At 72.1% G+C, this 114,448-nt stretch carries 102 protein-coding genes, 1 tRNA gene and 3 pseudogenes (2 of these 106 only partly in view); 52 read left to right on the top strand and 54 right to left on the bottom strand.

The window, feature by feature from the left end:
- The 4 genes from SCK26_RS24195 to SCK26_RS24210 form a co-directional block, all read left to right on the top strand.
- A protein-coding gene (locus SCK26_RS24195) for an esterase-like activity of phytase family protein (RefSeq protein ID WP_318203419.1) crosses the window boundary here: on the top strand, positions 1 to 124 show its 3' end. Its footprint begins 902 nt before the window's first position; only the last 124 of its 1,026 coding nucleotides appear in the window; the start codon falls outside the window, past its left edge; its stop codon occupies positions 122 to 124.
- A gap of 540 nt (positions 125 to 664) precedes the next feature.
- Positions 665 to 4,384, top strand: coding sequence for an ABC transporter ATP-binding protein (locus SCK26_RS24200; protein ID WP_318203420.1), 3,720 nt, complete (start codon positions 665 to 667; stop codon positions 4,382 to 4,384).
- 110 nt (positions 4,385 to 4,494) lie between these two features.
- The gene (locus SCK26_RS24205; RefSeq protein ID WP_318206078.1) at positions 4,495 to 4,884 is read left to right on the top strand and encodes a hypothetical protein; all 390 of its coding nucleotides are present in this window, start codon (positions 4,495 to 4,497) and stop codon (positions 4,882 to 4,884) included.
- A 104-nt stretch (positions 4,885 to 4,988) separates the two neighbouring features.
- A complete protein-coding gene (locus tag SCK26_RS24210; RefSeq protein WP_318203421.1) occupies positions 4,989 to 6,404 on the top strand; it encodes a S28 family serine protease in 1,416 nt (471 codons plus the stop codon).
- Here the strand turns inward: SCK26_RS24210 and SCK26_RS24215 are convergent.
- Entirely contained in the window at positions 6,401 to 8,248 is a 1,848-nt protein-coding gene (locus SCK26_RS24215) for a glycoside hydrolase family 3 protein (protein WP_318203422.1), read from the bottom strand. The genes SCK26_RS24210 and SCK26_RS24215 overlap by 4 nt on opposite strands.
- Positions 8,249 to 8,433: 185 nt before the next feature.
- Between SCK26_RS24215 and aroA the strand changes: the two genes are divergently transcribed.
- Positions 8,434 to 9,669 (top strand): 3-phosphoshikimate 1-carboxyvinyltransferase, encoded by a 1,236-nt coding sequence (gene aroA, locus SCK26_RS24220; RefSeq protein WP_318203423.1) that lies wholly within the window; start codon positions 8,434 to 8,436, stop codon positions 9,667 to 9,669.
- A gap of 45 nt (positions 9,670 to 9,714) precedes the next feature.
- Here aroA and SCK26_RS24225 read toward each other — a convergent pair whose 3' ends face one another.
- From SCK26_RS24225 to SCK26_RS24235, 3 genes are all read right to left on the bottom strand, one after another.
- Positions 9,715 to 10,962 (bottom strand): MFS transporter, encoded by a 1,248-nt coding sequence (locus SCK26_RS24225; RefSeq protein WP_318203424.1) that lies wholly within the window; start codon positions 10,960 to 10,962, stop codon positions 9,715 to 9,717.
- A gap of 125 nt (positions 10,963 to 11,087) precedes the next feature.
- On the bottom strand, positions 11,088 to 11,888 hold the full coding sequence (locus SCK26_RS24230) for a sugar phosphate isomerase/epimerase family protein (protein ID WP_318203425.1): 801 nt from the start codon (positions 11,886 to 11,888) through the stop codon (positions 11,088 to 11,090).
- A 31-nt stretch (positions 11,889 to 11,919) separates the two neighbouring features.
- A complete protein-coding gene (locus tag SCK26_RS24235; protein ID WP_318203426.1) occupies positions 11,920 to 12,981 on the bottom strand; it encodes a LacI family DNA-binding transcriptional regulator in 1,062 nt (353 codons plus the stop codon).
- 214 nt (positions 12,982 to 13,195) lie between these two features.
- Between SCK26_RS24235 and SCK26_RS24240 the strand changes: the two genes are divergently transcribed.
- The 4 genes and pseudogenes from SCK26_RS24240 to SCK26_RS24255 form a co-directional block, all read left to right on the top strand.
- A complete protein-coding gene (locus SCK26_RS24240; RefSeq protein WP_318203427.1) occupies positions 13,196 to 14,347 on the top strand; it encodes a Gfo/Idh/MocA family oxidoreductase in 1,152 nt (383 codons plus the stop codon).
- Positions 14,344 to 15,495, top strand: coding sequence for a dihydrodipicolinate synthase family protein (locus tag SCK26_RS24245; RefSeq protein WP_318203428.1), 1,152 nt, complete (start codon positions 14,344 to 14,346; stop codon positions 15,493 to 15,495). Before SCK26_RS24240 ends, SCK26_RS24245 begins: the two co-directional genes overlap by 4 nt.
- Positions 15,492 to 16,325, top strand: coding sequence for a sugar phosphate isomerase/epimerase family protein (locus SCK26_RS24250; protein ID WP_318203429.1), 834 nt, complete (start codon positions 15,492 to 15,494; stop codon positions 16,323 to 16,325). The genes SCK26_RS24245 and SCK26_RS24250 overlap by 4 nt, the downstream gene beginning before the upstream one ends.
- 18 nt (positions 16,326 to 16,343) lie before the next feature.
- Positions 16,344 to 16,457, top strand: a pseudogene (locus SCK26_RS24255) (SDR family oxidoreductase); the annotation flags it as partial.
- Positions 16,458 to 16,517: 60 nt separating this feature from the next.
- Here SCK26_RS24255 and SCK26_RS24260 read toward each other — a convergent pair.
- Complete coding sequence (locus tag SCK26_RS24260; RefSeq protein WP_318203430.1) at positions 16,518 to 17,081, bottom strand: TetR family transcriptional regulator; 564 nt, start codon at positions 17,079 to 17,081, stop codon at positions 16,518 to 16,520.
- A gap of 114 nt (positions 17,082 to 17,195) precedes the next feature.
- Here SCK26_RS24260 and SCK26_RS24265 point away from each other — a divergent pair, with 114 nt between their 5' ends.
- Positions 17,196 to 18,107, top strand: a complete 912-nt coding sequence (locus SCK26_RS24265) for an SDR family oxidoreductase (protein ID WP_318203431.1) — start codon at positions 17,196 to 17,198, stop codon at positions 18,105 to 18,107.
- Positions 18,108 to 18,109: 2 nt separating this feature from the next.
- On the opposite strand, the gene SCK26_RS24270 is transcribed toward SCK26_RS24265, so the two are convergent.
- Both SCK26_RS24270 and SCK26_RS24275 read right to left on the bottom strand, forming a co-directional pair.
- On the bottom strand, positions 18,110 to 18,331 hold the full coding sequence (locus SCK26_RS24270; RefSeq protein WP_318203432.1) for a DUF397 domain-containing protein: 222 nt from the start codon (positions 18,329 to 18,331) through the stop codon (positions 18,110 to 18,112).
- Positions 18,318 to 19,142 carry a helix-turn-helix transcriptional regulator gene (locus SCK26_RS24275; protein ID WP_318203433.1) on the bottom strand — a complete coding sequence of 275 codons (825 nt, stop codon included), beginning with the start codon at positions 19,140 to 19,142 and terminating at the stop codon, positions 18,318 to 18,320. Before SCK26_RS24275 ends, SCK26_RS24270 begins: the two co-directional genes overlap by 14 nt.
- A gap of 328 nt (positions 19,143 to 19,470) precedes the next feature.
- Between SCK26_RS24275 and SCK26_RS24280 the strand changes: the two genes are divergently transcribed.
- The gene (locus tag SCK26_RS24280; protein WP_318203434.1) at positions 19,471 to 19,776 is read left to right on the top strand and encodes a hypothetical protein; all 306 of its coding nucleotides are present in this window, start codon (positions 19,471 to 19,473) and stop codon (positions 19,774 to 19,776) included.
- A 42-nt stretch (positions 19,777 to 19,818) separates the two neighbouring features.
- Positions 19,819 to 20,343: a GNAT family N-acetyltransferase gene (locus SCK26_RS24285; RefSeq protein ID WP_318206079.1), complete on the top strand. Its 525-nt coding sequence runs from the start codon at positions 19,819 to 19,821 to the stop codon at positions 20,341 to 20,343.
- Positions 20,344 to 20,399: 56 nt separating this feature from the next.
- Here the strand turns inward: SCK26_RS24285 and rbsD are convergent, their stop codons facing one another.
- The 5 genes from rbsD to SCK26_RS24310 all read right to left on the bottom strand — a co-directional run bounded on the left by rbsD (position 20,400) and on the right by SCK26_RS24310 (position 26,248).
- A complete protein-coding gene (rbsD, locus tag SCK26_RS24290) occupies positions 20,400 to 20,789 on the bottom strand; it encodes a D-ribose pyranase (RefSeq protein ID WP_318203435.1) in 390 nt (129 codons plus the stop codon).
- Positions 20,786 to 21,688: a ribokinase gene (locus SCK26_RS24295; protein WP_318203436.1), complete on the bottom strand. Its 903-nt coding sequence runs from the start codon at positions 21,686 to 21,688 to the stop codon at positions 20,786 to 20,788. The genes rbsD and SCK26_RS24295 overlap by 4 nt, the downstream gene beginning before the upstream one ends.
- 78 nt (positions 21,689 to 21,766) lie before the next feature.
- Positions 21,767 to 23,716: a substrate-binding domain-containing protein gene (locus SCK26_RS24300; RefSeq protein ID WP_318203437.1), complete on the bottom strand. Its 1,950-nt coding sequence runs from the start codon at positions 23,714 to 23,716 to the stop codon at positions 21,767 to 21,769.
- A complete protein-coding gene (locus tag SCK26_RS24305; RefSeq protein WP_318203438.1) occupies positions 23,706 to 25,226 on the bottom strand; it encodes a sugar ABC transporter ATP-binding protein in 1,521 nt (506 codons plus the stop codon). The genes SCK26_RS24300 and SCK26_RS24305 overlap by 11 nt, the downstream gene beginning before the upstream one ends.
- The gene (locus tag SCK26_RS24310) at positions 25,223 to 26,248 is read right to left on the bottom strand and encodes a LacI family DNA-binding transcriptional regulator (RefSeq protein ID WP_318203439.1); all 1,026 of its coding nucleotides are present in this window, start codon (positions 26,246 to 26,248) and stop codon (positions 25,223 to 25,225) included. Before SCK26_RS24310 ends, SCK26_RS24305 begins: the two co-directional genes overlap by 4 nt.
- Before the next feature lie 440 nt (positions 26,249 to 26,688).
- Between SCK26_RS24310 and SCK26_RS24315 the strand changes: the two genes are divergently transcribed.
- Positions 26,689 to 26,862 carry a hypothetical protein gene (locus SCK26_RS24315; RefSeq protein ID WP_318203440.1) on the top strand — a complete coding sequence of 58 codons (174 nt, stop codon included), beginning with the start codon at positions 26,689 to 26,691 and terminating at the stop codon, positions 26,860 to 26,862.
- Between the two features lie 13 nt (positions 26,863 to 26,875).
- Positions 26,876 to 27,652, top strand: a complete 777-nt coding sequence (locus tag SCK26_RS24320) for a DUF2637 domain-containing protein (RefSeq protein ID WP_318203441.1) — start codon at positions 26,876 to 26,878, stop codon at positions 27,650 to 27,652.
- Between the two features lie 237 nt (positions 27,653 to 27,889).
- Here SCK26_RS24320 and SCK26_RS24325 read toward each other — a convergent pair whose 3' ends face one another.
- From SCK26_RS24325 to SCK26_RS24340, 4 genes are all read right to left on the bottom strand, one after another.
- Positions 27,890 to 28,411, bottom strand: a complete 522-nt coding sequence (locus SCK26_RS24325) for a hypothetical protein (protein WP_318203442.1) — start codon at positions 28,409 to 28,411, stop codon at positions 27,890 to 27,892.
- Between the two features lie 110 nt (positions 28,412 to 28,521).
- Entirely contained in the window at positions 28,522 to 30,357 is a 1,836-nt protein-coding gene (locus SCK26_RS24330) for an alpha/beta hydrolase (protein WP_318203443.1), read from the bottom strand.
- A 9-nt stretch (positions 30,358 to 30,366) separates the two neighbouring features.
- Positions 30,367 to 30,807, bottom strand: coding sequence for a hypothetical protein (locus SCK26_RS24335; protein ID WP_318203444.1), 441 nt, complete (start codon positions 30,805 to 30,807; stop codon positions 30,367 to 30,369).
- 307 nt (positions 30,808 to 31,114) lie between these two features.
- Positions 31,115 to 31,885 (bottom strand): GAF domain-containing protein, encoded by a 771-nt coding sequence (locus SCK26_RS24340; RefSeq protein ID WP_318203445.1) that lies wholly within the window; start codon positions 31,883 to 31,885, stop codon positions 31,115 to 31,117.
- Positions 31,886 to 32,209: 324 nt separating this feature from the next.
- Between SCK26_RS24340 and SCK26_RS24345 the strand changes: the two genes are divergently transcribed.
- The 3 genes from SCK26_RS24345 (at position 32,210) to SCK26_RS24355 (ending at position 36,290) form a co-directional block, all read left to right on the top strand.
- Complete coding sequence (locus SCK26_RS24345; protein WP_318203446.1) at positions 32,210 to 32,449, top strand: hypothetical protein; 240 nt, start codon at positions 32,210 to 32,212, stop codon at positions 32,447 to 32,449.
- A 98-nt stretch (positions 32,450 to 32,547) separates the two neighbouring features.
- Positions 32,548 to 34,803 (top strand): ATP-dependent RecD-like DNA helicase, encoded by a 2,256-nt coding sequence (locus SCK26_RS24350; protein WP_318203447.1) that lies wholly within the window; start codon positions 32,548 to 32,550, stop codon positions 34,801 to 34,803.
- A gap of 197 nt (positions 34,804 to 35,000) precedes the next feature.
- Positions 35,001 to 36,290 carry a citrate synthase gene (locus SCK26_RS24355; RefSeq protein WP_181794441.1) on the top strand — a complete coding sequence of 430 codons (1,290 nt, stop codon included), beginning with the start codon at positions 35,001 to 35,003 and terminating at the stop codon, positions 36,288 to 36,290.
- Positions 36,291 to 36,969: 679 nt separating this feature from the next.
- Here SCK26_RS24355 and SCK26_RS24360 read toward each other — a convergent pair.
- Both SCK26_RS24360 and SCK26_RS24365 read right to left on the bottom strand, forming a co-directional pair.
- Positions 36,970 to 39,222, bottom strand: a complete 2,253-nt coding sequence (locus SCK26_RS24360) for a heavy metal translocating P-type ATPase (RefSeq protein WP_318203448.1) — start codon at positions 39,220 to 39,222, stop codon at positions 36,970 to 36,972.
- A gap of 86 nt (positions 39,223 to 39,308) precedes the next feature.
- Positions 39,309 to 39,548, bottom strand: a complete 240-nt coding sequence (locus tag SCK26_RS24365; protein ID WP_318203449.1) for a heavy-metal-associated domain-containing protein — start codon at positions 39,546 to 39,548, stop codon at positions 39,309 to 39,311.
- Positions 39,549 to 39,694: 146 nt separating this feature from the next.
- Here SCK26_RS24365 and SCK26_RS24370 point away from each other — a divergent pair, with 146 nt between their 5' ends.
- Positions 39,695 to 40,738: a zinc-dependent alcohol dehydrogenase family protein gene (locus tag SCK26_RS24370; protein WP_318203450.1), complete on the top strand. Its 1,044-nt coding sequence runs from the start codon at positions 39,695 to 39,697 to the stop codon at positions 40,736 to 40,738.
- Between the two features lie 12 nt (positions 40,739 to 40,750).
- On the opposite strand, the gene SCK26_RS24375 is transcribed toward SCK26_RS24370, so the two are convergent.
- Entirely contained in the window at positions 40,751 to 40,951 is a 201-nt protein-coding gene (locus SCK26_RS24375) for a helix-turn-helix transcriptional regulator (protein WP_318203451.1), read from the bottom strand.
- 330 nt (positions 40,952 to 41,281) lie between these two features.
- Here SCK26_RS24375 and iolC point away from each other — a divergent pair, with 330 nt between their 5' ends.
- From iolC to SCK26_RS24415, 8 genes are all read left to right on the top strand, one after another.
- The gene (gene iolC, locus SCK26_RS24380) at positions 41,282 to 42,232 is read left to right on the top strand and encodes a 5-dehydro-2-deoxygluconokinase (protein WP_318203452.1); all 951 of its coding nucleotides are present in this window, start codon (positions 41,282 to 41,284) and stop codon (positions 42,230 to 42,232) included.
- A 359-nt stretch (positions 42,233 to 42,591) separates the two neighbouring features.
- Positions 42,592 to 43,506, top strand: a complete 915-nt coding sequence (locus SCK26_RS24385; protein ID WP_412080777.1) for a deoxyribose-phosphate aldolase — start codon at positions 42,592 to 42,594, stop codon at positions 43,504 to 43,506.
- A gap of 7 nt (positions 43,507 to 43,513) precedes the next feature.
- On the top strand, positions 43,514 to 44,332 hold the full coding sequence (gene iolB / locus SCK26_RS24390) for a 5-deoxy-glucuronate isomerase (protein WP_318203454.1): 819 nt from the start codon (positions 43,514 to 43,516) through the stop codon (positions 44,330 to 44,332).
- Positions 44,329 to 46,209: a 3D-(3,5/4)-trihydroxycyclohexane-1,2-dione acylhydrolase (decyclizing) gene (iolD, locus tag SCK26_RS24395; protein WP_318203455.1), complete on the top strand. Its 1,881-nt coding sequence runs from the start codon at positions 44,329 to 44,331 to the stop codon at positions 46,207 to 46,209. The genes iolB and iolD overlap by 4 nt, the downstream gene beginning before the upstream one ends.
- 16 nt (positions 46,210 to 46,225) lie before the next feature.
- Positions 46,226 to 47,728, top strand: a complete 1,503-nt coding sequence (mmsA, locus tag SCK26_RS24400; RefSeq protein WP_318203456.1) for a CoA-acylating methylmalonate-semialdehyde dehydrogenase — start codon at positions 46,226 to 46,228, stop codon at positions 47,726 to 47,728.
- Positions 47,729 to 48,129: 401 nt separating this feature from the next.
- Positions 48,130 to 49,629 (top strand): APC family permease, encoded by a 1,500-nt coding sequence (locus tag SCK26_RS24405; RefSeq protein WP_318203457.1) that lies wholly within the window; start codon positions 48,130 to 48,132, stop codon positions 49,627 to 49,629.
- Between the two features lie 165 nt (positions 49,630 to 49,794).
- Positions 49,795 to 52,443: an alpha/beta fold hydrolase gene (locus SCK26_RS24410; RefSeq protein WP_318203458.1), complete on the top strand. Its 2,649-nt coding sequence runs from the start codon at positions 49,795 to 49,797 to the stop codon at positions 52,441 to 52,443.
- Positions 52,440 to 53,294 carry an ABC transporter permease gene (locus SCK26_RS24415; protein ID WP_318203459.1) on the top strand — a complete coding sequence of 285 codons (855 nt, stop codon included), beginning with the start codon at positions 52,440 to 52,442 and terminating at the stop codon, positions 53,292 to 53,294. Before SCK26_RS24410 ends, SCK26_RS24415 begins: the two co-directional genes overlap by 4 nt.
- A gap of 69 nt (positions 53,295 to 53,363) precedes the next feature.
- On the opposite strand, the gene SCK26_RS24420 is transcribed toward SCK26_RS24415, so the two are convergent.
- Positions 53,364 to 53,762: a rodlin gene (locus SCK26_RS24420; protein WP_318203460.1), complete on the bottom strand. Its 399-nt coding sequence runs from the start codon at positions 53,760 to 53,762 to the stop codon at positions 53,364 to 53,366.
- Positions 53,763 to 54,008: 246 nt separating this feature from the next.
- Here SCK26_RS24420 and SCK26_RS24425 point away from each other — a divergent pair, with 246 nt between their 5' ends.
- The 4 genes from SCK26_RS24425 (at position 54,009) to SCK26_RS24440 (ending at position 57,107) form a co-directional block, all read left to right on the top strand.
- Positions 54,009 to 54,401 (top strand): rodlin, encoded by a 393-nt coding sequence (locus tag SCK26_RS24425; RefSeq protein WP_318203461.1) that lies wholly within the window; start codon positions 54,009 to 54,011, stop codon positions 54,399 to 54,401.
- A gap of 239 nt (positions 54,402 to 54,640) precedes the next feature.
- Entirely contained in the window at positions 54,641 to 54,868 is a 228-nt protein-coding gene (locus tag SCK26_RS24430) for a chaplin (RefSeq protein WP_318203462.1), read from the top strand.
- A gap of 133 nt (positions 54,869 to 55,001) precedes the next feature.
- A complete protein-coding gene (locus SCK26_RS24435) occupies positions 55,002 to 55,802 on the top strand; it encodes a chaplin (RefSeq protein ID WP_318203463.1) in 801 nt (266 codons plus the stop codon).
- A 183-nt stretch (positions 55,803 to 55,985) separates the two neighbouring features.
- A complete protein-coding gene (locus SCK26_RS24440) occupies positions 55,986 to 57,107 on the top strand; it encodes a glycoside hydrolase family 26 protein (protein WP_318203464.1) in 1,122 nt (373 codons plus the stop codon).
- On the opposite strand, the gene SCK26_RS24445 is transcribed toward SCK26_RS24440, so the two are convergent.
- The 8 genes and pseudogenes from SCK26_RS24445 to SCK26_RS24480 all read right to left on the bottom strand — a co-directional run.
- The gene (locus SCK26_RS24445; RefSeq protein WP_318203465.1) at positions 57,104 to 58,237 is read right to left on the bottom strand and encodes a GNAT family N-acetyltransferase; all 1,134 of its coding nucleotides are present in this window, start codon (positions 58,235 to 58,237) and stop codon (positions 57,104 to 57,106) included. The two genes, SCK26_RS24440 and SCK26_RS24445, sit on opposite strands and share 4 nt — an antisense overlap.
- A complete protein-coding gene (locus tag SCK26_RS24450; protein ID WP_318203466.1) occupies positions 58,234 to 58,890 on the bottom strand; it encodes a lipopolysaccharide biosynthesis protein in 657 nt (218 codons plus the stop codon). The genes SCK26_RS24445 and SCK26_RS24450 overlap by 4 nt, the downstream gene beginning before the upstream one ends.
- Positions 58,887 to 60,044: a glycosyltransferase gene (locus SCK26_RS24455; protein WP_318203467.1), complete on the bottom strand. Its 1,158-nt coding sequence runs from the start codon at positions 60,042 to 60,044 to the stop codon at positions 58,887 to 58,889. Before SCK26_RS24455 ends, SCK26_RS24450 begins: the two co-directional genes overlap by 4 nt.
- Positions 60,041 to 60,784 (bottom strand): polysaccharide deacetylase family protein, encoded by a 744-nt coding sequence (locus tag SCK26_RS24460; protein WP_397956673.1) that lies wholly within the window; start codon positions 60,782 to 60,784, stop codon positions 60,041 to 60,043. The genes SCK26_RS24455 and SCK26_RS24460 overlap by 4 nt, the downstream gene beginning before the upstream one ends.
- Positions 60,768 to 62,498 (bottom strand): lipid II flippase MurJ, encoded by a 1,731-nt coding sequence (locus SCK26_RS24465; protein ID WP_318203468.1) that lies wholly within the window; start codon positions 62,496 to 62,498, stop codon positions 60,768 to 60,770. Before SCK26_RS24465 ends, SCK26_RS24460 begins: the two co-directional genes overlap by 17 nt.
- Positions 62,495 to 63,856 carry an O-antigen ligase family protein gene (locus SCK26_RS24470; protein ID WP_318203469.1) on the bottom strand — a complete coding sequence of 454 codons (1,362 nt, stop codon included), beginning with the start codon at positions 63,854 to 63,856 and terminating at the stop codon, positions 62,495 to 62,497. The genes SCK26_RS24465 and SCK26_RS24470 overlap by 4 nt, the downstream gene beginning before the upstream one ends.
- A gap of 3 nt (positions 63,857 to 63,859) precedes the next feature.
- Positions 63,860 to 65,279: pseudogene (locus SCK26_RS24475) on the bottom strand (exopolysaccharide biosynthesis polyprenyl glycosylphosphotransferase).
- Positions 65,280 to 65,527: 248 nt separating this feature from the next.
- A pseudogene (locus SCK26_RS24480) lies at positions 65,528 to 66,745 on the bottom strand (glycosyltransferase); the annotation flags it as partial.
- A 420-nt stretch (positions 66,746 to 67,165) separates the two neighbouring features.
- Here SCK26_RS24480 and SCK26_RS24485 point away from each other — a divergent pair.
- The 7 genes from SCK26_RS24485 (at position 67,166) to SCK26_RS24515 (ending at position 71,653) form a co-directional block, all read left to right on the top strand.
- Positions 67,166 to 67,405, top strand: a complete 240-nt coding sequence (locus tag SCK26_RS24485; protein ID WP_318203471.1) for a chaplin — start codon at positions 67,166 to 67,168, stop codon at positions 67,403 to 67,405.
- Positions 67,406 to 67,578: 173 nt separating this feature from the next.
- On the top strand, positions 67,579 to 68,385 hold the full coding sequence (locus tag SCK26_RS24490) for a hypothetical protein (RefSeq protein WP_318203472.1): 807 nt from the start codon (positions 67,579 to 67,581) through the stop codon (positions 68,383 to 68,385).
- A 133-nt stretch (positions 68,386 to 68,518) separates the two neighbouring features.
- Positions 68,519 to 68,803 (top strand): hypothetical protein, encoded by a 285-nt coding sequence (locus tag SCK26_RS24495; RefSeq protein ID WP_318203473.1) that lies wholly within the window; start codon positions 68,519 to 68,521, stop codon positions 68,801 to 68,803.
- A gap of 126 nt (positions 68,804 to 68,929) precedes the next feature.
- Positions 68,930 to 69,433, top strand: a complete 504-nt coding sequence (locus SCK26_RS24500) for a DUF5949 family protein (protein ID WP_318203474.1) — start codon at positions 68,930 to 68,932, stop codon at positions 69,431 to 69,433.
- 181 nt (positions 69,434 to 69,614) lie between these two features.
- Positions 69,615 to 70,118 carry a hypothetical protein gene (locus tag SCK26_RS24505; protein ID WP_318203475.1) on the top strand — a complete coding sequence of 168 codons (504 nt, stop codon included), beginning with the start codon at positions 69,615 to 69,617 and terminating at the stop codon, positions 70,116 to 70,118.
- A gap of 157 nt (positions 70,119 to 70,275) precedes the next feature.
- A complete protein-coding gene (locus SCK26_RS24510; protein ID WP_318203476.1) occupies positions 70,276 to 70,803 on the top strand; it encodes a tyrosinase family oxidase copper chaperone in 528 nt (175 codons plus the stop codon).
- Positions 70,787 to 71,653, top strand: a complete 867-nt coding sequence (locus SCK26_RS24515; protein WP_318203477.1) for a tyrosinase family protein — start codon at positions 70,787 to 70,789, stop codon at positions 71,651 to 71,653. Before SCK26_RS24510 ends, SCK26_RS24515 begins: the two co-directional genes overlap by 17 nt.
- Positions 71,654 to 71,728: 75 nt before the next feature.
- Here SCK26_RS24515 and SCK26_RS24520 read toward each other — a convergent pair whose 3' ends face one another.
- Together SCK26_RS24520 and SCK26_RS24525 are read right to left on the bottom strand one after the other, a co-directional pair.
- Positions 71,729 to 72,031, bottom strand: coding sequence for a chaplin (locus tag SCK26_RS24520; protein ID WP_318203478.1), 303 nt, complete (start codon positions 72,029 to 72,031; stop codon positions 71,729 to 71,731).
- Between the two features lie 266 nt (positions 72,032 to 72,297).
- The gene (locus SCK26_RS24525) at positions 72,298 to 73,257 is read right to left on the bottom strand and encodes a D-2-hydroxyacid dehydrogenase family protein (protein ID WP_318203479.1); all 960 of its coding nucleotides are present in this window, start codon (positions 73,255 to 73,257) and stop codon (positions 72,298 to 72,300) included.
- Between the two features lie 259 nt (positions 73,258 to 73,516).
- Between SCK26_RS24525 and SCK26_RS24530 the strand changes: the two genes are divergently transcribed.
- Positions 73,517 to 73,996, top strand: a complete 480-nt coding sequence (locus SCK26_RS24530; RefSeq protein ID WP_318203480.1) for a hypothetical protein — start codon at positions 73,517 to 73,519, stop codon at positions 73,994 to 73,996.
- A gap of 309 nt (positions 73,997 to 74,305) precedes the next feature.
- On the opposite strand, the gene SCK26_RS24535 is transcribed toward SCK26_RS24530, so the two are convergent.
- Positions 74,306 to 74,378: transfer RNA gene (locus SCK26_RS24535), tRNA-Arg, on the bottom strand.
- Between the two features lie 321 nt (positions 74,379 to 74,699).
- Between SCK26_RS24535 and SCK26_RS24540 the strand changes: the two genes are divergently transcribed.
- From SCK26_RS24540 to SCK26_RS24555, 4 genes are all read left to right on the top strand, one after another.
- Entirely contained in the window at positions 74,700 to 76,307 is a 1,608-nt protein-coding gene (locus SCK26_RS24540) for a dynamin family protein (protein WP_318203481.1), read from the top strand.
- 3 nt (positions 76,308 to 76,310) lie between these two features.
- Positions 76,311 to 78,887, top strand: a complete 2,577-nt coding sequence (locus SCK26_RS24545) for a GTPase (RefSeq protein ID WP_318203482.1) — start codon at positions 76,311 to 76,313, stop codon at positions 78,885 to 78,887.
- A 405-nt stretch (positions 78,888 to 79,292) separates the two neighbouring features.
- On the top strand, positions 79,293 to 79,769 hold the full coding sequence (locus SCK26_RS24550; RefSeq protein WP_318203483.1) for a single-stranded DNA-binding protein: 477 nt from the start codon (positions 79,293 to 79,295) through the stop codon (positions 79,767 to 79,769).
- Positions 79,770 to 80,179: 410 nt separating this feature from the next.
- The gene (locus tag SCK26_RS24555) at positions 80,180 to 81,508 is read left to right on the top strand and encodes a Cys-Gln thioester bond-forming surface protein (RefSeq protein ID WP_318206081.1); all 1,329 of its coding nucleotides are present in this window, start codon (positions 80,180 to 80,182) and stop codon (positions 81,506 to 81,508) included.
- Between the two features lie 249 nt (positions 81,509 to 81,757).
- Here the strand turns inward: SCK26_RS24555 and SCK26_RS24560 are convergent, their stop codons facing one another.
- The 5 genes from SCK26_RS24560 to SCK26_RS24580 all read right to left on the bottom strand — a co-directional run bounded on the left by SCK26_RS24560 (position 81,758) and on the right by SCK26_RS24580 (position 86,095).
- Positions 81,758 to 82,951 (bottom strand): cellulose-binding domain-containing protein, encoded by a 1,194-nt coding sequence (locus tag SCK26_RS24560; RefSeq protein ID WP_318203484.1) that lies wholly within the window; start codon positions 82,949 to 82,951, stop codon positions 81,758 to 81,760.
- A gap of 175 nt (positions 82,952 to 83,126) precedes the next feature.
- Complete coding sequence (locus SCK26_RS24565) at positions 83,127 to 83,801, bottom strand: lytic polysaccharide monooxygenase (protein WP_318203485.1); 675 nt, start codon at positions 83,799 to 83,801, stop codon at positions 83,127 to 83,129.
- A gap of 500 nt (positions 83,802 to 84,301) precedes the next feature.
- Entirely contained in the window at positions 84,302 to 84,844 is a 543-nt protein-coding gene (locus tag SCK26_RS24570) for a hypothetical protein (protein ID WP_318203486.1), read from the bottom strand.
- A gap of 173 nt (positions 84,845 to 85,017) precedes the next feature.
- Entirely contained in the window at positions 85,018 to 85,380 is a 363-nt protein-coding gene (locus SCK26_RS24575; protein ID WP_318203487.1) for a hypothetical protein, read from the bottom strand.
- A 358-nt stretch (positions 85,381 to 85,738) separates the two neighbouring features.
- Positions 85,739 to 86,095, bottom strand: a complete 357-nt coding sequence (locus SCK26_RS24580; RefSeq protein ID WP_318203488.1) for a hypothetical protein — start codon at positions 86,093 to 86,095, stop codon at positions 85,739 to 85,741.
- Between the two features lie 123 nt (positions 86,096 to 86,218).
- On the opposite strand from SCK26_RS24580, the gene SCK26_RS24585 reads away from it, so the two are divergent.
- Positions 86,219 to 87,643: a non-reducing end alpha-L-arabinofuranosidase family hydrolase gene (locus tag SCK26_RS24585; protein ID WP_318203489.1), complete on the top strand. Its 1,425-nt coding sequence runs from the start codon at positions 86,219 to 86,221 to the stop codon at positions 87,641 to 87,643.
- Positions 87,644 to 87,805: 162 nt separating this feature from the next.
- Here the strand turns inward: SCK26_RS24585 and SCK26_RS24590 are convergent, their stop codons facing one another.
- Complete coding sequence (locus SCK26_RS24590; protein ID WP_318203490.1) at positions 87,806 to 87,946, bottom strand: hypothetical protein; 141 nt, start codon at positions 87,944 to 87,946, stop codon at positions 87,806 to 87,808.
- Between the two features lie 141 nt (positions 87,947 to 88,087).
- Between SCK26_RS24590 and SCK26_RS24595 the strand changes: the two genes are divergently transcribed.
- The gene (locus SCK26_RS24595; RefSeq protein WP_318203491.1) at positions 88,088 to 90,742 is read left to right on the top strand and encodes an RICIN domain-containing protein; all 2,655 of its coding nucleotides are present in this window, start codon (positions 88,088 to 88,090) and stop codon (positions 90,740 to 90,742) included.
- Between the two features lie 431 nt (positions 90,743 to 91,173).
- Here SCK26_RS24595 and SCK26_RS24600 read toward each other — a convergent pair whose 3' ends face one another.
- The 10 genes from SCK26_RS24600 to SCK26_RS24645 all read right to left on the bottom strand — a co-directional run bounded on the left by SCK26_RS24600 (position 91,174) and on the right by SCK26_RS24645 (position 98,154).
- Positions 91,174 to 92,454 carry a site-specific integrase gene (locus SCK26_RS24600; protein WP_318203492.1) on the bottom strand — a complete coding sequence of 427 codons (1,281 nt, stop codon included), beginning with the start codon at positions 92,452 to 92,454 and terminating at the stop codon, positions 91,174 to 91,176.
- A complete protein-coding gene (locus SCK26_RS24605; RefSeq protein ID WP_318203493.1) occupies positions 92,454 to 92,687 on the bottom strand; it encodes a helix-turn-helix domain-containing protein in 234 nt (77 codons plus the stop codon). The genes SCK26_RS24600 and SCK26_RS24605 overlap by 1 nt, the downstream gene beginning before the upstream one ends.
- On the bottom strand, positions 92,680 to 93,960 hold the full coding sequence (locus SCK26_RS24610) for a replication initiator (RefSeq protein WP_412080865.1): 1,281 nt from the start codon (positions 93,958 to 93,960) through the stop codon (positions 92,680 to 92,682). The genes SCK26_RS24605 and SCK26_RS24610 overlap by 8 nt, the downstream gene beginning before the upstream one ends.
- 159 nt (positions 93,961 to 94,119) lie before the next feature.
- Positions 94,120 to 94,365 carry a SpdD protein gene (locus tag SCK26_RS24615; RefSeq protein WP_318203494.1) on the bottom strand — a complete coding sequence of 82 codons (246 nt, stop codon included), beginning with the start codon at positions 94,363 to 94,365 and terminating at the stop codon, positions 94,120 to 94,122.
- Positions 94,366 to 94,390: 25 nt separating this feature from the next.
- Entirely contained in the window at positions 94,391 to 94,585 is a 195-nt protein-coding gene (locus tag SCK26_RS24620) for a hypothetical protein (RefSeq protein ID WP_167513003.1), read from the bottom strand.
- A gap of 16 nt (positions 94,586 to 94,601) precedes the next feature.
- A complete protein-coding gene (locus SCK26_RS24625; protein ID WP_014673670.1) occupies positions 94,602 to 94,793 on the bottom strand; it encodes a mobile element transfer protein in 192 nt (63 codons plus the stop codon).
- 11 nt (positions 94,794 to 94,804) lie between these two features.
- Complete coding sequence (locus SCK26_RS24630) at positions 94,805 to 95,431, bottom strand: DUF2637 domain-containing protein (protein ID WP_318203495.1); 627 nt, start codon at positions 95,429 to 95,431, stop codon at positions 94,805 to 94,807.
- A gap of 34 nt (positions 95,432 to 95,465) precedes the next feature.
- Complete coding sequence (locus tag SCK26_RS24635; RefSeq protein WP_318203496.1) at positions 95,466 to 96,842, bottom strand: FtsK/SpoIIIE domain-containing protein; 1,377 nt, start codon at positions 96,840 to 96,842, stop codon at positions 95,466 to 95,468.
- Entirely contained in the window at positions 96,842 to 97,198 is a 357-nt protein-coding gene (locus SCK26_RS24640) for a hypothetical protein (RefSeq protein WP_318203497.1), read from the bottom strand. Before SCK26_RS24640 ends, SCK26_RS24635 begins: the two co-directional genes overlap by 1 nt.
- Before the next feature lie 167 nt (positions 97,199 to 97,365).
- The gene (locus SCK26_RS24645; protein ID WP_086696535.1) at positions 97,366 to 98,154 is read right to left on the bottom strand and encodes a GntR family transcriptional regulator; all 789 of its coding nucleotides are present in this window, start codon (positions 98,152 to 98,154) and stop codon (positions 97,366 to 97,368) included.
- A gap of 109 nt (positions 98,155 to 98,263) precedes the next feature.
- On the opposite strand from SCK26_RS24645, the gene SCK26_RS24650 reads away from it, so the two are divergent.
- From SCK26_RS24650 to SCK26_RS24660, 3 genes are read left to right on the top strand one after another with little or no spacing between them, the layout of a single operon-like run.
- Positions 98,264 to 98,671 (top strand): NUDIX hydrolase, encoded by a 408-nt coding sequence (locus SCK26_RS24650; RefSeq protein WP_318206083.1) that lies wholly within the window; start codon positions 98,264 to 98,266, stop codon positions 98,669 to 98,671.
- Between the two features lie 46 nt (positions 98,672 to 98,717).
- On the top strand, positions 98,718 to 99,146 hold the full coding sequence (locus tag SCK26_RS24655; RefSeq protein ID WP_318203498.1) for an ATP-binding protein: 429 nt from the start codon (positions 98,718 to 98,720) through the stop codon (positions 99,144 to 99,146).
- Positions 99,140 to 99,523 (top strand): hypothetical protein, encoded by a 384-nt coding sequence (locus SCK26_RS24660; protein ID WP_318203499.1) that lies wholly within the window; start codon positions 99,140 to 99,142, stop codon positions 99,521 to 99,523. The genes SCK26_RS24655 and SCK26_RS24660 overlap by 7 nt, the downstream gene beginning before the upstream one ends.
- 392 nt (positions 99,524 to 99,915) lie before the next feature.
- Here the strand turns inward: SCK26_RS24660 and SCK26_RS24665 are convergent, their stop codons facing one another.
- Positions 99,916 to 103,029, bottom strand: coding sequence for a DEAD/DEAH box helicase (locus SCK26_RS24665; RefSeq protein WP_318203500.1), 3,114 nt, complete (start codon positions 103,027 to 103,029; stop codon positions 99,916 to 99,918).
- Positions 103,026 to 103,826, bottom strand: a complete 801-nt coding sequence (locus SCK26_RS24670; protein WP_318203501.1) for a hypothetical protein — start codon at positions 103,824 to 103,826, stop codon at positions 103,026 to 103,028. Before SCK26_RS24670 ends, SCK26_RS24665 begins: the two co-directional genes overlap by 4 nt.
- A 340-nt stretch (positions 103,827 to 104,166) precedes the next feature.
- Here SCK26_RS24670 and SCK26_RS24675 point away from each other — a divergent pair, with 340 nt between their 5' ends.
- The 4 genes from SCK26_RS24675 to SCK26_RS24690 all read left to right on the top strand — a co-directional run bounded on the left by SCK26_RS24675 (position 104,167) and on the right by SCK26_RS24690 (position 108,114).
- Entirely contained in the window at positions 104,167 to 104,742 is a 576-nt protein-coding gene (locus SCK26_RS24675) for a hypothetical protein (protein ID WP_318203502.1), read from the top strand.
- 592 nt (positions 104,743 to 105,334) lie between these two features.
- Positions 105,335 to 106,999 carry an energy-dependent translational throttle protein EttA gene (gene ettA / locus SCK26_RS24680; protein WP_318203503.1) on the top strand — a complete coding sequence of 555 codons (1,665 nt, stop codon included), beginning with the start codon at positions 105,335 to 105,337 and terminating at the stop codon, positions 106,997 to 106,999.
- 6 nt (positions 107,000 to 107,005) lie between these two features.
- Positions 107,006 to 107,437 (top strand): thioesterase family protein, encoded by a 432-nt coding sequence (locus SCK26_RS24685; RefSeq protein WP_318203504.1) that lies wholly within the window; start codon positions 107,006 to 107,008, stop codon positions 107,435 to 107,437.
- Positions 107,434 to 108,114: a hypothetical protein gene (locus tag SCK26_RS24690; protein WP_318203505.1), complete on the top strand. Its 681-nt coding sequence runs from the start codon at positions 107,434 to 107,436 to the stop codon at positions 108,112 to 108,114. Before SCK26_RS24685 ends, SCK26_RS24690 begins: the two co-directional genes overlap by 4 nt.
- 22 nt (positions 108,115 to 108,136) lie before the next feature.
- Here SCK26_RS24690 and SCK26_RS24695 read toward each other — a convergent pair whose 3' ends face one another.
- A complete protein-coding gene (locus SCK26_RS24695; protein ID WP_318203506.1) occupies positions 108,137 to 108,541 on the bottom strand; it encodes a globin in 405 nt (134 codons plus the stop codon).
- An 85-nt stretch (positions 108,542 to 108,626) separates the two neighbouring features.
- On the opposite strand from SCK26_RS24695, the gene SCK26_RS24700 reads away from it, so the two are divergent.
- Positions 108,627 to 109,604: a methyltransferase domain-containing protein gene (locus SCK26_RS24700; protein WP_318203507.1), complete on the top strand. Its 978-nt coding sequence runs from the start codon at positions 108,627 to 108,629 to the stop codon at positions 109,602 to 109,604.
- Positions 109,605 to 109,610: 6 nt separating this feature from the next.
- On the opposite strand, the gene SCK26_RS24705 is transcribed toward SCK26_RS24700, so the two are convergent.
- The 4 genes from SCK26_RS24705 to SCK26_RS24720 all read right to left on the bottom strand — a co-directional run.
- Complete coding sequence (locus SCK26_RS24705) at positions 109,611 to 111,293, bottom strand: FHA domain-containing protein (protein WP_318203508.1); 1,683 nt, start codon at positions 111,291 to 111,293, stop codon at positions 109,611 to 109,613.
- 57 nt (positions 111,294 to 111,350) lie between these two features.
- Positions 111,351 to 112,670, bottom strand: coding sequence for a VWA domain-containing protein (locus tag SCK26_RS24710; RefSeq protein WP_318203509.1), 1,320 nt, complete (start codon positions 112,668 to 112,670; stop codon positions 111,351 to 111,353).
- 114 nt (positions 112,671 to 112,784) lie between these two features.
- Entirely contained in the window at positions 112,785 to 114,035 is a 1,251-nt protein-coding gene (locus SCK26_RS24715; RefSeq protein WP_318203510.1) for a PP2C family serine/threonine-protein phosphatase, read from the bottom strand.
- A 4-nt stretch (positions 114,036 to 114,039) separates the two neighbouring features.
- On the bottom strand, positions 114,040 to 114,448 hold the 3' end of the coding sequence (locus tag SCK26_RS24720; RefSeq protein WP_318203511.1) for a serine/threonine-protein kinase. It continues 2,069 nt past the right edge of the window; only the last 409 of its 2,478 coding nucleotides appear in the window; its start codon lies off the right edge, out of view; the stop codon is at positions 114,040 to 114,042.

Genomic DNA, 114,448 nt, shown 5'->3' on the forward strand with positions numbered 1-114,448 from the left:
CATAGAGGGCATGACGGTCACCGGCCGCGACGCCAAGGGCCGCCTGAAGGTCCTCCTGGTCAGCGACGACAACCAGAACCCGGCCCAGACGACCCGCTTCTACTACCTGCGGGTACGCACCTGACCAAGACCCCGTGACGCGGCGGACGGCGCCCGGCGGCCCGCGCCCGGCCGCGCTGCCCCGGACGGCACGGCCGTAGGCCGCCATCCAGTCTGGTCCGGCGCCTGATCGCGGCCCGGCGCCCAGTCCTGGCCCGGCGCCCAGTCGTGGCCCGGCGCCCGGTCGCGGGTCGTGCGCCCGGCCGAGGGCCGCCCGGACGGAGCGGCCGTCAGCCGCACTCCGGTCATGGTCCGGCACCCGGTCGCGGGGCGGCACCTGGTCGCGGGGCGGCACCTGGTCGCGGTCCGGCGCCCGGTCGTGGGCCGTCAGGCGGAGCGTCCGGGCCGTCAGGCGGAGCGTCCGGGCCGCCGTCCGCCGTGGCCGAGCACGGCCCGCGGAGCGGCGCGTCCGCCTCCGGGTGCGTGCCGGAGGCACCGGTCGGCGGCCCGCCCTCCGCTCCTCTCCCGCCCGCCGGCCGCCCGCGGAAATGTTGCGGAGGGATGAAATCCGCATCCAGCCGCGTTGGTGCCTTCCGGCAGAGCAGGACGAACGGAAGGCACCGGCGTGGCAGCGCAACGGGGATGGGCCGGGCGGCTCGCGGGATACGCCTGGCGGTATCCGAAGGACGTCGTCCTGGCCCTCGGCTCCTCCCTCGCCGGCATGGCGGTGATGGCCGTCGTCCCCCTGATCACCAAGGTGATCATCGACGACGTGATCGGCGACCACAGCCGCGCCATGGGCCCCTGGGCGGGCGCGCTCATCGGCGCCGCCGTCCTCGTCTACGTCCTCACCTACGTCCGCCGCTTCTACGGCGGCCGGCTCGCCCTGGACGTCCAGCACGACCTGCGCACCGCGATGTACGCCACGATCACCAAGCTGGACGGCCGCCGCCAGGACGAGCTGTCCACCGGGCAGGTCGTCGGCCGCGCCACCAGCGACCTCCAGCTGATCCAGGGCCTGCTGTTCATGCTCCCGATGACCATCGGGAACGTCCTGCTCTTCCTGATCTCGCTGGGGATCATGGCGTCGCTGTCGCTGCCGCTGACCCTGGTCGCCCTCGCCGTCGCCCCCGCCCTCGGCTGGATCGCCCGGCGCAGCCGCACCAAGCTCCATCCGGCCACCTGGTACGCGCAGGCGCAGGCCGCCGCCGTGGCCGGCGTGGTCGACGGCGCGGTCAGCGGTGTGCGCGTGGTGAAGGGCTTCGGGCAGGAGGAGCAGGAGACCAACAAGCTCCGCGAGGTCGGCCGCCGGCTGTTCGCGGGCCGGCTGCGCACGATCCGCCTGAACAGCCGGTACACCCCGGCGCTCCAGGCCGTCCCGGCGCTCGGCCAGGTCGCCATGCTGGCCCTCGGCGGCTGGCTCGCCGTCCACGGCCACATCACGCTCGGCACCTTCGTGGCCTTCTCCACCTACCTGGCCCAGCTCGTCGGCCCGGTCCGGATGCTCGCGATGGTGCTCACGGTCGGCCAGCAGGCCCGGGCCGGCACCGAACGCGTGCTGGAGCTGATCGACACCGAGCCGACGCTGGCGGACGGCACCAAGGAGCTGCCCGCCGACGCGCCCGCGACCGTCGAGTTCGACGACGTGACCTTCGGCTACGACGACAAGCGCCCGGTCCTCACGGGCATCAGCTTCGAGATCCGGCCCGGCGAGACCCTCGCCGTCGTCGGCTCCTCCGGCTCCGGCAAGTCCACCCTCTCGCTGCTGCTGCCGCGCTTCTACGACGTCCACCGGGGCGCCGTCCTGGTCGGCGGCCACGACGTGCGCGAACTGTCCCTGGACTCCCTGCGGGCCGCCATCGGACTCGTCCCCGAAGACTCGTTCCTCTTCTCCGACACCGTCCGGGCCAACATCGCCTACGGCCGCCCGGACGCCACCGACGAGGAGATCGAGGCAGCCGCCCGCGCCGCCCAGGCGGACCGTTTCATCGCCGAGCTGCCCGACGGCTACGCCACCAAGGTCGGCGAACACGGCCTGACCCTCTCCGGCGGCCAGCGCCAGCGCATCGCACTCGCCCGCGCCCTGCTCACCGACCCGCGGCTGCTGGTCCTGGACGACGCCACCTCGGCCGTCGACGCCCGCGTGGAGCACGAGATCCACGAGGCGCTGAAGCACGTGATGCGGGGCCGCACCACCCTGCTCATCGCCCACCGCCGCTCCACCCTGAACCTCGCCGACCGCATCGCCGTCCTGGACGGCGGCCGGCTCGCCGACATCGGCACCCACGACGAACTCCAGGAGCGCTCGGCCCTGTACCGCAGGCTGCTCACCGACCCGGACGAGCTGGGCGGTGTCTCCCCGGGCCGCGCCCGCCCGGCCGCGCCCGCCGACGACACCTCCGTCCGCGACGAGCTGGACGCCGAGTTCGACGCCGAGCGGGGTGTGACCCCCCGGCTGTGGACCGGCGACCGCGAGCCCAAGGACCAGGCGCTCGCCGGCACCCCGGCCACCCCGGAACTGCTCGCCCAGGTCGAGGCGCTGCCCCCGGCCACCGACACCCCGGACATCGACGAGGGCCGCGCGACGCTGCCCGAGGACTCCTACGGCCTGCGCCGCCTGCTGCGCGGCTTCTGGCCGCCGCTGCTGGTGAGCCTGGCCCTGGTCGCGGTGGACGCGGGCGCGGGCCTGCTGCTGCCGGTGCTGATCCGGCACGGCATCGACTCCGGCGTGACGCGGATGGCGATCGGCGCGGTCTGGGCGGCCTCCCTGCTCGCCCTGCTGACCGTCCTGGTGCAGTGGGCCGCGCAGATCGCCGAGACCCGGATGACCGGCCGCACCGGCGAACGCGTGCTCTACACCCTGCGGCTGAAGATCTTCGCGCAGCTCCAGCGGCTCGGCCTGGACTACTACGAGCGCGAGCTGACCGGCCGGATCATGACGAGGATGACCACGGACGTCGACGCGCTGTCGTCCTTCCTCCAGACGGGCCTGGTCACCGCGTTCGTCTCGGTCGTCACCTTCTTCGGCATCATGGTCGCCCTGCTGGTCCTCGACGTGCGGCTCGCGCTCGTCGTCTTCGCCACCCTGCCCCCGCTGGCCGTGGCCACCTTCTTCTTCCGCCGGGCCAGCGTGAAGGCGTACGAGCTGGCCCGCGAGCGGGTCTCGGGGGTCAACGCCGACCTCCAGGAGACGGTGGCCGGGCTGCGGATCGTGCAGGCGTTCCGGCGCGAGCGGGACGGCGGCCGGCGGTTCGCCGAGCGCAGCGACGGCTACCGGCGCGCCCGCGTGCGCGGCCAGCGGCTGATATCGGTGTACTTCCCGTTCGTCCAGCTGCTGTCCTCGGTCGCGGCGGCGTCCGTGCTGATCGCGGGCGCGCACCGGGTCCAGGCGGCCACCCTCACCACCGGCGCCCTGGTGGCCTACCTGCTCTACATCGACCTGTTCTTCGCGCCCGTCCAGCAGCTCTCCCAGGTCTTCGACGGCTACCAGCAGGCCACCGTCTCGCTGGGCCGCATCCAGGAGCTGCTGCGCGAGCCGACGTCCACCGAGACCGCCGACGCCCCGCTGGAGGTCCTGTCGCTGCGCGGCGACATCGCCTTCGAGGACGTGCGGTTCGCCTACGGCGACGAGGAGGAGGCGCTCACCGGCATCGACCTGAGGATCCCGGCCGGGCAGACGGTCGCCTTCGTCGGCGAGACGGGCGCGGGCAAGTCGACGCTGGTCAAGCTGGTCGCGCGGTTCTACGACCCGACCGGCGGGCGGGTCACGGCCGACGGCACGGACCTGCGCGACCTGGACCTCACCTCCTACCGGCACCGGCTCGGCGTGGTCCCGCAGGAGGCGTACCTCTTCCCGGGCACCGTCCGCGACGCCATCGCCTACGGCCGGCCCGACGCCACCGACGCCGAGGTGGAGGCGGCGGCCCGGGCGGTCGGCGCGCACGAGATGATCGCCGGGCTGCCGGGCGGCTATCTGCACGAGGTGGCCGAGCGCGGCCGGAACCTCTCGGCGGGCCAGCGCCAGCTGATCGCCCTCGCCCGCGCCGAACTCGTCGACCCGGACGTGCTGCTGCTGGACGAGGCCACGGCCGCTCTGGACCTGGCCACCGAGGCGCAGGTCAACCGGGCCACCGACCGGCTGGCGGGCCGTCGTACCACGCTGGTGGTGGCGCACCGGCTGACCACCGCGGCCCGTGCCGACCGGGTGGTGGTGATGGACCACGGCCGGGTCGCCGAGGACGGCACCCACGAGGAGCTGCTGGCCCGCGGCGGCCGGTACGCCGAGCTGTGGCGGACCTTCGTCGGCCGGCCGGAGCCGGAGGAACCGGTCGGCGCGGCCCGTTGAGGCCCCCCGCCGAAACGTTCCGCTGACGGTCGTGCAACCATCCGGCACACGTGTGCGTCCGTACATCAGTACGGAGACGGGGGAGTGTGACCGGGTACGGGGAGGACGAAGTGGACCGTGGTGCGATACGCCGGCGACTGGCGCTCGGTGCGGCCGTGCTGGCGGCGTCCGGGGCGCTCGCGCTGACGGCGACGGGGACCGCCGAGGCCGCGTCCGGCGGCTGCGCCGGACGCGAGGTGCGGACCCTGCCGTTCAAGACCGGGATCACCCACGTCTACAAGCGCGACGGCTACGTCTGCGCGGTGACCGTCACCCGCAAGCCCGGCCCGGCCCGGACCATGTCGGTCAGCGTGCAGGCGCGCGGCAACCGGCCGGTCGTCGACAAGGGCCGCTACACCCACCACGCCGGCCCGGTGACCGTGCACGCCGGACACCGCTGCGTGTGGATCAGGGGCGCGGTGGGCCGTTACTCCGTCAGCTCCGGCTGGATCCTGTGCTGAGCCGCTGACCGGCGGCGGACCGGCGGACAGCGGACGTCCTCTGGTGGGGCGGCACGCGCTGGGATAGTTTCCGGCGCACATCTGTCTCACAGGGGAGAGTGCGCATGCGCAAGGCGCTCGGATGGCTGCTGGCGCTCATCGTCCTCGTCGGCACACTGGGCACGACGGCCGGAGCGGCCACCGCCGCCGGAGACGAGCCCACCGACATCAAGGACCGGCTGCTGTCGATACCCGGCATGAGCCTGACCGAGGAGAAGCCGTACCCCGGCTACCGCTACTTCGTCCTGACCTACACCCAGCCGGTCGACCACCGCCACCCGGACCGGGGCACCTTCCAGCAGCGGATCACCGTGCTGCACAAGGACGTGAGCCGTCCCACGGTCTTCTACACCGGCGGCTACCACGTCTCCACCAACCCCTCGCGCCGCGAGCCCACCCAGATCGTGGACGGCAACCAGGTCTCCCTGGAGTACCGCTTCTTCAGCCCCTCCCGTCCCGACCCGGCCGACTGGTCCAAGCTCGACATCTGGCAGGCCGCGAGCGACCAGCACCGGGTGTTCCGGGCGCTGAAGGCCGTGTATCCGGCCAACTGGCTGGCCACCGGCGCCTCCAAGGGCGGCATGACGGCCACCTACTACGAGCGGTTCTACCCGGACGACATGGACGGCGTCGTCGCCTACGTCGCCCCGAACGACGTCGTGAACGACGAGGACTCCGCCTACGACCGCTTCTTCGCCCGCGTCGGCACCAAGGAGTGCCGGGACCGGCTCACCGCCGTCCAGCGCGAGGCCCTGGTGCGCCGCGAGCGGCTGGAGGAGAGGTACGCCGCGTACGCCGCCGGCAAGGGCCTCACCTTCGACACCGTCGGCGGCCTGGACCGGGCCTACGAGGCGGTGGTCCTGGACTACGCGTGGGGCTTCTGGCAGTACAGCCTGCTCAAGGACTGCGACACGGTCCCGGCGGACGCGGCCACGGCGAGCGACGACGCGCTGTGGACCTCGCTCGACACCATCTCCGGCTTCGACGCCTACACCGACCAGGGACTGGCCCCGTACACCCCGTACTACTACCAGGCCGGCACCCAGCTCGGCGCGCCCACCATCCACTTCCCCGCCATCGACCGGCACCTGATCCGCTACGGCTACCAGCCGCCCCGGAACTACGTCCCCCGCTCCATCCCGATGCGGTTCCGGCCGCAGGCGATGCGGGACGTGGACACCTGGGTCCGGCACCACGCCACGCACATGCTCTTCGTCTACGGCCAGAACGACCCGTGGGGCTCGGAGCGCTTCCGGGTCGGCGCGGGCGCCCGTGACTCCTACGTCCTCACCGCGCCCGGCATGAACCACGGCGCGAACGTGGCGGGGCTGGTGGCGGAGGAGAAGAGCCTCGCCACCGCCCGCATCCTGGCCTGGGCGGGCCTGCCGCGGGCCACCGTGGACCAGGCGAAGCCGCTGGCCCGCTACGACGCGCGGCTGGACGCCCGGGACATGGAGCGGGAGCCCGCGCTGCGGCCCTAGTACCGCAGCCCGTGCCCGACCGGGTACAGCACCCGCGCCGGGTCGTCCGCCCGCTGCACCGGCACCGGCAGCCGCCCGCGCGGTGCCACCCGGCCGGCCAGGACCCGTGCGGCGGCGCGCAGTTCGACGTCCGTCCAGCAGTACGTGGCCAGGCAGGCCCGGACGGCGGGCAGTTGCGCGATGTCGTAGGGGTTGCGGATCGCCACCACGGCCACCGGCCTGCCGGTGGCCAGCAGGCGGTCCACCAGAATCCGCTGGGAGCTGCCCGGCGTCACGTTGTAGGTGGCCACCACCACCGCGTCCGCGTCCCCGGCCGCCGCGACCGCCTTGTCGATGCTCGCCGCGGAGGGCGCGGTGCCGGTGGACAGGGCGGTGGCGGCGAAGCCCAGCTCGGTCAGGGCGGCGGCCAGCACACCGGTGGGCGGGCCGGTGGTGCCGGACGGGGAGGCCGGATCGGCGCCGACGACCAGCACCCGGTGTTCCCGGCGGCGGTCGAAGGGCAGCGTGCCGTCCTCGTTGACCAGCAGCGTGGTGGTGCGCTCGGCGATCCGGTCGGCGGCGGCCAGGTGGGCCCTGGTGCCCACCGTGCGGTCGATGCGGTCCGCGCGGGACCAGGGGTCGTCGAACAGTCCGTAGCGGGCCTTCAGCCGCAGGATGCGCAGGATCGATTCGTCGAGCCGGTCCTCGGTCAGTTCGCCCTCGCGTACCGCCGTCAGCACCGCGTTCCAGGCCACGTCCAGCGAGGGCGGGTTGAGCAGCTGGTCCACGCCGGCCTTCAGGGCGAGCACCACCACCCGGTCGTCGCCGTACTTGGCGCGCACGCCCTGCATGCCGAGGGAGTCGGTGATGACGACCCCGTCGTAGCCGAGTTCCTCGCGCAGGATGCCGGTCAGGACGGGCCGGGACAGGGTGGCCGGGTCGCCGGAGCCGTCCAGGGCCGGGAACTGGATGTGCCCGGTCATGACCGTGTCGACGCCGGCCCGGATCGCGGCCCGGAACGGCACGGCGTCCAGTCCCTCCCACAGCTCGCGGCTGTGCGTGATGACCGGGAAGCCGTAGTGGCTGTCGACGGCGGTGTCCCCGTGCCCCGGGAAGTGCTTGGCGCTCGTCGCGACCCCGGCCGACCGGTAGCCCCGCACCTCGGCGGCGACCAACGCGGCGACCGCGTCCGGGTCGGCGCCGAAGGAGCGCACCCCGATGACCGGGTTGGCCGGGTTGACGTTCACGTCGGCGTCGGGGGAGTAGTCCTGGTGGATGCCGAGCGCGCGCAGTTCGGTGCCGGAGATCCGGCCGAGCGTCCGGGCGTCGGAGCGGGAGCGGCCCGCGCCGATCGCCATCGCGCCGGGCAGCAGGGTGGCGGGCTTGCCGATCCGGCACACCGCACCGTGCTCCTGGTCGGTGGCGACGAGCACGGGCAGCCCGCGCGGCTGGTCCAGCGCGGCCCGCTGGATGCCGTCGGACAGGGCGGCGATCTGCCGCGGGTCGCGGGTGTTGTGCGCCCAGGTGAAGTAGATGATGCCGCCGACCCGGTACTTGGCGATCAGCTCGGCGGCGGTGCGGGCGCCCAGCTCCTTCAGGTTGGTGTCGATGTCGGCCTGGTCGGGGTCGGTGGCGGAGTGGCCGTAGACCCGCGTCACGAACAGCTGGCCGACCTTCTCCTGAAGCGTCATGCGGGAGATCAGGGCGCGCAGCCGGCGGTCGTCGGCGGCGTGCGCGGTGGCCGGGACCGTCAGCGCGGCGGTGAGGCCCGCGGTGGCGGCGAGGACGGCGCGCCGGGACGGCCGTACGGTGTCTCTTCGCGTGCTTCCCGGGCCGGTGTCGCTTCCCGTGCTGGTGTCGGGCACGTGCGCTCCTTCCAGAGGAGAACCGCTGAAGGAAACTTCCGAGGAGTCACGAATATCCGGGAAGTTTCTTTCCGTCAAGGGACTGCACAGTAACCAGGAAAGGGCCGCCGGCCGGGGATTCCCGGGGCGCGTCCAGCCTCTGGACGGACCGGGCCGCGCGCCGGACGAGCCGTCATCATGCGGCCATGCCCGCAGTCGAGATTCCCGGTTCCAAGTCCATCACCGCCCGCGCGCTCTTCCTCGCCGCCGCGGCCGACGGCGTCAGCACGCTGCTGCGGCCCCTGCGCTCCGACGACACCGAGGGCTTCGCCGAGGGCCTGACCCGGCTCGGCTACCGGGTCGGACGCGCTCCGCGGGCCTGGCGGATCGAGGGCCGCCCGCAGGGCCCCGCCGCCGCGGAGGCCGACGTCTACTGCCGTGACGGCGCCACCACCGCCCGCTTCCTGCCCACCCTGGCCGCCGCCGGCCACGGCACCTTCCGCTTCGACGCCTCCGCGCAGATGCGCCGCCGTCCCCTCGGCCCGCTCACCCGCGCCCTGCGCGACCTCGGCGTGGACCTGCGGCACGAGGACGCCGAGGGCCACCACCCGCTCACCGTCCGCGCCGCCGGCGTCGAGGGCGGCGAGGTCGTGCTGGACGCCGGCCAGTCCTCCCAGTACCTGACCGCGCTGCTGCTGCTCGGCCCGCTCACCCGCACCGGACTGCGGATCCGGGTCACCGGCCTGGTGTCCGCGCCGTACGTGGAGATCACCCTCGCGATGATGCGGGCGTTCGGCGTGGACGTGGTCCGGGACGGCCCGGTGTACGACGTGCCGCCCGGCGGCTACCGCGCCACCACCTACGCCGTCGAGCCGGACGCCTCCACCGCGAGCTACTTCTTCGCCGCCGCCGCGCTCACCCCGGGCCGCGAGATCACCGTGCCCGGCCTCGGCACCGGCGCCCTCCAGGGCGATCTGCGCTTCGTGGAGGTGCTGCGCCGGATGGGCGCCGAGGTGGAGACCACCGGGGACCGTACGACCGTGCGCGGCACCGGCGAGCTGCGCGGGCTCACGGTGAACATGCGGGACATCTCCGACACCATGCCGACGCTGGCCGCGATCGCGCCGTTCGCCTCCGGACCGGTGCGCATCGAGGACGTCGGCAACACCCGGGTGAAGGAGTGCGACCGCCTGGAGGCGTGCGCGGACAACCTGCGGCGGCTCGGCGCCGAGGTGGCCACCGGCGCGGACTGGATCGAGATCCGGCCCTGCGTCCCGGCGCCCGGAGTGGAGATCAGGACCTACGGCGACCACCGCATCGTGATGTCCTTCGCCGTGACCGGCCTGCGCACGCCCGGACTGACGTACGACGACCCCGGCTGCGTCCGCAAGACGTTCCCCGGTTTTCACGAGGCGTTCGCGGCGCTGCCCGCCGCCGGCTGACGGCGGCCGGTCACCGGTCGCGCGCGACCGCCGGCCCCGGACCGCTCACGGTGCGGCCGGCTCGGCGGCGGGTGCCTTCCGGTCGCGGAGTTCGGGAGTGGTCGTGGCGACTCCGGCGACCGCCAGCACGCACAGCACCCCGCCGGTCACCAGCGCGGTGGTGCCGGAGGTCCAGCCGGCGAGCAGGCCGCCGCGCACGTTGCCCAGGTTCGGGCCCGCCTGGCCGACGATCTGCTCCGCCGCGGTGACCCGGCCGAGCAGCGCGTCCGGGGTGCGGGTCTGCACGATCGTGGTCCGGGAGACCACCGCCGTGGCGTCCGCGGCACCGGCCAGCACCAGCAGCGCCAGGCCCAGCCAGGCGTTGGTGGACAGGCCGAACAGGACCAGCGCCGCGCCCCAGGCGGCGGACGCGCACAGCATCACCGGGCCGGGCCGGGCGAGCCGGGTCAGCGAGCCGGACAGCGCGGTCGCCGTGACCCCGCCCACCGCCAGCGCCGACAGGAACAGCCCGAGGGTGCGCGGGTCGTCGCCGAACCGTTCGGCGTTGACGAGCGGGAACAGGCTCACCGGGAACGACAGCACGGTGGCGGCCAGGTCGGTGATCAGCGCACCGCGCACCACCCGGTGCCCGGCCAGGAACCGCAGCCCGTCCAGCGCCCCGCGCAGCCCCGGCCGGGCGGGCGCGCCCTCGGGCGGCAGCGGCGGCAGCCCGAAGGCGCCGTAGAAGGCGAGGCCGAAGCTCAGGGCGTCCAGCAGATAGCAGACCCCTATGCCGAACCAGCCCAGCAGCACCCCGGCCAGCGCGGGCCCGGCCAGCATCATCGACTGCCAGGCGACCTGTTGCAGCGCGAGCCCCGCGGCCACCTGGTCCTTGGGCAGCAGGCGCGGCACGAACACGCCGGCGGCCGGGGCGCCGAGCGCGCCGAACGCGGACTGCACGGCGACCAGCAGCAGCACCACGGCCACCGGGACGTGTCCGGTGAAGCCCTGCACGGCGAGCGCGAGCGAGCAGACCGCCTGGCCGACGGTGGCCAGGAGGAACACCCGCCGCCGGTCGGCCCGGTCCGCCCAGGCCCCGGCGAACAGCCCGAACCCGGCCAGCGGCAGCGCCTGCGCGAGTCCCACGGCGCCGGTCCAGGCGGTGCTGTGGGTCCGGTCCCACACCTGGTACATGACCGTCACCATGGTCATGAACCCGCCGAGCACGGACACGGTCCGCCCGATCAGCAGCCGCCGGAAGACGGGCGAGGCGCGCAGCGGTCGTATGTCGAGGAGGGAGCGGGCGAGGCTCATGAACGGAGGCGGGCGCACGGCCCCGGCAGCGGTGTCACCGAGGGAGGTTAACCGCACCCCGCCGCACCCGCCAGCGAATATCCCCGCTCAGGCGGCCTCCCGCCGGCAACGCGCCAGGTCCCCGCTCAGGCGGCCTCTCCCAGCAGCCGCGCCAGGTACTCCCGCCCGTCGCCCAGCAGTCCCGCGAGCGGCGCGGCCGACTCGTGCCAGCGCTTCTCGTACTCCCAGCACAGCCAGCCGTCCCAGTCCCGCCGGGACAGCACGTCCACGCACTCGGCGAGCGGCAGCACTCCGGCGCCGAGCGGCACCGGCGTGCTGTCCTCGGCCGAGGCGACGTCCTTGACCTGGACATAGCCGAGGTGCGGAGCGAGGGCCGCGTAGCTGTCGGCCGGCTGCTCGCCGCCCAGCCAGGTGTGCAGCACGTCCCAGAGGGCGCCCACGTGCCGGTGCCCGACCGGGCCGAGGACGCGGATCGCCTCGGCGCCGGTGCGGTGCGAGTCGTGGGTCTCCAGCAGGATGCGCACGCCGAGCGCGGCCGCGTCCTCGGCGGCGGCACCGAGCCGCCGCGCGGCGATCGCGTCGGACTCCTCGCGGGGCCGCTCCGCGTCGGCGCCCGGGAAGACCCGGACGAAGGGCGCGCCGAGGTCGTGGGCCAGCCGCAGCAGCTCCCGGATCTCCGCCAGCACGGGCCCGTCCTCGCCCGGCGCGGCCACCCGGACGTACCCGGCCAGCCCCACCACCTCCACTCCGGCGCTCCGGAACAGCGCGGCCACCTCCGCGCGCTCGGCGGGACCGAGTCCCGGATGCACCGGTTCCTCCGGATGGGCCCGCAACTCGACCCCGTGATATCCGTGCGCGGTCGCGAGCGAGAGAACGTCCGGGAGGGGCAGCCCGGGGACACCGAGAGTGGAGAACGCCAGCTTCATGAGGTCGCCGCCTACCCGCTGACCACCGGTGTCATGCGCCGCCTCGGGAAGCCCGCGGCACTCCCGTGGACCCCCGCACCATCAACTCTCCCCGGATGGACGCGATCCCGCCGGGCGGGGCCTCCTCGCGGCCCATGGCGATGCGGCCCGCCCGGGCGCCCGCCTCCGACAGGGGCAGGCGGACCGTCGTCAGGGACGGGACCGCGTCGAGGCTGAACGGGAGGTCGTCGAAGCCGGCGACCGAGACGTCCTCGGGGACGCGCAGCCCGGACTCGCGCAGCGCGGCGCACGCGCCGAGCGCGACGGAGTCGTTCGCGGCCACGATCGCCGTCAGGGACGGGTCGCGGCGCAGCAGCTCCAGCGTGGCCTCGTAGCCGGACCGGCGGTCGTAGCGGCCGTACACCGTGCGGTGCGGGTCGTCCGCGACGTCCGCCGCCGCGAGCGCGGCACGGTGGCCCTCCAGGCGGTGCCGGGTGGTCGTACGGTCCCCGGGCCCGGCGATGTAGCCCAGCCGGCGGTGGCCGAGGCCGAGCAGATGGGCGGTCAGCGCGCGGGCGCCGCCCCGGTTGTCGAAGGTGAGCGCGATGGCGTCGGTGTCCGGCGCCGGCGGCCGCCCGCACAGCACCACCCGCGTCCCGGCGTCCGCCAGCTTCCGCAGCTTCGCCGCCACCGCCGCCGCGTGCGGCACGTCCTCCACGGCCCCGCCGGTCAGCACCACGGCCGCCGCCCGCTGCCGCTGGAGCAGCGTCAGATACGTCAGCTCGCGCTCGGCCGACCCGCCGGTGTTGCAGACGACCGCCAGCCGCTCCCCGCCCGCGCGCCCGCCCGGCCCGCCGATCTCGCCCTGTATCGCGCTCGCCATGATGCCGAAGAAGGGGTCGGCGATGTCGTTGACGAGGATGCCGACCAGGTCGGAGGTGGCCGCGGCGAGCGCGCTGGCCGGGCCGTTGAGGACGTAGTCGAGTTCGTCCACCGCCCGCAGCACCCGTTCCCGGGTAGCGGCGGCGACCGGGTAGTTGCCGTTCAGTACGCGCGACACCGTCGCGGGGGAGACCTGGGCGCGGGCCGCCACGTCCGCCAGGGTCACGGTCATCTCGTCGTCCTCCGGTCACGCGTCGTGTCGTACACCCTCGTGGACAGCCAGGACGGCGTCCTGGTTCCGACCCGACCTTAAGGCCACGGCACCCGGGTTGTTCGCCCGCTCGAACAACTCGGCGGGGAACACGGTCTTGTACGGACCACGTCCAGAGGCTAGCTTCTCATCCGATAGAAAGCGCTTGCTACACCGGCCCACGAAAGGGACTCACGTGACACGCAAGACGGTGCGAATCGCCATGAACGGCGTGACCGGGCGCATGGGCTACCGCCAGCACCTCGTCCGGTCCATCCTCGCCCTGCGCGACCAGGGCGGCCTCGATCTCGGCGACGGCACCGTGCTGTGGCCCGAGCCGATCCTGCTCGGCCGCCGTGAGCACGCCCTGCGGGAGATCGCCGGCCGGCACGGCCTCGACCACGTCTCCACCGACCTGGACGCCGTCCTCGCCGACCCGTCCGTCGACATCTACTTCGACTCCCAGGTCACCTCCGCCCGCGAGGAGGCCATCGCCAAGGCGATCGCGGCCGGGAAGCACGTCTACACCGAGAAGCCCACCGCCACCGGCCTGGACGGCGCGCTGCGGCTGGCCCGCCTCGCCCACGACAAGGGCATCCGGCACGGCGTCGTCCAGGACAAGATCTTCCTGCCGGGCCTGCTGAAGCTGAAGCGGCTCATCGACGGCGGCTTCTTCGGCCGCATCCTCTCCGTGCGCGGCGAGTTCGGCTACTGGGTCTTCGAGGGCGACTGGCAGCCCGCCCAGCGCCCCTCCTGGAACTACCGCGCCGAGGACGGCGGCGGCATCGTCGTCGACATGTTCCCGCACTGGGAGTACGTGCTGCACGAGCTGTTCGGCCGGGTGAAGTCCGTGCAGGCGCTGGCCACCACCCACATCCCGCAGCGCTGGGACGAACAGGGCAAGCCCTACGACGCCACCGCCGACGACGCCGCCTACGGCGTCTTCGAGCTGGAGGGCGGCGCCGTCGCCCAGATCAACTCCTCCTGGGCCGTGCGCGTCCACCGCGACGAACTGGTGGAGTTCCAGGTCGACGGCACGGAAGGCTCCGCCGTGGCCGGGCTGCGCACCTGCCGCGTCCAGCACCGCAGCGCCACGCCCAAGCCGGTGTGGAACCCGGACATCCCCGCCACCGAGGTCTTCCGCGACCAGTGGCAGGAGGTGCCCGACAACGCCGAGTTCGACAACGGCTTCAAGGCCCAGTGGGAGCTGTTCCTCAAGCACGTCTACGCCGACGCCCCCTACCACTGGGACCTGCTGGCCGGCGCCCGTGGCGTGCAGCTCGCCGAACTGGGTCTGAGGTCCTCCGCCGAGGGCCGCCGCATCGACGTCCCGGAGATCTCGCTATGACCCTCCACCTCCCCGCCGCCGACGGCACCCTGCGCGCCTACGAGCCCCGCACCGAGCCGCTCGCCTTCTCCGGCGGCACGCCTTTCACCTCCCGTACGGTCTTCTCGGCGGCTCATGTCGTCGCCGACCCGTTCGCCGACACCACGCCCGACTCGCCCGCCGCCGTCGACTGGGATGCCACCCTCGCCTTCCGCCGCCACCTGTGGTCCCACGGGCTCGGCGTCGCCGAGGCGATGGACACCGCCCAGCGCGGCATGGGCCTGGACTGGGCGGGCGCGGCCGAGCTGATCCGGCGCAGCGCGGCCGAGGCCCGCGCCGTCGGCGGCCGGATCGCCTGCGGCGTCGGCACCGACCAGCTCGCCGCCGGCAGCCTCGCCGAGATCCGCGCGGCCTACGAGGAACAGCTCGCCGTGGTCGAGGAGGCGGGCGCCCAGGCCATCGTCATGGCCTCCCGCGCCCTGGCCGCCGCCGCCCGCGGCCCCGAGGACTACCTGGAGATCTACGGCCACCTGCTGCGCCAGGCCGCCGAGCCGGTGATCCTGCACTGGCTCGGCCCGATGTTCGACCCGGCCCTGGAGGGCTACTGGGGCTCGTCCGACCTGGACGCGGCCACCGGCACCTTCCTGGAGGTCGTCGCCGCCCACCCGGACAAGGTCGACGGCGTCAAGATCTCCCTGCTGGACGCCGGCCGCGAGGTCGACCTGAGGCGGCGGCTGCCGCACGGCGTGCGCTGCTACACCGGCGACGACTTCAACTATCCCGAGCTGATCGCGGGCGACGAGCAGGGCTTCAGCCACGCCCTGCTCGGCGTCTTCGACCCGCTCGGCCCGCTGGCGGCGCAGGCGGTACGGGTCCTGGACACCGGTGACGTGCCGGGCTTCCGCGCCCTCCTCGATCCCACGGTGGAGCTGTCCCGGCACCTCTTCCGGCCTCCGACCCGCTTCTACAAGACCGGCGTGGTCCTCCTCGCCTGGCTCGCGGGCCACCAGGACCACTTCGCGATGGTCGGCGGCCTCCAGTCGGCCCGCTCCCTCCCGCACCTCGCCCGCGCCTACGAACTGGCCGACACCCTGGGCCTGTTCCCCGACCCCAAACTGGCCGAGGAACGCATGAGGATCCTGCTGTCGCTGTACGGAGTGACCCGATGAACCCCGCCCTCGCCCGCTTCTCCATCAACCAGATGACCGTGAAACAACTGTCGATCCCCGAACTGGTCGACGCCTGCGCCCGGCTGGGCATCACCCACGTGGGCCTGTGGCGGGAGCCGGTCCAGGCGTACGGCGTGGAGGCGACCGCCAAGCTGGTCCGCGACGCGGGCCTGACGGTGACGACGCTGTGCCGGGGCGGCTTCCTCACGGCGACCGACCCGGTCGAGCGGGCCGAGGCGCTGGGCGACAACCACGCGGCCGTCGAGGAGGCCGCCGCGCTCGGCACGGACACCCTGGTCCTGGTCTCCGGCGGCCTCCCGCTGTTCAGCAAGGACCTGCACGGCGCCCGCGAACGCATCGCCGACGCGCTGGCCGTCCTCGCGCCCTACGCGGCCGACCGCGGCGTACGCCTCGCCATCGAGCCCCTGCATCCCATGTACGCCGCCGACCGCTGCGTGGTCTCCACGCTCGCGCAGGCCCTGGACCTGGCGGAACGCTTCCCGGCGGACCAGGTGGGCGTCACCGTCGACACGTACCACATCTGGTGGGACGACCAGGCTCCCGCCCAGATCGCCCGCGCGGGCGCGGCGGGCCGCATCCACACCTTCCAGCTCGCCGACTGGACCACGCCGTTGCCCGCGGGCGTCCTCAACGGCCGGGGCCAGATCGGCGACGGCGCGATCGACATGCGCGAGTGGAAGGGCTACGTGGAGGCGGCCGGTTACACCGGTCCCATCGAAGTGGAGCTGTTCAACGAGGAGTTGTGGGCGAGGGACGGACGGGAGGTGCTGGCGGAGACGGCCGAACGCTTCCTCGCGCACGTGATCTGACGAGTGGCCTGACCGGCACGCCGCATGGGGCATCCCGACGAGATCGCCGCGGCGATCGCCTTCCTGGCGAGCCCCGCCGCGTCGTACGCCACGGGCGCGGTGCTGGACGCCCACGGCGGCTACAACGCCTGAACGGAACACCTGCCGCGCGCACCGGAGGACATCGCGCCTCCGGTGCGCGCGGCAGTGCTTCTATCCGGTCGCGGAAAGGGCGCGCAGGTCGTCGAAGGCTCGGACGAGATGCGCGTCCAGGCTCTGTGAGGGGTCGTCGATCCAGGCTCCGGCCGCCTGGTGGAAGGCGGCCCAGCCGGTGTGGGCCGCCAGGCCGGCCAGCCGGTCCGGGACTCCGCGCCGCCGCAGCGCCTCCGCCAGCGCTTCGGTGAGCGACGCGGCCTTGGCCAGGTCGCGTTCGCGGAGCGCCGGTGTCACCGCGATGATCTTCAGTCGCGGTTCGGCGAACGGGCGGTTGTCCTCCAGGGTCCGTCCGGCTTTCCGGAAGGCGCGGAGCAGTACGTCGAGCGGCCGCAGGCCGTCGGGTGCGCCGGCGACCTCGTGCGTCAGCGCGGCGCGGAGGTCGGCTTCTCCGTCGAAGAGCACCTCGCGCTTGTCCGGGAAGTGCCGGAAGAACGTGCGCTCGTTGACACCGGCCCGGGCGGCGATCTCGGCCGTGGTGGTCTGGTCGAACCCGCGTTCCCGGTACAGCTCCAGGGCCGCCTGCTGAAGGCGGCGGCGCGCTTCTGCTCCGCTCCGTGGCATTCCTCGAGGATACCGGAAGTGTCAGTTGCTGGCGCTTCTTGACGTCAGTCACTGACGCTACCTAGAGTCCAGCGGTAGATAGTGTCAGTCACTGGCGTTAAGCGGGAGGGTGTCATGCATGTCTTCGTCACCGGCGGTACCGGCCAGACCGGTCCAACGGTCGTCGCCGAACTCGTCGCGGCCGGCCACAAGGTCACCGGCCTGGCGCGCTCGGACGCCGCCGCCGCGCGGCTGGAATCACTGGGAGCCACACCGCACCACGGCTCGCTGGACGACCTCGACAGTCTGCGCAGCGGTGCCGCGGCCGCCGACGCCGTCCTACACATGGCCTACGGTGGTGACTTCTCCGACCTGGACGGCATGACGCGGCGCGACCGCACCGCGATCGAGACGCTCGGCCGGCCGCTGGAACACTCGGGCAAGCCGTTCGTCGTCACCTCCGGCACCCTGGTCATGCCCGCCGGCCGGGAGAGCACCGAGCTGGACGAGCCCGACACGGCCGGGATCGCGGCCTTCCGCATCGCCGGTGAACGAGCGTGCCTGGACTTCGCCGCCCGGGGCGTGCGCGCGAGCGTGGTCCGCCTCGCTCCGACCGTCCACGGTCCCGACGACCACGGGTTCATCCCCATGCTCATCGCCACCGCCCGGAAGACCGGCGTGTCGGCCTACGTCGGCGACGGCACCAACCGATGGCCCGCCGTACACCGGCTCGACGCGGCGGTCCTGTTCCGCCTCGCACTGGAGAAGGCGCCTGCGGGCAGCGTGCTGCACGGAGCGGCCGAAAGCGGCGTCACCCTGAAGAGCATCGCGGAGACGATCGCCCGGGGCCTGGACCTGCCCACGGCCTCGCTCACTCCGGCCGAGGCCGCCGGCCACTTCGTGAGCCCGTTCATGGCCACCGCCTACGGCTTCGACGGTCCCGTCTCCAGCGCTCACACGCGGGAACTGCTCGGCTGGACGCCCACCCACCCGACCCTGCTCCAGGACCTGGAGCACGGAGATTACCTGGCGGGCCCGGCGTCCTGACGTCAGCCCAGGCGGCCGTCCTTGACGGCGTTCACGAACGAGACCCAGCCGTTCGCCGAGAAGAGGACGGCGGGTCCGGCGACGGCTTTGCTGTCGCGGACGGGTACGTGAGCGTGGCCGCGGGCGACTTCGAGGCACTCACCCTGATCACCGCCGCTGTAGCTGGACTTGTACCAGCCGGTGAGGCTGGACGAGTCGGGGACGGTGTGCTCACTGCTGACCATGCGCATGTTCCTCTGCTGCCGCCCTGACGAGGGTCAGTGACTCCTGTTGCGACAACGCGTCGCTCAGGGCCAGAGCGTAGGCGGTCTGGCAGCCGCTCACCAGCGCGGGATCATCCATCAGGTTCCCGCTCTGGAAGCCCTCTACGTAGGCCACAGGGGCGGAGTCATCAAAGGCCATGAGAGTGAGCAGACTCTGCATAAGCGCATGTGCTCCCACCTCGTAGGGCAGAACATGCAGCCGTAGCCGACCGGCCTCGGCCAAGTCGGCAATGCCGTGCAACTGCTTGGCCATGACGTGTGGGCCGCCTACACGGCGTCGAAGTACGGACTCGTCGAGCAGCGTCCAGACGACCGGATGGGCGGGTCCGTCGAGGATCCGGCGGCGTTTCGTTCGGATGACGATGAATTCGTCAAGCTCCTCGGCCGTGTAGTTGGGCCAATAGGCGCGGAAGAGGGCACCTGCGTACTCGTCGGTCTGGAGCGTTCCGGGGACCAGCGTCAGCGCGAACTGCTGGATCAGTGACGCCTGTCGCTCCAGCTCCGCAACTGCGGCGAAGTGATCGGTGTATTTCGACTCCAAGTCCTGCAGCCACCGCTCGAAGAACCCGTCCGTCCCCAGCGCCTGGTCGATCCGACGGGCGTCATCCGGCTTGGGAAGCCTTCTTCCCGCCTCCCAGTGGCTGACCAACGTGGGCGAGCAGACCACGATCTCGCTCAGTTGCTCCTGCGTGAGTCCGGCCGCGATGCGCCGCAGCCTCAGCTCCTCCCCGTACTTCTCGCGCGGCGTCTTCGGCCTGCGGACAACGCTCATCCGGCCAACTCCCTTGGTGACAGGCGCAATGTCAACCCCCCGCCCCTGGCAGCGTAGCCACAACCGACCCCAGTCTGTGAGGAAATCAGCACACACCGCAGTCACCGCAGGTGAGAAAGCAGGTCGGCATGAGTCGTCTCCTGGCCCGGTTGGTCAGGCCGTCGCGTCGGCGCCGCAGGCCGGTCGCGCCCCCGCCGTACCCGGACGTGTCCCCGTACTCGTGCCCGTACGTCGGCGGACCCACGACGTACCGCAGGGGCGAGGCTCCCTTGCGCGGCGAGGACAGCCCGCTCGTCCGCCCGTATCTCCACCCGGTGGAGACCTGCGCATGAACGGCCGGACGTACGACGACCCGCCGGCGGACGGACGCCTGCTCCCGTGGACCGGTGACGAGGGCAAGCCCTGTTATGTGCTGGGCGACGGCACGGGATACGTGTCCCGGCTCGCGGACCAGGTCGAGAGCGTGCAGCTCGGGATGGCCGGCGACCTGCTCGACCACGCGGCCGAACTCCTCGCCGAGGACCGCCTCACGGACCGCGAACTGCGCTACCTGGCCCGGCGGCTCACCGAGTCCCTGCGGGAGGTCAAGCGGGTCGCGGAGAGCCGGGGAGCACGGCTGCCGAGCGCTCGTTGAGGATGGCGGGGCGCCTGTTCGTGATCCAGAATGACCTGCGTGATCACGCTGGAGACGTCCCGTCTGATCCTGCGTCGCTGGCGCGAGGAAGACGTCGGGCCCATGGCCGCCGTCAACGCAGACCCCGAGGTCATGCGGTGGATCCGTGACGGCGGCGTCCTTGACGAACAGCAGACGCGCGGCAGGATCCGGGCGTGGGAGAGCGAATGGGAGTCCCGGGGCTACGGCCTGTTCGCCGTGGAGATCCGGGCCACCGGCGAGCTGGCCGGGTTCACCGGCCTTTCGGTGCCCGACTTCCTGCCGGAGGTCCTGCCGGCGGTCGAGGTCGGCTGGCGGCTGGGACGGTCCCACTGGGGTCAGGGCCTGGCCACCGAGGCCGCCGCGGCCGCTGTGCGGTTCGGGTTCGAGGAACGGGGGCTGGAGCGGATCGTCAGCATCGTGCAAGTGGGCAACGACGCCTCCGAACGCATCACGGCCAAGCTGGGGATGCGCCTGGTGCGTGAGACCGTGAGCCCCGCCGGCGGCCGGCGGGTCCGGGTGTTCGAGGCGTCGTCGGCCGCCGGCTGACGGAACGCCTCCGGCCGGGACGATCCCGGCAGACGCGCCGTCCGCGCCGCACGTCCCTAGAAGAACACCCCGCACCGCAGCAGCACGTTCGCGTACGGGCGGGCCTCGCCCGTGCGGACGATCAGCCGGGCCCCGGCCGACAGTTCCTTCAGGCGCTCGTGCGGGACGTGGGCCAGGCCGGGAAAGCGGTCCGTGAGCAGGGCCGCCGCCTCCGGATTGGCCTCCCGGACCTCCTCCGCCGCCGTCGCGCCCTCCACCACCAGCTCGGCCAGCAGGCCGTCCAGGACGTCGGCGAAGGACGGCACGCCGGCCCGGAACGCCAGGTCCACGACCCGGGGCCCGTCGGGTATCGGCATGCCGGCGTCACACACCAGCACCTCGTGCCCGTGACCGAGTTCGGCCAGCGCACCGGCCAGATGACGGTTGAGGATGCCCGCCTTCTTCACAGCGCCTCGACCTCCGCCGCCGTCGGGTACGACTCCTGCGCGCCCCGCCGCGTCACCGCCGCCGCGCCCACCCGGGCCGCGTACGCCGCCGCCTGAGCCAACGTCGCCCCCGCGCCCAGCCGCCAGGCCAGCGCGGCGGTGAACGCGTCGCCCGCGCCGGTCGTGTCCACCGCGTCCACCTTCACCGACGGCACCAGGGCCGTCCCCGAGCCGTCGCACACCAGCGCCCCGCGCGCGCCCAGCGTGACCACCACCGAGCGCGGCCCCTCGGCCAGCAGCAGCCGCGCCCAGCCGGCGGGGTCGTCGCCGGCCCGCGCGTCACCGAGGATCACCCGGGCCTCGTGCTCGTTGACGATCAGCGGATCACAGGCCGCCAGCACCTCGGCGGGCAGCTCGCGCGGCGGGGACGGGTTCAGCACGAACCGGCTGCCCGGCGCCAGGCTCCGCACCACCTCCACGACCGTCTCCAACGGGATCTCCAGCTGCGCCGACACCACCCGGGACGCCCGGAACAGGCCGCCGGCCGCCCGCACGTCCTCCGGCCGCAGCCGCGCGTTGGCACCCGGCGACACCACGATGCTGTTGTCCCCGTCCGGGTCCACGGTGATCAGCGCCACGCCCGTCGGCGCGCCGCCGGCCAGCACGCCCGCCGTGTCCACTCCGGCCGCGCGCAGCGACTCCAGCAGCAGCCGGCCGTGGCCGTCGTCGCCGACCCGCGCCAGCAGGGCCGTACGAGCCTCCAGACGGGCCGCCGCGACGGCCTGGTTGGCGCCCTTGCCGCCCGGATGCACGGCGAGATCGCCGCCGAGCACCGTCTCACCCGCGGCCGGCCGCCGCTCGACGCCGATCACCAGGTCCGCGTTGGCCGAACCCACGACCAGCAGGTCGTAGTCGTACATCAGTTGACTCCCCTGAGAGATGACCCGAGGCGGGCGGCCCCGGAAGCTTCCCGGGGCCGCCCGCCCTGCCGTGGTCCGTCAGCCGGTGAACCCGGCCACGTTGTCCTTCGTGACCACCTTCACCGGCACCTTCACCGTCGGCTCCACCTTCTCGCCGCGGACCGCCTTGAGGGCGTTGTCCACGGCGATCCGGCCCAGCTGCGAGGGCTGCTGGGCGACCGACGCGTACAGCGTGCCGCCCTTGACCGCCGTCAGGCCGTCCGGGGTGCCGTCGAAGCCGACCACCTGCACCGACCTGCCCGCCTTGGAGCCGAGCGCCTTGATCGCGCCGAGAGCCATCTCGTCGTTGGCGGCGATGACGCCCTGCACGTCCGGATGGGCCTGGAGCAGGTTCGACATCACGTCCAGGCCCTTGGTCCGGTCGAAGTCGGCGGGCTGCTGGGCCAGCACCCGGATGCCCGGGTAGGCCTTCAGGCCCTTGGCGAACCCGGCCGCCCGCTCACGCGCCGCCGACGTACCCGCCTGCCCCTGGAGGATGACGATCTTTCCGTGCCCGCCCAGCTTCTCCGCGACGGTCTTCGCGGCCAGCTCACCGCCGGCGACGTTGTCGGAGGCCACCAGCGTGGCCACGGACGCCCGGTTGACGCCCCGGTCCACGGCGACCACGGGAATGTCCGCCTTGCCGGCGGCCTTCACCGAGTTGCTCGCCGCGTCCGAGTCCACCGGGTTGACGATGATCCCGTCCAGGCTCGTACTGGTGAAGTTCTGGAGCTGGTTGGCCTGCTGGGAGGCGTCGTTCTGCGCGTCGGTGACGGTCAGGTCCACGCCCAGCTTCTTCGCCTCGGCCTGCGCGCCGGACCGGATCTGCACGAAGAACGGGTTGTTCAGCGTGGACAGGGACAGGCCGAGCCGCGGGTTCGCCGACGACGACGAGCCGCCGTGCAGCAGCGAGGTGGCGCCGACCACGGCCACGGTGACCACGGCCGCCAGCGCGTACGTCACCGCCTGCCTGCCCTTCGGCCCGCCCGCACCGGCGGCCGCCGGCCCCGCACCGGCCTTGCGGCGCACGGTGTCCAGCAGCACCGCGAGCGCGATCACCACACCGATCACGACCTGCTGCCAGAACGCGGAGACGGACAGCAGGTTCAGCCCGTTCCTGAGCACCGCGAGGATCAGTGCGCCGATCAGCGTGCCGGACGCCTTGCCGGTGCCGCCCGCCAGCGAGGCGCCGCCGATGACGACGGCGGCGATCGCGTCCAGCTCGTAGCCGTCGGCGGCCTGCGGCTGCGCCGAGGACAGCCGGGCGGCCAGCACCACGCCCGCGACGGCGGCGAACAGCCCGGACAGGGCGTAGATCGCGAGCTTCTGCCGCTTGACCCGGAGGCCGGAGAGCCGGGCGGCCTCCTCGTTGCCGCCGATCGCGTACATGGACCGGCCGATGTAGGTCCGGCCGAGCACGACGGCGGCGATCAGCCCCATCACCACCATGACCAGCACCGGCACCGGCAGCCAGCCGCCGAGGGTGTCGCCGAGGTGGGAGACCGAGCCGGGGAACGCGATGGGGGAGCCCTGGGAGATGACCAGGGCCAGACCGCGGCCCACCGACAGCATGGCCAGCGTCGCGATGAACGGCGGCAGCTTGCCGTAGGCGATGAGGAAACCGTTCACCAGACCGGCGACGACGCCCGTGGCGACCGCCAGGACCACCGCGAGCGCGACCGGCACCCCGTGCGAGGTGGCGCTCCAGCCCAGCATGGTCGCCGACAGCGCGGCCACCGACCCCACGGACAGGTCGATGCCCGCCGAGACGATCACGAACGTCACACCGAAGGCGAGGATCGCCGTCACGGCGGCCTGCACGCCGATGTTCAGCAGGTTGTCCGTGGTCATGAAGTCACCCGACAGCGCCGACAGGGCGATGACGAGGACGATCAGCGCGGTGAGCGCGCCGTTGTCGAGGAGCAGCCGGCGCAGGGTCCCCGGGGCGCCACTCGCGCCCGACCGGCTCTTGAGCGTGTCAGTGGCCACGGGGGGCCTCCTTCTCGGTGGTGGGGGTGGAGACGGCGAGGGACATCACCGCGTCCTGGGTCGCCTCTTCGGCGCTGAGTTCGCCTGCGATCCGGCCCTGGGCCATCACCAGCACCCGGTCGCTCATGCCGAGCACCTCGGGCAGATCGCTGGAGATCATCAGGACGGCGGCACCGGCGGCCGTCAGTTCGTTGATCAGCTGGTAGATCTCGACCTTGGCGCCGACGTCGATCCCGCGCGTCGGCTCGTCGAGGATCAGCACCTTGGTGTCGGCCAGCAGCCACTTGCCGATGACGACCTTCTGCTGGTTGCCGCCGGACAGGGTCCGCACCCGCTGCCCGAGGCCCGCCATGCGCACGCCGAGCTGTCCGGCGATCCGCTCGGCGGCGGCGTGCTGGCCCTTGCGGTCCACCAGCCCCGCCCGGGTGGCCGAGCGCAGCGTCACCAGCCCGAGGTTCTCCTTGACGGAGGCGTCCAGCACCAGCCCCTGGCCCTTGCGGTCCTCCGGCACGAGCCCGATCCCGGCGTCCATGGCGGCGTTCACGTCGTGCCGCCTCAGCTCGGCGCCGGAGACCCGTACGACCCCGCGGTCGTAGGGATCGGCGCCGAACACGGCCCGCACGACCTCGGTCCGCCCGGCACCCACCAGCCCCGCGATGCCGACGACCTCACCGGCGTGCACCTCGAAGCTCACGTCATGGAAGACGCCGTCCCGGCTCAGCCCCTGGACGGACAGCAGCGGATCACCGGTGCCGGTCCGCTGCCGCGGGTACTGCTGCTCGATGGACCGTCCCACCATCAGCCGCACGAGTTCGTCCTCGGGCGTGGCGGCGGGCACCTGCCCGACGCTCTTGCCGTCCCGGATGACGGTGACCCGGTCGCCCAGGGCCGCGATCTCCTCCAGGTGGTGGGTGATGAAGACGATCCCCACCCCGTCGGCCCGCAGCCCCCGCACGATGGCGAAGAGCCTCTCCACCTCCTCCGAGGTGAGCACGGCGGTCGGCTCGTCCATGATGAGCACGCGCGCGTCCAGGCTGAGCGCCTTGGCGATCTCGACCATCTGGAGCCGCGCGATACCGAGTTCCCGCACCCGGGCCCGCGGCGACACGTCGACCCCGACCCGCTCCAGCAGCGCCGCGGCCTCGGTCTCCATCCGCTTCCGGTCGATCATCCCGAAGCGGCGCGGCTGCCGTCCCAGGAAGATGTTCTCGGCGACGGTCAGATCGGGCACCAGGTTGAACTCCTGGTAGATGGTGGCGATCCCGAGCCGTTCGGCGTCCTGCGCCCCGTGGACGCGCACCTCCGCACCGCCCACGAGAATCCGGCCGGCGTCGGGGGTGTAGGCACCGGAGAGCATCTTGATCAGCGTGCTCTTGCCGGCCCCGTTCTCACCGAGCAGCACATGGACCTCGCCCCGGCGCAGATCGAAGTCGACGCCGTCGAGCGCGACCACGCCGGGGAAGGTCTTGCGTATGCCCTCGATGCGCAGCAACTCGTCCGGGTTGCTCACGTCGTGCTCCTTTGCACTGGGGAGGGGGTGGGAGGCTCACCGCACGAGCGGCGTACGACGAGCCGGGCGGGCAGCGTGACGGAGCGCGGGGTGCGCCCCTCGATCCGGTCGGCCAGCGCGCGTACGGCGGCCCGTCCCAGCTCACCGGTGGGCTGGGCGATCGCGGTGACCGGCGGATCGGTGTGCACGAACCACGGGATGTCGTCGAACGCGGCCAGCGCGATGTCGTCGGGCACCCGCAGGCCCCGCGCGCGTACGGCGTCCAGCGCGCCGAGCGCCATCAGGTTGTCGGCCGCGAAGACGACGTCGGGCGGCTCCGGCAGATCGAGGAACCCCTCGGTCACGCGCCGTCCGCTCTCCGCCTGGAAGTCGCCCTGGCCTGTGTAGGCGCCGGGCAGAGGGAGCCCGTACTCGGCGAGCGCGGACCGGAAGGCCTCGACGCGCTCGCTGCCGGTGGTGGTGGCGGCGGGCCCGGCGATGATGGCGAGCCGCCGGTGCCCGAGCCCGTACAGATGCGCCACCAGATCCCGCACGGCGGCCCGTCCGTCGGCCCGCACGACGGGCACGTCCACGCCGGGGATCCACCGGTCGACGAACACCATGGGAGTCCCCGCCCGGGCGGCGTCCAGCATCAGCGGCGATCCGCCGTCGGTGGGGGAGACGAGCAGCCCGTCGATCCGCCGGTCCAGCAGGTTCCGCACGTGGTGGTCCTGCAGCTCCGGCCGCTCGTCGGCGTTCCCGATGATCACGCTGTAGCCGAGCGACCGGGCCTCTTCCTCGACGGACCGGGCCAGCTCGGTGAAGTAGGGGTTCAGCACGTCGCTGATGACGAGCCCGAGCGTGTGGGTCTGGTCGGTCCGCAGGGACCGCGCGACGGCGTTCGGCCGGTAGCCGAGGGCGGCCACGGCGGCCATCACCCGCTCACGGGCGTCGGCACTGACGGACGGGTGGCCGTTCAGCACGCGTGACACGGTGGCCACGGACACCCCCGCCGAAGCGGCGACATCCTTGATGCTCGCCATCGCCGGCTCCACCTCCTCGTGGACTCGTGGAATCGATTACATCCCTGCCGTACGAGGATTGGAAACGATTACACGAGGCGTGGGCAAGGGGGTGCGGGTGGCCGAAACCCAATCGTGACCGTGGGGGCCGGGGGTGGGGCCGGGGTGGTGGTGGCCGGGCGGTGCCGCGGGGGCCGTGGGCGGCGGCGGCCGGTCGGCGGCGGAGGGGCTGTCCTCGGTCCGTGCCGGCCGCCGACGCGGCCGCGGGCGGAATGACACAAATGAAAAAACGCTCTCCCTAAGGTTTTCCGGGAGGTGCGTTCACTCTTTTGCCACGCATCTGGAGGAGAGGCGGCTGCGTTAGCCCGAATATGACGACGACGAGGCTCCACAACCTGCTGCACCGGGACACGAGGAAGGATAACCGCTCGGCGAGCAGTTTGCTGACATTCAGTCCAACAATGCACCCGCCCGGTGGCGCCGACTCGGCGCACGAAGATCACGCGGGAGCCGAACCTCCGGGGGCCGAGACGCTGCTGCGCGAATTCCTCGCGCTGCTGGAGGCGGCCCAGGAGGAACTGAACCAGCGGTGGAGCGCTCAGGAAAACACCGACTGCCACTCGGACCGCGCCTGACGGGGGAATTATTATGAATCAAGAATATACGGGCCACTCCTTCACGCGACGTGAATGGTATGCCGACCCGGCCCCGTACCCGGCGGCCACCGGCTGGTACGGCGGCCCGGCCGACTCCATGGGCTCAGGGGATGTGCTGGTACCTCCCGACGCCTACTGGGACCCGGCGGAGGAACTCGCCTTTCTCTTGCAGGAGGCCGTTCCGGCCGAACAGGCGGCCACGATCCCGCCGCCGCGCAGTGAGCCGTCATCCGGTGTCGACTTCGCCGACCCGATGGAGAATATGGCGCAGATGACCGCGCAGTTCTCGTCCGGCCCGAGCGCTTCCGCCGGGACGAGGCACCGGAAGAGGCGCGTGCCTCAGACTCGCGTCACCTGGATGCGGGCCGGCAGCTTTGTGATCGCGGCGCTCGTGTCCGTCCTCGTGGCGATGGTCAGCGTATTCGGCGGAATGGCGGCCTACGGCCCGCTGCGGAATGCCACCACGGGTGTGAACGGCGGAATCGCCGCCTGGTGGCCTCTTCTCGTGTACGGCCCCTGGATGGCGGCCACGCTCTCCATCCTGAGAAATGCCCTGCATCAGCGCAGGGCCCTGCACTCGTGGTTCATCGTCCTGCTGTTTTCCTCGCTCGCGATGACCCTGTGCGTGCTCCAGGCCGACCGGACCATCATCGGTGTCGCCGCGGCAGCCCTTCCCGCGTTCGCGTCACTGGCGTGCTTCCAGCAACTGGTCCGCCAAGTCACCCTGACCCTGCCCCCGAGCAACGAAAAGCCCCGCCACCGCAGATGACGCCGCGATGCTCTCGTGCACGGGGGAGGGGGCGGGGGCTCATCGCGAGCGGCGTACGACGAGCCGGCCGGCAGCATGCCCATGCCGAGACGGCGGCACTGCCACGCGCATCGGCGGTCACCGAAGGTCCGACCGGGCCGCAGTGCCGGGGTCGGCGCACCTCGGTACGGCTACGGCGGCTGTCGTACCCGGGCCGGCCGCGCCGGGAGCGGCAAAGGACCGGGGCGGGCCCTCGGCTCAGCCGTCGTGGTGGGACACCGACGGGGAGGGAGAGGAAACCGGGGCGTTCCGCGACCAGAAGTCGGAGTGGACGTACGGGAGCCCGTTCGACTTGACGGCACGCGGGTCCAGGGGTTTCCGCGAAGGCTCGGTCACCTTCGACTCGGCGACACAGGGAGAGACCACGTCGAAGCTGGCCTGCCCCGCGTAACCGAACTCCAGGCTGACCCGGAAACCGTTGGGCGCGGTGGCGAAGATCGCCGGCATCTCCTTGTGGTTGCGCACCGACGTGATGGTGTAACCGAGCTTCTTCCAGTAGCGCTCCACAACGCCCAGGAAGTTGCCCCGACGCTCGCTCGAAATGATCGTCACCACGTAACGTCGGCGCGTGACCTGCCCGGTGCCGGTGGAGTCGTTCTTGGCGTCGGGGCATGCCGCCGCGTTCGACGGGCCTGGAACGGCCTCCACGGAAGGGTGGATCACCTTGATGATGGCGTCCAGCATCTCCTCCGCGTGGACGCCGGCCTCCTGCATGTCCATGTGAACCTCCTTCGCCGACCCTCCCCGATCACCCTTCTCGGCGCCATCGCCCACGAAGCCGCAACCAGAAACAAGGAGGGCCGTCACCAGAAGGCCCAAGGCGCGCTTCTTCATCGATATTCGTCCCACTTCACAAGTTCGGGCCGGTCGGCGACGAGGGCCGCGATGTTCGCGGCCGACTGAGGATCTTTCTCCGGGTTGAAGTAATTGGAATGTGCCGGTGTCGGTCCCTGTCCGTCGATCAGTGGCCTGGGACCGTCGGCGACCTGGAAGCGCCTGCCTCCGAACGCCTCGCTGGCCGGGTCCTTCCCGAACCAGAGGTCGTCGTCTCCCTGGTCGGCGAGGTCCCCGATCAGGTACGCCCCCAGCGGTCCGCCACCGAAGAAGCCCATGGTTCCCGCGATCGCCTCTTTCTTCGACGGCAGGTGGCTCACCGGGTCGTTCTCCGCGGCTCCGACGAAGACGTGGTCCTTACCGACCCCGAGTTGCTCTGCCTTGTCCACGCCCGTTCCCGGGCTGCCCAGCAGAATGATGTCGTCGGCCCCCGGAATGCCTCCCGGTTCCTGCGTCGCCGCGCCGACCAGGCGGGAACCGTATGAGTGCCCAATCGCCACGAGATGCGGATCCTTGTGGTCGTTGGTCGCCGCGAGCCCGGCCATGAACGAGTTGTACGCCGGGGCACCTTTCTTCGCCTTGTCGGCAGACATGACATCCGTGTCGGACGCCAGTGTGGGGAGATCGCCGGGCGCGGAGAGCTGGGGTGCGTCGTAGCCAAGCCACACGATGGATGCGCTGGAGGGGTCGTACTTCCGCGCGCCGACCGCCGTTTCGTGTGCCCGCCTCAGGTCATTCCTTGTGAAGTCGGTGTCCAGAGCGGTACCGAGCCCAGGTGCGTACGCGGACACGTTCCTGGACGTGTCAGGGTTCCCATAGGAGACGATGGCCCGGCCCAGTCCTTCGTCGCTGACTCCGAGCAGGTACATGGGCGGTTCTCCCGCGTTGGTGAGCCGTTGCGTGACATTGTCCTGAAGTTGCTGCCGAATGCTCTTGAGCGCATCCAACTGCGTCTTGGTCTTCTCGCCGTCCTCACCCGACAGCTTGCCTATGAGAATGTCCAGGTTCTCCCGGTTCACCTCGTCGCGCACGGCCGACGGGATGCCGTCCAGGTTGCCGATGTACTCGGGAAACGCTCTTTTGTACTCGTCGTGTTCCTCGCCACTGAGACTGTCCCACCACTCCTTGCGCTCGGCCGGCGACCTGTCGAGAGGAAGGCGGTCTCGGAGATAGTCCACCGCGGCCGTGCCGAGAGCCTCCGTGTCGGTGGCCACGTCGGTCCACGTCTTGGCGTCGACCGTCAGTCCCGGAGCCGCCTTCAGCTTCGTCAGCACCGCGCTGTATCGGTCGTCGATCTCCGCCGCTTCACGGAGAGCGCGCGAGATTCTGTTGGCGATGTCCTGCGCCTTGGCCTGGTGCGGGTTGGGATGGATCAGGCCGGACATGTCCGGACCCAGCCCGGGCCCGTGGTACATGCCGTCGTTCCCGATGGCAGTCCCGCCGGGGATGTCTTCACCGGTCAACTCGTTCTTACCATCGGCGGGAAAGGCCACACTGCCGTCCGCATGGACGGTGTAGGACAGTGCTTTCGCCTCGTCCAGTGCCTGCAGCACTTGGCGTTGTGGAGCGGCGATCTCCAAAGAAAAGGCATTCAGCGCGCCGCTGATTAGACCGCATTCGAGCTGCGTGTAGTGGAAGTTGTCGGACAGCTGCCGCAACTTCCGCTGTGCGGCATCTGCCGCCTCACCCTCGTTCGCCTCGCGGATCGCCTTGGCGATGTCCTTGTCGACACGCTCCCTCGCGGCATCAGCCGCGTCACTGATCGCACGGTAACCGTCCGCGGCGTCCGCGTACTCGGACGGCTTGATCTTCTGCAAGGTCTTGAGGTCCATGCCCGTGGGTCACCGGCCCTTGCCCGGTTCTCCGGAGGCGGGACTGCTCTCGGATCCGACCCTGAGTCCCGTGATCTCGGCTTTGATGGCTTCGTCGGTCCTCAACTGGTCATGGCCCGTTTTGTTCAGTACTCCGGCCAGACCGCGGCACAGGTCGCCGATGTCGGTGACACGGCGTTCCCACGATTCGTACACCCTCTTCTGGGCAGCCGCGGTAAGGCATACGGACCCCTCGTCCAAGCCCGCCTGCCCCTGTTCCAGCTTTGCCAGCGCCTTGCTGAGACTGTCCTGCAGCGAGCCGACGCCCTCACCGGCCGCAGACCACGCTGCTTTGTCGGACCGGAGTCTGTCCTTGCCGCCGCCGGCCATGGGTAACTGGTTGAGTTGCATGCGCGCGGAATGCCGATCGGCAGCGGTCGTCTTGAGCTGCTCCCACTCGTCCCACGCCACGCTTGGCCCCCCCAGGTCGTCGTGAAGCCCGCCGCACCGAAGTGTCCGACGGCGGTGATCCATTAGTCCGTTGGGAGGGTACGTGTGCCTGGTGTGCAGAGACATCCGCACTGGCCCCCAGTCGCCCGTGAGTATGTGTACTCATATGGGTTTCAGCCACTTGCATCCGGTCTCGGCCGGCTCGGTCTCCGTCAGGGAGCCGCACGGGCAACACCCGCCGAACCGCCCGCGCATGCGGCACCGAGGTCTCCTGCGATGCGCCCGGCCGACGATCCGGCGCACGCGGATCAGGAGGCGGGAACGGGGCTCAGCGGCGTACCGCCAGTGCCGCGCCCAGCAGGCGGGCCAGGACCTCCACCAGGCGGATGTCCTCCTTGCGGAGGTCGCCGGGGTTCGGCGCGTCGACGCACAGGACGCCGAACGCGTCCTTGCCGGCGGCCGTGATGGTGGCGGTGATGTAGGTCTTGTACGAGTCGGTCTCCGGGCGCAGCTCCGGCGCGAGCGCGTCGACGTTCTCCACGAACGTGCTCTTGCGGTCGTCCATCAGCTTGAGCAGGGACGCCCCGCGCGCCTGGTCCTCGCGGAACACCGTCCGCGGTGCCTCCGCCCGCCCCATCCAGAGCCCGGCCAGGCACTTCATCTCCCGGACACCGGGCGAACCCGGGGACGCCGGGGCGATCTCCAGGACGCAGGCGCGCGCGTTCTCCGGCCCGATGAGCTGGGCGGTGAGGGAGACGATGGCCAGCTTCATCTGCTGCTGGAGCGGACTGCGCGCGCTCTTGCTGTTCGCGCTGACGATCTCGCCGATGTGGTGGACCAGCACCGTGAGCACGTCTTCCATGGCCCCGCGGGCCCGCTCCGCGGCGGCCTTCGCGGCCTGTTCGGCGGTGACCAGGTCGCGCCGGGCGGCGACCGCCTCCTGCCGGGACATGATGACCGTGGCCACCGTGGCCAGCACGCCGACACCCATGATCGTCATGGCGATCCATATCGGCAGCTTCAGGCCAAGACCGAGGACGATCGGCGCGACGTACGTGACGACGCCCAGCGTCCCCATCGTCGCCGTGCCCCAGCCCACGCGTAATCCACTCAAGGACATAGCGACGGAGCCTACACGCAGAGTTAGGCCATGTGGGTGCTTCCGTCGTTTCGGAGGGCGTGTCTCTGGGTATCAATACGGTGACGGAAGGTGTCCGGACCGTGACCGGGAAGTAGACGGCTCGTTCAGGGACGATGTCGGCCTCTTGAACCGGGCCGACAGTCAATCCGTAGGCCATACCGTCGGATTGACGCTGACAAGCCATCAGCCGAGACTGTACCGTCAACGCTTGGAGGGCGCATGCCGACCCAGAACGGCGGGAGCCACCCGTCCTCCGAGTCGAACCCGGGGGGGAGCGCGAGCATGAGCACTGCGCACAGTGAGGTGTGGAGCGGGGTCGTCTTAGACACCGACCCGGCGGTACGCGAGTTCGAAAGAGACCCGGCCGAGTACATGAAGCGGAAAGCGACGGCGCTCCGCTCCGTCGATTTCGAGAGCGTGCGAGCGAGCCTCAGCGGATCCCATGAGCCGCGCACCTCGCTGCTCACGCGTCTGAAGACGCTGCTGTCGTCCGGCGACAAGGACGAGAAGAAGGCCGGCTGAAGCGCGAGCGGACACACCCCGCGCTCACCTGACCGTCCCGACGCGGTGACCACCGCCCGGCAAACCGGGCTGTCGGACCCCACCGGTACCGTCGGACCATGGCTCACCAGGCGGGGAATCCCGGCGGCGAACGGCACCTCGCCGTCCTCGAAGGCGTGCTGGAACGCATCACGTACGCCAATGAGGAGAACGGCTACACGGTCGCCCGTGTCGACACCGGCCGCGGCGCCGGTGATCTGCTCACGGTCGTCGGTGCGCTGCTCGGCGCCCAGGTGGGCGAGTCCCTGCGCATGGAGGGCCGCTGGGGCTCGCACCCGCAGTACGGCAAGCAGTTCCACGTCGAGAACTACACGACCCTGCTGCCGGCCACCGTCCAGGGCATCCGCCGCTATCTCGGCTCCGGCCTGGTCAAGGGCATCGGCCCGGTCTTCGCCGACCGCATCACCCAGCACTTCGGCCTCGACACCCTGCGCATCATCGAGGAGGAGCCGAAGCGGCTGATCGAGGTGCCGGGCCTCGGGCCGAAGCGGACCAGGAAGATCGCCGACGCCTGGGAGGAACAGAAGGCGATCAAGGAGGTCATGCTCTTCCTCCAGACCGTCGAGGTGTCCACCTCCATCGCCGTGCGGATCTACAAGAAGTACGGCGACGAGTCGATCGCCGTCGTCAAGGAGCAGCCGTACCGGCTCGCCGCCGACGTCTGGGGCATCGGCTTCCTCACCGCCGACAAGATCGCCCAGTCGGTCGGCATCCCGCACGACAGTCCCGCGCGCGTGAAGGCCGGCCTGCAGTACGCGCTGTCGCAGTCCGCCGACCAGGGGCACTGCTTCCTGCCGGAGGAACGGCTGATCGCCGACGCCGTCAAACTCCTCCAGGTCGACACCGGGCTGGTCATCGAGTGCCTCGCCGAGCTGTCCCGGCCCCCGGAGGACGGCGCCGACCCCGGAGTCGTACGGGAGAAGGTGCCCGGCCCCGACGGCGACGACGAGCCGGTCAGCGCCGTCTATCTGGTGCCCTTCCACCGCGCCGAACTCTCCCTGTCCGCCCAGCTGCTGCGGCTGCTGCGCACCGACGAGGACCGCATGCCGGGCTTCCGGGACGTCGACTGGACGAAGGCGCTCGGCTGGCTGAGGTCCCGGACCGGCGCCGACCTCGCGCCCGAGCAGGAGGCGGCCGTCAGGCTGGCGCTCACCGAGAAGGTCGCCGTCCTCACCGGCGGACCGGGCTGCGGCAAGTCGTTCACCGTCCGCTCGATCGTGGAACTGGCCCGCGCCCGGCGGGCCAAGGTGCTGCTGGCCGCCCCGACCGGCCGCGCGGCCAAGCGGCTCGCGGAGCTGACCGGCGTCGAGGCCTCCACCGTGCACCGACTGCTGGAACTGAGGCCCGGCGGGGACGCGGCCTATGACCGCGACCGTCCGCTGGACGCCGACCTGGTGGTGGTGGACGAGGCGTCCATGCTGGACCTGCTGCTCGCCAACAAGCTGGTCAAGGCCGTCCCCCCGGGCGCCCACCTGCTGTTCGTCGGTGACGTGGACCAGCTGCCCAGCGTCGGCGCCGGGGAGGTGCTGCGGGACCTGCTCGCCGAGGGCGGACCCGTTCCGGCCGTCCGGCTCACCCGGGTCTTCCGGCAGGCCCAGCAGTCCGGGGTGGTCACCAACGCGCACCGGATCAACGCCGGGCAGCACCCGCTCACCGACGGGCTGAAGGACTTCTTCCTCTTCGTCGAGGACGACACCGAGGCCGCCGGCCGGCTCACCGTGGACGTCGCCGCACGGCGAATTCCCGCCAAATTCGGGCTGGACCCGCGCCGGGACGTGCAGGTGCTCGCGCCGATGCACCGCGGCCCGGCCGGCGCCGGCGCGCTCAACGGACTGCTCCAGCAGGCCATCACGCCCGGCCGGCCCGATCTGCCGGAGAAGCGGTTCGGCGGCCGGGTCTTCCGCGTCGGCGACAAGGTCACCCAGATTCGCAACAATTACGAGAAAGGGAAGAACGGTGTCTTCAACGGCACCGTGGGCGTCGTCACCTCGCTCGACCCGGTCGACCAGCGCCTGACGGTGCTGACCGACGAGGACGAGGAAGTCCCGTACGAATTCGACGAACTGGACGAACTGGCCCACGCGTACGCGGTGACCATCCACCGTTCGCAGGGCAGCGAGTATCCCGCGGTGGTGATTCCCGTCACGACGGGGGCATGGATGATGCTCCAGCGGAACCTGCTGTACACGGCGGTCACCCGGGCCCGGCGGCTGGTCGTGCTCGTCGGATCACGCAAGGCGATCGGCCAGGCGGTGCGCACCGTGTCGGCCGGACGGCGCTGTACGGCCCTGGACTTCAGGCTCGGCACGAAATGATCGATCAAATGAGTCGTGAAGGTCACAGAGCACTTCCGGAACCACCCCGAAGGGGGCAGGATGGGCAGGCTGGCGGCACTGAGTGCCGCCAATAGGCCCAATGGTCGACCCCGAGTGCACTCTCCTGAGCCAAATGGGGGATGGTAGAGACAGTCAGGGCACCTCGAAGATGAGGCACTACGTCGGTGAGGGAAGACGTGAGCGACAACTCTGTAGTACTGCGGTACGGCGACGGCGAGTACACCTACCCGGTGGTCGACAGCACCGTCGGCGACAAGGGCTTCGACATCGGGAAGCTGCGCGCCCAGACCGGTCTGGTGACCCTGGACAGCGGGTACGGCAACACGGCCGCCTATAAATCCGCGATCACCTACCTCGACGGCGAGGCGGGCATCCTCCGCTACCGCGGCTACCCCATCGAGCAGCTGGCCGAGCGCTCCACCTTCCTCGAGGTGGCGTACCTGCTCATCAACGGCGAGCTTCCCACCGTCGACCAGCTGACGGCGTTCAAGAACGACATCACGCGGCACACGCTGCTGCACGAGGACGTCAAGAACTTCTACCGGGGCTTCCCGCGCGACGCCCACCCGATGGCGATGCTCTCCTCGGTCGTCTCGGCGCTGTCCACCTTCTACCAGGACAGCCACAACCCGTTCGACGAGAAGCAGCGCGACCTCTCCACGATCCGGCTGCTCGCCAAGCTCCCGACCATCGCCGCGTACGCGTACAAGAAGTCGATCGGCCACCCGTTCGTCTACCCGCGCAACGACCTCGGCTACGTCGAGAACTTCCTGCGCATGACCTTCTCGGTCCCGGCGCAGGAGTACGACCTGGACCCGGTCGTGGTCTCGGCGCTGGACAAGCTGCTGATCCTGCACGCCGACCACGAGCAGAACTGTTCGACCTCGACGGTCCGCCTGGTCGGCTCCTCGCAGGCCAACATGTTCGCGTCGATCTCGGCCGGCATCAACGCGCTGTGGGGCCCGCTGCACGGCGGCGCCAACCAGTCGGTGCTGGAGATGCTGGAGGGCATCCGCGACTCCGGCTCCGACGTCGACACCTTCATCCGCAAGGTGAAGAACAAGGAGGACGGCGTCCGCCTGATGGGCTTCGGCCACCGGGTCTACAAGAACTTCGACCCGCGCGCCAAGATCATCAAGGCCGCCGCGCACGACGTGCTCTCCGCGCTGGGCAAGGAGGACGAGCTTCTCGACATCGCCCTGAAGCTCGAGGAGCACGCGCTCTCCGACGACTACTTCACCGAGCGCAAGCTCTACCCGAACGTGGACTTCTACACGGGTCTGATCTACCGCGCCATGGGCTTCCCGACCGAGATGTTCACGGTCCTGTTCGCCCTCGGCCGGCTGCCGGGCTGGATCGCCCAGTGGACCGAGATGATCAAGGAGCCGGGCTCCCGCATCGGCCGTCCGCGCCAGATCTACACGGGCGTGGTCGAGCGCGACTTCGTCCCGGTCGAGGAGCGCTGAGCGCACCGGGCACGGGGTCCGTCCGCACCGGCGGGCCCCGGTTCCGGCGCTTCGCGGTGATCACCCACGGGTGATCGGGGCGCGGAGCGGCGGATAAGACGGATAAGCGGGAAAAGGCGGAAGGCGCCCCGAGACGCCGGTCCCCCCACGGGCCGACGACCAGGGCGCCTTCCCATGTCCCGGTGCGGATTCCCCCCACGGGATCCGGCCGGGCGCTTGGAGAGGACAGCGCCTGAATCGCTGTCTGAGCACGCGCGAGCGAACTCGCCGTACTCCAGTGATGCGGTGCGGTCTGCCGGGACAGCGCACGCTGGGAGGGCCGCTCAAAGCTTCCCGGTGTACGTGCCCCGGCAACGCTCCCCCAAGCTCTCAACGTCGTGCGAGCCGGGAGGTACCCCCTTCTGGGAAAGTCCCCCAAGACATCCCCAGACGCCAGTCAGCGCCCCCCAAGACGCTGGTCTGACATCGCCAACTTAGACCTTCGAACCCCTTCGATGGTTACGTTCGCATCACTGTGATGTGCGTCTCTTGCATATGTCCCTTTGATGCGCAAGAGCCCCGATACGGCGATCGGGACTCTTGCGTAAGGAAGATGCGCGAGCCTTGTGAAGAGCTTATGTGAGGTGCGCGTCTGACTCCAGGGGGATCAAGGGATCGATCCGGACGATTGCCCCCGGTTTTACCGGAAGGCCCGCAATCGCAGGCTGTTCGTCACCACGAACACCGAGGAAAAGGCCATCGCGGCCCCGGCGATCATCGGGTTGAGCAGCCCGGCGGCGGCCAGCGGCAGCGCGGCGACGTTGTAGCCGAAGGCCCACACCAGGTTGCCCTTGATGACGGCCAGCGTCCGGCGGGACAGCCGGATCGCGTCCGCGGCCACCCGCAGGTCCCCGCGCACCAGCGTCAGATCGCCGGCCTCGATCGCCGCGTCCGTGCCGGTGCCCATGGCCAGGCCCAGGTCCGCGGTGGCCAGCGCGGCGGCGTCGTTCACGCCGTCGCCGACCATGGCCACGGCCCGTCCCTCGGCCCGGAGCCGCCGCACGACGTCCACCTTGTCCTCGGGCAGCACCTCGGCGAACACGTTCTCCGCGTCGATGCCGACGGTCTTCGCGACCGCCTCGGCGACCGTGCGGTTGTCCCCGGTGAGCAGCACCGGCGTCAGGCCCAGCCCGCGCAGCTCGCGGACGGCCTCGGCGCTGGTCTCCTTGACGGCGTCGGCGACGGCGAGCACCCCGCGGGCCCGCCCGTCCCAGCCGGCCACGACGGCCGTACGGCCCTGCTCCTCGGCCTGGCGGGCCGCGCGCGCCAGCTCCGGCGGCAGCTCGTCGTAGAGCCGCCCCACGGCCACCTCACGGCCGTTCACGCGCCCGCGCACGCCCCGTCCCGGCACGTTCTCGAAGTGCTCGACCGGCGGCAGCACCCCGGCCCGCTCCTCGGCGCCGGCGGCGACGGCGCGGGCCACCGGGTGCTCGGAGGCGTGCTCCAGTGCGCCCGCGAGGCGCAGCAGCTCCTTCTCGTCCTCGCCGTCGGCCACGTGGACCGCCTGGAGGCTCATCCGGCCGGTGGTGACCGTGCCCGTCTTGTCCAGGACGACGGTGTCCACCCGGCGCGTGGACTCCAGCACCTCCGGTCCCTTGATCAGGATGCCGAGCTGGGCGCCGCGGCCGGTGCCGACCATCAGCGCGGTCGGCGTGGCCAGGCCCAGCGCGCAGGGGCAGGCGATGATCAGGACGGCGACGGCGGCCGTGAACGCGGCGACCGTGTCCCCGGTGACGCCGAGCCAGACGCCGAAGGTGCCGAGCGCGATCAGGATGACGACCGGGACGAACACGGCGGAGATCCGGTCGGCGAGCCGCTGCACCTCGGCCTTGCCGTTCTGCGCGTCCTCCACCAGCCGGGCCATCCGGGCGAGCTGGGTGTCCGCGCCGACCCGGGTGGCCTCGACGACCAGCCGGCCGCCGGCGTTGACCGTGGCGCCGGTGACCCGGTCGCCGGGGCCGACGTCGACCGGCACCGACTCGCCGGTCAGCATGGAGGCGTCCACGGCGGAGACGCCCTCCACCACCGTGCCGTCGGTGGCGACCTTCTCGCCGGGCCGTACGACGAACCGGTCGCCCACGGCCAGGCCGGACACCGGCACCCGCACCTCGCGTCCCCCGCGCAGCACGGCCACGTCCTTGGCGCCCAGTTCCATCAGGGCCTTCAGGGCGGCACCGGCGCGGCGCTTGGAGCGGGCCTCCAGATAGCGGCCGAGCAGGATCAGCGCGACGACCCCGGCGGCGACCTCCAGGTAGATGGTGGAGGCGCCGTCCATCCGGGAGACGGTGAGGCGGAACTCGTCGTGCATGCCGTGCGTGCCCGCGTCGCCGAAGAACAGCGCCCACAGCGACCAGCCGAACGCGGCGAGCGTGCCGACGGAGACGAGGGTGTCCATGGTGGCGGCGCCGTGCCGCAGGTTGGTCCAGGCGGCCCGGTGGAACGGGGCGCCGCCCCAGACGACGACGGGCGCGGCCAGGGTCAGCGAGAGCCACTGCCAGTTGTCGAACTGGAGCGCGGGGATCATCGCGAGCAGGACCACGGGCGCGGCGAGCAGCGCGGAGACGAGCAGGCGGTGCCGCAGCTCGCCGAGTTCGGCGTCGCGTTCCGGGGTCCCGGCCGCGTCCTCGGTCTCGGGTTCCGGTGGCCGGGGTTCCTCGGCGGTGTAGCCGGTCTTCTCGACGGTGGCGATCAGGTCGGCGACCTCGACGCCGTCGGCGAAGGTGACCTTCGCCTTCTCGGTGGCGAAGTTGACGGTGGCGCTCACGCCGTCCATCCGGTTGAGCTTCTTCTCCACCCGGGCGGCACAGGAGGCGCAGGTCATGCCGCCGATGAGCAGCTCGACCTCGTCGGTGCCGGGTGCCGTCGCCGTCGGCTTGGCGGTGGTGCTGGTCATGTCCGGACTCCAGACATCGGACCGGGCCGTACGGATCCAGTATCAGCTGGTCGGCGCGGCCCGGTCGGGGAAGGGGAGGGTGGTGCTCAGGCCTGGCCGGCCAGCTCGTAGCCGGCCTCGTCGACGGCGGCGCGCACGGCCTCCTCGTCGAGCGGGGCCGCGGACACGACGGTCACCTCGCCGGACGACGCGACGGCCTTCACCGAGCTGACGCCCGCGATCCGGGAGATCTCCTCGGAGACGGAGCCCTCGCAGTGGCCACAGCTCATGCCGGTGACCTTGTAGACGGTGGTGACGGTGCCCGGCGTGCCGGTCTGCGCGGTCATGTCGTTACTCCTCTTCGAGGCGTGGGTGGGGCCTGTGGGGTGCCGGAGGAACCCCGACGTCCTCCACTGTATACCCCTAGGGGGTATCAAGCCAAGCGGCTCCCCGGAGCGTCTAGCTTTCATGCGGGTTCCCGGAAGGAGCAGGCATGCGAGCCGTGGTCTTCGAGGAGTACGGAAAACCGGCAGGCGTCCGGGAGGTGCCCGACCCCGAGCCCGCCGCGCACGGCGTCGTCGTCCGGGTGGAGGCCACCGGCCTGTGCCGCAGCGACTGGCACGGCTGGGCGGGACACGACCCGGACATCACGCTGCCGCACGTGCCGGGGCACGAACTCGCCGGAGTGGTGGAGGCGGTGGGCGCCCGGGTGACCCGGTGGCGGCCCGGCGACCGGGTCACCGTGCCCTTCGTCTGCGCCTGCGGCACCTGCCCGGCCTGCGCGGCGGGCGACCAGCAGGTGTGCGAACGGCAGACCCAGCCCGGCTTCCACCACTGGGGCTCCTTTGCCGGCTACGTCGCCCTCGGCCACGCCGACGTCAACCTCGTCGCGCTCCCCGACGACATGGCGTACGCCACCGCCGCCGCCCTCGGCTGCCGCTTCGCCACCGCCTTCCGGGCCGTGGTCCAGCGGGGCCGGGTCGCGGCCGGGGAGTGGGTCGCGGTGCACGGCTGCGGCGGGGTCGGCCTGTCGGCGGTGATGATCGCGGCGGCCTCGGGCGCCCGGGTGGTGGCGGTCGACGTAGCGCCCGGGGCGCTGGAACTGGCCCGGCGCTTCGGCGCCGCCGCGTGCCTGGACGCGAGCGGCGTGCCGGACCCGGCCGCCGCCGTCCGGGAGCTGACCGGCGGCGGCGCCCATCTCTCGCTCGACGCCCTCGGCTCGCCCGCCACCTGCGCCGCCTCCGTCGACGGGCTGCGCCGCCGCGGCCGGCACGTCCAGGTCGGCCTGCTGCCCTCCGCCGACGGCACCACGCCGGTGCCGCTGGCCCGCGCGATCGCCCTGGAACTGGAGCTGCTCGGCAGCCACGGCATGCCCGCCCACGCCTACCCCGGCATGCTCCACCTGGTCCGCGCCGGCGTCCTGCGCCCCGACCTCCTGGTGACCCGGACCATCCCGCTCGACGCGGCCCCGGCGGCGCTCGCGGCGATGGGTACGGCGGCGGGGGCCGGGGTCACGGTCATCGAGCCCTGGAGCTGACGCGCCCGGCCGTCAGCCCGTGCCGCGCCCGCGGTTGCCGGGGCGCGCGGCCACCCAGGCGCGGACGGTGTCGGCGCACCAGTAGGGCCTGCCGCCCTCGACGCGGTCGGGCGGGGGCAGCAGTCCGTGCTTGCGGTAGGACCGTACGGTGTCCGGCTGCACCCGGATGTGCGCCGCGATCTCCTTGTAGGACCAGAGCCGCCGGTCGGTCATGAGCCGCACCTCCTTGTGCGCGCCGCGGCGGCGACCGGTACGGCCGCTCGGGGGACCGGGCGCTGCGTCGGCCACCAGCCTGTGCCCACGCGGCGACGGTGAGTGACCGATCGCTATGACCTGTCGACGGGATGTGACGGAGAACCGACGCGGGCGTGACATGTGTGACAGGAGTGAGATGTTTGTGACGAATACGCCACAAAGGGCAACCATGCGGAAAGGGTGGCCCCGCGAACCGGAGGCCGGTGGTCCATATGTCCGGACAAAACGTTGACAGCGTTCCGGGTACGGGACTAGAAAGCCGGGGGGAGCCGTGACGAAGGGGAGCCGATGGCCTACGACCTGATCACCATGGGGCGGATCGGGGTGGACCTCTACCCGCTCCAGACCGGCGTCCCGCTCGCCCGGGTGTCGTCCTTCGGCAAGTTCCTCGGCGGCTCCGCGGCCAACGTCGCGGTCGCCGCCGCACGGCTCGGCCGGCACACCGCCGTGATCACCCGTACCGGCGACGACCCGTTCGGCACCTACCTCCACGAGGCGCTGCGCGGCTTCGGCGTCGACGACCGCTGGGTCACTCCCGTGCCCGGCCTGCCCACCCCGGTCACCTTCTGCGAGATCTTCCCGCCGGACGACTTCCCGCTGTACTTCTACCGCCGGCCCAAGGCTCCCGACCTGGAGATCCACACCCGCGAACTGGACCTGGACGCCATCCGCGAGGCCGCGATCTTCTGGGTCACCGGCACCGGACTGAGCGAGGAACCGAGCCGTACGGCGACCCTCGCGGCCCTCGCCCACCGGGACAGGGCCGGCATCACCGTCTTCGACCTCGACTGGCGCCCCGTGTTCTGGGCGGACCCCGACACCGCCCGCCCCTTCTACGCCGAGGCCCTGCGCCACGCCACCGTCGCCGTCGGCAACCTGGACGAGGTGGAGATCGCCACCGGGACGCGCGACCCGCACGCCGCCGCCCGCGCACTGCTGGCCGCCGGGGCCGAGCTGGCCGTCGTCAAGCAGGGGCCCAAGGGCGTCCTCGCCGTCAGCCGCGCGGGCGAGTCCGCCGAGGTGCCGCCGCTGCCCGTCACCGTGCTGAACGGGCTCGGCGCCGGCGACGCCTTCGGCGGCTCCCTGTGCCACGGCCTGCTGGCCGGCCACGACCTGGAGACGGTCATGCGGCACGCCAACGCGGCCGGTGCCATCGTCGCCTCCCGCCTGGAGTGCTCCTCCGCGATGCCGACCTCCGACGAGGTGGCCACCGCACTCGCCACCGGAGCGGTCCGGTGAGGGCCGGCCGGGTCACCGGCACCCACACCGACGGCGGCGCCGGCAAGCCCCCACACGCCACACCCCCCGGTGAGCCCGCGCCCGCCGAACCCGCGCCCGGTGAGGACCCTCGTCGCGAGCCCGCTCAGGGTGAGGCGGTGTCCCGCGAACATGCCGCCGGTCACCGCACCGCCCGCACCCCGGCCGGCCCTCGCGAGGGCCGCGCGGCGGGTTCGGGGACCACGCCCGCCACTACGGCCCCCGGCGTGCGCCCTCGCCGCGAGCCAGCGCCCGCCGAGCCCACGTCCGCCGAGCCCGTGCCCGCCGAGCCCGTGCCCCGTGCAGCCCCGGCCGGGCATCGCGCCGTACGTGACCCGGTCGTGCGCCGTGAGGGTGGGGTGCATCACGAGGTCGACGTTGCCGAGCTGGTCCGGGTGCGTGCCCGGTATCCCGAGGCCGTCGCCGAGGCCGCCGCCCGTCGGGCGCGGCGGCCTCTGCTGGGGGAGAGCGGGCGGCTGGTGATCGTCGCCGCCGATCACCCGGCCCGCGGCTCCCTCGATGTCGGCGACCGGCGGCTCGCCATGGCCAACCGCGCCGACCTGCTCGGACGCCTCTGCCTGGCGCTGTCCCGGCCCGGAGTCGACGGAGTCCTCGCCACCGCCGACATCCTGGACGACCTGCTGCTGCTCGGCGCCCTGGAGCACAAGGTCGTCATGGGCTCCATGAACCGCGGCGGACTGCACGGGGCCAGCTTCGAGCTGGACGACCGGTTCACCGGCCACCGGCCCGAGGACATCGAACGGCTCGGCTTCGACGCGGGCAAGCTGCTGCTGCGCGTCGACTACGCCGACCCCGGCTCCCTGGCCACCCTGGAGTCCGCCGCCCGCGTCATAGACGCCATGGCCGCGCGCCGGCTGCCGGTGTTCGTGGAGCCGTTCATCAGCCGCCGCGGCCCCGGCGGCGCGCTGGTCAACGACCTGTCCGCCGAGGCGGTCACCCGGTCCATCGCCATCGCCTCCGGCCTCGGCGGCTCCTCCGCCTACACCTGGCTGAAGGTGCCCGTCACCGAGGACCCCGGCGACATGGCCCGGGTGATGGAGACCTCCACGCTGCCCGCCGTCCTGCTCGGCGGGGACGTCGGGGACTCGGCACGGGACCGGGCCGCCGCCTACGAGAAGTGGCGCGGCGCGCTGCGTCTGCCCACCGTGCGCGGCCTGGTGGCGGGCCGCTCGCTGCTGTACCCGGCGGACGGCGACGTGGCCGCCGCCGTGGACACCGCCGTAGGACTGCTGTGAGGGGCGCATGACGAGCACCGATCTGCATCTGCCCAGGGGCGCGACCGCGAACGCCTGGTACGCCGTCGACATCGGCCCCGAGTTGGCCGGCTGGACACACAGCAGTCTGCGGGTCGTCGAGTTGGCGCCCGGTGCCGGCCATACCTTCACCACCGGCGACAGCGAGTGGATCGTGCTTCCGCTGGAAGGCGGCTGTACCGTACGAACGGAGCAGGACGAGTTCCAACTCCTGGGCCGGAAAAGCGTGTTCGCGGACGTCACCGACTTCGCGTACGCACCCCGGGACGCCCGGGTCCAGATCGCCTCCGGCGCGGGAGGCCGCTTCGCCCTGGCAGGAGCGAAGTGCGAGCGACGACTCCCCGCCCGCTACGGCCCCGCGCCGGAGGTCCCCGTCGAGGAACGCGGCAGCGGCGACTGCGCCCGCCGGGTCCGCAACTTCGCCGCCGCCGACGCCTTCGCGTGCGACCGGCTGATCGCCGTGGAGGTGGTCACTCCCGGCGGCAACTGGTCCTCGTACCCGCCGCACAAACACGACGAGCACCGGCCGGGCGAGGAGTCCGAGCTGGAGGAGATCTACTACTTCGAGATCGACGGCCCCGGCGGCCTCGGCTACCAGCGCGTGTCCCCGTCCCGTCCGGGCGGCGCGGACCTGCTCGCCGAGGTCCGCTCCGGCGACGCCGTCCTCGTCCCCGACGGCTGGCACGGCCCGTCCATCGCCCAGCCCGGACACGACATGTACTACCTGAACGTCATGGCGGGCCCGGGACGGAACCGGGAGTGGCTCATCCGCTTCCATCCCGACCACACCACCGGGGGGTACCGATGAGCACGGTCCGGCTGACCGTCGCCCAGGCGCTCGTCCGCTTCCTCGCCGCCCAGTACACCGAGCGGGACGGCGCCCGGCAGCGGCTGATCGGCGCCGTCTGGGGCATCTTCGGGCACGGCAACGTCGCCGGGATCGGCCAGGCGCTGGTCGAGTACGCGGACGTGATGCCGTACCACCAGGGCCGCAACGAGCAGGCGATGGTGCACGCGGCCGTCGGCTACGCCCGCCAGTCGGGCCGGCTGTCCACCCACGCGGTGACCACCTCCATCGGCCCCGGCGCGACCAACCTCGTCACCGGCGCCGCCCTGGCCACCGTCAACCACCTGCCGGTGCTGCTCCTGCCCGGCGACGTCTTCGCCGCCCGCCCCGCCGACCCGGTCCTGCAACAGCTCCAGGTGCCGTACGCGGGCGACGTGTCGGTCAACGACACCCTGCGCCCGGTGTCGCGGTACTTCGACCGCGTCACCCGTCCGGAGGCCCTGATCCCGTCGGCCCTCCAGGCGATGCGGGTGCTCACCGACCCGGTGGACACCGGTGCGGTCACCCTCGCCCTGCCGCAGGACGTGCAGGCGGAGGCCTTCGACTGGCCGGAGCGGTTCTTCGCCGAGCGGGTGTGGACCGTACGGCGGCCCGGCGCGGACCCGGCCGAGCTGTCCGAGGCGGTCGGGGCGATCCGCGCGGCCCGCCGGCCGCTGCTCGTCGCGGGCGGCGGCGTCCACCACAGCCGCGCCGAGAGCGCCCTCGCCGAGTTCGCCGGGGCCACCGGCATCCCGGTCGCCTCCACCCAGGCCGGCAAGGGCTCGCTGCCGTACGACCACCCGCAGGACGTCGGCGGGATCGGCCACACCGGCACCGCGACCGCCGACGACCTGGCCCGCACCGCGGACCTGGTGATCGGCGTCGGCACCCGCTACACCGACTTCACCACCGCCTCCGGCACCCTCTTCGCACGCCACGACGTCCGCTTCCTGAACCTCAACATCGCCGCCTTCGACGGCCACAAACTCGCCGGACTCCCGCTGATCGCGGACGCGCGGGGCGGCCTGGAGGAGCTGACCGAGCGGCTGCGGATGCACGGCCACCGGGTCGCCGACGCCTACGTCAGCGAGTACACCGAGGCCAAGGAACGCTGGGAGCGGATCGTCGACGCCTGCTTCGAGGCCGCCGACCCCGGTCTGCGCCCGACCCAGCCGCAGGTCGTCGGCGCCCTCGACGCGCTGGTGGACGAGACGGACATCATCGTCAACGCGGCCGGCTCGCTCCCCGGCGACCTGCACAGGCTGTGGCGGGCCCGGTCGGCGGACCAGTACCACCTGGAGTACGGCTACTCCTGCATGGGCTACGAGATCCCGGCCGCGCTCGGGGTGAAGCTCGCCGCGCCGGAGCGCAACGTATGGGCACTGGTCGGCGACGGCACGTATCTGATGCTGCCGACGGAGATCGTGACCGCCGTGCAGGAAGGCATCGCCGTCAAGCTCGTCCTGCTGCAGAACCACGGCTACGCCTCCATCGGCGGGCTGTCGGAGGCGGTGGGCGGCGAACGGTTCGGCACCGACTACCGCTTCCGGGGCCCGGACGGCGCCTACACCGGTGCCCCGCTGCCCGTCGACCTCGCGGCCAACGCGGCCAGCCTGGGCATGCGGGTGCTGCGCGCGGGGACCGTGGGCGAGCTGCGGACGGCGCTCGCCGAGGCGCGGGCCGCCGAGGTCCCCACATGTGTCTACGTGGAGACCGAAACGTCCGACACTGTGTCGGGCGCGCCGCCGGCCCAGGCCTGGTGGGATGTTCCCGTGGCCGCGACCGCGACCCGCCCGTCCGCGGTCACGGCACGCGAGCTGTACGAACGGCACGTCTCCACCCGACGCCGCCATCTGTGAGAAGGAGTCCCCGGACATGACGAAGATCGTCAACCACTGGATCGGCGGGAAGGCCGTCGACGGCGCGTCGGGTACGTACGGGCCGGTCACCGACCCGGCGACCGGCGCGGTGACCACGAAGGTCGCGTTCGCGTCGGCCGAGGAGGTGGACGCGGCGGTCGCCGCGGCCAAGGACGCCTTCGCCGCCTGGGGCCGGTCCTCGCTCGCCCAGCGCACCTCCATCCTGTTCCGGTTCCGGGCGCTGCTGGACGCCCACCGCGACGAGATCGCCGAGCTGATCACCGCCGAGCACGGCAAGGTGCACTCCGACGCGCTCGGCGAGGTCGCGCGCGGCCTGGAGATCGTGGACCTGGCCTGCGGGATCAGCGTGCAGCTGAAGGGCGAGCTGTCCACGCAGGTCGCCAGCCGGGTCGACGTGGCCTCGATCCGGCAGCCGCTCGGCGTCGTCGCGGGCATCACGCCGTTCAACTTCCCGGCGATGGTCCCGATGTGGATGTTCCCGATCGCCATCGCCTGCGGCAACACCTTCGTGCTGAAGCCCAGCGAGAAGGACCCGTCCGCCTCCGTCCGGATCGCCGAGCTGCTGTCCGAGGCCGGTCTGCCCGACGGCGTCTTCAACGTCGTCCACGGCGACAAGACGGCCGTCGACCGCCTCCTGGAGCACCCGGACGTCAAGGCCGTCTCCTTCGTCGGCTCCACCCCGATCGCCCGCCACATCCACGCCACCGCCTCCGCGAACGGCAAGCGGGTGCAGGCCCTCGGCGGCGCCAAGAACCACATGCTGGTGCTGCCGGACGCCGACCTGGACGCGGCGGCCGACGCGGCGGTGAGCGCGGCCTACGGCTCCGCCGGCGAGCGCTGCATGGCCATCTCGGCGGTCGTGGCGGTCGGCTCCATCGGCGACACGCTGGTGGAGAAGATCCGCGAGCGCGCCGAGAAGATCAAGATCGGTCCGGGCGGCGACCCGGCGTCCGAGATGGGCCCGCTGATCACCAAGGCGCACCGGGACAAGGTGGCCTCCTACGTCGCGGGTGCCGCCGCCGAGGGCTGCGAGGTCGTGCTCGACGGCACCGGATACACCGTCGAGGGCTTCGAGGACGGCCACTGGATCGGCATCTCGCTGCTGGACCGGGTCCCGACCAGCGCCAAGGCGTACCAGGACGAGATCTTCGGCCCGGTGCTGTGCGTGCTGCGCGCCGGCACCTACGAGGAGGGCGTGGCGCTGATCAACGCCTCGCCGTTCGGCAACGGCACCGCGGTCTTCACCCGGGACGGCGGCGCCGCCCGGCGCTTCCAGCTGGAGGTCGAGGCCGGCATGGTCGGCGTGAACGTGCCGATCCCGGTGCCGGTGGGCTACCACTCCTTCGGCGGCTGGAAGGACTCGCTCTTCGGCGACCACCACGTCTACGGCAACGACGGCACGCACTTCTACACCCGCGGCAAGGTCGTCACCACGCGCTGGCCCGACCCGGCCGACGCCCCGGCGGGCGTGGACCTGGGCTTCCCGCGAAACCACTGAGCCGGCCCGGTGCCCCGTCCCCGCGCGTCGCGGCGGGCGGGGCACCGGCGCGTCCGGATAGCGGACGCCTGACATTTTTTTGAAACGTCCGCTGCGGTTCCCGTGCAGTGCGGACGAAACGGGTGACGAAGGGGTTGCCGCAGTGACGCCTTTGAAAGCAAGGTCACAACCGGTCTGGGCTTGATGGATGCACCTGTAGGGCGTAACGGCCTAGGAAAGTGATGCCGTCCCCGGGAAACCGGAGCTGCGAATTCCGAAGGTAAACGGCCATTGACGTGGGGGTTTTCGTCAGGGTTCTATGCAGCGCCGGGAGCGGACGAGACCGAACATTCGACGATCCGCCGGAGGCGATAGCGCTCCCGAGCCCACCCTCACTCGCACCAGTCGATCGGAACCGCCGCATGACCGACACGCACCAGAAGACCGTGGCCGACGCCGCGACGGCCCCCGCACCCGGGCTGAAGCGCTCCATCGGCGTCGTGGGCGGCACGCTGCTGACGCTGTCGTGCGTCACGCCCGCCTCCACGCTCTTCGTCGTGGTTCCCGACCTGTTCGGCTCCCTCGGCACCGCCACCGCGCTGACCATCGCCATCGGCTCCCTGCTCTGTATCGCCGTGGCGTTCTGCTACTCCGAGCTGGGCACCCTCATCCCCAGCGCGGGCGGCGAGTACGCCATGGTGTCGACGATGGCCGGGCGGCTCGCGGGCTGGCTCGTCTTCGTGCTCTCCCTGCTGGTCGTCATGATCGTGCCGCCGGTGATCGCGATGGGCACCGCGGACTACCTCGCCCCGATCGTCCACCTCGACCCGTCCATGACCGGCGCCGGCGTGATGCTGCTCGCCACCCTCGCCGGCCTGCTCGACCTGCGCGCCAACGCCTGGATCACCGGCATCTTCCTGGTCCTGGAGGTCATCGCGGCCGGCGTCGTCGCCGTACTGGGCTTCTCGCACGGCCACCGCGGGATGGGCAGCCTGGTCTCGATGCAGGTGGCCGGCACCGACGGCCACACGGACACCGTGACGGCCATGCTGGTGGTCTCCGGACTCGCCATCGCCCTGTTCATCACCCAGGGCTTCTCCACCGCCGTCTACCTCTCCGAGGAACTGGAGAACCCGCGCCGCAACGTCGCCCGCACCGTCCTCGCCACGCTCGCCATCTCCACCGTGGTCATCCTGGTGCCGGTCGCCGCCATCACCCTCGGCGCCTCCGACCTCGGCGAACTGACCGGCGGCGACATCAGCTCCATGGTCACCGCCTGGTCCAACTCCGCGGTCGGCACCTTCGTCAGCCTCTGCGTGGCCCTCGCCATCGTCAACGCGGGCATCGTCATGGTCATCCAGAACTCCCGCGTGCTGTTCGCCTCCGCCCGCGACAAGGCCTGGCCCGGCCCGGTCAACACGGTCTTCTCCCGGCTCGGCCGCTTCGGCTCCCCGTGGGTGGCCACCCTCGCGGTCGGCGTCCCCGGCGCGGTGCTCTGCTTCGTCAACCTCGACACGCTGTACGGCGTCACCGGCGTCTCGGTGACCGGCATGTACCTGCTGGTCGCGGTCGCCGCGCTGCTCGCCCGCCGCGGCTCCCACCGGCACACCCCCGCCTGGCGGATGCCGCTGTGGCCCGCCGTGCCGGTCCTGCTCATCGCCGTCCTGGCCTACATCCTGACCCAGCAGGAGGCGGGCTACCTGCTGTGGACCGGCGGCATCACCGCCGTCGCCACCCTCTACTGGGCCCTGTACCTGCGGCCCCGCCGCGACACCCGCTGGCTCGTGTCCATCCCCGAGGACGCGCGGATCGCGGACCCGGCGGACACCCCGGCCACCATCCCGGCCCAGTCCGGCCCCGCGCAGCCGGCCCCGCTCACCGCACCGGTCACCGCGCCGGTCACCGGCGAGGCACAGGCCTGAGAAGCGCCCGAGGAGGCGGCTGCCGGAACCGGACGGGCCCCGGCCGCCGCACCGGCGCGTACCGCACCCGCGGTACGCGCCGGCACCGCCGTACCCCTCAGGGACGGCCCGCCCCTCCCCCCGGCGGCAGCAGCGCCCGCCGGCGCGGCCCCGTACCGTAGTCGCATGGATCTTCGACCTCGCGCACCGCGGACCCCGTGGCGCCGGCCGCGCCGGCTCGTGGCCGCCGTCGCCGCCGCCGTGGTCCTCGCCGGTGCCGGGACGTGGACGGCGGCCGTCGCCTCCGACGACCGCCCCGCCGTCCGCCACAGCGACCGGGTCCTCGCCGTCGACGGCGCCCGCCTCGACACCTCGTACGTCACCCCGGCCGACGCCGGCCGCCACCCCGCCGTGCTGCTCGCGCACGGCTTCGGCGGCAGCAAGGACGACATGCGCCGGCAGGCCGAGGACCTCGCCCGCTCCGGCTACGCGGTGCTCACCTGGTCCGCGCGCGGCTTCGGCCGGTCCACCGGGAAGATCGGGCTGAACGACCCCGAGGGCGAGGTCGCCGACGTCTCCCGGCTCCTCGACTGGCTCGCGAAACGGCCCGAGGTACGGCTCGACCGGCCCGGCGACCCGCGCGTGGGCATGGCCGGCGGCTCCTACGGCGGCGCGGTCTCCCTGCTCGCCGCCGGACACGACCGCCGGATCGACGCCATCGCCCCGGCGATCACCTACTGGAACCTCGCCGACGCCCTGTTCCCGCACGGCGTCTTCAAGAAGCTGTGGGCCGGCGTCTTCGTCAACAGCGGCGGCGGCTGCGCCCGCTTCCGGCCCGAGCTGTGCCGGATGTACGAGCGGGTCGCCGCCTCCGGCACCCCCGACCCGGCCGCCCGCGCGCTGCTCGCCGAGCGCTCGCCGTCCGCCGTCGGCGACCGCGTCAAGGTGCCCACCCTGCTGACCCAGGGACAGACGGACTCCCTGTTCACCCTCGACCAGGCGGACGCCGCCGCCCGGGCGATCCGGGCGTCCGGCGCACCCGTCGCCGTCGACTGGATCGCCGGCGGACACGACGGCGGCGACATGGAGACCGACCGGGTCGAGGCACGCACGCGCGCCTGGTTCGACCGGTACCTGAAGGGCGACAGGAACGCCGGCACCGGCCCGGCCTTCCGGATCACCCGCACCGGCGGCGTCGACTCCACCGACGGCACGGCCCGGCAGCGCGGCGCGAGCGCCGACACCTACCCGGGCCTGCGCGACCACCCGCGGGCCGTCCCCCTCACCGGCGGCACCCAGCACGTCGCCAACCCGGCCGGCGCCAGCCCGCCCGGCGTCTCCGCGCTGCCCGGCCTCGGCGGGTCCGGCCTCGGCCGGCTGTCCGCGCTCGGCGTCGGCCTCTCCATGGACTTCCCCGGCCAGTACGCGCGCTTCGACTCGGCACCGCTCACCCGCGACCTGCGGATCACCGGCACCCCGACGGCCACCGTGCACATCACCTCCACCCGCGACGACGCCGTCCTGTTCGGCAAGGTCTACGACGTCGGGCCCGACGGCGGCCGGCCCGTGCTGCCCGCCCAGCTCGTGACCCCCTTGAGGGTGACCGGCGCCAAGGCCGGCAAGGACGTCACCGTCACCCTCCCGGCGATCGACCACGAGGTGCGCAAGGGCCACCGGCTCCGCCTGGTCCTCGCCTCCACCGACCTCGGCTACGCCTCACCGGCCGCGCCGGCCGGCTACACCGTCTCCCTGAAGGGAGCCCTGAGCGTGCCGACGGCGCCGGAGGTCGCCACCGCCGCCGCGCCGCTGCCCGCCTGGGTGTGGTGGCTGCCCGCGGCCGGCGCCGTCGCCGCCCTCGCCCTGCTGCTCACCGCCCGCCGCCGCACGGCCGCCCCCGCACCCGACCCGGACCTCGCCGAGGTCCCGCTGGTCATCGAGGGCCTGAGCAAGCGCTACGCCAAGTCCGCCGACCGGTATGCCGTCCAGGATCTCTCCTTCCGGGTCGAGAAGGGCCGGGTCCTCGGCCTGCTCGGGCCCAACGGCGCGGGCAAGACCACCACCCTGCGCATGCTGATGGGCCTGATCCGCCCCGACGACGGCGAGATCCGCGTCTTCGGCCACGCCGTCCGGCCCGGCGCCTCGGTGCTCTCCCGGGTCGGCGCCTTCGTGGAGGGCGCGGGCTTCCTGCCGCACCTGTCCGGCCGGGAGAACCTGGAGCTGTACTGGCGGGCCACCGGCCGCCCGCCCGAGGACGCCCACCTGGACGAGGCCCTCGAGATCGCCGGGCTCGGCGACGCCCTGGCCCGCGCGGTGCGCACCTACTCGCAGGGCATGCGCCAGCGCCTGGCCATCGCCCAGGCCATGCTCGGCCTGCCCGACCTGCTCATCCTGGACGAACCCACCAACGGCCTGGACCCGCCCCAGATCCGCGAGATGCGCGAGGTGATGATCCGCTACGCGGCCGACGGCCGGACGGTGATCGTCTCCAGCCATCTGCTCGCCGAGATCGAGCAGTCCTGCACCCACCTGGTCGTCATGGACCGCGGCCGGCTGGTGCAGGCCGGACCGGTCCGGGACATCGTCGGCTCCGGCGACACCCTGCTGGTCGGCACCGCCGCACCCGTGGAGGAGCCGGTGGCGGAGAAGGTGGCCGCGCTGTCCGGCGTCGCCTCCGCCGTGCGCACCGACGGCGGGCTGCTGGTCCGCCTCGCACCCGGCGGCACGGCCGAGCGGCTGATCGCCGAACTGGTGCGGCTGGAGCTGCCCGTCACCTCGGTCGGCCCGCACCGCCGCCTGGAAGACGCCTTCCTCACCCTGATCGGAGGTTCCGCATGAGCACGCTCACCGAGGTCGCCTCCGGCTATCAGGCGGGGCGCACCCTGCCGCTGCGGGTCGAGCTGGTCCGCCAGCTCAAGCGGCGCCGCACCCTCGTCATGGGCGCGGTCCTGGCCCTCCTGCCGTTCGTGCTGCTGATCGCCTTCGCGGTCGGCGGCGACCCGGGCGGCCGGAACAACCAGGTCACGCTGATGGACACGGCCACCGCCTCCGGCGCCAACTTCGCCGCCGTGAACCTCTTCGTGTCGGCCGGCTTCCTGCTCGTCGTCCCGGTCGCCCTGTTCTGCGGTGACACGGTGGCCTCCGAGGCGAACTGGTCCTCGCTGCGCTACCTGCTCGCCGCGCCCGTGCCCCGCGCCCGGCTGCTGTGGTCCAAGCTCGTCGTGGCGCTCGGGCTGTCCCTCGCCGCGATGGTCCTGCTGCCGCTCGTGGCGCTCGCCGCCGGCACGGCCGCCTACGGCTGGGGCCCGCTCCAGGTCCCCACCGGCGGCGCGCTGGACACCGGCACGGCGGCCCAGCGGCTCCTGGTGGCCGTGGCGTACCTCTTCGTGTCCCAACTGGTCACCGCGGGACTGGCGTTCTGGCTGTCCACGGCGACCGACGCCCCGCTCGGCGCGGTCGGCGGCGCGGTCGGCCTGACCATCGTCGGCAACGTCCTGGACGCCGTCACCGCCCTCGGCCACTGGCGGGACTTCCTGCCCGCGCACTGGCAGTTCGCCTGGGCGGACGCCGTCCAGCCGGCCCCCGAGTGGTCCGGCATGATCCAGGGCGCCGCGCTCTCCGTGACGTATGCCCTGGTGCTGTTCGCCCTCGCCTTCCGCACCTTCGCCCGCAAGGACGTCGTCTCCTAGCGGGCGCCCCGGCACGCCGGAGCGGGCCGCCGGGAATTCCCGGCGGCCCGCTCCGTGCCGTACGGCGGATCAGCTGCCGGACTCCGAGTTCCCGGACAGGATCGACACGTCCTCCAGCAGGTGCGCCAGCGCGCCGTCGCGCTTGACGTTCGAGGAGTTCTCGGTGCACTGCTGCGTCATGTCGTCGGACAGGATCGGCAGGTCGTTGATCGGCACGATGTTCAGGATCGGCACGCTGATGTCGTTCAGACCGATGCACGGCTTGTTGAAGGAGCCCTGGATCAGGGCGATCTGCGGGCTCATGTTCCCGTACGTGGCCGAGTTGCCGTAGCTCTGCCAAGCGCCGTTGCCGTTGGCGGCGGTCGGGCCGCTGTCGTTGCCGATCGCCAGCGCCTGCGGTGCCACGGCAGCCGAGGCGCCCACGGCCGAGGCGGCGACGGCCGCGGTGGCAACAATCTTCTTGATCACTGGCCAGTCCTTTCTGAGAAAACCCCGTTCACCGGAGCGCATTGGTCAACTCCCGGGCTGCCGCATGGTTTCTGCCGTTCACCCCGTCGGCCGATACGCCGGACTGGTGGTGCGCTTTTCGCATTGGTGGCCGCCGTCACCTCGTGCGCACCGGGGAGCCAACCGAGTGAATCGGCGGAACCATTCCCGATGCGCCGGGTTGATGAGGCCGTAGGGCATGCGTCGCTACGAGGAAAGGAACGCGAAGTGCTCAAGAAGGCAATGGTCGCCGCCGCGACCGCCGCTTCTGTTGTGGGAATGGCGGTGGCGGCCGCGCCGCAGGCGCTTGCCATCGGCAACGACGACGGCCCGACCGTCGCGAATGGCAACGGTGCCAATTCGTCGTGGGGCAACTCGGCCACCAAGGGCGCGATGAGCCCGCAGCTGTCGCTGGTCCAGGGCTCGCTGAACAAGCCGTGCCTCGCCCTCGAGGACATCCAGATCCCGATCCTGAACATCGTACCGATCAACGATGTCCCGATCCTGTCGGACGATCTGGACCAGCAGTGCAGCGACAACTCGTCGAACATCAAGCGCGACGGTGCGCTCTCGCACATCCTGGAGGACCTGTCGGTCCTCTCGGCCAACGGCGAAGGCTGAGCCGAGCCAACCGGGCCCGGGCTGTCCGCTGCGTCGTCTGCGGGCCGCCCGGGCCTTTTTCCACTACCTCAGGCGAGGGAAGAATGCACGAGGAAGCGGTGCGATCGAGTGATTATCGCGCCGTCCGTGTTCAGCGGTCTCTTGTTGTGTCAATCCCTCGTTCCGTGCCACGACCGCTCACGTCGGGCTCGCACGGTTCTGGCCGTCATCGGGGCATCGCCCCGGAGAAGGGAACAATCATGAAGAAGACCGCCGCCGCCGTCACGGGCGCAGTTCTGGCACTGGGTCTGGCCGGTCCCGCCTTCGCCGATGCCGGTGCCTCCGGTGCCGCCGTCGGTTCCCCGGGCGTCATTTCCGGCAACGTCATCCAGGTGCCGATCCACGTGCCGATCAACGTGTGCGGCAACACCATCGACATCATCGCGCTGCTGAACCCGGCGTTCGGCAACGTCTGCGTCAACCACTGACGTTCGCACGTCCCACCAGCTTCCCCGGCTGTGTACTGGCCGGCTCCGGACCGCCGATTCGTCGTCCGGGGCCGGCCTTCCCACTTCTCCGAGCAGGAAGACCACGAAATTGCGACACACTCTCAGCAAAGGCATGGCCGTGGCCGCCGCCGCGACGGGCGTGCTGTCCTTGTACGGCGGCTCAGCGCTCGCCGACACCCACGCGCACGGCACGGCCCAGGGCTCGCCCGGTGTGCTGTCCGGCAACACCGTCCAGGTCCCGGTGAACGTCCCGGTCAACATCTGCGGCAACTCCGTCGACGTGGCCGCCGCGCTGAACCCGGCGTTCGGCAACTCCTGCGCCAACGTGGCCTCCCGGCCGAAGCCGCAGGAGTCCGACCACCACCAGGACGGGTACGGCGACGACTCCGACGACTCGGGCTACGGCACCCGGCCGAGCCCCGGCGGCACGCCCGCCACCACACCCCCGTACGGCGGCGAGGAGACGACGTCACCTCCGTACGGCGGCGGCGAGACGACGTCACCTCCGAAGGACGGCGGCGAGACGACTTCGCCTCCGTACGGTGGTGAGGAGACCACGTCGCCTCCGTACGGTGGTGAGGAGACGACTTCGCCTCCCTACGGCGGTGACGAGACCACGTCGCCTCCCTACGGTGGTGAGGAGACGACCTCGCCTCCCTACGGTGGTGAGGAGACCACCTCGCCTCCCTACGGTGGTGAGGAGACCACCTCGCCTCCCTACGGTGGTGAGGAGACGACCCCGCCGCGCGGAGGGGACAGCACGCCCCCGGACACCGTCCACACCACGCCTCCCGTGCTCGCGCAGACCGGTGGCGAGTCCCGGACCATGTTCGCGGCCTCGGGTGCCGGTGCCCTGCTGATCGGAGCGGGGACGGTCCTGTACCGACGCGGCCGGGCCGCCTGCCGTCACTAGCGCACCGGGTGCCGGACCGAGCGCCCGGCACCCCGCGGCGCCCACCCCGCCCCCGCCCCGCGCGTTGGACCGTGCGAGGGGTTCCGAGGGCGGACGCGGCGACCGGACTGGCGTTTTTCCTATTGATGTGACTGAGTGTCAGGAGACCGGAACGTGTCGTGACGTGGAGAAGGAGCGGTGGACATGGCCTCACAGCGGCACCGGGCGACAGCCCTCCGCATGGCATCGGCCATCGCGTCGTTCGTCGCGTTCGTCGTCCCGGCGCTCGTCGGGGCCGGCCCCGGTTTCGCCGCGGACGGCCCCGGGACTCCCGCCTCGGAGCGCTCCCTCCCGGTCTTCGGCGCGTTTCTCGACTCCGGGCCCGCCGGTGTCGCGCGGATGGCGGAGCTGAGCCGCTGGCTCGGCGGAGCCGAGGTGAAGGTCGCCCACACCTATCTGCCCGGCGGTCTCTGGCAGGACATCGAGGGGCCGCCCGGCTTCCTGGACGCCTGGGCCGGCTGGCGGCGCGAGCAGGCGGACCGGACGCTCGTCCTGAACGTGCCGATGCAGGAACGCAACGAGGAGGACGTCCCGGACGAGGAGGTGCGCGAACTGCTGCGGCAGGGCGCGTCCGGCGCGTTCGACGGGCACTTCCGGACCCTGGCCGAGCGGCTGGTGGCGCTCGGGGTGCCGGACACGGTCCTCGTGCTGGGCTGGGAGATGAACGGCATCACCTACACCCACCGCTGCGCACCGGACCCGGCGGCCTGGAAGACGTACTGGAACAGGATCGTCACCACCATGCGCGCGGTGCCGGGCCAGCGGTTCCGGTTCGACTTCGCGCCGAGCCGCGGCCGGGACGCCGTGCCCTGGACCGAGTGCTATCCCGGGGACGACACGGTCGACATCATCGGCATGGACTCCTACGACCAGCCGGCCGGAGTGACCTTCGACGAGCAGGTGAGCGAGCCCTACGGACTCCAGCGGCACGTGGACTTCGCCGCGGCCCACGGCAAGCCGGTGTCGTACCCGGAATGGGGCCTGTTCCGCAACGGCGACAACGCCGAGTACATGCGGCGCATGCTCGCCTGGATCGACGAGCACCGGCCGGTGTACAACACGCTGACCGACTACTGCCCGCACGGTGTCTGGCAGTGCCCGGCCAACCCCCGCTCGGCGCTGGTCTACCGGACCGCACTGTACGGCCGTCCCGAGGGCCCGCCCCTGCCGCCGCCCGCCTGTCCGCTGAGCCTCGGCGACTGGGCCGCGTACTGGTTCGGCCGCGAGATGTGCCTCCGCTTCGACCGGTGGCCGCGGATGCGCTAGGACCGGTCCCGGCCGCGTTCCCGCCACCGGTGCCGCACCGTTCTGCCCCGCTGCCGGGCGACCGCCTCGTACAGCGCGGCCGTCAGCAGCGGAGCGGTGGGCCCGCGGGCCATCAGCAGACGCCGGCTGACGACGCGTTCGGGATGCCAGTGCCGCTTGTACGGCTCGTCGCCGCGCAGCAGGCTCAGCGTGCCGTGCCCGCCGCCGACCGTCAGCTCAGAGCAGGCGTCCAGCAGCATCACCGCCACGTCCGCTCGGCGTTCCCGCAGATCCGGATGGGCGCCGTAGAGGTAGCCGCCGGCCATGCCGTCCGAGAGCAGGGTCAGATCGACGGCCACCACCTCGTCGCCGATCCGGAACTCGGTGACCACCGCGTTTCCCGAGCGCACCATCGAGCCCACCGCGCGCAGCAGATGCTCGCGGAACCGGGGCCGCAGATGCTCGCCCGTCACGTCCCGGCCCTGCCACTGCAACCGGTGCAGCGCCAGCAGCCGGACGAGGGCCGTCTCGACCTCCGCCGGGCCCACCGTCCGCCGCCGCACGCCCAGCGCGGCCAGCCGGCGCAGCTGGGCCCGCGCCCGCTGGCCGGACTTGGCCGACGGCAGGCGGGCGATCAGTCCCTCCATGGGCAGCGCGGGCAGCTCCAGGCACGGCGAGTCGGGAACCGTGCGGCACGGCCCGGGCCAGCGTTCGTAGACCCGTTCCATGGCTCCGCCCGGGCGCACCTCGCGGAAGTCGACCAGGGCCGTGCGGGCCGCGTCCGCGAGCGCCGTGGTGAGCGCGTCGGCCACCGGCCCGTCGTCGGCGTCGTCCAGCAGCACGTCCGCGTAGTCGGAGATCCCCGTGCCGAGCGGCAGCAGCGCGGGCAGCGGCCGGCGGACCAGCATCAGCGGCGCGGCGGCCACCAGGTCGCGGCCGGCCCGCACCACCAGCAGCCGCAGCCGCCCCGGCCGGCCGTACGACAGCCACCACGAGTGCAGCCAGGCGTGGCTCTGGAACGGGGTCGCGGCGGCGCACCGGCCGAACAGCCGCTCCCAGGCCGGCGCCAGGGCGGCGAACGCGTGGGCGTCGGTGACGAGGTCGGCGGTGAGGCGGACGCTGCGGGCGCGCGCCGTGACGGTGGCGGTCACCGCCGGCCGCGCGCGTCGGCGGCGACGGCCGGTCCGGGCAGCGGGGCCGGTCGCGGCACCTCCGTCCCGGGCCTGCGGCCCGGCCGCACCAGCAGCGCCAGCCCGCCGAGCAGCCCGCCCCCGCTCGCCCCGACCAGCCCGGTCAGCCCGGCGGACGGCGAGGACGGCTCGGCCGGCCGTACCGCGCGGGTGAACGGGACCAGGGACACCCGGGTGTCGGCGCGGACCGCGCCGGCGCGCCGGGTCAGCGCCCCGGCGACCGCGTTGGCCATGGCGGCGGCCTCGGCCGGGCGCGGCGAGGTGGCGGAGACGGCGACCATGGGCGCGTCCGGCGAGGTCGCGGTGCGCACTCCGGCGTGCAGCGCGTCCGCCGGCACCCCGGCGTGCGCTTGGGCGTCGGCGAGCACCGCGGGCTGTGTGGCGATACGGCCGTAGGCCTGCGCGAAGCCGAGCGCGGTGGCGGTGTCGGACCGGTCGCCGGGTACGGCGAGCAGATAGCTGGTGGCCGTGTACTGGACGGGCCGCAGCATCCCGTACCCGCCGCCCAGCAGCCCGCCCGCGAGGACCCCGGCCGCCACCAGCGACCAGGGCGGGAGCGGGCCGGGGCGGGTGAGGCGGGTGCCGCGGTGGCGCCGGGTGTGGTTCTCGGTCATGAGAGGACGGCTTTCTGCGGGGAGCGGGACGTCGGGGCCGGGTGGGCGAGCGCCGCCGCGTAGACGTCCAGGAGCCGGGCGGCGCTGCGGGTGACGCAGTAGTGGCGGGCCGCCTCGGCGGCGGCCCGCGGACCGGGACCGGCGGCGCGGACCTCGGCGAGCGCGCGGGCGTACGCGCCGGCGTCGCACGGGATGCGCGCCGCGTCGGGAGCGGCCCCGGGCGGCAGGTCCTGGAGGGCCGGGCAGGAGGTGTAGCGCACCGGCAGTCCGGCCGCGAGCGCCTCCACCACCGCCAGTCCGAACGCCTCCTCGGGCGAGGGGGCGGCGAGCACGTCCATCGCCGAGGCCAGCGCGGGCAGCAGGGGGCCGGGCGAGCCGTCGGGCGGATACGGCCGCTCTCCGGTGAACAGCACCCGCCCGGCGACCCCCGCCCGGTGCGCGGCCCGCCGCAGCGCGCCCTCCTGCGGGCCGCCGCCGACCAGCAGCAGCCGGCAGTCGGCGGGCAGCCCGGCGAGTGCGTGGACCAGGACGTCGAAGCGTTTGCCGGGGACGAGCCGGCCGATGCCGCCGATCACGAACGCGTCCTCGTCCAGTCCCAGCGCGGCCCTGGTGCGGCGGCGGGCCGCCGGGTCGTAGGCGAACGGCGCGGGCTCGATGCCGTTGGGCACGACCGTGATGCGCGGCTCGGGCACGCCCCAGCGGGCCAGCCGGGCGGCGACGGCCGGGGAGACCGCGACGGTGGTCCGGCCGAGCCGCTCGCCCAGCAGGTACAGCGCGCGGACCCCGGCGGTGAGCGGCCGGCCCTCCGTCTGGGTGTCGCCGAGGGAGTGCTCGGTGGCGACGACGGCGCGGACCCCGGCCAGCCGGGCGGCGATCCGGCCGTACAGGCAGGCCCGGTAGAGATGGGTGTGCACCAGGTCGTACCGGCCGTGCCGGATGAGCCGGGCCAGCCGGGGCAGCGCGCCCAGATCGCGGTTGCCGGCCATCTCGAGGTGGGTCACCCGCACCCCGTCGGCCACCAGCCCGGCGGCGACCGGCCCCGGCTCGGTCAGTGTCACCACCTCGCACTCCACCGGAAGATGCCGCAGCAGCAGCCGCAGCTGGGTCTCGGCACCGCCCACGCCGAGCCCGGTGATGACGTGCAGGACCCTCACCGCAGTCCCTCCACCGGCCGTCGGCGCAGCCGGTGCAGCCGGCGCTTCAGGAACAGGCGTACGGCGGTGTCGTCCTGCCCGATGTGCACCCGGGGCAGGACGTGCCGGCCGCTCAGCGCGCCGGGGTCGATGGCGCAGCCGTAGGCGTAACCGGCCTCCCGCACGGCCGCCACGACACGCCGGTCGACCGTGCCGTACGGATAGCAGAACCCGGTGACCGGGGTGCCGGTCAGCTCCTCCAGCACGGCGCGGCTCTCGGCGGTCTCGGCCTTCAGCCGGATGTCGTCGATGCGGGTGAGATCGATGTGGGCGAGTCCGTGGGAGCCGATCTCCACACCCCGGTCGGCGGCCCGCCGGACGCCCTCGGCGGTCAGCAGCGGCTTGCGCGGACCCAGCGGATCCCAGGCGTTGTCGCCGCCGAACCGGCCGGGCAGCACGAACAGCGTGGCCGTGCACCCCCAGCGGTCCAGCACGGGAAGGGCGTTGCCGAGGAAGTCGGCGTACCCGTCGTCGAAGGTGAGACCCACCAGGTCCCGGCCGCCGCCCCGGTCCCGGGCGGCCAGCAGCTCGGCCACCGACACTCCGCGCAGGCCCCGCCGGCACAGCCAGCGCAGCTGCCGCTCCAGCCGGTCGGGGGAGACCGTGACGCGGTAGGGGTCGTCGGAGCAGTCGCCGACCGAGTGGTACATGGCGATCCACGGGGCCGGGCCGGCCGCCGGGGACTTAACGGGTGAGGGCATGGGCGAGCCTTCGGGGCAGGGAACGGACGGGACGGAGGGCGGGGAGCAGGCCGCGGGCGCCCGGCGCCCCGCCGAGCAGGACGAAGACGACGGTCACCGTGACCGCGCCGGCGGCGAGCCCGGCCGGCGCCGCCGCCGGCAGGCCCGCCGCCGGACCGCCCGCCACGGCGGCGGCACCGGCCGCCCGCAGCGGCCGGCCCAGCCCGCGCAGCACGGCACGGGCCCGCAGCGGCACACCGCGGCGGCCGGTGCCCGCGAGGAGCAGTACGGCGGTGAGACTGATCCCGGCGGCGTTGGCGGCGGCGATCCCCGCCGCCCCCCGGGAACCGGCCGTCCACGCGCCGATTCCCCAGGTCGCCGCGATCCCCGCGGCCATCGCGGCCAGCGGGTACCAGGTGGCGCGGCCCGCCGAGAAGTACGAGCGGACCAGGACACCGGTCAGCGTCTGGCCGAGCAGCCCGAGCGCGTAGACCCGCATCACCCCGGCCGTCGCCGAGGTGTCGCCGGCCGTGAACGCGCCCCGCTGGAACAGCACGGCGATCAGCTGCGGGGCGCAGGCCACGACGACGGCCGTGCCGAACAGCACCAGGCGGGCGGCCACCGCCACGTCCCGCTCCACCCGGCCCCGGGCCCGCTCGGTGTCGCCGTCGGCCAGCGCCCGCGCCACCACCGGGAAGGTGACCGTGGACAGCATCATGGACAGCGTCATCGGGATCTGCGCGACCTTCTGCGCGTAGTTCAGGTGCGAGATGGCCCCGGCGGGCAGCCCGGAGGCCCAGAACCGCTCGATGAGCACCTGCGACTGCCGGCACAGCGCGAACAGCAGCACGGTGGCCAGCAGCGGCACGTCCAGCGGGGGCGCCGCGGCGGCGGGCCGCGCCTTTGTACGGCCGTGTCCGCGGCGGCGCAACAGGACGGCCAGGGACGGGACTTGCAGCGCCACCATCAGCAAGCCGCCCACCGCGACCCCGAACGCGGCCGACCGTACGCCCCAGCGGCCGCCGAGCGCGTACATCGCGGTGATGATGGCGACGTTGTGCGCGATGTAGATCGCGGCCGGTGCCAGGAAGCGGCGGTGTGCCCGCAGGGCCGCGCTGCAGTACCCGGCGAGACCGAAGCTCAGCACGCAACTCGCGGTCATCCGGGTGCAGTCCACGGCCAGGGCCGGATCGGGCAGGCCCGGCGCGAGCACCGCGACGCACCACGGCGCGGCCAGCGCGAGCAGCGCCCCGGCCGCCGTGAACGCCAGCGCCAGCCGGGGCAGGGTGCCGGCCACCAGCGAGCGCACCGGGTCCCCGGCGGCGCCCCGCGCACGGCGGGCCAGGGCCGCGCTGAACGCCGGGATCAGCGCGAACGCCAGCCCGTCCTCGATGAGCAGCGTGGCCGCGAACTCCGGTACCGTCCAGGCGACCAGGAAGGCGTCCGTGTCCCGTCCGGCCCCGAACAGCCGCGCCAGCGACTGGTCCCGCACCAGCCCGAGCAACGCCGCCGCGACGGAGAGGGACGCGGTGAGGAACGCGGCCCGGGCCAGGAGCCGCGGGGCGACGGCGGAGGATTCCCCGGGGTCCGCGGCCGGCCGCGGTGCCGTGCCGGTTCCTGGTTCCGGTGTGCCGTCGGTCGGGGCGGAGGGGTCCGGGGCGGAGGGTTCCGGGGCGGTGGCCGGCTGTGGTGCCGTGCCCGGTCCCGGTGGTCCGCCGGTCGTGCGGCTCGTCATCGCACGGCCGCCTCTCGTGGTGCCGCCTCGGTGGCGAGGAAGTGTTCCGCTTCGCCGGCGTGGACGGTGGCCGGCAGGGCCCACCAGGCGGTCAGGCCCAGGGACACCGCCGTCAGGACGGTCGACGGGCCGCCGATGTCGGCGTAGACGAAGTCCACGAGCTGCCAGACCAGCAGCCCGCAGGCGATCAGCGCGCAGTCCAGGTCCCGGCCGCCGGCCGCCCGGGTCCGGCGCAGGCCGCGCAGGGCGCACACCAGCAGGGCCAGCCAGCCGCCCGCGAGGCACAGCAGACCGATCAGCCCCTGCTCGCCGAGAACGAGCAGGTACATGTTGTGCGGGGAGAGCAGCGGCTGCCGGCGGAAGGCGGCGCCCGCGCCCTCGGTGTCGCTGCCCGAGGACAGCGCGAGCGAGGCGTGCCCGTCGCGGTACTCCGGGAACGCCTTCAGGCCGACGCCGGTCAGCGGCCGGTCCCGCCACATGCCGGCCGCCGCCGCCCACATCGTGTACCGGTCGGTGACCGACTGGTCCGGCGCGTCGGCGACCCGCGCGATGCTGTCGATCCGCTCCCGGAGCATCACCGTCCCCACACCCAGCCCGCCCACCAGCACCACGCCCGCCGCCAGCACGGCCGCCGCGACCCGCGCCGCCCGGCGCACCCCGGCCAGCAGGAGCTGGACGACGAGGGTGACGGCGGTGGCGATCCAGGCGCCCCGGCTGAACGACAGGGCGAGCGGCACCGGCAGGACCAGCGCGCAGACGACGGCGACCGCCCGCTCCCGGGGAGCGGTACGGCCCAGCGCCAGGCCCACCGCGCACACCAGCCCGCAGGACACCACCGTGGCCATGCCCATCACGTCCGCGACCCCGAAGGTGCCGACCGCCCGGACGTCCTGGCCCTGGTAGGAGGCCCCGGTCCGGGTGACGTACTGGTGCGCGCCCACCGCACCCTGCCAGAGCGCGAGCGCCACGAACGACCAGGCCAGCAGCCGGAAGTCGGCCCGGCCCCGGAGCAGGAGCACCACGGCGGCCGGGACCAGGACGAAGATTTGGAGATAGCGGCCCAGGCCGGTGATCGCGGCGTCGGCCGAGGCGGCGTGCAGCGCGGCCGGCACCAGTCCGGCCACCGGCAGGCCGAGGATCACCGCGGCGGCCGGGGTGAGCGGGCGGCGGCGCGCGCGCAGCAGCCGTACCGCGCAGCAGACGACCACCAGCGCGGACAGCGCGTCGGCGGGGCCCGCGTTGGTGGCGCCGCCGGGCGCGACCGGCAGCGCGAGCAGCGCCACCACGGCCACCGGCGGCAGGACGGGCAGTATCGCGGTGAGCCGCGCGGGGCGGCGCGGCGGCGGGGCGAGGGCCATCGGTCAGCTCCCCGTGGACCGCACGACCGCGGCGGCGGTGCGCAGCAGGATGCAGATGTCCTGCCACAGCGACCAGTTGTCGATGTAGGCGTTGTCGAAGCGGGCCCGGTCCTCGATGGAGGTGTCCCCGCGCAACCCGTTGACCTGGGCCAGCCCGGTGATGCCCGTGCGCATGCGGTGACGGGCCGCGTAGCCGGGGTGGAGACGGCTGAACCGGTCGACGAAGTACGGGCGTTCGGGACGCGGGCCGACCAGGCTCATGTCGCCCCGGAAGACGTTCCACAGCTGGAGCAGCTCGTCCATCGAGGTCTGCCGCAGCAGCCGGCAGAAGGGGTTCATCCGCGCCTCGCCGGCCACGCTCCACCGGGTGGCCGCCTCGCGCTCGTCGGCCGGGCGGTGGGTGCGGAACTTCAGCATGGTGAAGGGACGGCCGTCCTGGCCGACGCGCTCCTGCCGGAACACCACACCGGGACCGCCGGTGAGCCGCAGCACCGCCGCGCACACCAGCAGCAGCGGGCCGGCCAGCACCAGCAGCGTCCCGGACACCACCACGTCCAGCAGCCGCTTGGCGGCACTTCCGCGCCGGCGCGCGCAGTGGTCCAGGCGGCGCACGGCGAACCCGGCGAGCTGGTCGCGCGCCTCGTACGCCGAGGTGTCCGCCTCCACCTCCCACAGCGCGCAGCCCGCCCCGGCGAGCGCCCGCAGCAGCGGTGCCCGCTCGGTGCGCACGGCCGGGTGGACGGTGAGGACGACCCGCACCCCGTGCCGGACGAGCGCCCGCTCCACCTCCTCGCCGCCGGTGAGAACCGGCAACCCGGCGGCGCCCTCCGGACGCTCGGCGACCACGCCCACCGGCCGCACGCCGCAGCGGGGATGGCGCAACAGCGCGGCGGCCACCCGCTGCGCGGTCGCGGCCGCCCGATCACGAGCGCGGTCCGCGGGTGCCGCAGCAGCGCGACCCGGCGCCGCCAGTACACCGCGCCCCGGCCGGCCCCGGCCGCCGCCGCGTGCAGGGCGCAGCCCAGCAGCAGGGTCCGGGCGGTCAGGGCGCGCCCGGGGTCGTAGGCGGCGAGCAGCGCGGCCAGGCCCAGCCAGGTCACGGCGATCCGCCCGCACACGGCGGGCAGTTCGTCGAGGACGGCGGGCACCGGCCGGGCGGCGGGCGGACGCAGCAGCAGCGCGCCGGCGACCAGCGCGGCGACCGGCACCGGCCGGCCGGCGGCCTCCGCCGGGACGGCCGCGCCCGCCAGCGCGGCGAGCAGATCGGCGGCGAGCAGCGACAGCGGCGAGGCGGACCGCGCGGGCGGCGGCGCGAGGGGAACCGGAAGCCGCCGGCAGGACGCGCCGGCCGGACCGGGCCGGGCGGGACCCCGGGCGCCCACGGCTGCGTGCCGGACGAGGGAACGGTGGTTTCCGCGGTCACGGGCGACTGGACTCCCTGCACTGGGCGGGCACGGGCCGCCGGGGCGCGCTGCCGTCGGCGGGCGCGGGCCGGCCCGCCGTGCCACGCTCGGCGGATGTGGACCGGCCCGCCTCGCCGCGCTCGGCGGACGGGGGCCGGTGTGTGGCGCCGGGGTCGGGTCCGGGTGGTGCGGGGCGGCCGGCCGGGCCGGGTTCGGTGGGGGCGGGGTGGTGGGGTCCGCCGCTGCGCGGGGGCGTGCGCCCGGCGGGTGCGGGGCGGCGCGTCCCGCTGTCCCGCACCCGCGCGGACCCGTCCGCCGTGCCGCTGCGAGCCAGGGGTGGGCGGCCCGGTCCGGCGCTCGGCTTCGTGGCGGGCGCGAGGAGTCCGGCGTAGACGGTCGTGATCCGTGCGGCGGTCTGCCGCACGTCGTGCCGGGAGACTACGTGCCGGCGCCCCTGGTCGCCGAGCGCCGCGCGCAGCGGCGGGTCGGACAGCAGGGCCGTGATCACCCGGGCCAGTGACCCGGCATCCTCCGGCGGTACCAGGCAGCGCTCGGCGAGCGCGGGCGGCAGGCTCTCCCGCGCGCCGTCGACGTCGGTGAGGACGACGGGCCGTCCGCAGCCCAGCGCCTCCAGCGGCGCGAGCGCCATCCCCTCCCAGCGCGACGGCAGCACCACCAGGTCGGCGGCCCGGTACCAGGGCACGACGTCGGCGACGGCACCGGCGAACTCCACCGAGGGATGCGCCCGGAGCCGTAGCGCCTCGCGGTCCGGGCCGTCGCCGACGAGTGCGAGCCGGGCCCGGGGCAGCGTGGCGAGCACCGTGTCCCAGGCGCGCAGCAGCACGTCCTGGCCCTTCTGCCGGCAGAGCCGGCCCACGCACACGACGAGGGGCCGGTCCGGTCGGCCGGCGGCGCGGGGCGACGGGGGCGCCACGGGGCCCGGCGCGAAGCGCGCCGTGTCGACGCCGTTCGGGACGACCGCGTACGCGGCGCGCACCCCGGCGCGGACTCCGGTCACGCGCTCCGCCTCGCTGACGCACACCACCCGATCCGCCCAGCGCGCCCCCCACCGCTCCCAGCGCAGGGCCAGCGCCCCGGTGAGTCCGCCGGCCGCCTCGAAGGACCACGCGTGCGGCTGGTACACCGTCGGTACCCGCCCGCGCAGGGCGAGCCGCGCGGCCAGGCCGGCCTTCGCGCTGTGCGCGTGCACCAGTTCGGGCCGCACCTCCGCCACCAGGCGCGCCAACCGCCGTACCTCGCCCGGCAGTCCGGGCCCCGGGGACCGGCGCGCGGGCCAGTCGCGGACCTCGGCGCCCAGCTCCCGCAGGTCCGCGGCGAGCACGCCACCGGGACAGCCGACCGTGACCGGCAGACCCGCCGCGAGCTGGGCCCGTACCAGGTCGCGCACGACCCGGGCCACACCTCCGTCGACGGGTTGCGCGAGGTGCAGGACCCGGGGCCGGACGGAGGGGGCTGACTGGTGCATGCGCGGGGTACCTCGCTCACGGGGCGCTCGGGACTGCGGTCGTGAACGCGCCCACGGCTCGGGGCGTACACGGCGGCGCAGAGCGCGCGGGCCCACGCCGCGTCCGCGTGGCCAACGAGCCGGGAGGCCGGCGGGTCACCGCCGCGCCGGGTGAGCCGGACCCGATCGGGCGGATCGCCGGCCCTGCCGAGCGGATCGGCGTAGGCGCGCCTCGGCAGGCGCCGGTATGCCATCCGGTGCGCCGGGCTGCGCGCGCTACGCCAGGTGAGGGAGCGGCCGGGTCCCGGGCGCGCGCCCGCCGTGGTGCGACCCCTCCGGTGACTTCACTCCTTTGGCGGCACAACTCCCGGCAGCGCCAGGCGTTGACACAACGCCGGGTATCCGCCCGGATGTTGTGTCGATCCCAAGGAGCACCTCTCCATGTCGCGTATTGCGAAGGGTCTGGTTCTGACCACCGCCGCCGCCGCGGCCGTCGCCGGCGGTGCCGGTGTGGCGTCCGCCAGTGCCGGTGCGGGTGGCGCCGCTGTCGGCTCGCCGGGTGTCATCTCCGGCAACGTCATCCAGGTGCCGATCCACGTGCCGATCAACCTGTGCGGCAACACCATTGACATCATCGGCCTGCTGAACCCGGCCTTCGGCAACACCTGCGTCAACGGCTGACGCCGGCAGCGCACTCCCCTTCGGCCGGCCGTCCGTCCCGCGTTCGTGGCGCGGAGCGGACGGCCGGTTCGCGCTCCCTCGTACGGATCACGGTCGGTGGACGAGCGGTTGCGCGGTGCCATCGGTGAACAGACGGTGGGCTCAGGTCCCACCGTTCACCGAAAGGAATCCCCATGCGTGATCTGCCCGTCCGGCGTCTCGCGTCCACCGTCCTCTGCGCGTCCGTCCTCGTCGGCATCACCGGCCCGGTGGCGCTCGCCGCCGACACGGCCGGGGAGCACGGGCGTACCGCGTCCCGGGCGTCCGTCCCGGCGGCGGAGAAGGACAGGCTGCTCACCCGGGCCAGGGCCCTCGGCCGTACGCACCCGGAACTGGGTCCGGTCGCCGAACTCCTCAGCCGGTCGCTGGAGGAGGGCAGACTCCCCGCCGGCGAGGCCGCAAGGCTGGGCGAGGCGGCGAAGGAGGCGATCACCAGGGCCGCCGGGACCGCCGGGGTCCCGAGGCCGGTCGCCCCGGCCGAACCGGCCGCGCAGCCGCAACCGGCCCCGGCGGTGAAGCCCGCCGCCCCCGCGTCCCCCGCCGGCCCCGCGAGCCCGGCCGCCCCGGTGACCGTCCGCCACGCGAGCGCCGGTGCCCCCATGGCCCGGGATGTCCTCGACGACACGATCGGCGCGCTGCTGACCGCGATCGACGATCTGGTGAAGTCGATCACCGACGAGGCAGCCGCGGCCCAGACGGCCGCCGACCAGATCACCGCCGATCAGACCGCCGCCGATCAGACCGCCGCCGACCAGACCGCCGCCGATCAGACGGCCGCCGACGAGTCCGACCAGATGCTGCCGTCCTTCGACGGCCTGCTGTCCGGGCTGTTCGATCTGCTGACGGGTCTCTTCGGCACCGGCGGTTCCGGACTCGCCGTGTCCGAGCTGCCCACGACGGCCACGCCCGCTCTCGTACCCGGCCTGGCCCCGACCGGCTGACACGGCGGACCCCGGCCATGTCCCCGGGGGATCTCATATGTCTTCCCAAGGCGGGGTTTCCGGCCCGCCCGGACCTCGTTGAACAGGGCGTCCGCATTCCCTGGGTGACGTGAGTTGCCAAGAAAGGAACACGATGAAGTCCCTCAAGGCCGCCGCCGTTGTCGCCGGTTCCGTGGCCCTCGCCGGCGTCACCGCACCCGCGTTCGCCTACGACGCCCAGCACCTGCCGCCCATGAGCCTCAACGGCGGCATCAACCACCTGCTCGCACACCCGCCCACCGCCAAGGACCTGATGCCGCTCCGGCACCAGTCGGACGCGCTCGACACCGAGAACAAGGACTCCGTGCTGAGCGGTGTCAAGGGCGCCACCGCGTCGCTCAACCAACGGCTGCTCGGCGGTCTGCCCCTGCGGCACTGACGTCCCGTCCCCGTCCCCGGCGCGTCCGGGACCCCGTCGCCCGATCGTGTGGCCGGGTCCCGGACGCTGCTCCGGATGGGTGAGAAGCCGCCGGGCCGCGCCCCGGCCCGTCGGTATGGTCGCGCGATGACCTCAGCATCAAGCGAAACCCGCCCCTTCCGCGCCGCCGACCTAGGCACGCTCGCGCTGCTCGCCTGGATGGCCCGGAACGAGGAGGGCACCGGCCGGACCCCTTGTCTGCTCGCCTGCTCCCTGGGCGACGGCCCGGGCGGCCCGGAGGTCGCGTCCGCCGCCGTCGCCCGGCTCCTCGACGACATGGACCTGCCCGTGGGCGGCGAGCCCGTGATCGGCATGGACCGGCCGAGCCTGAAGGTCCGCATGCTGGTCGTCGCCGGGCAGATCGTCCTGCAGATGCCGCAGATCAGCCGCCAGTGCACCCCGCCGGCGGACTGGCTGGGGGCGGTCGGCGAACTCGGCTACGCCTACTTCATGTTCACCACCCGGATCTGCCCGTCGGCCGGCCCGCGCCGCTCGGCCGAGGGACCGGAGCTGGCCGCGTTCGCCGGTTCACCCGAGACCACCAACGCCGCCGCACACGTCTATCTGCCCGCCGGCGGCCTGCGCGCCTGACACCCCGGCACCCCGGCAGGGCACTTCCGCCGGATTCTGCGCACCGCCCGGCGTCGGCGATGGGACTTCTGGACGAGCTGACTATTACGGCACCCGGGGGAATTGTGAGATGCGGGCCTTTTCCGCTCGTTACGCGGTACAGACGTCGAACCCCCGCATTCCGAAAGGCCCCGTACCCGACATGAAACCGACCACCCTCGCCGCCGTCGTCACAGGCCTCGCGGCCACCGTGGGAGCCGCCGGCCCCGCCGCCGCGGCCGGCACCGTCCCCGTCTCCCTGCCCCTGGGCGGCGTCTCCCGGGCCCTCGACATGGAGGTGCCCAGGCTCCGCGCCGAGGTGCCGCTGGTGAAGCCCGGCGTCCCCGACGGGCCCCGGTACGTCACCGGCCGCCTCTTCCCCGAGCGGACCCTGCCCCAGCTTCCGGTGCGCGGCGGGCTGCCCGGCCTGGACGGCAGGGCCCCGCTGCCGCGCCTCCTGGGCGACGACTTCGACCACCTCGACGTCCGGTCACCGGCCGGCGACGTACGGGCCCTCACTCCCGGCCTGGCCGTGGACCCTCCGCTGACCGCGCCCGACCCGGGCCGCTCCGGACTCCCGGCCACCAAGCTGCCCGAGGCCGGCCTCGTCGCCCCGGTCCTGCGGACCGTCGCCGACGGCACCCTGGCCACCGGCCCGGGCCGGTGACCAAGCCCCCCACGGCCCGCTCCGCCCCGCCCGCGGTGCCCGCACGACTCGTACGGCCCGCACGACTCGTATGGCTCGTATGGCGCTACGGCGGTGACCCCGCGCGCCCTCGGCCGGTTAGCCGGTACGGACATCAGCACCCGGACGAGGAGCGAACATGGTCGTCGGTGTCGGCGAAGTGGCAATGGGTCGGCGGGAGGCCGGGGCGGGGCCGGGCGGACGGTCCCGCAGAGAGGTGGCGCGGGGGCTGCTGGCCTCCGCCGCCGCGCTGGCGCTGACCCCGGTGGTGGCCGCCTCCCGGCCCGCGCGGCCGGCCGGCGGCGGCGCCTTCGACGAGACCTACCGGGGCCGCCGCATCCAGGGCGTGCCGGTGCCGGCGGCGGGGCGCGGCGTGGCCGCCGGCACGTGGCGGATCACCGTGGACGGCCGGCCGCTGCACCTGATGCGCCGGGCCGACGGCACCTGGCTCAGCATGGTCGACCACTACACGTCGTACCGGACACCGCTGGAGGCGACCCGGGCGGCCGTGGACGAGATGGGTCCCGGCCGGCGGCTGCGCGACCTGACGGCGACCACGGACGCCGCCGGACACTCCGGTGCCGGACACTCCGGTGCCGGACATTCCGGTGCCGGGCACTCCGGCGGCCACGCGGCGGCGGAGGGACGGCATGGCGTACGTGCGTAAGAACGTCGGCGCGCTCACCGCCGGGGAGCGGCGGCGGTTCGTGAACGCGCTGCTGGCGCTCAAGCGGCGCGGCGAGTACGACGAGTTCGTCCGGATGCACATCGACTACTACAGCGCCGACGGGGAGGCGGCCCTGCGCAGCGCCCACATGGCACCGTCCTTCCTGCCCTGGCACCGCCGGTTCCTGCTGGAACTGGAGCGGGCCCTGCGCCGGATCGACTCCTCGGTGACCGTGCCGTACTGGGACTGGACCCGGGACCGTACGACGACCTCCGTGCCGTGGACCAAGGACCTGCTCGGCGGCAACGGGCGCCGCTCCGACCGGCAGGTGACGACCGGGCCGTTCGCCTACGCGGCGGGCCACTGGACCATCAGGGAGGGCGTCACCGACGGCCGGTTCCTCACCCGGGACCTGGGCCGCTCGGCCGCGCCCCTCCAGCTGCCCACCCGGAGCGAGCTGCAGTGGGCCCTCGACGACCCCGTCTACGACGCCTGGCCCTGGGACTCGACCGTCCGCAAGGGCTTCCGCAACAAGCTGGAGGGCTGGGGGAGCGGCCGGGGCAGCGCCTCCTGGCACAACCACAACCGGGTGCACCGCTGGGTCGGCGGCGCCATGCTCGGCGGCGCGTCCGTCAACGACCCGGTGTTCTGGCTGCACCACGCCTTCCTGGACCTCCAGTGGCAGCGCTGGCAGCGGGCCCACCGCGGCCACCGCTATCTGCCGGCCGAACCGCCCCGGGCCGGCGACGCCCAGCACGGCCGGGTCGTGGCCCGGCACCAGAGGCTTCCGCCGTGGGACGAGACACCGGACCAGCTGGAGGACATGAGCCGGGTCTACCGGTACGCGTGAGCACGCGTGGCCAGGACACGGCAAGGCCCCGGCGCTCGGAGTGCCGGGGCTCTTGTCCGCGGGGTGCCGGGCAGTTCAGCGGCTGTAGCCGTTGTCGCCGTACCCGCCGTTGTCGTGGTGGCCGGGCTTGACCTCCTTGCTCACGTTGGCGCAGGTGTTGCCGAAGGCCGGGTTGAGCAGGCCGACGATGTCGATGGTGTTGCCGCACACGTTGATCGGGATGCCGATCGGGACCTGGATGACGTTGCCGGACACCACGCCCGGCGAGCTGACGGCCGCGCCGTGGGCGTCCGCGTCGGCCAGGGCCAGTCCGGACCCGCTGACCACCACGGCGCCGGCGCCGAGGGCGACGGCGGCCGCCTTCGTGATGCGAGACATCACGTTCTCCTTCTGTAGCTGAGGCTGGGATGTGCGCGACGGCAGCAGGCCGCCGCACTTCCCGTTCAACGGCGTCGCGCGGGGCGGGTCACGGTGATCGGCGGGGGATCACTCTTTCAACGGCAGGGCGCGGGGCCGCACCGCCGTCCCGGCGGCCGTGCACGGCGAAGCGCCGGCCTGAGGCGGCCGGACGGGAAGATGGGCTGTTCGTGTGAGGCCCGGACGGCGTGGTGTTGACCCGCGTGCGGTGCCCGCCGCGCCGGACCTCAGGGGAGCCGTCGTAGCGGGGAGCCCGCCAGGTACGCCTGGATGTTCTCCACGGCCTGGCCGTAGTACGTCGTGTAGTTGGCGCGGGAGACGTAGCCGAGGTGGGGTGTGGCCAGGAGGCGGGGCGCGGTGCGCATCGGGTGGCCGGCGGGCAGCGGTTCGATGTCGAAGACGTCCACGCCGGCCCCGGCGATCCGGCCCTCGCGCAGCGCGGCCAGCAGCGCGTCCTGGTCGACGATGGCCGCGCGGGAGGTGTTGACCAGATAGGCGGTCGGCTTCATCAGGGCGAGTTCGGCGGCGCCGACGAGACCGCGGGTGCGGTCGCCGAGGGCCAGGTGGACGGAGACGAAGTCGCTGCCGGCGAGCAGTTCCTCCTTGGAGGCGGCCAGTTCGACACCGGCCTCGTCGGCGCGCTCCTCGGTGAGGTTCCGGCTCCACGCGCAGACCCGCATCCCGAAGGCGAGCCCGACCCGTGCCACCCGGCTGCCGATCCTGCCCAGCCCGAGCAGCCCCAGCCGGCGGCCGTGCAGATCGGCGCCGACGGTCGACTGCCAGGGGCCGCCCGCGCGCAGCGCGTTGTTCTCCTGCACGATCCCGCGGGCGAGGCCGAGCAGCAGCGCCCAGGTCAGCTCGACCGGCGGGGTGCCCGAACTCTCCGTACCGCACACGGTGACGCCCTGCGCCTCGGCGGCGGCGTAGTCGATGACGCCGTTGCGCATCCCGGAGGCGATGAGCAGCTTCAGCCGCGGCAGACGGGTGATCAGGGAGGCGGGGAAAGGGACGCGTTCGCGCAGGGTGACGACGATGTCGTAGTCGGCGAGGGCCGCGGCGAGGGCGTCCTCGCCGTCCAGGTGCTCGCGCAGCGCGACGACCTCCACCCGGTCCCCGAGCCCCGACCAGTCGGCCATCTCGGCGGCCACCTGCTGGAAGTCGTCCAGCACCGCGCAACGAAGCCGCACGCTGTCACCCCCCTCTTCCGGAGCACGACTCTACCGATCACCGGGACTGCGCCGCCGACGCACCCGCCAACCACCGCGGCAGGCAGGTCAGTTGGTGCACGAACAGTGGCACGTTCCACCGAAGTGAGGGATGCTGGAGGGGCCCCAGCTGACCAGCGGAAACATCGCGTGTCCCGGCTCTGCTCACCGAGCCGGGCGTTTTGCCGGCCGGGCGGCAGGTCGTGATCCATGGACAGGGTGACTTCTCAAAGGGGGAGCCATGGAAGAAGCGCGTCCGCAGCGGCTGGTGTTCGCCGTCGAGGTGCACCGCAGGAGCGCGGGTGACTGGCGCGTGCAGGCCGTCACCCCGAGCTGGTTCTACGGCTACCACGCCGCCGACGCCGCCGTGCAGGCCTTCGACCGCTACATGGCCCACTACCGGCAGACGGTGGCGGACCTGGTCGCTCCCGGGGCACCCGCCCTGCGCATTCTCGTCCGGGTGCAGGGCGCCGACGGCCGGCCCGTGGTGTTCATCCTGCGCAGCGTCCTGGAGCACAAGGTGCGCAGGGACGCCGGCCGCCGCCGCGAGGCCCTGGCCCGGCTGGAGGAGGCGACGGAGGCGCTCCAGTCCTCGCTGCGCGACGCGGCCGCGGCCGGCGTCCGCCAGGCGGACCTGGCCCGTATCTCCGGCTGGAGCAGGGAGACGCTGCGGAAGCTGAACCGCGGCGAGCGGCCCGAGGAGGCGGGCCAGGGGTCGTAGCGCGTCGGAGTCCTGGCCGAGCGGCCCCCATGCCCCGGCCGGCCGCGCCCGGCGGAGCGGTACCCCGGTGCGAGGGCTGGAGCATCGTGCCCGGGCTCACCGTGTGCGTCGTGGACCGGCCCGCCCTGCTCTCCTCGGACACGACCCGCGGCGGGTTCCTGCCGACTGCAGGCTGATCGCCGTAGAGCCGTGAAGCCGTGAGCCGCAGAGGGGTGGAGGCCGGCGGGTGGCGAGGCGCTTGGCCCGGGTGCGACGCGTGTCGGGCCGGAAGGGAAATGACCAGCGTTCGCGCTGGTCAGTGGATGTGAGCGCCCCCGGCAGGACTCGAACCTGCGGCCAAGCGCTTAGAAGGCGCCTGCTCTATCCACTGAGCTACGGGGGCCGGGTGGGGTGGCCTCGTGCCTGGTGGCCTGGTGGGGGCCGATCCGTGACGTTGCCGGGGTCAAGGATAGGGCTCCCGGTTCCTTGACCCTGTCGCCTCGCCTCCGTGGCTCGATGTGGAGGTTCGGTGAAGCGGTCCTGATAATCGCAGGCAGGTACGAATCGTGCATCGCTTTTGGCCCCTGAGGCGCCGGGTGTTGTGCACTCGTTATGCCTGGACTGTGCCAGTGTCCCACTCGTCCCTTCTGCCCGTTCTGTTCCGTCGGCGCGCAGACATGTCCATATGCTTCAGAATTCCCCTAAAATTGGGCATTCTTCGCATGTGGTGACCTTGGACGTACGGCCTCAGCTGCTCGACACACTCTCCGCACTGCGCGACCGTGTTGCCGCCGCACGCTTTCCGCTGCCCCTGGCCGGGGCGCCACGCGCGCGCGCCAACCGCGACGAACTCCTCGCGCAGCTCGACGACTATCTCGTACCCCGATTGCGGCACCCCGAGGCGCCGTTGCTCGCCGTCATCGGCGGCTCCACCGGGGCGGGAAAGTCGACGCTGGTCAACTCCCTCGTCGGCCGGCGGGTGAGCGAGGCGGGCGTGCTCCGGCCGACCACCCGGACACCGGTCCTCGTCTGCCATCCGGAGGATCATCACTGGTTCAGCGGCATGCGCGTGCTCCCCGCCCTCACCCGCGTATGGACCCCCGACCGGGACCCGGCCGAGGAGTTTCCGCCCACCGAGGACGACCACGCGCGCGTACTGCGCGTCGAGACGGCCGACACCCTCCCGCGCGGCCTCGCCCTCCTCGACGCCCCCGACGTCGACTCCCTCATCGCGGACAACCGCGTCCTCGCCGCGCAGCTGATCTGCGCCGCCGACATCTGGATCATGGTCACCACGGCCGCCCGCTACGCCGACGCCGTCCCCTGGCACCTGCTGCGCACCGCCAAGGAGTACGACGCGACCCTCGTCACCGTCCTGGACCGGGTGCCCCACCAGGTCGTCTCCGAGGTCTCCCGGCAGTACGGCGCCCTGCTCACCAAGGCCGGGCTCGGCGACGTACCCCGCTTCACCGTGCCCGAGCTGCCGGAGTCCGCCTGGGGTGCCGGACTGCTGCCCGCCACCGCCGTCGCGCCCCTGAAGAGCTGGCTCGCCCACCACGCCCAGGACCCCGCCGCCCGCCAGCACGTCATGGCCCGCACCGCCTACGGCCTCCTCGACTCGCTGAAGGCCCGCATGCCCGAGCTGGCCGGCGCCGCCGCGGCCCAGTACGCGGCGGCCCTCCGGCTCACCTCCGCCGTGGACGCCGCCTACGACAGCGAGCACGCGCGCGTGCGCAGCCGCCTGCAGTCCGGCGCCGTCCTCGCCGGCGACGCCCTCAAGCGCTGGCGCGCCTTCCCCCTGGACTGCACCGCCGGCGAACTACTCGACGCCCTCGTGGAGAGCCTGGCCGCGCTGCTGCTGTGCGCCGTCACCGCCGCCGACGAGCGCGTGGACGACGCCTGGCGGCGCGAACCCGCCGCCCGCGCCCCCGAGCTGACCCCCCGCGGCACCTCCCTGCAGAGCGCCGAGCACCGCATCGGGCTCGCGGCCCGGCGCTGGCGGCGCGAGCTGGAGGAGTACGCCGAGGACGAGGTACGGGTCCTGGAACGCACCGGCGCCCCCGATCCCGAGGTCGTCGCCGCCCTCGTCGCCACGGCGGTACTGGGCGGGCGCCGGGCGCGTACCGCCGGCGAGGGGCTCGCCGAGCGGCTCGGCGCACACGGTGTGCTCCGGCTGCGCGACCGGGCCGGACGGCTGCTCGCCGACCACGTGGACCGCGTCATGCACACCGAACGCGAGCGGCGCCTCGCCCCGCTCGACGCCCTGGACGTCCATCCCGAGCCCCAGGCCGAACTCATCGCCGCGCTGTCCGTACTGCAGAAGGAGAGGTGACCGATGACCGCCGTCACTGACCAGGACCACACGGAGCACACCGACCACATGAGGCGCACCGACAGCGGCAGCGGCGACACCGGGTCCCTGGAGCACGGCGGTCGCGCCGGCGCGGGCCCCGCGGACGGCACCGGGCGCGCGCGCCTGAACCCGGTGAAGGAGGCAGGCGGGGACGACGCCCTCCCCGCGCCCCAGGGCAACGGCGAGGACGACGGGGGCGGGGGCGGAGGCGGAGGCGGCGGTGCGGGCGTCCTGCACGCGCGCGTGCGGGACGAGCACGGCGACGGCGGCCCGACCACCGGCCGGGAGGGTCCCGCGCGCGTACGGGACGACAACGCCGACCGCGAGCAGGACCAGCCGGACCAGCCGGACCAGCCGGACCAGCAGGACCAGCAGGACCAGCAGGACCAGCAGGACAGCACCGACCACGACCACGGCCGTGGCGCCGAGCAGGACGGCGGTCGTGGCGCCGAGCACGACGGTGGCCGTGGCGCCGAGCACGACGGTGGCCGTGGCGCCGAGCGTGAACACAGCCGTAGCGCGGACCGTGAACACAGCCGTGACCGTGACCGCGATCGCGGTCACGGTCTCGGTCGGGAGGCCGACCGTGAGCGGGACGGTCACGCCGTACGGGACCCCGACCGCGACCGTGACCGGCGCGCCGTACAGGAGCGTGACCGGCGTGCCGAGCACGGCGGCAGCGCGGACCCGGACCGTCCCGCGCGCGGCCGTGGCGCCGGGCAGGGCGTCTCGGTGCCCCGTCCCCACCCCCCGCACTCCGCGAAGCCCGGCGGTGCCACGCCTCCCAAGACGGCCGCCACCGCGGGCGCCGCCACGGACGGCGACTCCGCCACCCCCACGGAGACCTGGGACGACGGTCTCATCGCCCGGCGCGTCACCGAGGCCGGCTCCGCCGCCCTCGCCGCCGAACGCGCCTCCGCCGCGGAGCAGCCGCACCGCGGGCCGGGCGCGCACGTCCCGGTCCCGCTGGCGTACGACGGCCCGCTGCGGTCCCGGCTGAACGCCCTGCGTGAACTCGTGGGACTGTCCAGGACCCGGCTGGACAGCCACACGCTCGCCGAGGCGGGCCGGGTCCTGGACGAGGCCGCCGCCCGCCGCAAGCTCTCCGGCCGGCACACCGTCGTCGCCCTGGCCGGTGCCACCGGCAGCGGCAAGTCCCAGCTGTTCAACGCGCTCGCCGGGGTGGCCATCTCGGAGACCGGCGTACGCCGTCCGACCACCGCCGCGCCCATCGCGTGCAGCTGGAGCGACGGCGCGGCGAGCCTCATCGACCGGCTGGGCATCCCGGGCCGGCTGCGCCGCCGCCCCATGCACAGCCCGGACAACGAGGGGCAGTTGCGCGGGCTGGTCCTGGTCGACCTGCCCGACCACGACTCCGCCGCCGTACAGCACCGCGAACAGGTCGACCGGATCCTGAAGCTCGTCGACGCGGTGATCTGGGTGGTCGACCCCGAGAAGTACGCCGACGCCATGCTGCACGAGCGCTATCTGCGGCCGATGGCCGGTCACGCGGAGGTCATGTTCATCGTCCTCAACCAGGTGGACCGGCTGCCCGGTGACGCCGCCGACCAGGTCCTGGACGACCTGCGGCGGCTGCTGGACGAGGACGGCATCGCGCTCGGCGAGCACGGCGAACCGGGCGCCACCGTGCTCGCGCTGTCCGCGCTCACCGGCGAGGGCGTCGGCGAACTGCGCGAGACGCTCGGCCAGTTCGTGGCGGAGCGCGGCGCGGCGGCCCGCCGGGTGGCAGCCGACCTGGACGCCGCCGCGGTCGGACTGCGGCCCGTGTACGCCACCGGGCGGCGGGCCGGCCTCACCGAGGAGGCGCGCGAGGAGTTCGCCGCGCGGCTGGCGGACGCGGTGGGCGCCACGGCGGCGGGCGAGGCCGCCGAACGGGCGTGGCTGCGCAACGCCAACCGCGCCTGCGGCACGCCCTGGCTGCGGCTGTGGCGCTGGTACCAGGGCCGCGGCGAGGCCACGACGGGCCGCCACGCGGCCCGTACCCAGGCCGACGAGGAGGCGACGGCCCGCCAGCGGGTGGAGCAGGCGGTCCGTACGGTCTCCGACCGGGCCTCGGCCGGGCTGCCCGCGCCGTGGGCGCAGGCGGTGCGCGAGGCGGCCGTACGCGGCTCCCAGGGGCTGTCCGAGGCGCTGGACGCCCTGGTGGCGCGGGCCGGGCTGCCGCCGGGCCGCCCGCCGCGGCCGGGCTGGTGGCCGGCGGCGGTACTGGTCCAGGCGGCGATGACGCTGCTGCAGATCGTGGGCGGCGGATGGCTCACGGGACAGATCGCCGGGCTGATGGCACCCAACCTGGGCGTTCCGGTGCTGCTGATGGTGTGCGGGATCGTCGGCGGGCCACTGGTGGAGTGGGGGTGCCGGATCGCGGCCCGGGGGCCCGCCCGGCGCTACGGCCAGGAGGCGGAACGGCGCTTGCGGGAGGCGGCGGCGAGCTGCGGCCGGGCCCGGGTGCTCGATCCGGTGGCGGCGGAGCTGCTGCGGTACCGGGAGGTGCGGGAGCAGTACGGGAGGGTCGCCCGGAGCAGGGCCGGGGTGGTGTGAGCGGCCTGGGGGTGGTGTGGGGCCGGGATGGAGCGGGGGCTGGGGGAGAGCGGCTCGGGTGGTGCGGGGCCTGTTGGCCTGTTGAGGGGGCTGCGGGAGTGGGTTCCGGGTGGTGCGGGGGCCGGGGGAACGGCTGGGGTCTCACCCGTGCGGGTGGCGGAGTTGTCCACAGGCGGGCGGCCGTCCACAGCGCCCGGCGGTCTCGGCCCGGCGGAGGCAGTCTGAGGGCACGGCGATCGCGGGGCGGTCCGGCCGCACAGGCGGCGGGCGGTTCCGGTGATCGGCGGGACGTGCGGGCGCGTACGGCAGTCGTACGCGCCGGCACGGCAGACGCAGCCGTACGGGACGGGCCCGTACGTGTGTCCGCCCGGCCGGAAGCGCGCGGGCGGGGGAGGGGAGCGAGACATGAACGAGACCATCGTCTGTGTGGTGGGCAACGTGGCGACCCAGCCGGTCTACCGCGAGTCGGCGGCGGGTCCGTCGGCCCGGTTCCGGCTGGCGGTGACCGCGCGGTACTGGGACCGGGAGAAGAGCGCCTGGACGGACGGGCACACCAACTTCTTCACGGTGTGGACCAACCGCCAGCTCGCGGTCAACGTGGCCGCGTGCGTGGAGGTGGGCCAGCCGGTCGTCGTGCAGGGCCGGCTGAAGGTGCGCACGGAGACACGGGAGGGACAGCAGCCGTGGGCCTCCGCCGACATCGACGCCGTGGCGATGGGCCACGACCTGACGCGCGGTACGGCGCTCTTCCAGCGCGCGGCCAGGCCGGACGCACCGCCCGCGGCGACCCGCCCGGAACCGAACTGGGAGACACCGCGCCCACCGGACCCCAGGGAAGAACAAACGGACCAACAGGCGCCTGATCCGGTATCGGTGACGTGACGTCAGGTGTGTCGATGACGGTGCGTCACGTGCCGTCGGTGATGTGCCGTCATGTGCCGCAGGTGACGTGTGCGCCAAGCCACCGGAATCGCTTCCGCCGCTTGCCGAACTGCCCGAACGTGCCGTGGGAAGCGGTGGATTTGTCGATATGGCCAGCTCGTGGACGGGGCCGGCGATAACGATTGCGGATCGGATCGGCCATCGGATGATCAGACCGACGGGTCGGACTCCGAGTGATCCATAGGATGCCGGGCGTGCCCCTAGGGGGCTGCCGATTTCTGCTGGTGGGACCGTCCCCCACGTCCAACGGGTCCTGCTCGAAGGGGAATTCTGTGCTTGCTGCGCTCTCTGGGCTGTGCCGGTCCACCGGAACGGCCCGCCTGGCCGCCGCCGCCACGGTGTCCGGCCTCATGGCGGCCGGTGTGCTGTCCGGCGCCGGTACGGCGGTGGCCGACGAGGCGCCGCGGTCCGGAGGCGGGGCGACGGCCACCAACAACGGCCTGAAGACCTACGGCGAGGCCGTGATCCACGAGGACGGCGGCGACCGGCGGGTCTCGGCGGGCCTGTTCGAGATGTCCGTGGACGGCGGCGGCACGCTCCAGACGTACTGCGTCGACCTGCGCAACCCGACCCAGCGTGACGCCCGCTACCAGGAGACGTCCTGGAGCGGCACCTCGCTGGGCACCAACAAGGACGCGGGCCGGATCCGCTGGATACTCCAGCACTCCTACCCCCAGGTCAACGACCTCGCCGCACTGGCCCGGAAGGCGGGCACGCACGGGCTGACCGAGCAGGACGCGGCGGCCGGCACCCAGGTGGCCATCTGGCGCTACTCCGACGGCGCCGACGTCGACGCCGTTGACCCGCAGGCCGAGAAACTGGCCGACTACCTCCAGAAGAGCGCCCGGCGCGTCGCCGAACCACGGGCCTCGCTCACCCTGGACCCGCCCGCGGTCGCCGGCCGGCCGGGTGAACGGCTCGGCCCGGTCACCGTGCACACCGGCGCGAGCGCGGTCACGGTGAGCCCGTCGGCGGACGCGGCCACCAGCGGAGTGCGGATCGTCGACAAGAACGGCAAGGCGATCACCGCGGCGAGGAACGGCAGCCGGCTGTACTTCGACATCCCCGAGGACGCGGCGGACAGCACGGCCGAGCTGACCGTGCAGGCGTCCACGACCGTGCCGGTGGGCCGGGCGTTCGCCTCCGAGAGCCGCAGCCAGACGCAGATCCTGGCCGGCTCCAGCGAGTCGACCGTCTCCGCCACCGCGACGGCCGACTGGGCCGCCGAGGGCGCGATACCGGCGGTGTCGGCCCGCGAGAACTGCGCCAAGGGCGGGGTGGACATCACCGCGGTCAACAAGGGCGACCAGCCGTTCACGTTCCAGCTGATGGGTGCCGTCCACACGATCCCCGCGGGCGCGACCCGCACGGTGACCGTGCCGCTCCAGGAGGACCAGGCCTACGATTTCACGATCACCGGCCCCCACGGACTCAGCCGCCGCTTCACCGGCGTCCTGGACTGCAAGATCCAGGGCGCGGTCACGACCCAGACGGCCCGGCTCCCCAACGAGCCCGGCCCGGCCTCGGTCGGCGGCAGCGCCGTGGAGACCACCGACCTGGCCGCGACCGGCGGCTCCGCCATCACTCCGCTGATCGCCGGAGTGGCCATCGGCCTGGTGGTGATCGGCGGCGCGGTCCTGGTCGTCCTGCGCAGGAAGGACACGACGCCGGAGGCGTGAGGGGCCGGGCGGGCCGATGGCGCGGGGCGGAGAAACGGCCCCGCCCCGTGAGTTCGGGCCACCGTGAGTTCGGGCGGCCGTGAGCCCTGGCGACGGTGCGCCCGGCCGCCCGGTATCGATCGCGGTGCGCGGGAGATTGAAGCGGCCGGGACCCGGGCCGCTGAGCCGCCGGGACCTCCGGACCGCCGGGACCCCGGGCTGCCGGGATCCCGGCCGTCAGGATCCCGGTGCATGGGTCCCGGCGCCTCTTCAGCAGCCGATCGGTGACGAGCCGACGGCCACGTCGTCGAACCACAGGGTGTCGTCGCCGGTGCCGTAGCTCTCCCAGCCGAGCCGGAGGGCGGTCGGCCGTGGCGGGGTGGTCCGGGAGAGCCACTGCTGGTCGATGTCCTGGGTCGGTACGCCGTCGGCGTGCAGCCCGGGCACCTGCTGGTCGCCCAGCCAGGTGTCCAGCTTGGGCGCGGAGGTGTCGACGGCGAACCGCAGGCACTGCCAACTGCCCGTCGGCAGCGGCTTGCTCAGCGCCACCCCGGCCGGGCTCTGCGCGGGGAGCGTGGCGTCGTCGCTCTCCCGGTTCCACTGCAGGGCGCCGTTCTGACCGCCGACCCTGAGCGCCCGGCCGCCCTGGGAGCTGTCGGGCATCGAGACGAAGGTGACATGGGAGGAGGGGAGCGCGGTGGTGTGCCGCACCCACATACGGACATACAGCACCGGGCCGGCCGTCGACAGGTCGGTGGTGGCGGCGACGAAGGCGTGGTTGCAGTAGCCGGCCCGGCCGTCCACCCGGATCGACCTGGTGCCGCTGTGCGCGACGGCCGTGTCGACGCTGGCCGTGCCCGTGCCCTGGCAGTCGGGCGCGGTGAAGCGCCAGGCGCCGGAGGGTGAGGTGCCGGCCTGGTCCTCGAAGTCGGCGCACAGGACGGCGCTGCCGCAGCCGGCCGGCGGCTGGGTGGGCGGCGGGGTGCCCGGTGTGGTGGGCGGTGTGGTCGGCGGCTCGGTGGCGTCACCGCCGCAGGAGACGCCGTTGAGGCTGAAGTCGGTGGGCGCCGGGTCGGCGGACTGCCAGGTGCCCTGCACACCGAAGTCGGCGGCGGCACCGCTGGGCAGGGCCGCGTTCCAGTCCGTGCCGGCGGCGGTCACGGAACGGCCGGTCTGGGTGACGGTGGCGTTCCAGGCGGAGGTGATGCGCTGGTCGCCGCCGTAGGTCCAGGTGAGCCGCCAGGCGCTGAGGGCGGAGCCGAGGTTGGTGACGCGGATCTGGGCGGTGTAGCCGCCGGACCACTCGTTGACGGTGTAGTCGACCTTGCATCCGGCGGCGGCTGCGGTGCCGGCGCCACTGGCGGGCGCCGCGACCAGGAGGGACACCGCCAGCCCGATGAGGGCCACGGCTGCCGTCAAGGGTCCGCGCACCCATCGCGGGCACCGCGCGGGCAGTAGGGGCATGTGCTGCTCCTGGGGAGGTGGGGAGGTGGGGAGGGCGGGGGAGGGGGGAGGGGGAGGGGCCCCCGTCTGGGAGCGCTCCCAGACGGGGGGACGCGACCCGGTCGGCGCCGGGTCGCGTCCGGTGGGGTGGTGAGGCCGGTGAGGGCCGGGATATGGGCCGGGATATGGGCCGGGGTCAGCGGAAGTTCACGTCACTGCACAGGAAGTAGGTCTGGTCCATGTGCGAGGCCTGCCAGATGGTGTAGACGACGTGGCGGCCGGTGTAGCCGGACGTGCTCACGGGGATCGAGTAGTTCTGGCTGGGCGCGTACCGGCCGGTCTTGGTGACCAGTTGCAGGTCCTGCCAGGTCAGCGGCTGGGTGGTGGGGTCGAAGCCCTGCCGGGTGACGTAGACCAGGAAGTAGTCGGCGCCGTGGCTGGCCTGGTCGTAGAGCTTCACGGTGAAGTTGGAGCTGATGTCGGTGGTCTTCCAGGGGCCGACGGCGTCGAGGGCGTTGTAGCGGCCGCTTTCGGTCTGGCCGCCGCTGCACAGCTGTCCGTTGGGGATGACGGCCTGGAAGTTGCCGGCGGAACCGTTGCGGTACAGGCCGTTCCAGTTCCACATCGCGTTGGGGTTGGCCTGCCAGGCCTGCCAGCACATGGGGTCCTGCTGGGCCATGGCCGGGTTCTGGAAGTCGCTGCCCCAGCGCTGCCAGCAGCCGTAGTTGCGGGAGGCGGGGTCGATCACCGAGCCGTGCGCGGAGGCGGTGCCGCCCCAGGTGATCAGGCTGATCAGTACGCCGACGAGGGTGCTCAGGACGAGCGTGAGCCGACGGCCGGTGCGGTGAGGTGCATGCTCATGACAATGCATTGCGGGTTGCTTCCTGTGGGGGACGTCTTCGCTGTGGGGGCCGGGATGCGTGGGAGCGCTCCCGCGCATCCAGGCTGCGCGGCCCGCACCAAGGCGGCAACGCCTTGTTTCCGCCAAAACTGAGGCCTCCGCCCCTGGGGCAAACCTCTATAAATAGCTCGGAATCTCACGCCGCGTCCTCGACTGGGCACACCGAAGCCGTCGGTGAACTCCGTGTGGGAGGCGAGTGGCGAGTTCGCTTCGGCCGGGAGGGGGGAGGGTACGCATCAGGGGTGTGTGCCGAGTGCGAGTCGGGGTCGAAGCGGGGTGAAACCGACGAGGCCGAGTGCGAACACGCCAGGCTTGACCGTTGTCACGGTGTGAGCCTTGGGCCTGCCTGCCGTAGTCGTTCGGCTGAGACGGCGTCAGCCGGTGCCTGACCCAGAGGGAACCGCAACCGAAACAACAGCCGTGAACCGCCATGTCTCCGGCGGCAGACCGGCCGCGGCAGCGTGCTGCTCTCAGTTCGTTTCGTCCTGCCGCTGCCAGACACGAGGCCAGTTGCCGGACGGTGGAGGGGGCCCCGCGATGCCCAGGTCACGCCGTGCGAGAGCGTAGAAGTCATCACGTGCCCGGCTCATGTGCCCGACTGCCCTCTCCCAGCCGGCAGGGTCATCCTTCAAACCGCGCGCGTAAAGTTCGACGTTCCACACGGCTTCATGCCACTTGCGAGCTGCCGCGATAGTCTCCGCATCCCCGACGAGCAGCACCGTTTCCCACTCGGCCGCACGCCGCGCCTCGGCCTCGGCGAGCTGTGCCAGGCCCTGCTCCGGATCCAGCGGGTCCACAGCGTGCTGGAACCCCCGTGCGGCCCCTATGCGCTGTGCGATGTTGATCTGATGCTTCAGGCTGTTCGCGTAGGACGCGTAGGTGTCCAGTCTCTTCTGGTCCCAGCGTTCGGCTCTTGCCCGTCGCCACCTGCTCCGTTCCGTGAGGCTGGTTGCCACGTAGGAGCCGATGGCTCCCACGAGAACGCCGGCCAGAGCAGGCAACTGCTCCCACAACGTTGATCCCCCATCACTGACGCGGACGGTCGGAGAAACAGCGACGCCAAGCAGTCACCGGCAGCGGAGTATCGACCGGCCGGCGACGCTGACCGGTCGTGGCACGAGTCGACGGCGGCGGCGGGAGCGGGCCCGGACAGGACTCATGAATCGGGTGACGCCGAGGGCCGGCGTCATTCCTCGCGGTGCTGAGCGAACACCCGCTGCTGTTCGTCCCGCCAACTCCAGTCGGCCGGCCGGGAGAAGGGCAGGCTTCGGGCAAGGCCGGAGAACTGGTCGGATGGCTCGCCGGTGGCCTTGTTCACCACGATCGCCGAAAGCATCGGTGCTCGTCCGTCCTCGTTGTGCCGGAGGCAGACATCCTTGAGCAGATACGTCATGACTCCGCGGTGAGGCGGGATGGAGTCGAAGCCTTGTGCCGCCAGTTCGGCGCTCAGTTCCCCGTACGTGATGGTCCGTCCCTGCCGGGCCTGCTTCCGCAGGATGTCCACGGCGGCCTCGACCGCTGCCGGGTACTCCGGGTCCTTGATCCTCACGGTCCCTCCCCCATCTGGTGGACACTGGTCAGCCTGCGCATCGTACCGGCCGGGCACCGTCCCGGTGCGGCTTCGAACAGACGAATAGGCCGACCAGCCCCCGAGCCCGCTCCACCGCACGTCACAGGCTCAGCGACCGTCCGCAGACACCAACCCGGGCTTCCCGAGCCGAGAACGAGTCCTGCCTACGGCATCGGCTGCCCGGGCAACGGGCGCGCCCAGACTTCCGACGCCTCTCCGTCGCCTAACCAGCCGCACAGAATCCGAGCTTCCCAAGCCGAGAGCGCGAGTTCGGTTCTCGGAACCCCCTCCAGAGCGAAGGCCCAGTGCAAAGAGCCGGGCCTTGTTGTTGTGGTGATCAGTGGCCGTGTGTCAGATCCGTGGCAGAAGGCTTGTCGGTCGCCTTCTCGGTCGCCTCCGCCCGAGTCTTGCGAACGGTGGCGTCGTGGTCGGCGAGGGTGGCGCCGGGCCGGGTGGAGAGGATGTGCGCGGTGTGGCGAAGGCCGTAGGGCTGGACGTCTTGCGGAGTGCCCGTGGTGTTCCGCGTCGCGCCGGCCGGCGGGTGACGTCGCGCCGGAGAGCGGCTGTTGCGTGCCCGCCCCGTCGTGCGGGCGCGACGCCTGCGCGATGCGACCGCGGTACTCGAAGCCGCCTGGTTCCAGCCTGCGCATGATTTCGGCTCGCACATCATGTGAGAGGCATTGACGTCGTTCACCTGATCCTTATCATCCACTCTGCTCGGCATCTCGATCGTTGTTCGTCATATCGAACATGATGGTCGTGTCGCGGTCCGCACGACCAACCGGACACCCGCTCGCTCAAGGAACACGAGGTCTCCATGCGCAGACGTAGTTCTCACCGCCGACATCTGTCCGCAGGGCTCGCCGCCGCGGTCGCGGCCATGGTCTGGCTGGCGGCGGTGCTCGTCGCCGGCCCGGCCCAGGCGGCCACCAGCGGGGCCTTGCGCGGTGCCGGTTCCGGCCGGTGTCTCGATGTGCCGGGCGCCGGCCGGACGGACGGCACAGCCCTGCAGATCTGGGACTGCACCGGCGCGGCCAACCAGCAGTGGACACTGACGGACGGCAACCAGCTGACCGTGTACGGCAACAAGTGCCTGGACGTGCCGAGCCATGCCACCACGGCCGGTACCCGGGTGCAGATCTGGAGCTGTAGCGGCGGCGCGAACCAGCGGTGGCGGGTGAACAGCGACGGCACGATCGTGGGCGTGGAGTCCGGGTTGTGCCTGGACGTCTCGGGAGGCGGGACGGCCAACGGCACGGCGGTGCAGATCTGGAACTGCACCGGCGCCGGCAACCAGAAGTGGACCGGCCTGTCCGGGGCGGGCACCACGTGTTCCCTTCCCTCGGCCTACCGGTGGACCTCGACGGGTCCGCTGGCCCAGCCGGCGAACGGGTGGGTCGCGCTGAAGGACTTCACCACCACGACGTACAACGGCAAGCACCTGGTCTACGCGACGGCCTCTGACGGATCGTCCTGGAAATCGACGGGGTTCAGTCCCTTCACGAACTGGTCGGACATGGCGACGGCCACCCAGACCGGGATGAGCCAAGGCGCGGTGGCACCCCAGCTCTTCTACTTCGCGCCCAAGAAGACCTGGGTGCTGGCCTCGCTGGGATGGGGCACCGCCTGGCCCTTCACCTACCGCACGTCCAGCGACCCCACCAACCCCAACGGCTGGTCCGCGCCGCAGCCGTTGTTCACCGGCAGCCTCTCCACCGGCACCCCGATCGACCCGACCCTGATCGCCGACGACCAGAACATGTACCTGTTCTTCGCCGGCGACAACGGCAGCATCTACAAGTCGACCATGCCGATCGGGAACTTCCCGGGCAGCTTCGGCTCCTCGTACACCACGGTCATGAGCGACACGGTGAAGAACCTGTTCGAGGCTCCGCAGGTCTACAAGGTCCAGGGCCAGAACCAGTACCTCATGATCGTCGAGGCTCGGGGCGCGACCGAGCAGCGCTTCTTCCGCTCGTTCACGGCCTCCAGCCTGAACGGACCGTGGACCCCGCAGGCCGCCACCGAGAACAACCCCTTCGCGGGCAAGGCGAACAGCGGTGCGACCTGGACCAACGACATCAGCCACGGTGACCTGGTCCGCGACAACCCCGACCAGACCATGACCGTCGACCCCTGCAACCTGCGGCTCCTCTACCAGGGCTACGACCCCGGCACGCCGAAGGACACTCCCTACATCCGACTGCCGTACCGGCCGGGCGTGCTCACCCTGCAACGCTGACCCGCCCGGTCCACGGTGATCGACGTGGTGCGGTCCGCCGGCGAGTGGACGAGTGGACGAGCGGTCCACGGCGTGGGCGACTCCACCCGCTGACCGATACGCACCGGTCCGAGGGAACCCCAGCCGCGCGTCGGCTGGGGTTCCTCTCTTGTCGAGACCTCGTCACCGGGCGAGCCGCAGGAACGCGTCGAGCATGTCCTCGCGCGCCGCCCAGCGGGTCCAGGAGCACGGCTGCCGCGCCGCGGAATCCCGGTCGCCGGCCGTGCGGGTGCCGTACGACGGCGGGCGCACCTGTGACGACACGGCACCACGAGGTGACCGCGGAAAGTTCCCGGCTCGGGGCAACCCTTTGCGGAGCCTGTGACCACAAGGGATCGGACCAGCCGGTTCCGGTGTCTGGTCCGTTCGCCCCTGGTATGAGCTAGGCAAGGAGCACACCTCCCCATGAACCACCCCACGAGCCGCGGGCGCCGCGGGCGTCACCGCCGGCGCTGGGCCGCGACCGGTCTGCTGCTCGGCGTGCCCGCCATCGTCGTGCCGTTCCTCCTGTTCGCGCAGGAGGACTCGCAGGCCGCGACGGTCGACGGCAGGGCCTACTACCGCCTGGTCTCCGTGCGCAGCGGCAAGACGTTGGACGTCAACGGCTTCTCCACCGCCGACGGCACCCGTATCCAGCAGTGGACCGACCAGAACACCGCCAACCAGCAGTGGAGGCTGAAGCCCGCCGGGGACGGCTACTACGAGCTGGTGAACCGCAACAGCGGCAAAGTGCTGGGCATCAAGGGCGGTTCCACCGCGGAGGGGGCCGTCGCCGAGCAGCAGACCGACACCTCCTCGCCCTCCCAGGAGTGGAAGATCGAGGAGGCGGGCGGTTCCGGCGCCGTCACCTTCACCTCCCGCAGGAGCGGCCAGGTCCTGGACGTCTCCGGGGGCTCCACGGCCGACGGCGCGGCGGTCGTCCAGCATCCCGGCACGGGCCGCACCGAGCAGCAGTGGAAACTGGTGCGAGCGGCCGAGAGCCGGACGGCCGGGACCGGCGGGGCGCGGACCACGGCCGCGGCCGGACCGTATGTGTGGAAGAACACCCAGGTGGTGGGCGGCGGTTACGTCACCGGGCTGGTGTTCAACCCGCGCGAGAAGGGTCTGCTGTACGCGCGCACCGACATGGGGGGCGCCTACCGCTGGGACACCGCGGCCGAGCAGTGGATCCCGCTGACCGACTGGGTCGGCGAGAAGGACTGGAACCTGCTGGGCATCGACTCGCTGGCCACCGACCCCGTCGACTCCAAGCGGCTCTACCTCGGGGCGGGCACCTACACCAACGAGTGGGCCGGTAACGGCGCCATCCTGCGCTCCACCGACCGGGGCCGCACCTTCCAGCGCATCGATCTGCCCTTCAAGCTGGGCGGCAACGAGGACGGCCGCGGGGCGGGCGAACGGCTCGTGGTCGACCCCGCGGACCATCGCACCCTGCTGCTGGGCACCCGTAAGAACGGACTGTGGCGCAGTACCGACTACGGCGGCACCTGGCGCCAGGTCTCCTCGTTCCCCGTCAAGGACGGGGCGGGCAGCGGCGCGGGCATCTCCTTCGTGACGTACGGCCCGGCCGGCAGCAGGACGGTGTACGTCGGCCTCGCCGACAGGTCCGTCCCCCTGTACCGCTCCACCGACGGCGGCAGCACCTGGCAGGCCGTGTCCGGTCAGCCCACCGGCCGGCTGCCGCAGCACGGCGTGGTCTCCGGTGACGGCTCGCTGTACCTGACGTACACCGACAACCTCGGACCCAACGGCGTGACGGCGGGCTCGGTGTGGAAGTACACGCCGGGCAGCGGGACATGGAAGGACGTCTCCCCTTCCCGGGGCTCGTACGGGTTCTCCGGCCTGGCCGTCGACCCGCGCAAGCCGTCCACGGTGATGGTCACCACCCTTGATCGCTGGTGGCCCGAGGACGAGGTCTACCGGACCACCGACGGCGGTACGACCTGGAAGGCGCTGGCCCCGATGTCGGTGCGGGACGCCTCCGCCGCCCCTTACGTCGGCACCCACACCGGGCACTGGATGACCGCCCTGGCCATCGACCCCTTCGACTCCGGGCATGTGCTGTACGGCACCGGCAACGGCATCTGGCGCAGCGAGGACGCCAACGCCACCGACAGCGGCGGCACCAGCCACTGGAGCGTGGGGGCCAGGGGACTGGAGGAGACCGCGCTGGCGGACGCGATCGCCCCGCCCGGCGGCGCCACCGTCATCACCTCGATGGGCGACCAGGGCGGTTTCCGTCACGGCTCCCTGGCCGAGGTGCCCGCCGGGCGCCTGAAGAACCCGCTGATGAGTAACAGCAGCGACATCGATTTCGCCCAGTCCAAGCCCTCGGTGATGGTCCGTGTCGGCCGGGGCGGCGCGCAGGACGGCGCCTACTCCACTGACGGCGGCGGCAGCTGGAAGGGCTTCCCGGCGGAGCCGGTGGCCGGCGCGGACAGCGGCCACGTCGCGCTCGCGGCGGACGGCTCCGCCATCGTCTGGACGGAGGCCGGCCAGGCCCCGTACCGCTCGACCGACAAGGGCGCGAGCTGGTCCAAGGTCAGCGGCCTGGGAACCGGTGCCGTGGTCGTCGCCGACCGCTCCTCGGCCAGTACCTTCTACTCACTGGCCGGCGGCACGCTCTACGCCAGCACCGACGGCGGCGCGAGCTTCACCGCCCGCGCCACCGGCCTGCCCGCCGCCGGCCGGCTCTCGGCCGTCCCCGGTGTCGCCGGGGACCTGTGGATCGCCGGCGACGGCAAGGGGCTGCTGCACTCCACCGACGGCGGCCGCACCTTCACCACGCTCACCGGGGTGCGGTCCGCCTCCGCCCTCGGCTTCGGCAAGGCCAAGCCAGGCGCCTCCTACCAGGCCCTCTACCTGATCGGCACCGTCAAGAACGTCACCGGGGTCTTCCGCTCCACCGACAAGGGCGCCACCTGGCTCCGCGTCAACGACGACGCCCACCAGTGGGGCGGCATCGGCGCCGCCGGCATCATCACCGGCGACCCCGACACCTACGGCCGCGTCTACATCGGTACCAACGGACGCGGCCTCCAGTACGGCGACCCGTCCTGACACAGGCGCCCCGGCGGGGCCGCAGGCACCGACCGCCTGCGGCCCCGGCACGGACCTGCGCGCGGAGGGGGCCGGGTCCGCGACGGCGGTGCCAACGCGTGCCCGGCCGGCCGGCGCGTTCGCCGTCGTCGCCGACAGCGGCCGGGGTTCGTGCGGCCCGTCCGGCGGTGGCCGACGTCCGCCGATGGCCGGTTCCCGGTGATCTGCGCCGAGTCGTCCCCGGGTCCCGCGAGGTCGCACGAGACGGGCCAGCGCCGACCGACAGTGACCGGTGCGCCACTGCAGTCAGTGGAGAAGGCCCAGGTCACAGGCCCCGGATGATACGGGTTAACACCCAAGGCTGGCGTTCAGGCAAGATGGGGTGTTACTTGCCAGGGGAGGGCACGAAAAGGGCCCCTCACCAGCGGTTTCTTCGCCAATGAGGGGCCGTGTCAGGCGACTCGGGCCGTCTCTGGGCCGTCGTCCGCCTCCCGGCCGTCGTGAGCGTGACCGGCCGCCCGGTACATCGCGGAGATGGCCTTCCGGGTCCGGGTCTCACTCGACGGCATGAGGTGCGTGTAGACGCGGAGGGTGAACCCTGGGTCGCTGTGGCCGAGGTAGAGACTCAGGGCCTTGATGCTCTCCCCGGCGTCCAGGAGGACCGAGGCGTAGAAGTGGCGGAGCGCGTGCATCCCGTGCTCACGGGCAGATGCGTAACGCTCACCCTTCTCCGGCACCGGGATGATGCCGGCGGAGGCCAGCGCAGGCTTCCATGCCTGGTCGTTGAACCCCTGGCTCCAGATGGCGGCGCCGATGCCGCTCGTGAAGACGAGACGGTGTGTGACCTTGGGGCCGGTCGGCGTCAGCCAGGGCAAGTTCACCTCGACGGGCGGGAAGTGCTCCATGTGCTGGCGGAGGGCGGCCGACACCTCGGGGTCGAGGGGGACGTCACGGAGCTTGCCGCGCTTGGGCGGGGCGAAGACGAGCGTGCCGCGAACCTTCTTCACCTGTTGGCGGACGTACAGCCAGCCCAGATCCCCGATGTTGTCGACGGCCAGGCCGAAGATCTCCCCCTGCCGCAGGCCGCATCCGGCGCCCAGGTCGACCATGGCCCGGTACCGGTCAGGCAATCCGGCCCGCACACCGAAGACCTCTTCCACGGACCACGGACGGACGCGTGTAGGCGCGGGACGAGGTGCCTTGACTGATCGGACCCTGCACGGGTTCGAGGCCAGCAGACGGTCATCCACGGCCGCGTTCAGCACGGAGGACACCGCGTCGAAGATGAGGCGCCGGTACTGGGGCGAGGCCACGGCCTCTTCCAACCGGCGGTTCCAGTCGCGGATGTGTTCGGGCTGGAAAGAGCCGATGGGGCGAGAGCCGAGGTACGGCAGGGCGTGAAGACGTAACCTCCCTTCGACGGCTGCCCGGCTGGTCAGGTCAGTGGTGAGCGCGGCGATCCACCGTTCCGTGTACTCCCGGAAGGTGATCCGCGCGGCTCGCGGGTCGATGTACTGCCCGCGCGCCATGTCCGCTTCGATGTTGGTCAACCACTGGTCGGCAAGCCGCTTCTGTTTGTCTGGAAAGCTCTTGGACTTCTCCGTGCCGTCTGGGGCGACGTAGCGAGCGCGATAGCGCATGCCCGTGCCGTAGCGCTCGGTCTTGACCTTGTGCGGCTTGCCGTCCGGGCCCTTCTCGACCCTGAACCAACGATCTTGGATATGTCCGGCCATCAGGCAGCAGCTCCCTTGATCTGGGACTCGACCCATGCGCGTACGTCGTCCGGGTCGAAGCGGAGATGCCGGCCGACCCGGAATCCTCGCGGACCGGTGCGCTTGCGGCGCCACTGGTAGACCGTCTCGACGCTGGGCAGCTCGAACATCTCCACCAGGTCGTCAGGAGTGAGGAACCGCGAGGGCAGGGCGCGCGGTTCGGCTTCCGCCTTCGCGTTGCGTCGGTCAGCCACGAGTGGGTTCTCCTTCCGTTCCGGGGGCGGGGTCGAGGGATGCGGCGAGCCAGGCTTCGGTGTCGGACAGGCCGGTGCCGGCGAAGACCCAGTGGGCGAGGACGTACGTCGTGTCTGCCGGGCGTTCGTCGGTTGTTGCTTGGGCGCGGCGCCATGCGGCGCGGGCGTCGCGGAGGGCGCCGAGGGTGGTGGAGTAGCGGCGGGACTTGGTGGAGAAGTGGCCGCGGAATCCGAGCATGTGGGCCCAGGCGCGCAGGCGGAGGTGTTCGAGGTCCTTGCGGGCGCCGAGGGTCCAGGCGGTGCGGATGAGGCGGCGGGCGTGGTCGCTGATGTCGAGCTGGGCGAGTTCGGCGGCGAACTTGAGTGGCCGGTCGAGGGCGCCCGTCGCGGTTTCGGCGCCCTTGGTGGCGTACTTGGCGATGTACGCCGCCACGGCGCGCTCGGTCAGCTCCTGGCCGTCGTTGAAGTCGGCGGAGCGGATGGTGCGTATGTCGAGCTGACGGCCGAAGGTGAAGGTGTGGGCGCGGCCGTCGATGACCGGGCCGTCGACGCGTGCCCTGGTGGCTGCCGCGTGGATGGCGTCGGTGAGGAGTTCGGCGGTGGCCCAGGGCGGGGGCGGGGTGTCGGCGCCGCCGGGGCCGTCGAGGCGGATGACCGCGTGGAAGTGGACCGCTCCACGCTTCTGGTACTCGGCGACCTTGGCGAAGGACACGCGGGCGTGGTCGCGGAACCGGCGCTGTGACAGGCCCGCGCTCTTGGCGACCTCCCGGCGGAGGTGGATGGAGAAGCGGCGCCAGAGCTGTCCGGCGTGGGCGTTCCAGAGGACGGCGGCTTCGTAGTCGTAGGTGTCCGGGTCGAGTGGGGTGCCGAGTGTGGTGTCGACCTGGTCGTGGTGGGTGCCGCAGCGGCAGGGGCGGCCGTCGGTGCGGCGGTTGTGGACCGGGCCGAAGCCGGGGGCGGTGAAGGTAGCGAAGACGCGGGGGTGCGCGGCGACGTGTTCGGGGGTGCCTTTGCCGCCGCGCAGCCCGGCGGTGATCAGGTGGAAGGTGTCTCGGCGGTAGACCTCGGCGCAGGCCGGGCAGCGGGTGGTGCGGCGGTTGTTGCAGCGAACGAGGAGTTGGCCGGCCGGGAGGGTGGTCGAGTCGAGGTGGTGGAGGACGCGGCCGATCTCTCCGGTGGTGGTGTCGATGTCGTACTCGGTGCGGTGGCCGTCGAGGCGGATCGGGTGGGTGCAGCCGCCGAGCCCGGAGAGCTGCCGCAGGATGCCCGGCAGGTTGCCGTTTTCGGCCAGCCTCGCGAGTTCCGGGAGCGGGGGCGGGGTGGTGCGGGTGAAGATGGCGGTCTCCTTCTGACTGGATCGGTCAGGGGTGATGGGCCCGGGGCGGCCGGATGCTTGGCCGTGTCGCGGCCGTCCCGGGTGCGGTCGGACGGGTCAGCGCCGGTGCTGCTCGCGGAGCAGGGAGCGCAGGACGACGGTGGCGACGGCCACGGAGATGGCCGTGACGGCGACGGCGGCCAGGAGCGCGGTGAGGACGACTCCGCCGACGAGCAGGGCCACGACCGTCTTCTGGTCGACGGGAAGGGACGCGAGGCCGCGTCGGGCGGGCGCCGGGTCGGTGGGCGCGTCGATGTGGGTGGACGGCGGGGTCGGGTTCTCCGGGTACTTGGGCAGGAACACGGCTTGGCCTTACTTATCTACTCGTCTAGTCATGTGAGCCGTTTACGACGCCGACGCCGGACCGGGTGCCGGACTCGATGGCGGGGGCGAGGAAGGTGTGCGAAAGCCAGAAACCGAACAGCGCGATGAGGACGACGATCCAGGGGCGGACGCCGAGGAACTTGATCGCTCCCCAGGCGAAGAACCCGAGGATGAGGACGAGCGGCAGGCTGACGGTCACGGTGGTCCGGGGCCTTTCAGCGGACGGGGCAGCGGTGGGTGCGGGCGGCCAGTTCGGCGGCGGCGCGGCTGTCGTAGTCGGCGGAGAAGCCGCAGCGCGGGGCGGTGCAGGCGGCGGTGTGCTTCTCACGGCCCCGGTTGTCGTAGGAGGTGCCGACCTGGACGGGGCCGATGCGGGTGACGTTGCGGAAGCTGCGGTTGGCGGACACGTGGTCTCCTCTCAGAGGTGGGCGGCGATGGCTTCGGCCATCGGAGCGGGGACGCCGAGGCGGGCGCGGAGGGTCGGGGTGTCGATCGGGGCGCCGGTACGGGCGTGGTGCTCGGCGGCGACCTTGCGGGCGTGGTCGATCAGGGCGGACGGGACGGTCACGGGTGTCGGTCGCGGCGGTGGCTCGATGGTGGGTGAGACAGGCGCTTCCGGTTCGGGGGCGGTTTCCGGCTTGTCCACCTGGTCCTCGGTGACTTCCGCCTCGGGGTCCGGCTTGGGTGCGGAGTGGGCGAGGAGGGTCCCGCCGAGGAAGGCGAGGGCGGGCCAGCCCGCGACGAGGATGCGCAGCCAGGCCGGGACGTTGCCGAGGTCGAGGAGGCCGGCGGTGGCGACGTTGGCGCCGAGGGAGGCGGCGAGGGCGACGACGAACCAGCACCAGGCCGCGGCTTTGCCGTTGCCGGAGCGCAGTCGACGCCAGGCGGCGACGAGCAGCAGGTCGACGGAGACGGGATAGGCCCACGCTTTCCATCCGTCCTGCCCGGCCGCCACGGCGACATCGTGCAGGTGTGCGAAGGACAGCGCGGCGGCGATGAGCGCCTGGACGAGCACCGCGTCGACACGGGCCAGGTGGGCGCGCATGATGCGGCTCCTTCCGGAGTCGGGCGGGGGTAGGTCAGTCGGTTACCGGGTGGGGCAGGACGACCGGGGCCGCGTGCTCGACCGGACGCTCGGGCAAGTCGGGGCGGAAGGGGGCCAGCGCGGGCAGGTCGGGCACCAGTCCGGCGGACGTGCGGCAGGTCTCGGCCGCGTCGGTGAGGGAGAGGTACGGCGTGCGGATGCGGGACCAGCCGCCGGAGGTGTCACCCGCCACGGCCAGGCCGGGCCGTTCAGGGGCGATGGAGCAGGCGGCCATGACCGCCTCGGGGGCGATGTCGCCGAGGGCCATCTTGGCGGAGGCTTCGTCGTTGACGCGGTGGCAGACGCGGCCGGTGAGCTGGGCGCGGAGCATGGTGGCGCCCTTGCCGAGTTCGGCGCCAAAGCGCTGCCCGCAGACCTCCAGGTACATGCCGGCCGCGCGGCCGAGCTGGGCGAGCCGGATGAGCTGGGTGACCATCTCGTCCCGGCGTTCCTCGTCCTTCTTCGTGGCGACCAGGAAGAGTTCGGCCACCTCGTCCACGAACAGCACGACGGGCACGGGTCGCTCGTGCTCGGGCAGTCCCCAGATGTCGGAGGTGATCTCCTCGTCCGGGGTGCCGGGGGCGATGCCCTGCCGGGTCTTGATCAGGTCGTATCGGTCCTCCATTTCCTTGACCAGGACGGGCAGCAGTTCGGCCGCCTGCTCCGGGTCGGTGGCCAGCGCGGAGAGCCGGGGTGCGAAGGGGGCCAGTTCGACGCCCCGCTTGCAATCGATGCCGACCAGGGCGACCGGCTGAGGGGCGAGGCCGGCGAGGAGGTGGCGCAGGTACATGGACTTGCCGGACAGGGTGGCGCCGAGGGTGAGCTGGTGGGGGATGGTGCGGTAGTCGCGTACGAACGGTGTTGCGTCCTCGCGCAGGGCAACCGGCACCTGGAGGAAGCCGCCCGGGACCTTGCGCGGCATGCGGACCCGCCGTAAGACGTCGTAGCCGACGAGCCGCAGCTCGATGACACCCGGCTTGACCGGGGTGACGTAGACGGCGTGGACGCCCCAGGCGTGCCGCAGCCGTTCGGCCGAGGCGGCGAAGTCGGCGGGTTCCTGGCCAGGGGCCAGGCGGAGGCGTATCCGCAGCCCGGTCGTGGTGGGCCGGAGCAGGCCCCGGCGAGGCGGTACGGGCCGCACCTCACGCCGGGTCATCGCCTTGGCGGCGAGCACCCGGAGCCGGGACGGCGCCACGGTGAGGCCGCACGCCTCCATCACCGAGCCGTACGTGCTGAGCAGCCGGACCGTGGACACCGGGAGGCCGACCGTGGACCAGTACGCCGCCGGGTGCTTGGCCCGGGCGTAGGCGGCCCCGCCGCCGAGCGCAGCGACAGGACCACCCACTTCCAGAAGCGTCGTCAGGTCGGACATCAGGCAGCGGCCCCGGTGGCGGCCGGGAAGACGGCGGGGGTGACGGCGGCGGCGCGGTAGGCGATGCCGTGGCGCTGCTGACCGTTGAAGACGGACTCCCACGGCCGGGCGACCAGGCCCGGCAGCGAGACCGGCGCCCCAAGGGTCAGCCCCTCGGAGATGCCACCCTCCGGAACGGTGACCTTGATCAGCGAGGACTCGCCGTCCTCGATGTAGACGACGCCGATGGTCATCAGCGCCTCACCGCTGTTGGCGTCCTTGGCGATCTCGCCGGTCTGCCGGTCGCGGACCTTCGGTTCGGGGGCCTCGGTGAGAAGGATCGTGGCGCCAGAGGTCTCCACGCGGATGGTGCGCAAGACACACTCCTATCTACTCGTCTATACAAGATGGGTCCTGCGAACCCCTTGATCGGGATCGCGGAATCACCTTGCCACACAACTCGCCCACTCGTCTATACGAGTAAGCGTGTTGGGGTGTACGAGTTCGGGAGAACGTCCCCGCGCACCACCGCAAATCGTGACGATCAGGTCGCCGGAAGCTGGTACGAGAGGACGTAGGCGTCCGCCGCCATCACCGTGTCGCAGACCTCCACGGCCCGACCCTCGGTGTCGAAGGCGGTTCGGATGAGGTGGATGACCGGGACGCCAGCCGCGAGTCGCAGCGTCTTCACCTCGGCGGGCGAGGGCATCCGGGCACGGATCTCCTCGTCGAAGTGGTCGAGGCGGTGGCCCAGCTCTTCCAGGCGGGCGTAGATGCCGCCGGGGCCGGGGTTGGGTTCGGCGATGGGGGTCCCGCGGGCGATGTCGAGCGGGAGGTAGGAGGTGGCGAACTCGACCGGCCGCCCGTCGAGCAGGTACCGGCGCCGACGGGCCAGCACGCGCCGCACGGAGCCGAGCCGGGTGGAGATGTCCTGGCTGGCCTTCTCCTCCTTGACCTCCAGGCTGTCGACCTGGGGGTGGCCGCCGGCCGCGTCGGCTTCCACGATGAACGCGGACTTGCCCTGCTCCCTGTGCCGCCGGGCGAAGCGGTCCGAGGCGAGCCGCCGCACGGGCGGTCGCGGTCGCACGAAGACGCCCCTGCCGTGCTCGGCGTGCACCAGGCCCTCGCCCTGGAGGATGGAGAAGGCGTTGCGGACCGTCATCCGGGACACCCCGAAGTGGTCCACGAGGTCGGCTTCGGAGGGCAGCTTTTCGCCCTCGCGGAATCGCCCACGGTCGATGGCCTCGCGCAGCTGGTCGGCGATCTGCCTAAAGACCGCACGATCGCTCGTGGGGTCGAGATCACCGAGGAGGCCCGAAGAAAGAGGGCTCACGTGAATACTCCTTTAGGTATCTAGACGAGTGGGCGAGTGCTGTTGCTACGGTGGAGAGCCTAGCCATCCGAGAGGGCCGAGGAACGTGAGCACTGAACGCCCGCACTCCGTGAGCGTCGCCGGGGTCGTCGTGGACGACCAGGGCCGGGCCCTCCTGATCCAGCGCCGGGACAACGGTCACTGGGAGCCGCCGGGCGGTGTCCTCGAACGCGAGGAGACCATCCCGGAAGCCCTCCAGCGCGAAGTCCTCGAAGAGACCGGCATCAAGATCGCGCTTCCCGCGACCCTGACCGGCGTCTACAAGAACATGAAGGGCCTGATCGTCTCGCTGGTCTTCCGCTGTGAAGCCGCCAACGGTGTGCCCACCACCGGTGACGAGACCCGCGCACTGCGCTGGGCCACCCGCGAAGAGGTCACCGAGCTTGCCGACGAGGCGTACGCGATACGCGTGCTCGACGCACTCGACGCGGCGACCCCGCCGGCCGTTCGCGCCCACGACGGCGTGAAACTCGTCTAGCCCGAACCCGCTGCACATGGCGGCCTACCAGCACGAAGGAACTTGTATGCACGAGTATACGAGTACGGCCCGGGTCTGGGAGCTGAGTTGCCCAGGATTCCCGGAAGAAGTGAGCCGGGCCCGCCGCTGGACCCGGGACATCCTGCGCGACTCCCCTCTGGCCGACGACGCCGAGCTGATCGTGAGCGAGCTGAGCACCAACGCGATCCGCCACACGGCCAGCGGCTGGGAGCCCGGCAGCTTCCACCTGGCCGTCGCGGTCTCGGCCCAGGTGGTCGCGGTCTCGGTCACGGACGACGGCGGCGCGGCCACGGCCCCCAAGGTCGAGCACCAGGACCACGAGGCCGAGCACGGCCGGGGCCTGGGCATGGTGAGCGCCCTCGCCCACCGGGTCGTCGTCCACGACACCGACCAGGGCCACACGGTCACCGCGGAGCTATACGCCGACGCACGGCTGGGAGGCCAGCGATGCTGATGAAGCTGCCCCGGTGGGGTTTCTGGTGCGAGTGCTGGACGGAGAGCCTGACCGAGCAGGGCCCGCCGGCACTGGTGGCATCGTTCGACGCCTACTCCGCTCCACAGGCAGACCGTTGGGTAGCGGTCGCCCTCGAAACGATCTCCCCGGCACTGGACGCGGACGCCTCCAGCGCAGCGTGGGAGTGGATGTATGACGGCCGGATCGCCACCCGACGAGCCCTGCTGCGGGCCGAGCCCTGCACGGTGTCCCTGACCCACGCCGGCACCCGCATCACCTGGACGATCCGGCCAGCGTTCTTCCTGCCCCTCGCGCACCGCCAGGGCACCGAACTCCCGGCATGCACGCACGGCTTCACGCCCCGCCCAGAAGAGTGAGTTACAACTTTCTCTACTGGTTCAAGGCGGCTCGCTCCGCTCACCGCGCGCGGCCCGGCCCCCGGCCGGGCCTGCGCTCCTGTCTCCGCCCCGCTCCAGCCCGGCCGGCGCCCGTGCCGCGCTCTTGGCGATCAGCCACCTGACGTCAGAGAAAAGGTACGTCGTGGCTGGGGCGGTCGGCTCCACGGCTTTAGGCAGCCACTTTGGCGCGAGCCTCGAAGATCATGGCCCCAACGTCGTGCTTTAGCGGGCAGGTCCACAGACTGCCCGACGCGCCGGAAGCTTACGGGGCCATGATCACTCGCGCCAAAGCAGCTCCAGCCCAAAGCCGCTCCGCCGACCTTCGCTGAGCGCTTGGCGTTGTCTCCTTACTACAGCTGGCTATGTCGTTTCTAGTCCCGATACCCAGACAGCTCATGCCACAGCTCCTTGCACTGCTTCCCAGTGAGCCGAGACTCAGGGGGCAAGGTGGAGGACCACTCCTGCTCAGTGCGACTCGCGATCCATTGCCGAAGATCCCTGAAGGTCGTTCCGATCTGCCCAGATCTTTGCCATTCGATTCCCATTCGATGAGCCGCCGCTCGGGGAACACCACCCATGCGCATCGCTACTGCCCCAGTAGACGGCACACCATAAAAAACCATGGCTGCAGCGTATGCATTACCGCCTTCCGGACTGCCCGACGCTGAAGTCAATTTCTGCAGTGCACCCATTCCCCAAGGCACCTGACCTACCAGCCTGCTATGCACGTAAAGTCCAGCCGCCCTAAGGCGTTCCATTGCACCGCCGGGCTCGTGACGGAACCATTTATCTGCGATGGTCCGCAAGGATTCCCCATTAACCCAGTCTCGGGTCACGCCCGCCACAGTGCGAGCGTTGAACGGTGCGGATGCGTCTTCAGTCACACCAAGTGACAGTTCAGGAATGTCTGCCAGAACCTCAATCACATGCGTCAGCCCCTCCGCGTCGGGGCCGAACAGGTTCTCGGCGTCCCAAAAACCTTCGCGCCGAAACTCGGGATATTCAGCAGATCGGGCAAACGCATAGTTCACGGAAGGTAGACTAAATCCCGTACCGTCGGCCAGCGCAAGGTATCCGCGATCATATTGCTCAAGTTCCGCCATGAACGTTCTGGCAATAGAAATAAGTTGATCCGCAAGCTGCCTGTCCGACTCTTGAGTCTGATGATAGACGAGACTCGACCTAAGAAGTTCCTCGATGTCACGACCAGACTCCTCTGCGCCGGCGACACGGGCCGCATGGGCCAAGTATTGAAGGAATACAGCCAGTGCGGAATTTTGCCTTACAAAGGAAAGATCGAAACGCTCCACAACATTTGCGAGGTCGTGCGTGGCTTGCATTAGGTGGCTGCAGATGTCGGCAGCTTGCCTACGGAGGAAGCGTTGCACTTCCTCTCGGTCATCTTTAGAGAGCGTTGGGAAAACCACCAGACCCAGCGAGTCCTGCAAAGCTCGACCGGCCCTACCCGCAATGTTCCAGAACTCGGCGTAGCTAAGGGGCTTCGTGCCATTTCCGATCCCCTGATACTTGGACATTGTCTCAAGAATGACGCTACTGATAGGAAAATTAAGTCCCTGCGCAAGCGTAGTTGTCCCGCAGACGATGTCCACATCGCCCTTTTCGATCAATCCTTCGAGCAAGAACCTGAGATCATGAGAAACACCCGCATGATGGTACGTGACTCCCCGTTCTACGTGTCGCACCAACGGATGTGTTTCCCCATACTCAAGAGCGATGTAGTTCCGAACTGCCTCACCGAACTGCGACATTCTCCTCGGGTGCCGTAGTGCAGCCACCTCAGCCGCCCGATCTTCGGCTGGTTTACGCCCCCGCACCAGCACTAGTACCGAGCCTTTCTCCGCGAGTTCAACCGCCACATGCGCACTTGTTTGTGATTTGGTGCGCTTAATGGAACCAGAGACTCGCAGCAGTTCAACTGTGTGCCCGGCAGCGACGTCGACGTTGTCAGCACTTTCCAACGTGGTCAGACTTAGGACGTAAGGTCCCTTGCGGATCTTCTTCCACTCCGTACAGGTCACTACCCGCTCGCTGGGACGCCAGTTAACCGAAATTGTGGCGTCGGCTCCATCCCCCAGCCAGCGTCCCAATTCAGATGCATTGGGAACAAAGGGGGTGAGCATGAGAAAGCGAGTTTCGGGACGTTCCCGCTTTAGAGTACCGAGAAGAAGCTCCATACGAACTCCCCGGTCCCCGTCCGCCAGATTATGCGCCTCATCGACAACGGCCAATGACAGGTTATGTACCGCGTCGTGCCTTGATTTAATTAGAAGATCCAACTTCTCTGGTGTGCACACCAACACGTCTATGTGCTGCTGAAGGAGTTGGTCCTCAGTGGGATCTAGCTCGAAGACAGGAGCAGCTGCTTCAACCACGAGGTTGAGCGGCCTGAAGTCGCGCCTCAGCCGCTGAGTTATCTGATTGACTAAGGCGCGGGTCGGCACGATGTAAGCCACTGTAGAGCTTCGGTTCAAGGCATGCGCTTGAACGATGCTGAACTCGGCGAGCAATGTCTTGCCGGCCGATGTGGGCATCTCCACTACGATGGCACGTTTCGCCGGATCGAGCAGATGTTGATCCAGGGCAGTTCGTTGGCTCGGCCAAAGCTCAAGCGTCGGGTGTTTCTGATGGGATGCGAGTGCCGCAACGAACGCCCTGAAATCCTGACCAAGCAGCCGCGTATTCTTCCAGATACTTGACGAAACAACGGCCCGGCATGCTGCAACGACGGCATGGCAAAGCTCTTCGAATCGCAGATCCGAACGAATCTTGAATAGATCTCGAAGGTTCCGCTCGTGCCGGTCAATTTGAATTTCGGCGTCCACCGGCTGACCGTTTACTGTATAGCTCGACGCGATCTCGACTACCTTGGCAAGGTTGAATCGAGCGATAAGCCTGACTCCAGCCTCAGTCTTATCGTTATAGCGAGTAAGAAAGCTCTCTTGCCCTTCCTGATGATAGTTTCGCAGATTGGAAATAGCTTGCCTACACGCGTCGAGATCTGCCCACCCGCTACCTCTACGAGCCAGCAGAAGGAAGGCGCGCAGTACATCTTTCTCTAGCTGTTCATCCAAGGGATCCGCTGATGTGATCAGCTCCTCTCTCGTGGGGATCCCAGACTCCCGCAGAGAGAGCATTACCTCTGGACGGCGAAAAGACAAAATCCCGTCAGATGCCAGTAGAACCAAATGTCGAAGTTTCTCCGCAGGCTGTTCCGGCGCCTCCTTGCGTCGACATAGAAAGGCATGCTCGTAGAGAAGCGCTTGGTCGCTCTGATCTTCCGTATCTGCGGCAATTCCTTCTAGCGACGTAGCCAGGACATCCAACTCAAAATCAAGTTCGGCATCCGCAAGCAGATCCAAGTTGCTGTGCCCGATGCGAGACAAGAGGTAGGACGCTTTAGATATCCGGGATGCAGTTTCTGCGCCTGTCTCCCGGAGCAGTTGGAGGGCCATCGATTCCGTCATGCCACTTCCCTCGCCCTCGCATAGACACGTTCAGCGAAGTCTTCGAGGGTCCCCGGGATACGTATGATAGAAAACCGAACTTGCGCAGGCCCGTACTCTTCGGGAGCTTCCTTGAAGCATCCGAAATCGTCTACCCCATGCTTATCCATTGGTCTTACCAGTACAGGCGCGGCGATAGGCGGTTCGGCATCCTTCCGAGAAAGTAGGATAAGAGCCCTGGCTACCTCGCCGCGCAGGTTAGCCGTCGTATGTTTGTGCGCCCAGGCGAGTTCAGCCAGCAAGCCTTTCTGATCTTTGAGGCGCTTTTTAGTCTGCGCATGCATGCTATCATCCCCGCCCCCTACAACCGCAGGGGGGCTAGCCGAGGAAGAGGAGGCCTTCACTTCACAAATGACGGCTCGAACCTTCGGCGTCATCAAGAGAGCGAAAATATCCAAACCTCGCGTGGGGGCCTGAGATATCTCCTTCTCTCGTATACGGGAAGCCGGTATTAGAAACTTGTGAATCTGTCGCAGAACGTCAAAGGCAAGGATCTCCGCGACCTCGTTACGGGGCGTCTGGAGATGCACTCGTTCCGCATCCAGATCCATTTGTGGAATAACGGCGGACGCTACCTCGCTCATCAGGCTTGCTAGCTCACCGGATGAAGCAACACTGTCAAGGTCAGCGCTCGCGCGGCGTAGCGAATCCATAAGAGTGTCTGGGTCGACGTATAACTCAGCGACTATTCGTGCGACTTCGTCTATCACGTCATCGTCTGCTGTTACGTCGTAGCACTCAAATGTGTGCTCGCCCACGACTGTCGAGCTCACGAGTTCGTAGCGACTAGGCACGACCGGCCCGCCCCCCTCTGCACTGTTGTCGCCGCAGCCGAGGCCCCTCCCCCTGCGCCGATAGGTGGACAGTACCGATAAGTGCCGGATCCTGCCTAGACCGCGGACGCACACCCGCGGTGAGCACATGCAGTCGAAAGGCCAGCAGGTACCTGAGGCACCACTGAGTGCCGCGCTAGAACTACACGGTAGGCAACAGCACCTTCGCATCTGATTCCAGCACGCCGAGCCTCACGTCGAGCGCTACGGCTGTGCAGCTCAAGCCGAGCAACCCGTGTCCAGCGCCGGCAACGAGCTGTAGCCGTTGCTCATCGACACGTGCTATGCCCTCCATATGGATCAAGGTGTAGCCGCGTTCGTCGCCGGCATAGCTGGCATGGTCGGCGCTCTCGGCGGAGCAGTAGCCGGCGGAATAGCAGCTGTTCGAGGAGCTCGTATCGGTGCGGAGAGGACTGCTGAAGCCACGCGTCAGGCCGTCCAGGACCAAGCCGCTGCAGAGCACGGACATTGGCTGCGTGAACAGCGGCGTGATGCGTATGCATCGTTCATCACAGCCACACAAGCGGTCACGGATGCCGCCAAAGCTGTGACAACCATGCAACATGACCAGCTCATCGCTCTCAACCAGGCAGTGCAGGACCTCATCAAGATCAGTAGCCTCATCACTTTGATGGGCCCCGAAGAGGTCATCGCCGCAGCTGGGCGCGTCATAGGCGCTGCGGAGAACTTCAGGGGGTGCCTATGGGACGAGTCACGCATCACCGACCATAGGTCGCAGGAGTCGATCGACGCCTCTGACAGGACGGATGAGGCTGCCGATGGCTACGCCGAGATGGTGCAGCACTTCATTGCCATAGCCCAAGGAGTGCTGGGCAGATGAGGTCGTATCTCAGTGGCTCGCACCACCCGCACCACAAGCGCACCAGATCGAGCGGGGAGCCACGGGGAATCACGGTGAAAGCAGGCGCCTGCGACGAGGCCGCAGCTCGACCGTTTACCCAGGTCAGCGGCCGAACTTGCCACAAGTGATCGCAGCTTCCCAAGCTGAGGGTTCGGGTGCGGTTGGCTCCGGCTCGTCCCCACGGCCCGGCCGGCGTGGCTGCTCCCGTCGACGGCGCTGCACCGTGGCTGAGGCCGGTGGGGGTGCAGCGAGACATACGCGCGCCTGGTCGTTCGGCGCGTCCGCCGTCGTGGCTGGCTGTCGGTGGCTTGAGGTTCATACGGCCTGTCGATGGCGCCGCTGTCAACCGATGACCGGTTCCTGGTGATCGACTCTGGGCCGTCCCTGGGCCGTGCGAGGGTGCCCGAAGCTGACCGACGGCGACCGGCAGTGACAGGCGAGACGCGGCGCGCCACAGTGAAACCCCAGGTCAGGCCCCCCGGACGGAACGGGTTTCCCCGTAGGGGTGGCGGTACGGCAAGATGGGGTGTATCTGCCCACTGCCAGATTTCAAGCTGCCGGACGGTTTCTCTTGGCTGAGTTCATTTACACCATGCGCAAGGCGCGCAAGGCGCACGGCGACAAGGTGATCCTCGATGACGTCACCCTGAACTTCCTCCCCGGGGCGAAGATCGGCGTCGTCGGCCCGAACGGTGCCGGTAAGTCGACCGTGCTGAAGATCATGGCGGGGCTGGAGCAGCCGTCCAACGGCGACGCCTTCCTCTCGCCCGGCTACAGCGTCGGCATCCTGCTCCAGGAGCCCCCGCTGAGCGAGGACAAGACCGTCCTGGAGAACGTCCAGGAGGGTGTCGCGGGGATCAAGGGCAAGCTCGACCGGTTCAACGAGATCGCCGAGCTGATGGCGACCGACTACTCCGACGCGCTGCTCGACGAGATGGGCAAGCTCCAGGAGGAGCTGGACCACGCCAACGCCTGGGACCTCGACGCCCAGCTGGAGCAGGCCATGGACGCGCTCGGGTGCCCGCCCGGCGACTGGCCCGTCACCAACCTCTCCGGTGGTGAGAAGCGCCGTGTCGCGCTCTGCAAGCTGCTGCTGGAGCAGCCTGACCTGCTGCTCCTCGACGAGCCCACCAACCACCTCGACGCCGAGTCGGTGAACTGGCTGGAGCAGCACCTGGCCAAGTACCCGGGCACCGTCGTCGCCGTCACCCACGACCGGTACTTCCTGGACAACGTCGCCGGGTGGATCTGCGAGGTGGACCGCGGCCGCCTCCACGGCTACGAGGGCAACTACTCCAAGTACCTCGAGACCAAGGCCGCCCGTCTGAAGGTCGAGGGCCAGAAGGACGCCAAGCGGCAGAAGCGGCTCAAGGAAGAGCTGGAGTGGGTCCGCTCCAACGCCAAGGGACGCCAGGCCAAGTCCAAGGCCCGTCTCGCGCGGTACGAGGAGATGGCCGCCGAGGCCGAGAAGATGCGGAAGCTGGACTTCGAGGAGATCCAGATCCCGCCGGGCCCGCGCCTGGGCAACGTCGTGGTCGAGGTCGACGACCTGCACAAGGCCTTCGGGGACAAGGTCCTCGTCGACGGGCTGTCCTTCACGCTGCCGCGCAACGGCATCGTCGGTGTCATCGGCCCGAACGGCGCCGGCAAGACCACGCTGTTCAAGATGATCCAGGGCCTGGAGACGCCGGACTCCGGCGACATCAAGGTCGGCGACACCGTCAAGATCTCCTACGTCGACCAGAGCCGCGAGAACATCGACCCGAAGAAGACGCTGTGGGAGGTCGTGTCCGACGGGCTCGACTACATCAACGTCGGCCAGGTCGAGATGCCGAGCCGGGCGTACGTGTCCGCGTTCGGCTTCAAGGGCCCGGACCAGCAGAAGCCGGCCGGTGTCCTCTCCGGCGGTGAGCGCAACCGGCTCAACCTGGCGCTCACCCTGAAGCAGGGCGGCAACCTGCTCCTCCTCGACGAGCCCACCAACGACCTCGACGTCGAGACGCTCTCCAGCCTGGAGAACGCCCTGCTGGACTTCCCCGGCTGCGCCGTCGTCGTCTCCCACGACCGCTGGTTCCTCGACCGCGTCGCGACGCACATCCTCGCCTACGAGGGTGAGTCGAACTGGTTCTGGTTCGAGGGCAACTTCGAGTCGTACGAGAAGAACAAGATCGAGCGGCTGGGTGCGGACGCGGCGCGTCCGCACCGGGCCACCTACAAGAAGCTGACCCGGGGCTGATCGGTCTTGCGCCACATCTACCGCTGCCCGCTGCGCTGGGCGGACATGGACGCGTACGGCCACGTCAACAACGTGGTGTTCCTCCGCTATCTGGAGGAGGCCCGGATCGACTTCCTGTTCCGCCCGGACAAGGACTTCAAGCAGGGGTCCGTGGTGGCGCGCCACGAGATCGACTACAAGCGGCAGCTCCTGCACCGGCACGAGCCGGTGACCATCGAGCTGTGGGTCAGCGAGATCAGGGCCGCCTCCTTCACCCTCGCCTACGAGGTGAAGGACGGCGATCTCGTCTACGCCCGGGCGTCGACGGTCATCGTCCCGTTCGACTTCGCCGCCCAGCGCCCGCGGCGGATCACCGCGGAGGAGCGTGACTTCCTCCAGGAGTACGCGGACGGCGGCGAGGGCGCGGCGGAGTCCGAGGGGGAGGCCGTCGCCGCATGACGGTGCTGCACCTGGCCGACGAGACGGAGGCGGCGGACCTCGCCGCCTTCCTCTCCCGGCTGCTCCACTACGACCGTGGGGCCGCGGTGCGCCTCCAGGCGGCCGGCACCGCGCTGGCCGTCTTCGGCCGGCCGCCGTCCTTCGAGGTGCTGGCCATTCGCGCGGTGCGGCTGGCGAAGCCGTACGAGGACGGGCTCGACGTCACCCTCGACACGACCGTCTCCGCCGGCGAGTTCCTGGAGCTGGTGGACGAGCGGGCGGCCACCGCCGGTGTGCCGGGTGCGGTCACCGGACCGCCGTGGGCCGGGCTGCTGCCCCCGCGCACCGGCTGGCGGCCCGAACCGGGGCTGCCCGCGCGGGACGCGCTGCGCGCCACCGTCGCCGCCGCGGTGGCCGAATTCCGCTCCCGCACCGAGGAACTGGCGCCCGAGGCCCGTACCCGTGCGGAGCTGGACCGGATCGGGCGGGACATCTGGTCCCGGCGGATCGGGGACACCGGGCTGCCGGTGCGGGCCGTGCACGCGGCCCAGTCCCTGGGCTTCCTGCGGCCCGGCGGCGGAGCCGACGACACCGGGCTGTTCTCCTCGGGCGCGTGGCTGCGGCTGCGTACGCCGTACGGCTCGGTGGCCGTACGGCGGGCGGGCCCGCTCGGGGGCCTCGGGGTCAGCGTGCGCTGAGCCCGGCTCGCGTGCCGTGGCGTCAGTCGGGAGTGTTCACCATCGACGCGGCGGCGTACGTCAGGTAGTTCCACAGCGTGCGTTCGTGCTCCTCGGACAGCCCGAGGTCGTCCACGGCCGCCCGCATGTGCTTCAGCCAGGCGTCGTGCGCCGCCCGGTCCACGGTGAACGGCGCGTGCCGCATGCGCAGCCGGGGGTGGCCGCGGTTGTCGCTGTAGGTCGTGGGTCCGCCCCAGTACTGCATCAGGAACAGGGCCAGCCGCTCCTCGGCCGGGCCCAGGTCCTCCTCCGGGTACATCGGCCGCAGAAGCGGGTCCTGGGCGACCCCTTCGTAGAAACGGTGGACGAGCCGGCGGAAGATCTCCTCACCGCCGACCTGCTCGTAGAAGGTCTGCTCCTGTAGCGTGCCGCGCCGAATCTCATTCACCCGTCCATCGTCTCAGACCCGGTGACCCAGGACGGAAGACTTAGGACCGCTCCGGGCGGGGGCCGTCCGCCCCTACTGTGGACGTATGGGCGCCTACGACACCGAGACCGAGGCTCTCGCCGACGCGGCGCGGGCCGAACTGGTGCGGGAGATCGACGCCGACGGCGCCTGGGCCGGGGACCCGGTGTGGCGGGAGGCGTTCGCGGCGGTGCCCCGGCACCTGTTCGTGCCGTACTACTACGTCCCCGGGCCGCGCGGCTACGAACGCCGCTGGGGCGAGAGCCCCGGACCGGCGGCCCGGGAGCGCTGGGTGCGCGGCGCCTACGCGGACGTGCCGCTGGCCACCCGGCTGCGCGACGGCGAGCTGGTCTCCTCCAGCAGCCAGCCCTCCCTGATGGCCCGGATGCTGGTCGCCCTGCGGGTCGAGGACGGTCACCGGGTGCTGGAGGTGGGCGCCGGCACCGGCTACAACGCGGCCCTGCTCGCCCGCCGGCTCGGCGCCGACGACCTGGTGACCACGGTCGACCTGGAACCGGAGATCACCGAGTCGGCCCGGCGGCACCTCGCGGCGGCCGGCTTCCGGCCCGTCGTCGTCACCGGCGACGGCGCGCGCGGCGTGCCCGAACACGCTCCCTTCGACCGGATCATCGCCACCTGCGAGCTGTGCACGGTGCCGCGCGCCTGGCTCGCCCAGTGCCGTCCGGGCGGGCGCGTGCTCGCTCCGCTCGCCACCGGTCTGCTGGCGCTGACCGTGCGGGACGCCGGGCACGCCGAGGGCCGCTTCCTGCCCGGGGCCGTCTTCTTCGTCCCGCTGCGCGGCCAGGGCGGGACGGAGGCCGGGAGCGTCAGCCTGGCCGGACTGCCCGCCCGGGCCCGCGCGCAGGAGCCGTTCCGCTTCCTGCTCGCGCTGGCCCGTGGCGCTCTCGGCCCCCGGGACGCCTACGCGCTGTGGGAGCGCGAGGGCGAGCCGGGCCACGGCCGCTACGGCGTCACGGTCCGCGGCGAGCACGCCTGGGCCTGGCTGGACGACCCGGAGGGGCCGTACGCCTGGCCGCTGTCCTGAGCGCGGTCAGCCCCGGCGGACGGTGATCGTCGTCCAGGCGCCGACGTGCACCCGGTCGCCGTCCTGGAGCGGGACCGGCACGAACGGCTGGATCGGCTCCTCGGACATGTTGACCGTGGTGCCGTTGGTCGAGTTCTGGTCGACGACCGCCCAGCTGCCGTCCGGCTGCTGCACCAGCACCGCGTGCTGGTGCGAGACGCCCGGGTCCTCCGGCGGCACCGACAGGTCGATGTCCGGTGTGTCGCCGGTGGAGTGCCGGCGGCGGCCGATGGTCAGCTGGTTGCCGGTGAGCGTGCGCTGCTGCTCGGGCGAGTACGCGGGCAGGTTCAGGCCCGCGGCCTCGGGGCCGGAGCGCTGCATCATCGCCATGAAGTACTCGCGGTCCGGACCGATGGTCGCGGTCCAGGTGGCCGGCCCGGTGCTCCGGGGCTGGTGCGGGGCCTGGGGCGGCTGCGAGCCCTGGGGTGCCTGCGGGAAGCCGCCGGGGCCGCCCGGTCCGGGCGGTGCCTGGGTGGCGCCGGGGTGCGGGTAGCCGTAGCCGCCGTCCTGGCCGCCGGGGTCCTGGCCCGGGCCGCCGGACGACGGAGGGGAGATCACCCAGTCGTCCTCGCCGGCCGGGGGCCGGCGGTTGCCGCGCGGGAACGCGGGCGGAGCCGGGGCCCCGGCCTGCTGGAACGCCTGCGGGGCACCGCCGGGGCCACCGGGCCCGGCGGGCGGCGTCGGACCCGGCGGCGGCGGAACGGGCCGCGAGGGGTCGCCACCGAAGCCGGACGGGCCGGGACCACCGGGCGCACCCGGACCGGACGGACCGCCGGGGCCCTGCCCCGGACCACCACCGAACCCGGGACCCTGTCCCGGCCCACCGCCGAAACCGGACGGCGGACCGGACGGACCACCGGCGCCGGGCCCCTGTCCGGGCCCTCCGCCGAAGCCGGACGGCGGCCCGGCCGGACGACCGGCACCAGGACCACCAGGACCACCGGGACCGCCGTGACCACCCGGGCCACCGGGCCCACCGGCTCCCGGGCCACCGGCCCTGGGACCGCCGGAGGTCTGGCCCATGCCCTGCCGGCCCTGGCCCGGGAACCCGCCCGGACCGGACGCGCCGCCGGGGCCACCGGGACCACTCGGGCCGCCGGGGCCCTGTCCGAAGTTCTGCGGGGGTGTGGGCGGGCGGCGGTTGCCGGGCGGGAAGGGGGGTGCGCCGGCGGGGCCGGGAGGTGCCGGCGGGGTGGAGGGGGCGCGGTCGGCGCCGAACGGGGTCGGGCCCGACGGCTCGCTGCCGAAGGACGGGATCGGCTCGGCGGGCCGGTTCACCTGCGAGGGCCGCGAGCCCTGGTACTCGTACCCGTCACCGCCGCCGTACGTCGCGCTCGGCGGCTGGAACCGCGGCTGCGGCGGGCGCGGGGCGGCCGGGGTGTACGAGGTCGCCGTGTTGGTCAGGAAGTTCCACCGGCACTCCTCGCAGAAGGGCGCGCCGCCCTCGCGGGGCGTACGGCACTGCGGGCACAGCTCCGCTTCGGCGCCGGCCGCGGCGGGCCGGCCGCCGCTCGCGGGCGGCGGGAAGCCGTAGCCGCCGGCGCCCGGGGGCGGCGGCGGGGGCGGAGGTACGGCACCGGCCATGCGGTGACCGCAGACCTCGCACCAGTCGTCGGAACCCGACTGGTGTCCGTTCGGGCAGGTCGGCATGTCGGTGCTTCCCCTTCTCCTGAAGGTCCGTTCTCGTGCCCGCCGGTGACGGCGGGGTCACTTCTTTACACGAACAGTCTTGGTGGACCGGGTCTCCAGAGTCATCTCGTCGGCCTCCGTGACCCTCGTCTTCAACCGCACAGTACCTGTCGAGGCGTCGACCACGTCCACCACCTTCGCAAGCAGTTTCGCAGTATCCGCGTTCCCCGAGGCGTTCGCGAGCTGAACGGCCCGGCCCAGTTTGGCCGTTGCTCCATCGAAATCGCCCGCTTTGCGCAGATCGATGCCCTGCTGGATGGCTTGTGCCAGTTCGGCCTGGCCGGTGTAGTGGGCGACTTGGGGGCTCATGGCGGTGGAGGCGGCCACGTCGTCGGTCCACACGGCCCGCACGAGGCCCTGCGCGCCCGCGTTCTGTACCGATCCGTCCGGTTGCGGGACCACCAGGGAGACCCGGGCGGCCAGCATCTCCCGGCCCAGCCCGGCCGGCGGGACCGTCACGCACAGGTGGTAGTCGCGGGACTCGTCGCCCCAGGAGCCGGTCGGATAGTCCCCGGCGCGCGGCCCGGCCTCGGTGCGCCGGCCGGTCAAGTCCTCGACGGCGGGCGCGACTTGCTTGACGAACCGGATGGCCGCCCCGACCGGCGTCCACACCCGCAGCGCGACGTCGGCGACCTCCTTGTCCATCGCCGTCTCCATCATCCGCGTGAAGTCGTCGGCGAGACGGGCCGGGTCGGCGACGATGTCGGCGGTGCCGAGCAGCGCCGAGGCGATGCCTGTGACTTCTTTCACGTCCCAGTCCGTGCCCACGCCGCGCGCGTCACAGGTGAACCGGCCCGCGCAGGCGTCCAGGGTGGCCCGCAGGTCCTGCGGCGACTCGTGTTCGTTGCGGCCGTCGGTGAGCAGGATGCCGTGCCGGATCGTGACGTCCGCCGAGGACAGCAGCCGGTCGGCGAGCCGCAGCCAGGTGCCGATGGCCGTGCCGCCGCCCGCGCCCAGCCGGCGCAGCGCCTGCTTGGCCTGCTCGCGGGTGGTGGCATCGGCGACCGCGAGCCGCCCGCCGCCCGGATAGACCTCCCGGGCGACGTGGGTGCCGCCGATCACCGCGAAGCGGGTGCCGTCGCGCAGGGTGTCGATGGCGGCGGCCGTGGCCTCCCGGGCGCCGCGCATCTTGGCCGGCGGGTAGTCCATGGAGCCCGAGCAGTCGACCATGACCGCCACCGCGGCGGAGGGCGGACGCACCGCCGCGGTCGCGGCGCCGCCGCCGGTCGCGGTCACCGTCACTATGGCGTCGACCTCGCTGCCGCCCTCGGGCAGGTACTCGTTCTGGTAGACGTCCACCGAGAACCGCGGCGCGTCCGACTTCGCGAAATTCGCCATGCTGTGACGCATCCCCCTCAAGCGCCTCGCCCGCGCGAGGCGCCGGCCGTGAGCGGACCGGTCCCCTCCGGTCCGCCCTGCTTCCCCGTGCCGCCGTCCCGTCGGACGCGGCCTTCAGGCCGATCCTGCCCCTCGCGGCGGCACGGGGAACGGCAGTACCGCCACTGTTACGTTGTCGTGGCCCCCGCCGTCCAGTGCGTGGCCGACCAGCACCTGGGCGCCGTGCAGCGGGCGGGTTGCCGCGTCCGGCGGGACGACCTCGGACATCTCCCGGGCCGTCTCGGCGTAGTTCCACAGTCCGTCGGTGCACACCACCACCGCGCCGGGCCGGTCCGGGCGGAAGGAGGCGGTGTGCGGCTCCAGTTCGTAGGCGTCCGCGCCGAGCCAGCCGGTGATCGCGTGGGCGCGCTCGTCGGCGTACGCCTCGGCCTCGCTCATCAGTCCGGCGGCGACCATCTGCGCGGCCCAGGAGTCGTCCTCGGTGAGCCGCGCGGGCGGCGCGGCGCGGTCGGTGGGCACCCAGTAGACCCGGCTGTCGCCGACCCAGCCGACGACCAGCAGCTCGGAGGTGACCACCGCGCCGACGATCGTGCAGGCCGGCGCGTTCTGGTGCGGGGCGTGCTCGCGGGCCGTGGCGGGTTCGCCGGCCAGCGCGTTGACGGCGTGCGCGGCGGCGACGATCGCCTCGTGCATCGCCGTCTGCGGGTGGGTGCCGCGCGGCAGCGCGGCCAGCAGCGTGTCGCTGGCCGCCTGTGAGGCGGCCAGGGAGGCCTCGTCGGGGCGGGTCGCGGAGGACACGCCGTCGCAGACGATCGCCAGCGCCGCCGGGGTGCCGTCCGGCAGCGTGGTGTGGGCGACGGCGAAGGCGTCCTCGTTGCGGTGGTGGCGCAGCCCGCGGTCGCTGACGGCCGCGACCGGGCCCGTCTCCCGCTCCAGGTGGTCGCGTTCGCGGGGCTGGGCGTGGCCGCAGTTCTCGCAGTAGCCCTCGCCGTCCACCCGGCCGGTGCGGCAGGCTACGCACAGCCGTGCGGGAGCGGCGGGGGCGGCCGGCCTCGGGTCCGGTGCCTGCAACGGGTACTCCTCGGGCTCGTCCGGCCGGTCGAACCGGACCCCGGTCTCCGGCTGTTCGTTCTCGGGCGGCTGCCCGTGCGGCGGCGTTCCGCCCGCCGGTGCGGGGGCGGGCCGGTCCGTTCCGGGGCCCGGTGCGGCGGGGCCGGTCAGGGGGAGCGTCGGATGGTCCTGCGGCGGCGCGGGCGCCACCGACAGGTCGTATCCGCACGCTCCGCAGAACAGGTCACCCGGCTCCACCGGCTCCGCGCAGCTCGGGCACTTCGGCAGTGCGGCCTGCCGGGGCATCTGCGACATCGACTTACACCCACGTCCGGGGGCGGTAACGGTTGGCCCGTTCCACCAGCTCGATCCTCTCCTTGCCGCCGGGCGCCAGCCGGGCCAGCGCGCGGTAGGCACGCTCCAGGCCGAAGCGCAGTCCCCGCTCGTCCAGGCCGCTGCCCAGCAGCACCCGGCCCGCGGCGGCGGATCCGGCGCCCTGGCCCCCGGAGAGTACCCAGTCCAGCGCGCTGCCGAGTACTTCCGCCGACAGCAGTTCACGCCGTGCCGGGTCCAGCCCGTAGGCCTGGAGCGCCTCGACCTGCGCGGCGGCGGCCGTCAGGTCGTCCACGAACGGTATGTCACCCGGGCCCGGCGCGCGTCCTCTCAGCCGCGCCCGGACGGCGGCGACCCGGGCGGCCGTGTAGTGGATGGAGGACTCCGGCACCGAC

It is taken from the genome of Streptomyces sp. SCL15-4 (genome assembly GCF_033366695.1).
GTDB lineage: Bacteria > Actinomycetota > Actinomycetes > Streptomycetales > Streptomycetaceae > Streptomyces.

Bases quoted from the DNA above. Each gene is read 5' to 3' on its own strand.
- SCK26_RS24210 (WP_318203421.1), top strand. From the start codon at position 4,989: ATGCGCAAGGCGCTCGGATGGCTGCTGGCGCTCATCGTCCTCGTCGGC.
- aroA (WP_318203423.1), top strand. From the start codon at position 8,434: ATGCCCGCAGTCGAGATTCCCGGTTCCAAGTCCATCACCGCCCGCGCG.
- SCK26_RS24225 (WP_318203424.1), bottom strand. From the start codon at position 10,962: ATGAGCCTCGCCCGCTCCCTCCTCGACATACGACCGCTGCGCGCCTCG.
- SCK26_RS24230 (WP_318203425.1), bottom strand. From the start codon at position 11,888: ATGAAGCTGGCGTTCTCCACTCTCGGTGTCCCCGGGCTGCCCCTCCCG.
- SCK26_RS24235 (WP_318203426.1), bottom strand. From the start codon at position 12,981: ATGACCGTGACCCTGGCGGACGTGGCGGCCCGCGCCCAGGTCTCCCCC.
- SCK26_RS24245 (WP_318203428.1), top strand. From the start codon at position 14,344: ATGACCCTCCACCTCCCCGCCGCCGACGGCACCCTGCGCGCCTACGAG.
- SCK26_RS24250 (WP_318203429.1), top strand. From the start codon at position 15,492: ATGAACCCCGCCCTCGCCCGCTTCTCCATCAACCAGATGACCGTGAAA.
- SCK26_RS24260 (WP_318203430.1), bottom strand. From the start codon at position 17,081: ATGCCACGGAGCGGAGCAGAAGCGCGCCGCCGCCTTCAGCAGGCGGCC.
- SCK26_RS24265 (WP_318203431.1), top strand. From the start codon at position 17,196: ATGCATGTCTTCGTCACCGGCGGTACCGGCCAGACCGGTCCAACGGTC.
- SCK26_RS24270 (WP_318203432.1), bottom strand. From the start codon at position 18,331: ATGGTCAGCAGTGAGCACACCGTCCCCGACTCGTCCAGCCTCACCGGC.
- SCK26_RS24275 (WP_318203433.1), bottom strand. From the start codon at position 19,142: ATGAGCGTTGTCCGCAGGCCGAAGACGCCGCGCGAGAAGTACGGGGAG.
- SCK26_RS24280 (WP_318203434.1), top strand. From the start codon at position 19,471: ATGAACGGCCGGACGTACGACGACCCGCCGGCGGACGGACGCCTGCTC.
- SCK26_RS24295 (WP_318203436.1), bottom strand. From the start codon at position 21,688: ATGTACGACTACGACCTGCTGGTCGTGGGTTCGGCCAACGCGGACCTG.
- SCK26_RS24310 (WP_318203439.1), bottom strand. From the start codon at position 26,248: ATGGCGAGCATCAAGGATGTCGCCGCTTCGGCGGGGGTGTCCGTGGCC.
- SCK26_RS24315 (WP_318203440.1), top strand. From the start codon at position 26,689: ATGCACCCGCCCGGTGGCGCCGACTCGGCGCACGAAGATCACGCGGGA.
- SCK26_RS24320 (WP_318203441.1), top strand. From the start codon at position 26,876: ATGAATCAAGAATATACGGGCCACTCCTTCACGCGACGTGAATGGTAT.
- SCK26_RS24325 (WP_318203442.1), bottom strand. From the start codon at position 28,411: ATGGACATGCAGGAGGCCGGCGTCCACGCGGAGGAGATGCTGGACGCC.
- SCK26_RS24330 (WP_318203443.1), bottom strand. From the start codon at position 30,357: ATGGACCTCAAGACCTTGCAGAAGATCAAGCCGTCCGAGTACGCGGAC.
- SCK26_RS24345 (WP_318203446.1), top strand. From the start codon at position 32,210: ATGAGCACTGCGCACAGTGAGGTGTGGAGCGGGGTCGTCTTAGACACC.
- SCK26_RS24350 (WP_318203447.1), top strand. From the start codon at position 32,548: ATGGCTCACCAGGCGGGGAATCCCGGCGGCGAACGGCACCTCGCCGTC.
- SCK26_RS24360 (WP_318203448.1), bottom strand. From the start codon at position 39,222: ATGACCAGCACCACCGCCAAGCCGACGGCGACGGCACCCGGCACCGAC.
- SCK26_RS24365 (WP_318203449.1), bottom strand. From the start codon at position 39,548: ATGACCGCGCAGACCGGCACGCCGGGCACCGTCACCACCGTCTACAAG.
- SCK26_RS24370 (WP_318203450.1), top strand. From the start codon at position 39,695: ATGCGAGCCGTGGTCTTCGAGGAGTACGGAAAACCGGCAGGCGTCCGG.
- SCK26_RS24375 (WP_318203451.1), bottom strand. From the start codon at position 40,951: ATGACCGACCGGCGGCTCTGGTCCTACAAGGAGATCGCGGCGCACATC.
- iolC (WP_318203452.1), top strand. From the start codon at position 41,282: ATGGCCTACGACCTGATCACCATGGGGCGGATCGGGGTGGACCTCTAC.
- iolB (WP_318203454.1), top strand. From the start codon at position 43,514: ATGACGAGCACCGATCTGCATCTGCCCAGGGGCGCGACCGCGAACGCC.
- iolD (WP_318203455.1), top strand. From the start codon at position 44,329: ATGAGCACGGTCCGGCTGACCGTCGCCCAGGCGCTCGTCCGCTTCCTC.
- mmsA (WP_318203456.1), top strand. From the start codon at position 46,226: ATGACGAAGATCGTCAACCACTGGATCGGCGGGAAGGCCGTCGACGGC.
- SCK26_RS24405 (WP_318203457.1), top strand. From the start codon at position 48,130: ATGACCGACACGCACCAGAAGACCGTGGCCGACGCCGCGACGGCCCCC.
- SCK26_RS24410 (WP_318203458.1), top strand. From the start codon at position 49,795: ATGGATCTTCGACCTCGCGCACCGCGGACCCCGTGGCGCCGGCCGCGC.
- SCK26_RS24415 (WP_318203459.1), top strand. From the start codon at position 52,440: ATGAGCACGCTCACCGAGGTCGCCTCCGGCTATCAGGCGGGGCGCACC.
- SCK26_RS24430 (WP_318203462.1), top strand. From the start codon at position 54,641: ATGAAGAAGACCGCCGCCGCCGTCACGGGCGCAGTTCTGGCACTGGGT.
- SCK26_RS24435 (WP_318203463.1), top strand. From the start codon at position 55,002: ATGGCCGTGGCCGCCGCCGCGACGGGCGTGCTGTCCTTGTACGGCGGC.
- SCK26_RS24440 (WP_318203464.1), top strand. From the start codon at position 55,986: ATGGCCTCACAGCGGCACCGGGCGACAGCCCTCCGCATGGCATCGGCC.
- SCK26_RS24450 (WP_318203466.1), bottom strand. From the start codon at position 58,890: ATGACCGAGAACCACACCCGGCGCCACCGCGGCACCCGCCTCACCCGC.
- SCK26_RS24460 (WP_397956673.1), bottom strand. From the start codon at position 60,784: ATGCCCTCACCCGTTAAGTCCCCGGCGGCCGGCCCGGCCCCGTGGATC.
- SCK26_RS24465 (WP_318203468.1), bottom strand. From the start codon at position 62,498: ATGACGAGCCGCACGACCGGCGGACCACCGGGACCGGGCACGGCACCA.
- SCK26_RS24470 (WP_318203469.1), bottom strand. From the start codon at position 63,856: ATGGCCCTCGCCCCGCCGCCGCGCCGCCCCGCGCGGCTCACCGCGATA.
- SCK26_RS24485 (WP_318203471.1), top strand. From the start codon at position 67,166: ATGTCGCGTATTGCGAAGGGTCTGGTTCTGACCACCGCCGCCGCCGCG.
- SCK26_RS24490 (WP_318203472.1), top strand. From the start codon at position 67,579: ATGCGTGATCTGCCCGTCCGGCGTCTCGCGTCCACCGTCCTCTGCGCG.
- SCK26_RS24495 (WP_318203473.1), top strand. From the start codon at position 68,519: ATGAAGTCCCTCAAGGCCGCCGCCGTTGTCGCCGGTTCCGTGGCCCTC.
- SCK26_RS24500 (WP_318203474.1), top strand. From the start codon at position 68,930: ATGACCTCAGCATCAAGCGAAACCCGCCCCTTCCGCGCCGCCGACCTA.
- SCK26_RS24505 (WP_318203475.1), top strand. From the start codon at position 69,615: ATGAAACCGACCACCCTCGCCGCCGTCGTCACAGGCCTCGCGGCCACC.
- SCK26_RS24510 (WP_318203476.1), top strand. From the start codon at position 70,276: ATGGTCGTCGGTGTCGGCGAAGTGGCAATGGGTCGGCGGGAGGCCGGG.
- SCK26_RS24515 (WP_318203477.1), top strand. From the start codon at position 70,787: ATGGCGTACGTGCGTAAGAACGTCGGCGCGCTCACCGCCGGGGAGCGG.
- SCK26_RS24520 (WP_318203478.1), bottom strand. From the start codon at position 72,031: ATGTCTCGCATCACGAAGGCGGCCGCCGTCGCCCTCGGCGCCGGCGCC.
- SCK26_RS24530 (WP_318203480.1), top strand. From the start codon at position 73,517: ATGGAAGAAGCGCGTCCGCAGCGGCTGGTGTTCGCCGTCGAGGTGCAC.
- SCK26_RS24545 (WP_318203482.1), top strand. From the start codon at position 76,311: ATGACCGCCGTCACTGACCAGGACCACACGGAGCACACCGACCACATG.
- SCK26_RS24550 (WP_318203483.1), top strand. From the start codon at position 79,293: ATGAACGAGACCATCGTCTGTGTGGTGGGCAACGTGGCGACCCAGCCG.
- SCK26_RS24555 (WP_318206081.1), top strand. From the start codon at position 80,180: ATGGCGGCCGGTGTGCTGTCCGGCGCCGGTACGGCGGTGGCCGACGAG.
- SCK26_RS24560 (WP_318203484.1), bottom strand. From the start codon at position 82,951: ATGCCCCTACTGCCCGCGCGGTGCCCGCGATGGGTGCGCGGACCCTTG.
- SCK26_RS24565 (WP_318203485.1), bottom strand. From the start codon at position 83,801: ATGCATTGTCATGAGCATGCACCTCACCGCACCGGCCGTCGGCTCACG.
- SCK26_RS24585 (WP_318203489.1), top strand. From the start codon at position 86,219: ATGCGCAGACGTAGTTCTCACCGCCGACATCTGTCCGCAGGGCTCGCC.
- SCK26_RS24595 (WP_318203491.1), top strand. From the start codon at position 88,088: ATGAACCACCCCACGAGCCGCGGGCGCCGCGGGCGTCACCGCCGGCGC.
- SCK26_RS24600 (WP_318203492.1), bottom strand. From the start codon at position 92,454: ATGGCCGGACATATCCAAGATCGTTGGTTCAGGGTCGAGAAGGGCCCG.
- SCK26_RS24630 (WP_318203495.1), bottom strand. From the start codon at position 95,431: ATGCGCGCCCACCTGGCCCGTGTCGACGCGGTGCTCGTCCAGGCGCTC.
- SCK26_RS24635 (WP_318203496.1), bottom strand. From the start codon at position 96,842: ATGTCCGACCTGACGACGCTTCTGGAAGTGGGTGGTCCTGTCGCTGCG.
- SCK26_RS24655 (WP_318203498.1), top strand. From the start codon at position 98,718: ATGCACGAGTATACGAGTACGGCCCGGGTCTGGGAGCTGAGTTGCCCA.
- SCK26_RS24660 (WP_318203499.1), top strand. From the start codon at position 99,140: ATGCTGATGAAGCTGCCCCGGTGGGGTTTCTGGTGCGAGTGCTGGACG.
- SCK26_RS24665 (WP_318203500.1), bottom strand. From the start codon at position 103,029: ATGACGGAATCGATGGCCCTCCAACTGCTCCGGGAGACAGGCGCAGAA.
- SCK26_RS24690 (WP_318203505.1), top strand. From the start codon at position 107,434: ATGACGGTGCTGCACCTGGCCGACGAGACGGAGGCGGCGGACCTCGCC.
- SCK26_RS24700 (WP_318203507.1), top strand. From the start codon at position 108,627: ATGGGCGCCTACGACACCGAGACCGAGGCTCTCGCCGACGCGGCGCGG.
- SCK26_RS24705 (WP_318203508.1), bottom strand. From the start codon at position 111,293: ATGCCGACCTGCCCGAACGGACACCAGTCGGGTTCCGACGACTGGTGC.
- SCK26_RS24710 (WP_318203509.1), bottom strand. From the start codon at position 112,670: ATGGCGAATTTCGCGAAGTCGGACGCGCCGCGGTTCTCGGTGGACGTC.
- SCK26_RS24715 (WP_318203510.1), bottom strand. From the start codon at position 114,035: ATGTCGCAGATGCCCCGGCAGGCCGCACTGCCGAAGTGCCCGAGCTGC.